Consider the following 90859-nt stretch of genomic DNA (forward strand, 5'->3'; position numbering starts at 1 on the left):
ACCATTTCGCGCGGCGTTCGTTCCAACCTCCTCGCGCTGCAGAACATCGCCGCCGGCCGAGAGACCATCCAGGGCCGCCTCGCCTCGGGCAAGAAGGTCAATTCGGCCCTCGACAACCCCACGAACTTCTTCACCGCCGCCTCGCTGAACTCACGTTCGAACGACCTCGGTGCGCTGCTGGACGGCATGTCCAACGGCATCAAGACCCTGGAAGCCGCCGACAACGGCCTGAAGTCGATCACCAAGACGGTCGAGTCGCTGCAGTCCACCATCCGCCAGGCGCGTCAGGACAAGTCCTGGCAGGGTGAGAGCTACGCCTTCACCGCGACCGCCGGCACCGGTAACATCGTCTTCACCGGCGGCGCCGTCGGCACCACCGCCGTCACGGTGGCGGTCACGGCCAATGCCTCGGTCGACGACGTCGTCGCCGCGATCAACGGCAACTCGTCGCTGACGTCCAAGGTTCGCGCCTCGAACGACAACGGCAAGCTGCGCGTCGAGAATCTGTCGACCGCCACCCTGACCGTCACCGACACGGCCGTCGCCACCACCGGCACCGGCGGCACGATCGGCGGCAACACGGTTCGCGCCGACCTGGTCAAGCAGTTCAACGATCTGCGCCAGCAGCTCGACCGGACCGCGGAAGACGCCTCCTTCAACGGCATCAACCTGCTGCGCGGCGACTCCCTCGCCATCACCTTCAACGAGACCGGTTCGTCGTCGCTGAACATCCAGTCCAAGGGCGGCCAGGCGATCAACTCGACCAACCTCGGCATCGACACGCAGGCGACCTCGGTGGCCGACACCGACGTCGGACTGGATGCGATCCTCGGTAAGCTGTCTACGGCTCTCGGTTCGCTGCGGTCGCAGTCCTCGTCCTTCGGTTCGAACCTCTCGGTGGTGCAGAACCGTCAGGACTTCTCCAAGTCGATGATCAACACGCTGCGCGGTGGTGCGGACAACCTCACCCTCGCCGACCAGAACGAGGAAGGCGCCAACCTGCTCGCGCTCAATACCCGCGCCCAGCTCGCCACCTCGGCCCTGTCCTTCGCCTCGCAGGGCGACCAGCAGGTCCTCCAGTTCCTCCGCTGATCGTCCAGCATCTCCACGCTCCAGAAGGGCGGCCTCAGGGCCGCCCTTTTTCGTTTGAGGCGCGGCACGCGTCCTGGCCACTTTTCCTGCTTCGCGTGTCACGGGCGGCCTCCTGGCCGCCTTTTTCGTCCGCTGTGCGCCTTTCGGCGCCGACACCCGTGGCGCGGGAACAGGGCAAGGTTTGGTCAAGGATAACGGGGGGTGTCGAGACATGGTAAAAAACTTCTGCCGCGTATGCATTTTGTTAACGATGTTGGTGCAACGTGATCCCGTCTTCGAGAACTGAAGGCCCTCCCAGGATGTGGAGGTTGCGTATCGACCACCCCTCAGAATAAGGGGTCCCTAGGAGAGGGCAGTATCCATGTCTGACATCACCATTTCGCGCGGCGTTCGCTCGAACCTTCTCGCGCTCCAGAACATTTCGTCCCTGCGCGAAACCATCCAGGGGCGCCTCGCTTCGGGCAAGAAGGTCAATTCTGCCCTCGACAATCCCACGAACTTCTTCACCGCTTCTGCGCTCAATGCCCGCGGCAACGACCTCGGCGCGCTGCTGGACTCCATGTCCAACGGCATCAAGACCCTGGAAGCCGCCGACAACGGCCTGAAGTCGATCACCAAGACGGTCGAGTCGCTGCAGTCCGCCATCCGCCAGGCGCGTCAGGACAAATCCTACAAGGGTGAGAGCTACGCCTTCACCGCGACCGCCGGCACCGGTAACATCGTCTTCACCGGCGGCGCCGTCGGCACCACTGCGGTCACGGTGGCGGTCACGGCCAATGCCTCGGTCGATGACGTCGTCGCCGCGATCAACGGCAACTCGTCGCTGACGTCCAAGGTTCGCGCCTCGAACGACAACGGCAAGCTGCGCGTCGAGAACCTTTCGACCGCCACCCTGACCGTCACCGACACGGCCGTCGCCACCACCGGCACCGGCGGCACGATCGGCGGCAACACGGTTCGCGCCGACCTGATCACGCAGTTCAACGACCTTCGCCAGCAGCTCGACCGCACGGCGGAAGACGCCTCCTTCAACGGCATCAACCTGCTGCGTGGCGACGCGCTCGCCATCACCTTCAACGAGACGGGATCGTCCTCGATCACCGTCCAGTCGAAGGGCGGCCAGTCGATCAACTCGACCAATCTCGGCATCGACGTGCAGGCCGCCTCGGTGGCCGACTCCGACGTCGGACTGGATGCGATCCTCGGTAAGCTGTCTTCGGCTCTCGGTTCGCTACGGTCGCAGTCCTCGGCCTTCGGTTCGAACCTCTCGGTGGTGCAGAACCGCCAGGACTTCACCAAGTCGATGATCAACACGCTGCGCGGCGGTGCGGACAACCTCACCCTCGCCGACCAGAACGAGGAAGGTGCCAACCTGCTCGCGCTCAACACCCGCGCCCAGCTCGCCACCTCGGCCCTGTCCTTCGCCTCGCAGGGCGACCAGCAGGTCCTCCAGTTCCTCCGCTGATCGTCCAGCATCTCCACGCTTCGAAAGGGCGGCCTCCGGGCCGCCCTTTCTCGTTTCAGGCGCGGCGTTAGAGCCGCATTAACCATCTTCGCGAAGAGTGCGGAATCGGTGGGTCCGCTGCGCGCGGCCCGCAGCGCCCGTCTGTGGAGATCGTGATGGCCAGAGCCCTCGAATGGAGCCGTCCCCTCGACGAGCGGACAACCGGTCATGCGGTCGACTATGCAACGCGGTCGGCCGAGGCGGCGCTGACCCGCGGCGAAGCCTCGATCGCGGTGCGCATCGCCCGGCAGCTCGGGCTCGCCCAGCCCGGGATCGCCGCCCACCGTGAACTCCTCGACAGGGCACTCGCGGTGCTGGACCAGGCGTCCGATTTCATCGCCCGCCACAGCGGCAGCAGCGATCCGGACACAGTGGAGGCGGTGGCAGCGGCGCATCTCGCCCGCGGCGACCTGATGACCGCCAGCCAGCTCTGGCTGTCCCTGGCGAAGGGTGATTCCAGCCGGGCCGACGCCTTTCTCAGCTTCGCCTGGTGCATGGCCCGTGCTGGCAACAACGAAAGCGCCGAAGCGATTGTCACCCATCTGTCGCGTCTGACCAGCCATCCGAAGATCGATGCGGTCAGCATGATGATCGCCATGGCACGGGGTGATTTCGACGGGGCCCTTCTGCAGGCGCAGAAGGCACTCGCCGGCGATCCGGGGGCCCATGTCTGGCTGCCGCTGGGCCCGGTCTTCCACAGCACGGGGGTGGCGAACGAGGCCTCATTCGCTCTCGGCATGCGGCTCGAGGATCTCAGCGCCGTCCTGCACCTCTACGAGGTCGGCCAGAATGTCCAGGCTGGCCGGAACCGCGAGGCCATCGCCGGGGCCGATGTCGCGCTGGCCCTCATCCCCGACGACCGCTGGGCCTCGATGTTCAAGATCATGGCGCTGATGGCCTGCGAGGACAAACTGGGCGCCGCGCAGGCCCAGGCCTCGCTTGCCGCCGCCACCGGCGCCAGGCTGGATGTGCTGACGCGGCTGATCGACCTCCTGTTCGACGCCAGTGCGCACCAGCAGGTCGTCGATCTCGGCCGCATCGTGCGCGAGCGCCTGCCCGAACACAGCGCCCTCCTGTCCACGATTGCCCATGCGGCGTCGCACGTGGTGGAGATGGATCTCGCCGACGAAATTCTCTGCTCACTGGAGCCGCTGGCGGAGACGATCGTCAAGGCCGGGCTCTCCCCCTTCATGGTTCTGGCCATGACCGACGAACCGGCAATCCAGCGGATCGCCTCCGAACGGCGCGGGCGAACCCTGCCTGGACCGACCGAGCCGCTGGACGTGCCGCTGCCGCTCCCGCCGGCGCCGGGAGAGCGGCTGCGGATCGGCTATTTTTCCAATGATTTCCATAATCACGCGACGCTGAAGCTGCTGACCGAAGCGCTGGAATGCACCGACCGCCATCGCTTCGAGGTCATTGCCTATTCCTACGACGCCCATGCGGAGGATGCCGAGCGCGTCCGCCTGAAGGCGGCCGTGGACCGCTTTGAGGACGTGACGATGCTCACGGAAACCGAGACGGCCAGACTGATCCGCCGGGACGGCATCCACGTCCTCGTCGATCTCAAGGGCTATACGGGAGGATCGCGGCTCAGCCTGCTGAAATACCGCGCGGCACCGATCCAGGTGAACTGGCTCGGCTATCCCGGCACCTATGGCCTGGCCGAGGCCGACTATATCATCGCCGATCCCTTCATCATCCCGACCGAAGCCGAAGCCGGCTATTCGGAAGCGGTGGCCCGGCTGCCGGACTGCTACCAGCCCAACCGGCGCAGCCGGGAGGTCGTCGCAGCCCCCACCCGCGAGATGGTGGGCCTGCCGGAGACGGGCTTCGTCTTCGCCTCGTTCAACCATGTCTACAAGGTGGGCGGCACGCTCTTCGCCGCCTGGATGGAGATCCTGAAAGGCGTGCCCGGGTCGGTACTCTGGCTCCTGTCGAAGGACCCGGCGATCGGCGAGCGCCTCCGCGCGCGCGCGGAGGCTCATGGCGTCGACCCGTCTCGGCTGGTCTTCGGGCCGGTAATGGACAACGAGTATCACCTGGCGCGGTATAATCTGGTCGATCTCGCCCTCGACACCTATCCGGTCGGCTCGCATACGACGGCGAGCGATGCCCTGTGGATGGGCGCGCCGCTTCTGGCCCTGTCCGGGAGAAGCTTCGTCTCGCGCGTCTCGGGGAGCATCCTCCGGGCGGCCGGCATGGAGCAGCTCATCGCCACCAGCTTCGACGAGTACAAGGCCAAGGCCATCGCCATCGGCAACGATCGCGGCACGGCGCAGGCCCTGCGCGAGACGCTGCTGCGGACCCGCCAGAGCGTGCCGCTCTTCGATCCCGACCGCTTCTCTGCCCATCTCGGCCTCGCCTATGAGGGCATGGTCGAGATCTGGCGCCGCGGCGAGGCACCGCACAGCTTCGACGTGCCGGCGATCGACGCCGTGGCGGCACGGTCAGTGGAAGTCGCGTGACTTCGGCAGGATCCTGACATCGCGCGGGTGGCGGCCGCCTCCACGCGGATATTGCGGCCGTGAGACCTCGTCGGCGCGGGCAAGGCTGTCGCGCATCGGGTCGTCCGACAGGTGCTGCAGATCGGCCGTGCGGTCGATGATGTCCTCCGCCATGAGGTGGACGACGCCCTCGGGGCTCCGCTGGATCAGGCCCGCGACCATGAGCAGCCGCGCGCCCATGATGGCGCGGCGGAAGCGCTCCATATGGCGGGCCCAGAGCACCACATTGGTGATGCCGGTCTCGTCCTCCAGGGTGATGAAGATGGCGGTGCCCTTGCCCGGCCGCTGGCGCACCAGGACGACGCCGGCCACGCGGGCCCGCGCGCCGTTGGCGGCGGCGGCGAGCTCCGCGCAGGTCGAGATGCCCTCGGCGGTGAGGCGCTCGCGTAGGAAGGACAGCGGGTGGGCCTTCAGCGACAGCCGCGCCGTCTGGTAGTCGGCAACGACATGTTCCGACAGGGGCATGGCGGGGAGGTTCGCATCGACCTCCGCGCCGAGTTCCTTCGCATCCGCCGCGGCGAAAAGCGGTAGCGGATCGTCGTCCGGCAGGCGCCGCACCGCCCACAGCGCCTCTCGCCGATCGAGGCCGATGGAGCGAAAGGCGTCGGCATCGGCGAGGATGTGGAGCGCCCGTGCCGGCAGGGCGCAGCGGCGGGCGAGGTCCTCGACATCGGCGAAGGGGCGCGTGCGCGCCGCGACCAGCCTTTCGGCCCAGGCCTCGTGAAAGCCGTCGAGCTGGCGGAAGCCGAGGCGCAGGGCGTGGCCGTCCCGGCCGCGTGCGAGGCTGTTGTCCCAGAGGCTCGCATTGACGTCGACGGCGCGGACCTCGACGCCGTGCTCGCGCGCGTCGCGGACGATCTGGGCCGGCGCATAGAAGCCCATGGGCTGGGCGTTGAGGAGGGCGCAGGCGAAGATCGCGGGGTGGTGGCATTTGATCCAGGAGGAGATGTAGACGAGCTTGGCGAAGGAGGCGGCGTGGCTTTCGGGGAAGCCATAGCTGCCGAAGCCCTTGATCTGGTCGAAGCAGCGCTGGGCGAAGGCTGGATCGTAGCCGCGCGCCACCATGCGGCCGGTCATCAGCGTCTCGAACCGGCCGATCGTGCCGACATTGCGGAAGGTCGCCATGGCGCGGCGCAGGCCGTTGGCCTCGTCTGCGGTGAATTTCGCCGCCACCATGGCGAGGCGCATGGCCTGTTCCTGGAACAGCGGCACGCCGCAGGTCTTGTTCAGCACCTGGTAGAGCTCGTCCGGCTCCCCGTGCCCGGGAGCCGGCGAGGGATAGACGACGGGTTCCAAGCCGGCCCGCCGCTTCAGATAGGGATGCACCATGTCGCCCTCGATGGGCCCCGGCCGGACGATGGCGACCTGGATGACGAGGTCGTAGAGATTGCGGGGTTTGAGGCGCGGCAGCATGTTGATCTGCGCCCGGCTCTCCACCTGGAAGACGCCGATGGAATCGCCGCGGCAGAGCATGTCGTAGACGGCGGGGTCGTCGGGCGGCACGTTGAAGAGGTCGAGGTCCGGCCCGCCGGTGGCGCGCAGCAGGCCAAAGGCCTTGCGGATGCAGGTCAGCATGCCCAGCGCGAGGACATCGACCTTCATCAGGCCGAGCGCGTCGATGTCGTCCTTGTCCCATTCGATGAAGGTGCGGTCGGCCATGGCGGCATTGCCGATGGGAACCGTCTCGTCGAGCCGCGCGCCGGTCAGCACGAAGCCGCCGACATGCTGGGAGAGGTGACGCGGAAAGCCGATGAGGCGTTCGGCGAGGCCGACGGCGCGGCGGATGAGGGGGTTGACCGGGTCGAGCCCGGCCTCGCGGACATAATGGTCGCCGATGGCGGTGCCCCATGAGCCCCAGACCATGCCGGCGAGGCGGCCGGTGACGTCCTCGGTGAGGCCGAGGGCCTTGCCGACCTCGCGGATGGCGCTGCGCGGCCGATAGCTGATGACGGTGGCGGCGATGCCGGCACGCTCGCGGCCGTAGCGGGCATAGATGTGCTGGATGACCTCCTCGCGGCGCTCGTGCTCGAAATCGACGTCGATGTCCGGCGGCTCGCGCCGTTCGGATGAGATGAAGCGGGCGAAGAGCAGGTCGTGGTCGTTGGGGTCCACCGCGGTGATGCCGAGCACGTAGCAGACGGCGGAATTGGCGGCCGAGCCGCGGCCCTGGCAGAGGATGCCCTTGTCCTCGGCGACGCGGACGATGTCGACGATGGTGAGGAAGTAGCGGGCATAGTCGAGGCTGGCGATGAGGGTGAGCTCTTCGGCGAGGAGCTTCTCGACCTTCGCCGGCACCGCGCCGCCATAGCGGTGTGCGGCGCGTTCCCAGGTGATCTTTTCCAGCCAGCCCTGCGGCGTCCAGCCGGGCGGCACCGGCTCCTCCGGATATTCGTATTTCAGCTCGGCCAGCGAGAAGTCCATGCGGGACAGCAGGTGCTGCGTCTCCACGATGGCCTCGGGGCAGTCGCGGAAGAGCCGCGCCATCTCGTGCCCCGGTTTCAGGTGGCGCTCGGCATTAGCCGCCAGCCGGAAACCCGCCTCCTCGATGCTGACGCCCTCGCAGATGCAGGTCAGTACGTCCTGCAGGTCGCGCTGGACGGGGTCGTGGTAGAGCACGTCGTTGACGGCGATCAGCGGCACGCCCGCCGCCTCGCCGAGGCTCCGCAGGCGGAACAGGCGGCGGCGGTCCTCGCCGTTGCGGCCCATGGTGGCGCCGAGCCAGAGCTGGCCGGGCGCAGCTCCTGCGAGCGCGCCCAGCGGCGCCCCGAGACCCGCTTCGTCCTCGCCCGGCATCAGGATGAGCAGGAGATCGCGGGTGTCGGCGAGGAGATCGTCGAGGGTGAGCCGGCACTCGCCCTTGCCGCCGCGCAGGTTGCCGGTGGTGAGGAGCCGGCAGAGCCGCCCCCAGCCCTGCCTGTTGGCCGGATAGGCGATGACCTCGGGCGCGCCGTCGCAGAAGACGAAGCGGGTGCCGACGGCGAGCCGGAAGCGCTCCGCCGCCGCCTTGAAGGCCTCCGGCGTGAAGCCGAGGGCGCCGGCTTGGGGCATGTCGACCCAGACGAACTCGCCGGGGGAGGAGCCCTCCTTGACCTTGTCCGGAGGGATGAGGCCGTCGGTCCGGATCTCCTTCAGGAAGGCATGGGCACGCACGACGCCGGCCACCGTGTTGCGGTCGGCGATGCCGATTCCGGAATGGCCAAGGGCAAGGGCCGTCAACACCAGGTCGCGGGCGTGGGAGGCGCCGCGCAGGAAGGAGAAATTCGAGTGGGTGGCGAGCTCGGCATAGGCCGGTTCATGAGAGGCCATGGGCTGCCTCACGCGAAGAGCCCGTGGACGAACCAGCGCGGCGCGGTGGTCTCGGCGCCGTAGAGGCCCTGGCGGAAGACCCAGAAGCGGCGGCCCTCGCGGTCCTCGAGGCAGTAATAGTCGCGCGTCAGGGCGCTCTCGCCGTCGCGCCACCATTCGGTGGCGATGCGCTCGGGGCCTTCGGCCCGGGCGATCTGGTGGGTGGTGCGGCGCCAGTGGAAGGTTGCTGGCGGCCCGTCCGGCACCTCGGCGAGGGTCTCGATGGGCTGGGGCGGGTCGAAGAGCTGGAGCGGCCGGGTGAGGGGGCGGGCGACGCGCATGGCCGGCCAGGCCAGCGTGGCGCCGACGGCGATGGCGGGGCGCATCGCCTCGGCCCGTTCGGGAATGTGGGAGTGGCGGTCGACGAGGCGCACGACGCTGTCGCGGCCGAACCGGGCGACCAGCCGGTCGATGAGGGCGAGGGTCTCGCGGTCGGCCTCACCACGGCCGTCGAGCCGCGCCTGGCGCTGGACCTGCGCTTCCGTGCGCAGGACGGCGAGGCGGATGAGATCGAAGCCGAAGCCGGGATCGGAGGGGTCGTCGATGAGGTGCATCTTCTCGGCGAAGAGGCGGATGAGGGCCGCCCCGTCCCGCGTCGCCTCGCCGGTCTCCACCGCGATGCGACGGACGATGCCGTCGGTGCGGAAGAAGCTCGCCTCGAAGAGCCGCCCGCCCTCGCCGCGCTCCTCCAGCGTCGTGGCCGCCGTGCCGAGGATAAGGCCAAGTGTGCCGAGGAGGTCCTCGCGCCGGCCCACCGGCTCGGCGAAACGGCGTTCGACCATGCAGGCCGCCACCGCCCGACGCGGCGTCAGGCGGGTATCCTCGCGGCCGGTGACCCGGCGCAGCCGCGTCGCCAGCAGCGCTCCGAAACGCGCGACGAGAATATCGAGGGGCCGCTCCGCGACGGCGCCGACGGTCTTCAGCCCGGCGCGGGTCAGCGCCAGGGCGATGGCGGGGTCGATGCCGAGCGCCGCGACGGGCAGGGGGGCGACCGCTGCAGCCTCGCCGCCCGGCGGCACGCGCTCGCAGGTGGCGTAGCGGGCGAGGGCGGAGGCCGCTTCCGGTGTGCCGGCGATGGTGGCGCGCGCCGTCAGACCGGCGCCGGCGAGGCGCCGCAGGAGATCGCTGCGCAGCGCCGCCTCGCCGCCGAAGAGATGGGCGCAGCCGGTGATATCGAGGACGAATCCCTCCGGCAGTTCCAGCGCCACGAGCGGCGTGTAGCGGTCGGCGGCGTCGGCGAGGCGTTCGAGGAAACGGCGGTCGGCGTCGCGGTCGTGCCCGATCGCCACCAGGGCGGGGATGCAGGCGCGGGCGTCGGCGAGCTTCTGCCCCGGGGCGAGGCCGAGGGCGCGCGCCTTCGCGTCGACGGCGGTGACGAGCAGGGCACCGCCGACCTTCTCGGTGAGAACGAGCGGGGCCTCATCCGGCGCGCCGGAGGGGCAGGGCGGGCGCTTGCGGCGCAGCCGCTCCGTCGCCAGGAAGGGCATCCAGACGGCGAGGTAGCGCCGCCCGCTCGCGGAAACGGCGGTGTTCACGGTCCCACTCCATGGGCCAGTCGCGTTGCGGAATGCCCGCCCGGTGGCGCAGCAGGGTGACGAGAAAGGCGGGCAGGCCGGGCAGGCCGCCCTCGCCCGCCTCCGAGACCAAGGCCCGCACCTGCCAGCGCGACTGGGCGGCGGAGGGGGCGGGCACGCCGGCGGTGCGGGTGGCGACGAGGGTGACGCCGCTCGCGGCGGCGGCCAGCGACAGGCGCCGGCTCGCGGTGAGGTCGAGGGCTCTCGGCATGCCCCAGATCTCGGCGAGGACGACGCCGACGGCACCACAACGGACCGCATCATGGGTCGCCTTCAGCACCGCCTCCGCATCCCGCGCCCGGACGAGGACGAGGCGGCCGGGATCGAGACCGAGGGCGGCAATGCCGTGGCCGTAGGGACGGCCGAATTCCTGGTCGAGCATGCGCTGGCGGATCCAGACCACGGGCGCGGAGGGGGCTGCCCGCAGCGCCAGGCCGAGGGCGAAGCCGGTGGCGGAAGGGCCATGGGCCGGGCTCGCGGCGAAGATCTCGTGCAGGGCCGCGCGGGCGAGCCCGCCGCCGAGCAGGGCGTCGAGCCCCGGCGGCCCGAGGGAGACATGCGGCGACGCAGAAGGCATGGCCCCCCGCTCCAGACGCGCAAGGGTACCCTTCAGCGCCGCAAGGGTATCGCGGTGCACGGTCATGAGTGTTCCTGTTTCGTTCTATAAAAGAGAGACTCTCCGGGAGAGAGTCAAGGGACCATCCTCAACCGTGAGGCGAGAGAGGCGGCGGCCGGGCGGTGCCATCCGGCCGGCCCTGAGAGGACGAGGGAAAAACGAGGCAGACCATCCGGGCCTTGCGTGCAAAGCCCGACGGTGCGGCGTCCTGGACGCCGTCGTCCTTAGTGCAGGCGGAATTCAGCGCCCACCGCACGCATCTCGGTGGGGCCGATGAGATCCTTGTGCGCCACCGTCACCCGGTAGAGCTTGCCGTCCAGCCTGGCCTGCCAGAAGGCGAGGAAGCGCTTGAGTTCAGGAAAACGGGGGGCGAGGTCATAGGCCTGCCAGACATATTCCTGGAGGATGGCCGGGTGGTCGGGCAGGCGGTAGAGAATGCCTGCCGTGGTCAATCCATAGCCCTCGATCTGGCGGGCGAAATCGGCCGATGCCATGCGTGAACCTCCTTTGCCGGACGCGAATCCCATCGCAGCGCAACATCAGCGCCCTGGCAAGATGTAAGTTCTATTTCTCTATTGAAATCATATTGTTAGCACTCGTCTGAAAAAAGTGCTGACAGGGGCTTGCGGGCGAAAATGACCTTTCCTACCTCATCGCCCGGACGGGATGCCGGAGGCGCTGCGCGACATGTACGCCGGTCCTCGCATCGGGTCCCGGCCCTTCATTACGATGATCAAGATCTGGAGGAACTCATGAAGTTTCGGCCACTGCATGACCGCGTCGTCGTCCGGCGCATCGACGCCGAGGAGAAGACCCGCGGCGGCATCATCATTCCCGACACCGCCAAGGAGAAGCCGCAGGAGGGCGAGGTGGTCGCCGTCGGCCCTGGCGGCCGCAACGAGCGCGGCGAACGCGTGCCGCTCGACGTGAAGGCGGGCGACACCGTCCTCTTCGGCAAGTGGTCAGGCACCGAAGTGAAGATCGACGGTGTCGACTACCTGATCATGAAGGAGAGCGACATCATGGGCATCGTCGAGGTGTCGGCGAGCCTGAAGAAGGCTGCCTGACGGGCCTGTCCACGTTTGAACAACCCTCAACGTCTCAATTGAAGGAGTGAGGAACCATGGCTGCGAAAGACGTGAAGTTTTCGCAGGACGCGCGCGAGAAGATGATCCGCGGCGTCGACATCCTGGCCAATGCCGTCAAGGTGACCCTCGGCCCGAAGGGTCGCAACGTGGTCATCGAGAAGAGCTTCGGCGCGCCGCGCATCACCAAGGACGGCGTCACCGTCGCCAAGGAGATCGAGCTTGCCGACAAGTTCGAGAACATGGGCGCCCAGATGGTGCGCGAAGTGGCCTCGAAGCAGAACGACGCGGCCGGTGACGGCACGACCACCGCCACGGTGCTCGCCCAGGCCATCGTGCGCGAGGGCGCCAAGTCGGTGGCCGCCGGCATGAACCCGATGGACCTGAAGCGCGGCATCGATCTCGCCGTCGAGACCGTCACGAAGGAACTGGAGAAGAACTCCCGCAAGGTGACCAAGTCCGACGAGGTCGCCCAGGTCGGCACCATCTCCGCCAACGGCGACGCGTCCATCGGCCGGATGATCGCCGAGGCCATGCAGAAGGTCGGGAACGAGGGCGTCATCACGGTGGAGGAGGCCAAGAGCCTCGAGACCGAGCTCGACGTGGTCGAAGGCATGCAGTTCGACCGCGGCTACCTGTCGCCCTATTTCGTCACCAATACCGACAAGATGGTGGCCGAGCTTGAGGATCCCTATGTCCTCATCCACGAGAAGAAGCTGACCGGTCTGCAGGCCATGCTGCCGGTGCTGGAAGCCGTGGTGCAGACGGGCAAGCCGCTGCTGATCGTTGCCGAGGACGTGGAGGGCGAGGCGCTCGCCACCCTCGTCGTCAACAAGCTGCGCGGCGGCCTGAAGATCGCCGCGGTGAAGGCGCCGGGCTTCGGCGACCGCCGCAAGGCCATGCTGGAGGACATCGCGATCCTCACCGGCGGCACGGCGATCTCGGACGATCTCGGCATCAAGCTGGAGAACGTCACGCTCAACATGCTGGGCCGGGCCAAGAAGGTCCGCATCGAGAAGGAGGCCACGACCATCGTCGACGGCGCCGGCTCGAAGACGGAAATCGACGCCCGTGTCGCGCAGATCAAGGCGCAGATCGAGGAGACGACCTCGGACTACGACCGCGAGAAGCTGCAGGAGCGTCTGGCCAAGCTCGCCGGCGGCGTAGCGGTGATCCGTGTCGGTGGGGCCACCGAGGTCGAGGTCAAGGAGAAGAAGGACCGCGTCGACGACGCGCTCAATGCCACTCGCGCGGCAGTCCTGGAGGGCATCCTGCCGGGCGGCGGCGTCGCCCTGCTGCGTGCCGCCAAGGCGCTTGAGGGCCTCAAGGGCGCCAATGACGACCAGCGTACCGGCGTGGACATCGTCCGCAAGGCGCTTGAGGCACCCATCCGCCAGATCGCCGAGAATGCCGGCGTCGAAGGTTCGATCGTCGTCGGCAAGGTCGCCGAGAAGGCAGACTATGCCCATGGCTACGATGCCCAGGGCGACGCCTATGGCGACATGTTCAAGCTCGGCATCATCGATCCGACCAAGGTCGTGCGCACGGCGATCCAGGACGCGGCCTCGGTGGCCGGCCTCCTGATCACCACCGAGGCCATGGTCGCCGAGAAGCCGAAGAAGGACGCGCCGGTTCCCGCCATGCCGGGCGGCGGCATGGACTTCTGAGACCGGTCATCGCCGCCCCGTTTCCCATGCCGGGGCGGTCCGGTGCGCGCCGGCCGCAGGGCCAAGTGAGCCAGTCCGAAGACCGGAGACGGGCGTCGCGGACTTCCGCGGCGCCCGTTCGACTATCCACATGAATCACGGCGACATGCGCAAAATGCCGCATCCTCACTTTTGTCTCAGTCTTGTAACTTCTCTATCTTAGGAAGTGGTATGGGGATATCGTCTCCCCGTCGCTTCCGGCCTCGCCGTGTCCGCGCCGCGACAGCCTCATCTCTGGCCGGTACGGAGCCGTCGACAGTGAATGACAGCCACGACGTTGCCACGCGCCCGCCGGCCCGCTCTCATGCCGAGCCGAAGGTGCCAGAAGTCGCTCCACCGGCACTGCGATGGGTTCGCATCTGCGCCATTCTTTCGGCCTATGCGCTCATCATCGTCTTGGGCCATTTCGCCGGCCGCTGGCTGCAGCAATATCTCGGTTTCGACGCGTCGAACTTCCAGGACACGACCGCCCAGACGGTGCTGGTCCTCGGTCTCATCCTGTTCATCGTGATGCTGGCGCTGCCTTTCGTCCCCGGCATCGAGGTCAGCCTGGCGCTCTTTGCCATCTTCGGGTCGGCGGTCGCGCTGCCGATCTATTTCGCGACGATCGCAGCCTTCGTCCTGTCCTATGCGGCGGGTCGTTTCGTGCCCCTCGCGAGCCTGTCGCGGTTTTTCGATTATATCGGACTGACTCCCGCCAGTGCCCTCGTCCACCGGCTGGGGGCCATGTCACCGACCGAACGCGTCACGGCGCTCGTGGAAACCGCGCCGAACAAGCTCGCGCGCCTGCTCGTCAACCATCGCGACCTCGCGCTCATCGCCGCGCTGAACATGCCGGGCAATGCGCTGATCGGCGGCGGCGGGGGCATTTCCCTGGTCGCCGGCATGAGCGGCATGTTCCGGCCCGACCGCTTTCTGGTCGCCGTCGCCATCGCCGCGCTTCCGATTCCCCTGATCATGGTCGTCGCCGGGCATCTTCTGAAGTGAACGATGCCTCCGGTCGGCACCCTGCGGTGCCTTAATATTCGATCTCGGCCCCGATGCCGGCGGCGGCGCGTCCGTCGGCTCCGATCTCGGTCTGGATGCGGATGCGGCGGGTCAGGTCGATATCGACGCCCACCGTGCTGTTCTCCGGCCTTGCACCGGTGCGCACGCCAATGCGGACCCGCTCGTTGATCGCCCGGGAGACACCGACGGCCGGACCTGAGGCGCCGGTGGTGACGTCAAGATTGTCGACGCCGAGGGCCCGGCGTGTCGCCTCAAAGGCGTCCGAGCCGCGGCTTCCCGACAGAATGGCGACCGCCTGGGCAAGCTGGATCGCCTGGAAGGGCGAGAGGCCGGCGGCGGCGCGCTGGAACAGGAGGCGGGAGAGCACCTCGTCCTGCGGCAGGCTCGGCGTTGAGCTCAGGGTGAATTCCGGTTCCGTCGCCCGACCGGTAATGCCGATCGAGGCAGTGATGTCGGTGGCGCGCGTCTCGGCGACGAAATCGAGATCGGGGATCAGGTCGCCGCCGCCGAATGTCAGGCGACCCCTGGTGAAGTCCAGCCGCTGGGTGAGCAGTGACAGGCGTCCGCGCCGCATCTCGAAGGCGCCGTTGGCGCTGACATCGCGGGTGGTGCCGGCAAGGCGCAACTGACCGCCGAGTTCGGCGTCAATGCCGCGGCCGCGGACGAAGACCCGGCCGGGCGCGTCGAGGACCACGTCGAGCGTGGCATTGAACGGGGCGGTGCCGCGGCGCGTTGCGGCCTTGCGCTGGCGGGCGATCTGGGCGAGGCGCGCCCGGGTCTGTGGCGGCGCTCCCACATGGCGGGCGTCGCGCAGCGGCTCCGACGTCGAGGGCAGGCGATCGGGAACCCGGACCTCGATGGTGGCGACATCGATGCAGCCGGCGAGGCGCGGGGCCGTTGCCAGCGGGCCGGTGACGGCGAGGGCGAGGCTCGCAGTCAATTGCACAACGTCGCTGGAAATGAGTTCCGCATTGCGGGCGGCGATGCGCAGGTCGGCGGGAAAGCCGCGCAACGGGTCGGCATCGATGCGGCCGGAGACCTGGACCGTGCCGCCGTTCTTGGCGCGGCCGGTCAGGCGCTCGACCACCATCTCCGTCCCGCGTCCGGTCAGGCGGCCCTCGACGACGGTGAAGGCAATGCCGTTGAGGGGATCGGAGAAGGACCCGCCGGACAGCGTCGCGCTGCCCTGAATGTCGGGACGACCGGCGGTGCCGCGCAGCGCCCCGTCGATGGCGAGCCGGCCGGTGACGCGCTGGCCGGACCCGGCGATCTGGGCATTGGCGAGGGCGGCGTCGAGCGTGCCGCGGACGGTAACGTCAAGGGCGCCTGCTGGCGTCAGCGGTAAGGAGCCGGCGAGAGAGATGGCGATGGTGCGTCCGCCGGTGATGCGGGCGTCCAGGCTGGCGCGCTCGCCCCGGGCTTCGCCGCGGGCGGTGAGGTCGAGACCCGGGAGCCCCGCGTCGCGGGTCGCGGGAGCGCTGAAGCCACGCACGGTGGCCTCGAAGGGGCCGCGGGGCGCCGCAGCGGGGCCGCGCAGGGTCGCACTGGCATCCAGAGTGCCGCGAAGACCGGTACCAGGCATCAGGATATCAACGGCAGCGAGGGGGACGCGCCGGGCCGCCACCGTGGCGTCAACATCCGTACCAAAGGCACCTGACATCTCGATCTCGCCACCCTGCAGGGCGACGACGAGGCGTTCGGTGCGCACCTGTGCTCCCTCGAAGGTGAGTGTTGCCGGCCGGACGAGAGCAATGCGCGCGCCCTGGCGCGTGGCGGTGAAGGAGGCGAGGTCGAGCCGGTTCGGCGTGCCCGGCACCAGCCGTCCGGCACTGGCGAGGGCGAAGCCGCGGGCGCGGGCGGCGAGGCTGAGGGCGGTCGCCTCGGGCGAGCCTTCGGCCTTCAGGGCGATGCGCTCGACGGTCTCGCCGCCGGCAACGAGGCGGTCCAACGTGGCCTCGCCGTCGAGGCGCGGGCGGCCGAACAGGTCTTCGGCGCGCAGATCAGCGCGCAGGATATTGAGGCTGGCGGCGCCGAAGGCGAGGCGCTGGCCGTCGCCCGTGACGCTGATCGACTGCCGGCCGCCGCTCGCATCGGCGGTGACCGTGACGCGCAGGCTGCCCGCCAGGCGGGTCAGGACCAGAGGCGAAATGTCGTCGAGATTACCCGCCGTGACCGCGAGGCGGCCGGCGACGAGCCGGTCCTCGCCCAGCCGGCCCTGGCCCAGCCGGCCCTGGCCATCGGCCGAAACCGACCCGAGCCGCGCGTTCAGCCGGTCGAGGACCCAGGCGCTGCCCACCTCGCGGGCCAGGAGGTCGACGGTCAGCGGCTTGCCATCGACATCGCCGCCGGCGGTGACAGCGAAGGAGGGAGCCGAGCCGAGCCTGCGGGCGTCGACCACCAGCGTGAGATCGTGGACCGGCCGATTCATGGCGCGCAGGCTGGGGGCGGTGAGGGTCAGCGCCACGGAGGGATCGACCATGTCACCGGTGACGCGGGCATCGGCCCGGGCGGCTCCGGCGAGCTGGCGGTCGACCTGCGACAGATCGGGAAGGGTGAGCGCCGCGTGCAGGGCGATGCGCCCGTCGCCCAGCGTGCCGTCAAGGCCGGCGGTGACATGGCGGCCGGCGAGCGACACGCCCTCCAGGGTCATCACCTCGCGGCGGCGGATGATAGTGCCCGCGAGCGTCGCCTCGCGGCCGACGAGACGGTCGGCGAGAGGATCGCCGAGGGCGAGGCCGGTGGCGCGGCCGTTGAGCAGGGCGCGGGTCAGGCCCGCGGAGGGATCGCCGGAGAGGGTTGCGGCGACATAGCCCTGGCCGGCGAGCGGCCGGCCGGCGAGGCGTGAGAAGGCGGCGAGCCTGAGGATGTCGGCCTGGATCTGGCCGTCAAGAACCTTCGCGCCGGTGCGTCCGGTGAAGGCCAGCCGGACATGGGGCGAGGTGACGGTGAAGGCGGAGACCTCGGTGACGGCCTCCTCGTCGACGATGGCGCGCAGGGTGAGGACGGCGCGGTTGCCGATCGCCTCTGAGATGCCGCGGTCGGGGAGGACGAGGCCGTCGGCCTCGCCGTCCATGATGATGCGGTAGCGGGGCGAGCCTGGGCTCTCCGGTTCGGCGGAGAGCATGGCGGCGAGGCTGGCGACGGAGGCCGTCGGGCTTTCGAGACCCTTGAGGTCGAGCTTGCCCTCGACGCGCGGGGCGTTGAGGGCGCCCATGGCGGTGGCGTCGAAGACGAGGCGGTCGATGCGGGCGCCGCCGCGGGCGGTGGCGCCCTCGGTGTTGGGCAGGGCGCGGGCGCGGGCGGTGACGTTGAGCTCGTTGCGGGCGGTGAGGTACCCCTGCGCCGTCAGTTCCGCCAGTTGCGAGGCGAGGCGGAAAGTCTCGATCGCGTAGCCGCCGTCGTCGCCAAAGACGATGCGGCCCTGCAGCTTGGTGTCGCCGGCGAAGACGGCCGAGACGGCCGGCGGCAACAGGCTCTCGATCCGGGCGTCGAGAGTGAGCCCGAGGCGGCGGATCTGGTCGTCGCGGGTCACGACGGCGTCGCCGCGGGCGTTGATGTCAGGGCCGGCGTCAAAGGCGACGCGGCCGCGCCAGTCGTCGAGGTGCCCGGCGCCGGTGACGTCGAGTTTGACCGGCGGCAGGCCCGGCAGATTGGCAAGGCGGGCGGCGATGCCTCCTGCCGGCTCGTCATGCTGCAGGGAAAGGTCAAGCTGCTGGCTGGCGGGGACGTAGGTGAGCTTCAGGGCGGCGACGCCCCGGGCGTCGAGGCGGCGGACCTCAAGGACAGCATTGAGCCCTTCGGCGGGCGGGCCGAGAGAGGCGTTGCCCGATGCAGTGAAGTGGGCGGCGACGCCAAGCACAGGCTCGCCGAGGCGGAACTCGCGGACCGTGAACCTGCTGATCTCGACCTTTAGCGGCAATTCCGGCAGCAGCGACCCGTCGGCTGCCGGCTGTGCGTTGGGGTCCGCGACCGGCCGCCGCAGAAGCTCCACCGTGCCGATCTCGAGGTTCTGGACCTCCAGGCGCCGCGACAGCAGCGCCACCCGCCGCCAGACGAGGCGGATCGTATCGATCTTCAGATAGACGCCCTGGCCGTCGGCGATGGTGACATCGCGGATCATGGCGTCCGAGGACAGCGGTCCCTCCACGGCGCCGATGGCGACGGTCGACCCCGGTGAGGACAGGGTGCGAGAGATGAAGCCGGCGAGCACCCCCTGGTCTTCCTGGGCGTGCGGACGGCCGGCGGTCAGCATGACAGCAGCCACGGCCAGGAGAAGGAGGATTGTGAGGCCGGCGAGTGTGCGGGCGCGTGTCAGCATCAGAAGGCCTGTCCGATGCTGACATAGAAGGCATAGGGCCTCTCGCCGCGGCGGCGGGCGAGCGGCACGGCAACGTCGAAGCGGATCGGGCCGACCGCGGTGTAGTAGCGCAGTCCGAGGCCGGCGGCGTAGCGCAGCGGGGCCGAGCCGTCGGGGAAGGCGCCGGCATAGGCCTGGCCCATATCAAAGAAAGGCACGATGCCGAGCGTGTCAGTCAGCTTCACCCGCGCCTCCACCGACGCCTCGAACAGGCTCATGCCGCCGATCACGGTGCCGGCCGGGTTGCGGGGACCGAGGCTCTTGTGTTCGAAACCGCGCACCGACCCGCCGCCGCCGGCATAGAAGCGCCGGGAGGCGGGAATGGCACCGAGCGTGCCGCCCATGATCGAGCCGAAGGCGACGCGGCCGGCCAGGATGGTGCGGGCGGCCTCGTCGATCGCGTAATAGACCGACGCCTGAACGCGGCTGATGACGAAGGCATCGGGCGCATCGCCGAAACCGAGATAGGGCGTCACCGAGGCCGTGACTCGCATGCCGCGGGTCGGGTCCAGCGGCCGGTCGGTGCTGTCGTAGGAGGCTGCGACCGGCAGGCCGAGCAGGCCATAGTCGAAGCGGCCGAGCACGTCGGTGGAGCGGCCGATCTCGCCCTCGACGCCGAAGCGTATATTGAAGCTGTCGGTGAAGCGCCGGCGGATCGCCGCCGTCCCGTTGATGAGGTTGGTCGTGTAGAGCTCGGTCAGCTCGCGCTGGATGAAACCGTCGACCAGAAGGTCGTTGCGCGTGCCCCAGAGCGCCGGTTTGAGGAAAGAGGCCGACAGGCGGCCGCCGATATCGTCGGTGTTGAAGCCCGGCCGGTTGGAGCCACCGGGCCAGTTCTGCGGGCCGGTAAAATAGAACAGGTCGCCGTCGATGCGCAGGCGCTCGGCGCCGCCGAACAGGTTGCGATGCGCCCAGTAGGCCTTGAGCGCCGGTCCGTCGACGGTGGAATAGCGCAAGGAGCCGCCGATGACGCGCAGCGGGCGCTCGGTCACCTCGACGTCGACGGGCAGGCCGCCCCGGGGATCCAGCGCCGTGCCCTCGCGCACGCGCACGCCCCCGAGGGCCTCGATCCGCGCCACCGAACGGCGGATATCGGCCATGGCCCGGCGCGAATAGGGATCGCCGCTTTCGGCATAGATGAAGGAGCGGATAACGGCGGGATCGACCTGTTTCGTCCCGGAAACGCCGATGCCGCCGATCCCGGCGCGGGCGCCGGGATCCACGACCAGGGTCAGATCGACCGTCCGGCTGGGGTGGTCGATGACCGGTACCCGGCGGCCGACCTTGACGAAGGGATGGCTACGGTCGCGGAAATGGTCCGACAGGGCGGCGGCGGCCTGCAGCACATCGGTGGTACGGGCGGGATCGCCGGGGCCGACGGTGACGACCCGCGGCGGCAGGACGGCCGGGTCGAAGGGCAGGTCGGAGCGCTGGTCGAGCACGGCGACGCGGCCGAAACGGTAGAGCGGCCCCGGCTCGACCATGATGGCGACGGGTACGAGGGCGCGGCCGCGCAGACTGTCGATGGTGGCGCGCACCGGGCCCGCTGCCGGCCGGTCGAGGGTGATGGCCTGGCCGCCGACGACGATGGAGACCTTCGCCGCGTAATGGCCCGCGCCCCATAGGGCATCGACGATGCGCGGCAGATCCGCCTCGGCCCGGCGCACCAGTTCGTCGCCGTTCTGAGGCGCCTCCTGGCGCAGGCGGTAGAGGATCGAGACGTCGCGGATCGCGGTCAGCAACGCGGCATCGCCGCCGAGCCCCTCGACCTTGAGCTCGTAGGCCACCGCCGTCGCGGAGATGGCGGGTTTGTCCTCGCCGAAAAGACCGAAGGGGTTGAAGGCATGGGCGGGGAAGGATCCCGCCGCAAGGAGGGAGCCGACGAGGAGACCGAAACCGATATGGGAGCTTCTGGCTCCGTCAGCCACCATTTCCGACCTTTCGGACGCGATACACAACGAAAATCCGGAATTGAAGAAAGCGCGGTCATTGCCGGCATCGCGAAGCGCCGATGTTTAGTGGAGGTCGCCCCATCAGTCGACCTTACGGACATGCCGTCGCGATGCCGGAAAACCGGTCCAGGCTGCTGCCACTCTCCCCCTCCCGCGGGGGGCTGCGAGCCTTTATGATCCCGGCCATGACTTACATCATTAAGGTTGCCAATCTCTCAAAGCGCTATGCTTCGGGCTTCCAGGCGCTCAGGCATGTCGATCTCGACATCAGGGAGGGAGAAATCTTCGCGCTGCTGGGGCCGAACGGCGCCGGCAAGACGACGCTGATCTCGACCATCTGCGGCATCGTGCGGCCATCGCAAGGAACGGTCACGGTCGGCGGTCACGATATCACCGCGGACTACCGGGCTGCCCGCGGCATGATCGGCCTCGTGCCGCAGGAACTGACCACCGATTCCTTCGAATCGGTCTGGGCCACGGTCACCTTCTCGCGCGGCCTGTTCGGCAAACCGCCCGATCCCGGGCTGATCACCCAGATCCTCAAGGACCTGTCGCTGTTCGACAAGAAGGACGCCAAGATCATGACGCTGTCCGGCGGCATGAAGCGGCGCGTGATGATCGCCAAGGCCCTCTCGCACGAGCCGCGCGTGCTGTTCCTCGACGAACCCACGGCCGGGGTCGACGTCGAACTGCGGCGCGACATGTGGCAACTCGTCGGGCGGCTGCGCGCCCGCGGCGCCACCATCATCCTGACCACCCACTATATCGAGGAGGCCGAGGAAATGGCCGACCGGGTGGGGGTCATCTCGAAGGGCGAGATCATCCTCGTGGAGGACAAGGCTGTGCTCATGGCCAAGCTCGGCAAGACGCAACTGACCATCGACCTGCAGAACCGGATCGACGCGGTGCCGGAAAGCCTGGCCCCCTTCCAGCTCCGTCTCGCCGAAGGCGGCGGTGCGCTGGTCTATACCTACGACACCCAGGCCCAGGGCACCGGCATCACCGTCCTGCTGCAGGCTCTGGCGGATGCCGGGCTGCGGCTGAAGGACCTCCATACGCGGCAAAGTTCGCTCGAGGAGATCTTCGTCAACCTGGTGAGTGACCGATGAACCTCCATGGGATGAAGGCCATCTACCGGTTCGAAATGGCGCGCACCTGGCGCACGCTCTGGCAGAGCATCGTCTCGCCCGTCATCTCGACCTCGCTCTATTTCGTCGTCTTCGGCGCGGCGATCGGCTCCCGCATGCAGGAGATCGACGGCATTGCCTACGGCGCCTTCATCGTGCCCGGACTGATCATGCTCTCGCTGCTGACCCAGAGCATTTCGAACGCCTCCTTCGGCATCTATTTCCCGCGCTTCACCGGGACGATCTACGAGGTGCTGTCGGCCCCGATCTCGACCTTCGAGATCGTCACCGGCTATGTCGGCGCGGCCGCGACGAAATCGGTCATCCTCGGCCTGATCATCCTGGCGACGGCGGCGCTGTTCGTGCCGCTGCGGATCGAGCACCCGCTGTGGATGCTCGCCTTCCTGGTGCTGACGGCGGTGACCTTCAGCCTGTTCGGCTTCATCATCGGCATCTGGGCGGAGGGCTTCGAGCAACTCCAGTTCGTGCCGATGCTGGTGGTCACGCCCCTGACATTCCTCGGCGGCAGCTTCTATTCGATCGACATGCTGCCGCCGCTTTGGCGGACGATCAGCCTGTTCAACCCGGTCGTCTATCTGGTGAGCGGCTTCCGCTGGAGCTTTTTCGGGACGGCCGACGTTCATATCGGCGTCAGCGTCGCGATGACGCTGGTCTTTCTCGCGCTCTGCCTCGCCGGGATCGCCTGGATATTCAGGACGGGTTATCGGCTGAAGGCCTGACCTGTGCGGGTCAGGCCCTCGCGATGGCGGCGAGCCGTCTTTCGTCGAGGACGCGGACGGCCTCAGGCACGATGAGGATGATGCCGTCGCGGGCGAGCTTGGTCAGAGTCCGGCTCACCGTCTCGATGGTCAGGCCGAGATAGTCGGCCATGTCGATCCTCTGCATGGGGAGCTGGATCGTCACCGACGGGCCCTTGATGCGGGCCCAGCGCTCGCGCATGGCGATCAGGAAGGCGGCGACGCGCTCCTCGGCCGAGCGGCGGCCGATCAGCGTCATCTGCTCCTGGGCGATCACCAGTTCATGGGTGGCGAATTCGTGCAGGCGGCGCAGGAAATGCGGTTTGGCGGTGACGAGATTGTCAAAGTCACGCCGTTCGAAGCGGCAGAGTGCCACATGGTCAACGGCATCGGCGGAAAAGCCGTAGCGGTTGTGCAGGGCGAGGCCGAGAAAATCGCCCGGCATGGCGAAGCCGATGATCTGGCGTCGTCCGTCGGAGAGCAGCTTGTAGAGCCGAACCACGCCTTCGGTGACCGAGAAGACCGATTCGGCCGTCTCACCCTGGTGGATGAAGGTGGTCTTGGCTTCGGCACGGGTGTGATGGACGATTCTGTCCAATTCCGGCAGTTCCTCAGACCCGAGCGCCGCGCAGACGGCGAGCGACCGGACCTTGCAGGTATCACAGTAACTTTCGCCGGGCTGGCGGCCGCAGGCATGCACCCGCGGGTGAGCAATTTCAATGAGTTCGGTCATGGCAGTGACCCTGGGTGGGGGAACAAGGCACTCGTGGGATATACATATTCAAAAATTGATACACACGATTTGATCCAGAGCAAGGACGGATCGCGGCCATCCTCTCATGGTACTGGCATCCATGCATTTTGGGAGCCCGCGCCTCGATGTTCAAAGGCCGCATCATCGAAGCGAGCGAAGCCATGACGGTTTTCGGTCTGGTACGCTTGTGCTACCCCGACATTCGGATCGACGCTTGGCGTCACCACCTTGCCGGACTGGGAACGGGCAAGCGCCGCCGGTCAGGCTGCGTCGTCGTCAACGACCGGCGCGGCTATGTCCATGCGGCCTGCCTCTATCGTATCGCGCCCGATCCCCGCGCAGGACGGCGGCTCGAACTGTCCTACCTGTCGAAAGCCGAGCTTCCGGCGAGCACCGCGCCAGACACACTTTTCGACTTTGTCCATGATCTCGCGCGCGGCGAGGGCTGTTCCACGATCCTGATTGAAGACACGAGCGGCCGGGTAGCGCCGGAGAGGCTGGCGACCTGGGTGGACATCGACCGGGCCCTGGCGGCTCACGACTTCCGGCCGGGCTCCGTCGGCTTCGTCAAGATGGTGGCCGCCGCATCCTGATCCTCCGGAAGGCGGGCCGATTCCGGTATTTTGTCTTCGTCCATGATGGCGCGCCAGGCGGCGCCGTCGAGGTCGTCGTACTGGCCGGTTCGCAGGGACCAGAGGAAGGCGGCCAGCCCAAGGCCACCGAGTCCCAGCGCCAGGGGAACGAGATAGACCAGAACGTCCATGGCTCAGATCCTCACAAACGGCCGCGCCGCGCCCGGAGGGCATTGGCGGTGACGATCACCGACGAGCCGGACATGGCAAGGGCGGCGATCAGGGGCGTGACCAGGCCGGCAATGGCGATGGGCACGGCGATGGCGTTGTAGACGACGGCGATCCAGAGGTTCTCCTTCATCAGCCTGAGGGCTGTCCGCGACACGGCGAGGGCATGGGCGACGGGGGCGAGCCGGTCGCCGAGGAAAACCGCATCGGCGGCCGCCTGGGTCAGGTGGACGGCGGTGATGGGCGACATGGAGACATGGGCCCGGGCGAGGGCGGGCGCATCGTTGAGGCCGTCACCGACCATCAGGACATGGCAGCCTGCGGCTTTCAGGGCATCGAGGCGGGCGATCTTGTCGGCGGGCTTCATGCCGCCGTTGGCAGCGGCGATGCCGAGTGTGCGAGCCACCGTCGCGACCGCCTCCGGCCGATCGCCGGAGAGGATTTCCAAGGCGAAGCCAGCGGATCGCAGGGCGCTGACCACGGCCGTTGCGTCCGGCCGCAGGACCTGGCGCACGGCGAAGACGTGGCGCAGGTCCCCGTGCCGGAAGGCAATGAGGGACGCGTCGGGATGCCGGTCGGCGACCGCGGCGCCTTCCGCGGCCGCATCGCAGAAGGCGAGGCTGCCGAGCCGGATCTCGATGCCGTCGACCAGGGTGCGGACGCCCTGGCCGACTTCCTCCGTCGCCGCATCGAGAGGTTTCGCGCCAGGCACGGCCGCCGCCACGGCGCGGGCAAGCGGATGGTGCGAGGAGAGGGCCAACCGGCCGGCGAGAGCGAAGGCTTCGTCTGACAGACCGGCGGGCCGGTCGAGGGCGGGTTCGGGCAGGGTGAGCGTGCCGGTCTTGTCGAAGACGACAGTATCGACCGCGGCGAGCCGTTCCAGCGCGTCGCCCGACTGGAGCAGAACATGAGCCTTGAACAGGGCGCCGGAGGCGACGACCTGAACGGCGGGAATGGCGAGGCCAAGGGCGCAGGGGCAGGTGATGATCAGCACGGTGATGGCGATGATCAGGGACGGCTGCCAGGCGAGGCCGGCGATGATCCAACCGGCCAGGGTCGCAATGGCAGTCAGGTGCACGACCGGCGAGTAGAGGGCGGCGGCGCGGTCGGCGAGGCGCCGGTAGGACGAGCGCGCCTCCAGCGCGGTTTCCAGCAGGCGGCCGACCTCGTCGAGCAGCGTGCCACGAGCCGCAGCCCTGACCTCGACTGTCAGCATCCCGCTGGTGTTCAGCGTCCCGGCGTAGATCGCGTCTCCCGGGCCGACCTCCTGAGGCAGGGTCTCGCCGGTCACGAGACTCTGGTCGAGGGCCGAGCGCCCGGCGACGATGAGGCCATCGACGGCGACGCGCTCGCCGGGGCGCACCATGACCCTCTCGCCGGTCTGGATGGCGGCGATGGGCACCTGGCGCAGGGCGCCGTCCGGCATGATCTTGACCGCCGTCTCGGCCTTCAGGGCGGCGATGTTGGCGGCAACGCTGCGCGTCTTGCGGCGCATCAGCTGCTCGAAATAGCGGCCGATGAGCAGGAAGAAGAGCAGCATCACGGCGCTGTCGAAATAGGCGTGGGTGGCGTGGTTGGCGGTCTCCACCAGCGACATCCCGACCGCCAGCAGGACTCCGAGCGAGATCGGCACGTCCATGTTGAGCTGGCGGGCGGCGAGCGCCATGCGCGCCGAGCGGAAGAACGGCCGGCCGGCATAGGCGACGGCGGGCACGGCGATCAGCGCCGACAGCCAGTGGAAGAAGTCACGCTGCTCCTGGGTGATGTCGGTGACGTTGCCCGACCAGACCGACACGGACAGCAACATGATGTTCATCATGGCGAAGCCGGCGACGCCGAGGCATTGCAGCAGGAAGCGGGCCTCGCGGGCCTCCTCGCCCTCGACCGCCTTTGGGTCGAAGGGGAAGGCGCGGAAGCCCATGGCCGTGAGGCGCTCGACGATGCGCTGCGGCGTGGTGGCGTCCTCGCGCCACTCCACGGTCAGACGGCGATGGGTGAGGTTGACGCGGGCGGCATCGACGCCCGGCTCGCGGGCGAGACCCTGCTCGATGACCGGCATGCAGGCGGCGCAGGTGATGCCATCGACGGCGAAGTCCATGCGCGCGCGGCCCTCGCCGAGCGGTTCGACATAGAGCGAGAGGTCGGTCCCTCCCGCGGTGAGTGGCGGCAGCGGCAGGGGCCGCTCCGCCGGCGCCGTGTCAGGCCGGCCGGCCGCGAGAGAGGTGCTCATGGTGTCGCTCACGGCAGCATTACGCGGTTGCGCGATCGGTAGAGAAGGGTGCCGTCGCGCTCGACCTCGATGACGAGGTCCTGTGCCCCGGCAATGGCGCCCTCGGTCGTGCCGATATAGAGGCCCGGTCCGCTGCGCGTGACATCAAAGCTGCGGTCGTTGGAACGGTGCGCCGGGTGCATCAGCCGGGCCTTGACGGTAATGCGCTCGACGGGGGCGCCATTCGGCTCGCGCACCGAAACCGTCATGGCCGCGACGCCTGCGGGGTCGCGGTCGACCCGCGCCTCGACCGCCCAGGCCCGGGCGGTCCGCTCGCGGGCGGCCGTCAGATCCTGATTGAACCGCTGGCTCGCACGGTAGGAGCTGTCGGTGGTGGTTCCCGGCATGGTGTCCAGAGCCAGGGTCATCATCAGCGCATTGACGCTGAAGATGACACCGAAGAAGGCGACGAAGCCGAAAAACACCATGCGGCCGGTGAGGCGGCGCTCGCGGGGCAGAGCTGGGGAGGGAGAACTGGACATCGGGGCCTCAGGTCAGCGGGAAATGAAATGGTCCACGGCGCTCGCCTTCTCGCCGGTCCCGAGTTCGGTGATGCGGAAGGTGACGCGAGTCGATTGCGGCAGGTCGGCGGGCTTGGCGGCGGTGACGTGGACGATGAGTTCGCGGGTCGAGTCGGGGCCGACATCGATGACCGGCCAGTCGCCGGACGTCGTCGTGATGCCGACGGCGCTGAGACGTGCGAGCGGGAGATTGTCGACGGCAAGGACGAAGATGCGGTGCAGCGGTCGCTTGTTGAGGATGCGTACCGTGTAGCTGTTGCGGACCGAGCCGTCCGAGAGCTGCACGAAGAGCGGGTTGCGATCGTGCAGCACCGACATTTCGGTGAAGGAGCGCGTCACCAGCCCGTAGAGCATGACGAGGCCGACGGCCGCGATCATCGCGGCATAGAGAACGGTACGGGTGCGGATGATCGGATAGACCTCCTCCAGCCCCTGCCGGCGACGGTCGATATTGACGTCATTGTCATAGGCGATGAGGCCGAGCGGCCGGTTCACCTTGGCCATGACGGTATTGCAGGCGTCGATGCACAGGCCGCACTGGATGCAGCCGAGCTGCGCGCCATCGCGGATATCGACACCGGTCGGGCAGACGACCACACATTGGTGGCAGTCGATGCAGTCGCCGGCGGGCTGTTCGGCCTCGCGCGCCCGGGCGGCGGTCTTCATCGACATGCGCGGCTCGCCGCGGTCGTAGCGATAGGTCACGTTGAGGGCGTACTGGTCGGTCAGCGCCGCCTGAATCCGTGGCCAGGGGCACATGTAGAGGCAGACCTGCTCCTTCATGAGCCCGGCCAGGGCATAGGTCGTGAAGGTCAGGATGCCGATCCAGATATAGGCCACCATGGGGGCCTGGAAGGTGGCGAGATCCTTCACGAGGGTGGGGGCATCGGCGAAATAGAGCACCCAGGCGCCGCCGGTCCACCAGGCGATCATCAGCCAGAGGAAATGCTTGAGCACCTTGCGGCCGGCCTTGGCCACCGACATGGGCTTGGAGTCGGCGATCATGCGCTCGCGACGGTCGCCCTCGACCCAGCGCTCGACGACGGTGAAAAGGTCTGTCCAGACAGTCTGCGGGCAGAGATAGCCGCACCAGACGCGGCCGGCGACGGCGTTCATGAGGAAAAGAACGAGCGAAGCCATCACCAGCAGGCCGGTGAAATAGTAGATTTCCTGCGGCCAGATCTCGATGAAGAAGAAGTAGAAGCGGTTGTTGGCGATATCGACCAGGACCGCCTGGTCCGGCTGGTTCGGACCGCGATACCAGCGCAGGAACGGCAGGAAGTAATAGACGCCGAGGCAGGCGAAGAGGACGACCCACTTGACGGTCCTCAGGCGCCCCTTGACGCTCTGCTGGTAAATCTCGCGCCGGCTCTCGTAGAGCGGTTCGTCATCCGCGCTCGGGATGATCGGGTCGCTCTCTGCGGCGGTGGATTTGCGGGCAGCTTGGGCAAGAAGGTCCGACATGGGGGCGTCCGGGGGCAAGGTCGTGCCACCCGAGGCAGCACATCATCACCATCGGCCAATTGCGGACCGCCAGCCTTGACCTGTCTCAACGGCGATCCCGAAAAGATGAAGGTGCGCGCCGCTGCCACGGCGCGCACCCCCATTCCGCGCTCGGTTGAGACGGGCTTACTGCCCGCCACCCAGCGCGTGGACATAGACGGCGAGAGCCTTCACCGTCGTTTCGTCAAGGCGACCGGCCCAGCCGGGCATGACCGCGCCGCGGCCCTGGGTGATCGTCTCGATGATGGTCTTCTCGTCGGAACCGTAGACCCAGTTGTGGCCCGTCAGGTTGGGGGCGCCGAGGTCGCGGTTGCCGCGGCCATCTTCGCCGTGGCAGGCGGCACAGTTGGCGATGAAGAGCTCCTTGCCCTTGGCGAGGTCGGCGCCTGGACGGGTGGACTGACCCGACAGAGAGCGCACGTAGTTGGCGACGGTGACGATCTCGTCGGTCTTCAGCACCCCGTTGGGACCGCCGAGGGCCGGCATCACACCCTGGCGGGAGCGATCATCGGCAGTACGGACGCCGTAGGCGATCGTCTGGTGGATATCCTGGATGCCGCCGCCCCAGAGCCAGCTGTCGTCGCGCAGGTTGGGGAAGCCGCGCGATCCGGTGGCCGACAGGCCGTGGCAGGGCGCGCAGTTGTCGCCGAAGGCGGCCTTGCCCTGGGCAAGGGCGAAGGTGAGCAGCGTCGGGTTCCTGGCGATCTCCTCCAGCGGCGTGCTGGCGAGCGCGGTGGAACGCTCCGCCCGCAGGGCCCGCAGGGCATCGAGGTCGCGCACCACTTCCTGGCGCGACGAATAGCCGAAAGCGCCCTTGGTGTAGTTCGTGACCAGCGGCCAGGCGGGATAGACCACCCAGTAGCCAATCGACCAGACAATGGTCGCGTAGAAGATGTAGAGCCACCATTTCGGCAGGGGCGAATTCAGCTCCTTGATGCCGTCCCATTCATGGCCCGTCGTGGTGCGGCCGGTTGCCGGGTCGATTTCGGGTTGAACGGCCATGATTCACTCCTCCCTCAGCGGGACTTGGGCGGCCTCATCGAAGCGCGTCTTGTTGCGGGGCCAGAAGGCGTAGACGGCGATCGCGAGGAACATGCCGACGAAGTAGAGAAGTCCCGCGGTCTGGGCGAAGCTGGCGAGGGTCGTATAGGTGCTCATGATCCTCTCCAGGCTCAGCGCATGTTCGCGCGGGCGTCATAGGTGCGGAAATCCACCATGGTGCCGAGGACCTGCAGATAGGCGACGAGGGCGTCCATCTCGGTGACGGTGCCGTTGATGGTCGCCGCGGGATTGCCGCCGAAGGCACGCACGGTGGCGCCGGGATAGCGAACCTGCAGGGCCTGGACGTGGGGACTGTCCGGATTGACCTGGGCACGCAGGTCGGTGAGCGCGTTCGCGATCTGCTCGTCGGTATAGGGCACGCCGCCGAGGCGGTTGCTCCTCAGGTGGCCTTCGACCTGTTCCGGCCGGATCTCAGCCCGGGCGAGGAAGGCGTAGCCCGGCATGATCGACTGCGGCACGATGGAGCGGGGATTGGCGAGGTGAGCGACATGCCACTCGTCCGAATATTTGCCGCCGACGCGGGCGAGGTCAGGCCCGGTGCGCTTCGAGCCCCACTGGAAGGGCTTGTCGTACATGCTCTCCGCGGCCAGCGAGTAGTGGCCGTAGCGCTCCACCTCGTCGCGCAGCGGACGCACCATCTGGCTGTGGCAATTGTAGCAGCCCTCGCGGACATAGATGGCCCGGCCCGCCAGTTCCAGCGGGGTGTAGGGCCGGACGCCCTCGACCTTCTCGATGGTGCTCCTCAGGTAGAAGAGCGGAGCGATCTCGACGAGGCCGCCGATGGAGACCACGACCAGGATGCCGACGGTCAGGACGATCGAGTTCTTCTCGAAGATGGCGTGCTTGTTCCAGAGCGACATGATCAGTCCTCCTCACTGGGCCGGAACGAGGGCGGGGGCGGATTCGGGCTCTGCAGCCTCGCCCTGTCGCACCGTCATGATCAGGTTGTAGGCCATGATCAGCGAGCCGATGACGAACAGGGCGCCACCGAGAGCACGGATCACGTAGTAGGGGTGCATCGCGTCGACGGTCTCGATGAAGGAATATTCAAGGAAGCCGAGCGAGGTGTAGGCGCGCCACATCAGGCCCTGCATGATGCCGGCGACCCACATGGCGGAGATGTAGAAGACGATGCCGAGCGTCGAGACCCAGAAGTGCCACTCGACGAGGCGGTTCGAATAGAGCTGCTTGCGGTTCCACAGCCAGGGGACGAGGCAGTAGACGGCGCCGAAGGAGATGTAGGCGACCCAGCCGAGCGCGCCGGAATGGACGTGGCCAATGGTCCAGTCGGTGTAGTGCGACAGGGAGTTCACCGCCTTGATGGACATGAGCGGACCCTCGAAGGTCGACATGCCGTAGAAGGCGAGCGAGACCACCATCATGCGCAGAACGGGGTCGGTGCGCAGCTTGTCCCAGGCGCCCGAGAGCGTCATCAGGCCGTTGATCATGCCGCCCCAGGAAGGCATCCAGAGCATGATCGAGAACGTCATGCCCAGCGTCTGCGCCCAGTCGGGCAGGGCCGTATAGTGCAGGTGGTGCGGTCCGGCCCAGATGTAGAGGAAGATCAGTGCCCAGAAATGGACGATGGACAGCCGGTAGGAATAGATCGGCCGCTCGGCCCGCTTCGGCACGAAATAATACATGATGGCGAGGAAGCCGGCGGTCAGGAAGAAGCCGACCGCGTTATGGCCGTACCACCACTGGAACATGGCGTCCTGGACGCCGGACCAGACGATGTAGCTCTTCGGCGAATAGATGGAGACCGGGATCGCCGCGTTATTGCCGAGATGGAGGACGGCGATGGTGACGATGAAGGCGAGATAGAACCAGTTCGCCACGAAGATGTGCGGTTCCTTGCGCTTCCACAGGGTGGCGAGGAAGACCAGGAGATAGGTGACCCAGACGACCGTCAGAAAGAGGTCGGCGTACCATTCCGGCTCGGCGTATTCCTTGCCCTGGGTGATGCCGAGCAGATAGCCGGTGCCGGCGATGACAATGAAGAAATTGTAACCGAGGATGACGAACCAGGGGGCGATCTCGCCGGCCAGACGGGCCCGACAGGTCTTCTGCACCACGTAGAACGATGTCGCCAGCAGCACGTTGCCGCCGAAGGCGAAGATGACCGCCGAAGTGTGGAGGGGGCGCAGGCGGCCGAAATTGGTCCAGGGCAGATCGAAGTTGAGAACCGGATAGGCGAGCTGCAGCGCGATGATCAGGCCGACCGTGAAGCCGGCAATACCCCAGAACACCGCCGCCACGGTCGCGAACTGGACCGGCGCCATGTTGTAGTTCGGCTTGCCGTTGATCTCCTGCGGGATCATCGCCGGACGGGCCATGTAGCGGTTGCCGAGGGCGAAGATCGCCGCCACCGAGGCAGCCGCGAAGAGGTAGACGTGGAAGGAGTAGGCCGGGTCGACCGAACCTGATGCGATAAAGAGGCACAGCATGGCGGTGGCCGCGAAGGCGACCATGCTGGCGACCTCCGGTACTGACAATGTCTTCTGGGCTTGACCCTGGCTCATCTCGTGCCCCTCGTCCTGCTGGCAGCGGACGGTCCGCCGGAACAGGCGACCCCGTATTGCAGAGCACCATTGGCAGGCGCAGCGGGGGCGACATTGATGTGCATCAAGACGGCACGGCGGGGCGCGGGGGCCGTCCGCGGTCGTTGATGTCGATCAACGCGCGCGCAGACGGAACGGTGAAAATTCGGACCGTCGGCGGATATGGTGCCGCCCTTGTCCGGAGGTCCGCCCCCATGACGTCCTTGACGCAGACGGCAGCCGCATCCGCCCCGCGCGACGCGGTCTTTCCGGCCTCGATGGGCAATATCGCGCTCGCCGAGAGGAGCGTGCCCCGCTACACCTCCTATCCGACCGCGCCGCATTTCACGCCGGCCGTGACGGCGGCGACCTATCGCCGGTGGCTTGGCGAACTGTCGCCCTGCACCAGCCTCTCGCTCTATCTCCACGTGCCCTTCTGCGCCGCGATGTGCGCCTATTGCGGCTGCCACACCAAGGTGACGCGCCGGGCGGAGCCCGTCGCCACCTATCGCGACCATCTCGTCGCCGAGATCGACCTCGTCGCCGGGCTGACGCCAGCCCGCCAGGTGCGCCACCTGCATTGGGGAGGCGGCACGCCCTCCATGCTGGGCGAAGCCGGCCTCACCGCCGTTGCCGAGCGGCTGGCGCGTCGCTTCAGGATCGGCGCCGATGCCGAACACGCCATCGAACTCGACCCCCGCCAACTCGACCGCACCCTCGCCGCGGCGCTGAAGCGCGTCGGCGTGACGCGCGCCAGCCTCGGCGTGCAGGACCTCAATGCCCATGTCCAGGAGGCGATCGGCCGGGTCCAGCCCCATGCCGTCGTGGCGGCGGCGGTCGAGACGCTGCACGCGGCGGGAATCGCCGCGCTGAGCTTCGACCTGATGTACGGCCTGCCGCACCAGAGCCTGCCGGACCTGATGCGGACCATCGAACTCGCGGCGGCGATGCAGCCGAGCCGCATCTCGCTGTTCGGCTATGCCCATGTGCCCTGGTTCAAGACGCACCAGCGCCTGATCGACGAGCAGGCGCTTCCCGACGCGGTGGAGCGTTTCCGCCAGCAGACGGCGGCGCGCGAAGCGCTCCAGGCGCTTGGCTATGAGGCGATCGGCCTCGACCATTTCGCCCGGCCCGACGACACCATGGCGGTGGCCGCGCGCGACCAGAAACTGAAGCGCAACTTCCAGGGCTACACGACCGACGACGCGCAGGCGCTGATCGGTTTCGGCGCCTCGGCCATCGGCCGGCTGCCCCAGGGTTTCGTGCAGAACGCCCCGGATATCGGCGCCTATCACCGCGCCGTCGACGCCGGCACGCCGGCCACGGTGCGCGGCCTCGCCCTGTCGCTGGAGGACCGCGTGCGGGCCGACGTGATCGAGCGGCTGATGTGCGACTTCTCCGCCGATCTCGAGGCGGTCGCCAGCCGTCACGGCGTCTCGCGCGACTTCTTCGACCGCGATCTCGAGGAGTTGCTGCCGCTGGAGAACGAAGGCCTCGTCTCGCGGTCGGCGCGCACCGTCGTCGTCAGCGATGCCGGCCGACCGCTGGTGCGGGTCGTCGCCTCGCTGTTCGACGCCCACCTCGCCAAGGCTGGCCGCCATTCCAGCGCGGTCTGATCCATCGGTCCCCCCATGACCCCCTCGTCCCTGACCCTCTTCGCCGGCATCCTGATGGGATTGGCCTCCAGCCTGCATTGCGCGGGCATGTGCGGCAGCATCGGCTCGGCCCTGATGCTGACCGTGCACCCGGACGGCGATGCGCGGCAGCGGGCGCGCATGCTGCTTGTCACGCAGCTCGGCCGCGTCCTCGCCTATGCGGTCGCCGGCGGCATTCTCGGCACCTTCGGGTCGGGGATCGCCGGTGCCTTCGACCAGACGGCGGCCTACCGCGTCCTGCAATGGGCAAGCGCGGTGACCCTGGGCTGGATCGGCCTGTCCACCGCCGGCCTCATTCCCTCGCTCGTCGCCTTCGACCGCCTGGCGGCCCCGGTGGGTACCGCGATGATGACCATGACCTCCCGCCATCCCGGTTTCGGCGTCGGCGGGCCAGTGGCGCTGGGAATCGTCTGGGGATTCATGCCCTGTGCCATGGTCTATGGCGCCCTTTTCACCGCCATGTTGGCCGGGACCGGGGCCGGCGGCGCGGCGCTGATGCTCGGCTTCGGCCTCGGCACCGTGCCGGCGGTGATGGCCAGCGCCATGGGGGTCGCGACATTGAAGAGCCTCGGCCGCCATCCGGCGGCTTCGATGGCGGTCGGCCTCGCGATCACCGCCTTCGCCGTTGCCTCGGTGCTGATCGGACCGGAGGGCGGAATCCTATGCCTGCCGGCCCTCCGTTAGTCTGGCAGCCCTGCTTCATTTCGCCTGTTTGCGCCGCAGCCGGGGATAGTCGACAGTGCCGGCCATGGAGCCGCTTGTCGATCCCCGCCGCGGTGATGCCGAAGACGACGCGTCGAGCCCGGCGACCCGTTCCTTCATCAAGCTTGCAGGCTCGCTCTTCGCCGAGATCAGCCTGCCCAAGCTCGTTTTCGCGTGGACGAGCCTCATCCTGGTGCCGGGCCTGCTCCTCGGTGCAGCGCCGCTGGTCGTTACCGGCTGGGTCGATACGCTGTCGGGCCGGATCACCGCCCTGGCCGGGTTCAGTTCCGTGCTCCTGCTGCTGCTGGTGGCCGTCGTCGGCTGGTTTGGCTGGCGTCCGCTGTTCCGCTCGGCGGAGCGCAGTTTCTGGTCGCTCAACGCGCTGGCCATCCAGCCGGGCTATGCCACGAGCCGTGAGGCGCTGCGCCATGTCGTCGAGCGCTTCTCGCCGCGGGCGACGCTGCCCGAAGGCCGCGCGCGGCTGAGGTCGCTGTCCGCCATCGGCGCGGCCGCCCTGCTCGCGGTTACCGCCATCGGCGTCATCCTGCTCGTCTGGCCCTCAACCCGCTGGACGGCAGATTTCATCGATTTCGCCCGGCCCAACCGGCTCGTCCGGCCGGCCCTCGCCAATGCGATCGTCCTGGTGGCGGTCTACATGGCGATCGCCTCGATCAGCTGGGGCTATGCCGATTCGACCATGGCGCCGCCCGCCGATCTTGAGGCCTTCGACCTGCCGGCGATGGGCGGGCGGTCATGGCGGGTCGTCCATCTTTCCGATCTGCACATCGTCGGAGAACGCTACGGTTTCCGCATCGAATGCGGGCGCAGGGGGCCGCGCGGCAATGGCCGTCTGGTGCGGATCCTGGACAGGCTGGCGGCGCTCCACGCCGCCGAACCGCTGGACCTGATCATGGTGACCGGCGACACGACGGATGCCGGCCGTTCGGCGGAATGGGCGGAGTTCCTCGACCATGTCTCGCGCCACCCGGAACTTGCGGCGCGGATGCTGCTGCTCCCGGGGAACCACGATCTCAATATCGTCGACCGGGCCAATCCCGCCCGGCTCGACGTCCCGTTCAGCCCGTCCAAGCAGTTGCGGCGGCTGCGCACCCTCTCCGCGATGGTGACGATCCAGGGCGACAGGGTGCGGCTCCTCAACCGGGATCGCGGCGTGCTCGGCCAGACGCTCGCGGCGGCGGCCGGGCGCAAGCAGGAGCTCATCCAGGCGCTTGCCGAGACGGCCTCGCTGGGATCAGCCGTGCATTTCGCCACCTTCTGGGACAATCTCTTTCCGCTGGTCCTGCCGCCGGCGACCGATGACGGTCTCGGCGTCATCCTGCTCAATTCCAATGCCGAGACGCATTTTTCCTTCACCAATGCTCTGGGGCTCGTGTCGCACGAGCAGGAGGCCGCCCTGGCGGCGGCGATCCGGCAATATCCGCGGGCGTCGTGGATCGTCGCCCTGCACCATCATCTGATCGAGTATCCCCGGCCCGCCCGCGCCTTCTTCGAACGGGTGGGGACGGCGCTGGTCAACGGCAGCTGGTTCGTCCGCCAGCTCGATCCGCTCGGGGAGCGGCTGGTCGTCATGCACGGCCATCGCCATGTCGACTGGATCGGCCAGTGCGGTCAGGTGCGCATCATTTCGGCACCGTCGCCGGTCATGATTGCCGACGAGTCGGCGCCGAGCGTCCTCTACCTCCACCGGCTCTCCTCCGGCGCGGGCGCAGGTCCCCGCCTGCGGCTCGCCGAGCCCGAACGGATCATCGTCCCACCGGAGGCGCCGTCCCTGGCCTCGGACTGGCGTGACGCGGCCGGAACCAGACGGGCGGGACGGCGCTAGAGCGCCAAGGCCCACGCCGGTCGCAATGGCTGTGGAGCACCTTCGCCGGCTGAGGCCTAACCCTTTCGTGATGGCGCCGATGGGTCTAGTGATTGACCCGGGCATCGCGGTCCTGTTCAGTAAAATGCAGTTTTTCCAAGCGTTTCCGAGATCATGACACGGCCAGGCACCGCTATCTCACGCAGCTGGCGCCGCCGGGTAGGCTTGGCCGTCGCGTTCGGGTCGCGGTCCCTGTCCCTGGTGCCGGTCGCCCTCGCTCTTGGTCTTGCAGGCTGCGCCGTCGGGCCCGACTACCAATCCCCGACACCCGCTCTGTCGGCCAACCATGCCAATGCCCGTCATGCGCGCCCGATCCGGCCGGGGGAGCTCACGGACTGGTGGAAGCGTTTCGGCGATCCGACACTGAACCATCTGATCGACGAGGCTGTGGCGGCCAATCTCGACGTGGCCGCTGCCAAGGCGCGCATCCGCGAGGCGCGGGCGACGCGGGTGCAGATCGGTGCGGGCCTTTTCCCGCAGGTCAATGGCGGGGCCTCGTCCTCGCATGCGCGGTCGAGCGCCTCCGCCTCTGGCGTCAATATCACCTCCAACCTCTATCAGGCCGGCTTTGACGCCAGCTGGGAGCTCGATCTCTTCGGTGAGACGCGGCGCGGCCTTGAAGCGGCGGACCGGGGCGTGGAGGCGGCGGAGGAGAGCCTGCGCACGACGCTTCTGACCCTCGTCGGCGACGTCGCCCAGAACTATGTCGAGGCGAAGGGATTCCTCGCCCGCGCCAGCTTCGCGCAGCGGACGGTGGCGATCCAGCGGCAAACCGCGGCGCTGACGCGTGCGAGGTTCGAGGCCGGTGCCGCCTCGGCCGTCGACGTCGCCAAGGCGACGGCTTTCGCCAGCAGCACCAGCGCCAATATCCCGACCCTGGAGACCGCCTTCTCGGCCGCTGCCCACCGGATCGGCGTGCTGATCGGTCGGGAGCCGGCCGCGGTCGTCGCCCTGCTGCGGCGCAGCGCGGTCATTCCCGCACCGCGCCACAATCTGCCGCCCGGCGTCCCCGCCGACGTGCTGCTGCAGCGGCCCGACGTACGTCTGGCCGAGCGGCTCCTCGCCCAGTCCACGGCGCGGATCGGGCAGGCGGAGGCGGCGCTCTATCCCAGTGTCTCGCTCACCGGCTCGCTGCGCACCAGCGGCATCCGGATCGGCGATCTCGGCAATGGCTCGTCGCTCGCCTGGTCCTATGGGCCGTCAGTGACGATCCCGGTCTTCAATGCCGGGCGGCTCCGGGCCGCGGTCGAGGTGGCGGAAGCCCAGCGTGACCAGTCCTATGCGGCCTTCCACCAGGCGGTCCTGTTCGCGCTCGAGGACGTGGAGAACGCCCTCGTCGGTCTCGCCCAGCAGCGCATCCGCTACCAGAGCCTGGCGACCGCCGTGCGCAATTACCGCGAGGCCGGCCGCCTCGCCCGTATCGTCTATGGCCAGGGGGCGTCGAGCTTCCTCGAGGTGCTCGATGCCGAGCGCTCCCTCTACGATTCGGAGGATTCGCTGCTGCAGAGCCAGGTCCTGATCGCCACCCGTTTCATTGCGCTGGGCAAGGCGCTCGGCGGCGGGCCGGGCGGCGTTATCGATGTGGCGCGGCCGCTCGTCGTCGACGGCGAGAGGGGTCCCAGGCTTGCCCGCTGAGGCCGCCGCGGCTCAGACGAACGGCACCGAGACGCTGCCGAGCGGGCCGAAACCGGCCTGCAACGTGTCGCCCTTCGCCGCCCGGACCAGCCAGGTGAAGGAGGCGGAGGCCTCCGACGTCTGAGGCCGCAGGGTTGCGAAGGCTGCGCGACCGACCGTCCGGCGATCCAGTGCCTCCGGCGTCAGGCAGCCGAAGGCTTCAGCCCGAAGGCGTGTTGAAGCAACTGCCAGGCCGGCGGCGCCTCAGACCCGTCGGGATAGGCACCGCCGGCCTTTTCCGTCAGCGTGGCGACCAGGCTCTCCTTGACGCCGAAGACGGCATCGCTCGCGAGCCAGGGATCGCCCGGCATGAACAGATGCGTCACCAGCGTCTCGTGGCCGGGCGCCGCGATGCGGAAATGGATATGGGCGGGGCGCATCGGATGGCGTTTCGTCGCTTCGAGCAACTGGCCGACCGGACCGTCATGGGGGATCGGATAGCTCGACGGCACGATGGTGCGGAAGCCGAACCGGCCGTCGGCATCGGTGATGAAGCGGGCGCGAAGCGAGGGCTCTTCGGTGCCCTTCTGGGCATCGTAGAAACCCTCGTCGTCGGAATGCCAGATGTCGACCGCCGCCCCGGCGATGGGGGCGCCCCCAGACGAGGCGACCGTGCCCGCGACGAAGAGGCGTTCGCCCGGCTCATCCGCCGCGATGTCGGCGCCATAGGGTGTGACGCGGTGCTCGCCGAGATAGAAGGGGCCGAGCACCGTCGTCTCGGTGGCGCCATCCGGCATGCGGTGATTGATCGCGTCGACCAGCATGGAGATGCCGAGCACGTCGGAGAGCAGGATGAATTCCTGCCGCTTGTCGTCGCACATGTGGCCGGTGCGGGTGAGAAAGCCGATGGCGGCGATCCATTCCGCTTCGGTGAGCTCCACCTCCTTGACGAAGGCATGGGCATGGCGGACCAGCGCCTGGACCACCTGTTTCAGCCGCGGCTCCGGACAGTCGGCGAAGCGGTTGACCACCGCGTCGGTGAGATTGTGCTCGTCGAAGCTCAGCATGGCGTCACTTCACCAGGGCGGTGGCAAGGAAGGGGAAGAAGGCGATGAGCACCAGTCCGACACCCATGACCGCGAGATAGGGAATGGTCCCGGCGAAAATGGTCTCGATGCCCACTTTCGGGTCTCCCAGCGTTGCCTTGACGGTAAAGACCGAGATGCCGAAGGGCGGCGTCAGCAGTCCCATTTCGACGGCGATGATGGTGACGATGCCGAAATGGATGAGATCGAAGCCCATGGCCGCGGCGATGGGCGCCCCGATCGGCACCATGATCAGGAGGATCGAGGTGGAATCGAGGATCATGCCCATCAAGAGGACGACGATGACGAAGGCGAAGAGGAAGCCGTAGGGCCCGAGGCCGAGATGCTCGACGAAATCGCCGATGGCATTGGGTACGCCCGCCATGGAAAGCATGCGGGAGTAGAGGCCGGCGGCGATGAGGAGGAAGAGGATCGAGGCCGAGACGATGCCGGCCTCTTTCAGCACCCGCCAGAATTTCGGCCAGTCGAGCCGGCGGCGGACGAGGGCGATGACGAGGGCGCCGGCGGCTCCCACCGCCCCTGCCTCGGTCGGTGTGAAGAAGCCCGTATAGAGGCCCCCGAGGATGAGCACGACGAGGCAGGCGATCGGCACGGACTTGGCCAGCATCTCGGCGGTGCCCATGGCAGGCGCGTCGTCCACGTCGGACTTGCCGGCATCGACGAAAATCTTGTGGGGCCAAAGCGTCGCATAGAGCCAGATCATCACCGTGAAGCCGAAGGCGATGATGAGGCCGGGGATGACACCGGCGACGAACATCCGGCCGATCGAAACCTCGGCCAGGACCCCGTAGACGATCATCAGGAGGCTCGGCGGGATGAGCATGCCGAGAATGGCGGAGCCGGCGACCGTGCCTGTCGCGAAGCGCATGTTGTAGCCGTGGCGCACCATTTCCGGCACCGCCACCTTGGTGAAGACGGCGGCCGAGGCGATGGAGACGCCCGTCACCGCGGCGAAGACCGCATTGGCCGCCACCGTCGCCATGCCGAGCCCGCCGCGGATGCGCCGGAGCAGTGCCTGCGCCACCTCGAACGTGTCCTTGCCGACGTCGGATATGCTGACCAGCAACCCCATCAGCACGAAGAGCGGAATGGTGGCGAAGAGATAGTCCTGGATGCCGGAATAGGTGGCGAGCGCGGTGAAGCGGAAGGCGAGATCGACATTGTCGCGGATCAGCCAGACGCCGATCGCGCCGGTGCCGATGAGGGACAGGCCGATCGGCAGGCCGAGCAGGATCAGCGCCACCATGGCGCCGATGAGGACAAAACCGAGCGTGATGTCTTCCATGGCGGCTCAGCCCCCGGCCGGTTTGCGCCGGCCACCGATCTCGGCGACGAACAGCATGAGATAGGCGAGGGCCCCGGCGCTCCCGCCGAGAATGATGAGGGCGCGGAACGGCCAGGTCGGCACGGTGAACAGGCCCTGGACGCCGAAGAATTCGCGGGAGGCCAGTGAGCCCCACATGCCCGGCCAGGCTGCCCAGGCGACGAAGGCCATGACGGCTGCGCCGATCAGGAGGAACAGTGCCTCGATGGCCCGTCCGACGGCAGGATGGCGGTGCAGCACGCCTTCGATCAGGAAATCCGCCCGCGTCATGCGCTTGCCATAGATGGTGGCGCCGATCTGCAGGAAGACGATGCCGACAATGGAATGGGCGGCGATCTCCGAGACACCGGTGATCGGCATGGACAGGAAGGACCGCCCGATGACGTCGGCGCAGATGAGCAGCATCAGTCCGAAGGTCCAGACGGTGCCGATGGCGGCGAGGGCGTCGAGGATGAGGCGAACCGGATCAAAGGGCTGAGGGGCGCTCGCGCGCGCCAGCGCCGAGACGTCGATGTCGTCGGCCATTCAGGTCTCTCCAGGCGGCCTCGGAAGGAATGCGGGTGCGGTCCGGGCGCCGGCGGGGTGCCGGCGCCCGGGATCGTGGTCGGCTCAGGCCGAGGCTTCGCGGTCCCAGTCGCGGCCCGGCGTCTGGCCGGCGGCACGGATGGCGGCGAAATAGGCCCTCAGCACGTCGCGCGCGGCCGGGCCGGAACTGTCGGCCCAGGTCTTGGCGATGTTCGGCAGGCCGGTGATCCAACGCTTGCGCTCGGCATCGGCGAGTGTGGTGATGATCGAGCCCTTGGCGACCATCTCCTTCTCTGCCGCATCGATGCGCGAGGACACGTCCGCAATGTGCCTCTGCGTGGTGATCTTGCCGGCATCGGCGATGGCCTTCTGGAAGGCGGCCGGCCAGCGGTCATGACGCTGCTTGTTGGCGGCGATGCCACCCACATACATGGCGCCGGTGTCGCATTTGGTCACGTATTTCGCGACCTCGTAGACGCGGGTCGGCAGGATGCCGACGAAGAAGGAGAGCGCGCCTTCCGACACGCCGGTCTGGATGTCGGTGTAGTAGGTGGTCAGCGCGCCGTCGACCGGGGTGGCGCCGGTGCCGGTCAGCCAGTTGGCCGAGGTGCCCGGGGCCGAGATCTTGCGATTCCGCAGGTCGTCGAGGGTGCGGATCGGGAAGGTCGACCAGATGTGGTAGGTGTCGGTGATGAACGAGGAGAGCGGCACCATGTTGAGGCCGTTCCAGTTCTGCTTGATGGCCGGAACCGTCTCGTTCAGCGTGTCGAAGGTGCGGGCGATGAGGCCATGGTCGCCGGTGGTGAAGGGCGTGAAATAGCTGACATTCTGGAGCGGCATGGTGGAGCCTTCCCAGAGCGTGCCGACATAGCCGATGTCGGTGATGTTGTCGCGCACCGCCTCCATCGTGTCCTGGAACTTGTAGAGCGTGCCGCCATAGGCCTCGCGCCAGTTGACGCGCAGCTGGTTGCCGTTGTCGCGCAGGTGCTTCTCGACCTCCGGCTGGAAGACATTCTTCATCATCGAGACCCAGAAATTCTGGACCGGATGGCTCGCCGCGATGGTGACGTTGAGGGTCTGCTGGGCCGAGGCCCGGATGGAGAAGACGGGCAGCGTGGCCGCGCCGGCCGCGCCGGCCATGAATGTGCGCCTGGTGGTCGTCATCGTCGTTCCTTCCTTTGGGGTCGAGGATCGCTGCGATCCTCTGTTTCCTGCTGTTTTCGGCGGCCGGTTGCTCCGGCCTTTCGGTATCGGGGGACAGGCTATCACCGGCCCCCCAGGCTCATGCAATGGTCCCGAGCGCCCTCAGGATCCGGTCGGGTGTGAAGGGCTGGGCGAGGACCCGCGCGCCGAGGGGCGAGAGGGCGTCGTTGATGGCGTTCATGATGGCGGCGGGGGCGCCGGCGGTGCCGGCCTCGCCCGCGCCCTTGGCGCCGAGGAGGGATTCCTTCGTCGGCGTCTCGACGTGACCGACATGCATGTCAGGCATCTCGGCCGCCATCGGCACGAGATAGTCGGCGAGGGTTGTGGTGAGGAGCTGGCCGTCCTCGTTGTAGATGCAGTGCTCGTAGAGCGCGCCGCCGATGCCCTGGACGATGCCGCCGCGCACCTGCTCGTCGACGAGCATGGGGTTGATGACGCGGCCGCAATCCTCGACGCACCAGTGCTCGAGGAGCTTCACCATGCCGGTCTCGACATCGACCTCAAGCCAGCTCGCCTGGATGCCGTTGGTGAAGGCGAAGGGGTATTCCTTGGTGATGAAGTGGCGCGTCTGGACGAGTTCGCGCGCCAGGTCCTTCGGCAGCGTGTCGCCGCGGTAGTAGACGATGCGGCCGAGCTCGGCGAGCGGCATGCGCACCTGGCCGGTGGCCTTGTCCACCACCTCGCCCATGATGATGTCGAGGCTCGACCCTTGCGCCTGCAGCATGGCGCCGGCGACCTCGAGGATCTGCTCCTTCAGGGCGATGGCCGATTGCAGGGCCGCCTCGCCGCCGATGCCGGCGCCGCGGCAGGCCCAGGTGCCGCCGCCATAGGGCGTCGTCTGGGTGTCGCCGGTGACGACCTTGACCTTGGAGACCGGAACGCCGACGCCGTGGGCGACGATCTGGGCGAGGATGGCCTCGGTGCCCTGACCCTGTTCGGTGACGCCGGACAGCGCGACCAGCGAGCCGTCGGGATCCATGCGCACCGTACAGCCATCCTGCGCCGAGATCTTGGCGCCACCGATCCCGTACATGAAGGGCGAGGGATTGGTCAGCTCGATGAAGCTGGCGAGCCCGAGGCCGCGATAGATGCCGCGCTGGCGCTGCTCGAGCTGATCGGCGCGAATTTTTTCGACCGGCACCATGGCGAGGAGCTTGTCGAGGGAAGCGTGGTGCGACAGGCCCTCGAACCGCATGCCGGCCGGCGAGGTGCAGGGATAGGCGTCGTCGCGGATGAGGTTCTTCCGGCGGATCGCGACCTTGTCCATGCCGAGCGCCTCGGCGGCGAGGTCGACGAGGCCTTCGGTCACGGTCGTGGCGATCGGGTGGCCGACGGCGCGGTACTGGCAGGTCGGCGACTTGTTCTGCAGCACGACGGTGGTGGTGCAGCGATAGTTGGCGAAGGCATAGGGACCGCCGCAGAGATTGACGACCTGGTTGCCCTCCACGGCGCTGGTGCGGGGATAGACCGAATAGGGGCCGATGCCGGTGAGATCGTCGATGTCGAAGGCGAGGAAGCGCCCCTCCGCATCGACCGCGAGGCGGCCCTTGATGCGATGGTCGCGGGCGTGGATGTCGCTGCCGAAGGCCTCGAAGCGGTCGGCGATGAATTTCACCGGCCGCCCCATGATCTTCGACATGCAGGCGACGGCCATCTCGTCGGGATAGACGTGGACCTTGATGCCGTAGGAGCCGCCGACATCCTTGCAGATGACACGGACATCGCCTTCCGCCATGCGCAATTGCGTGGCGAAGACGTTCTGCATCATGTGCGGTGCCTGGGTCGAATGGTGGACCGTCAGCGTGCCGTCGGCGCGGTTGTAGTCGGCGATGATGGAGCGCGGCTCCAGCGTCACGCCGGTGTGGCGGCCGGTGTGGAAGGTGGCCTCGACGATCCGGTGGGCGGCGGCGAAGGCGGCGGCGACATCGCCGGTCTCGGCGGTGCGGGTGAAGACCAGGTTGTCGCCGAGCTCGGGATGGATGACGACCGCTCCGGGGGCCAGTGCCGTCTCCATGTCGACCTGGGCCGGCAGCGGCTCGAAAGCCACGGCCAGTGCGGCGACGCCGTCCTCTGCGGCGGCGCGGCTCTCGGCGACGACGGCGACCACCGCCTCGCCCTGCCAGGTGGCGCGCTCCAGCGGCAATGGATATTGCGGCGCCGATTTCATGCCCTTGAGGTGGGCGAGGACGGCGACCCAGGGATCGCAGACCTTCGCGAGGTCGGCGCCGGTGAAGACCCTGACGACGCCGGGAACCGCCAGCGCCGCCGCGGGATCGACCGAGACGATGCGGGCATGGGCATGGGGCGAGCGCAGGAAGGCGGCATGGACCAGCCGCGGCAGGGTGACATCGTCGGTATAGGTGGCGCGGCCCTCGACCAGCTTGCGGGCATTGGGGCGCGGCACGGAGCGGCCGATATAGGAGTTCGGCAGGTCCTCGCGGGAGAGCCCGAGGGACTTGGGTGTGACGATCTCGTTCATCAGGCGGCCTCGCTCGTGCGGCGTGCCTTCAGCACGTCCTCGACCGCGTCAACGATGGCCTGGTAGCCGGTGCAGCGGCAGTAATTGCCGGAAATGTGCTCGCGGATCTCCTCGCGAGTGGCTTCAGGCGACTCGACGAGGATGTCGGCAGCGGTGACCAGCATGCCCGGGGTGCAATAGCCGCACTGGGCGGCGTTGCGGGCGACGAAGGCCTCCTGCAGGTCACGGATCTCGCCGGTGTCCGACAGGCCCTCGATGGTCTCGACCACGGAGCCGTCGAGGCTCGCGACCATGACGAGGCAGCCGCGCACCGGATCGCCGTCGAGGCGGACGGTGCAGGCGCCGCAGACCCCGTGTTCACAGCCGGTATGGGCCCCGGTGAGACCGAGCTCCATGCGCAGGAAATCGATGAGGTGGAGACGCGTGTCGACGCTGCGGGACACCCGCTCGCCGTTGACGGTCAGGGTGATGTCGATGCGGCGGTTCATGCGGCCTGCTCCGCCGGTGCGAGAAAGGGCCCGAGGGCGCGGGCGGTGAGCACCCGGGCGAGGTGCCGCTTCAGCTCCGGCCCGCCGTGCAGATCGCCCGGCGGATCGAGATCCCCGGCGAGGGCGCCTTGCGCGGCGGCGATGGTGGCCTGGGTGAGCTTTGTCCCGGTGAGGGCGACGGAGGCGCCCCGGGCGATCTCGGCGCCGGATCCGACGCCGAAGAAGACGAGCCGCGCGGCGTCGACCGTGCGGTCCGCCGTCACCGCCAGCACGGCGGCGAGGCCGGCCATGGCGTAGTCGCCGGAGCGGCGCGTCACCTCGACGATGGTCTGGCGGCTCGCCGGCGTCGCCACCGGCACGTCCACCGCCGTGATGATCTCGCCGGGCTGGAGGTCGGTCGTGAACAGGCCCTGGAAGAAATCGGCGGCGGGTACGCGGCGCTCGCCGCTCCGCGAGGCGACAACGATGGTGGCATCGAGGGCCACCATGCAGGCGGGCAGTTCGGCGGCCGGGTCGGCGAGCGCCAGGCTGCCGCCGATCGTGCCGCGGTTGCGGATGGCGGGATGGGCTATGAGCGGGGCGGCCTGCGCCAGGATCGGCGCATGGGCGGCGACCAGCGGATCGCGGCCGAGATCGGCATGGCGCGTCAAAGCGCCGAGACGCAGCGTCCCACCCGTCACCGACACGCCGCGAAGCGCCGGGATACGGGTGATGTCGATGAGGCCCGAGGGCTCCGACAGGCGGAACGACAGCGTTGCCAGCAGGCTCTGCCCGCCCGCCAGGATCTGGGCCTCGGGTCCGGCGGCGTCGAGCACCTGCCAGAGTTCGTCGAGGCTTTCGACGCGGGCATAGCCCATCGCCGGCCACTTCATGGTACGTCTCCTCGTCGAGGCCGGCTGTGTTGCCTTGCGGCGCAGCGGTCCGTATTCTTTAATTGGTCAAATGATCAACGACGGGCCGGCCGTGAGTCAAGGGCCTTGCGCCGGTCGTTCGACCCGGGGGAGACGCATGGCGGACGGCATGGCCCTGACCGCGCGACGCAAGCGGCTGCCGCCGGAGGCACGGCGCGAGCAGATCGTCGACGCGGCCGTGTGCTATTTCGCGGAGGTCGGGCTTGCCGGCACGACGCGCGACCTCGCCAAGCGGGCGGGTATCACCCAGGCGCTGCTCTACCAGTATTTCGGCAGCAAGGCGGAGCTGCTGGAGGCGGTCTTCGCGCGGGTCTATCTCGACCGGATGTCGCCGCGCTGGCCCGGCTTGATCACCGACCGAAGCCGGTCGCTGCGCGAGCGCATGCTGACCTTCTACGCGGAATATACCGGCGCCATCTTCTCCTATGAATGGCTGCGCATCTTCATGGCGGCGGGCCTGGCCGGCGAGGCGCTGAACCGCCGCTACCTCGATCATGTGCGCGACGTGCTGCTGGCGCCGCTGCTGGAGGAGATCCGCTTCGCCGCGCGGCCCGATGCCCAGCCGGAGATGGAGGACCTGTGGAACCTCCATGGCGGGATCATCTATCTCGGCATCCGCCGCCACATCTACCATCTGCCGACGCCGGACGACGTCATGCCGGTGATCGAACGTGCCGTCGACCGGTTCCTTGCCGGTTTCGCCATCGGCCACTGACCCGCCGGATCGGCCAGCCTGCAGGACCGCCCATGACCGTTCTCTTCGCCATCCATGCCGTCGACCGGACCGGAGCCCTGCCGGTCCGGCTCGCCCATTACGACGCCCACAAGGCCTTCCTGTCCGACACCACGACGCATGGCGTGCGCATCGTCATGTCGGGGCCGTTGATGAGTGACGATGGCGAGGCGATGATCGGCAGCCTGTTCCTCGTCGAGGCGCCCGACCGCGCCCGTGTCGAGGCCTTCAACCGGGCCGACCCCTTCCACTCCGCCGGAATCTGGCAGAGCGTCACCATCACGCGCTTCCTCCGCCGCCAGGGCTGAGGCGGCGCGCCGACGGCCGGTGGTCAGCTGATCACGGAGGGGCCCGCGCGGCCGGTGAAGCGCGTGACGTCGGCGACCTGCATGGCGATGGCCTGGACTTCCGCGAGTGCCTCGGCGGGCTGGCGGTGGTGGTCCGCGCCGCGCGGGGCGAAGCGTTCGAGATAGACCCGCAGCGTGGCGCCGCGCGTTCCCGTTCCCGACAGGCGATAGACGATGCGGGCCTCGTCGGCGATGATCTGGACGCCCTGTTTCGTCGCCGTGGAACCGTCGACGGGGTCGTCATAGGCGAAGTCGTTGACATCGGTGACGGTGAGGCGTCCGGCCAGTTCGCCGGGAAGGCGCGGCATCCGCCGCCGCAGTGTCTCCATCAGTTCCTCGGCGGCGGCGGCATCCACCTCCTCGAAGTCGAGGCGCTGGTAGTAGTCGCGTCCATGGGCCTGCCAGTGATCGCGGAGGATCTCGGAGACGGGCTGCCGCCGTTCGGCGAGAATGTTCAGCCACATCATCACCGCCCAGAGGCCGTCCTTTTCGCGGACATGGTTCGATCCGGTGCCGGCGCTCTCCTCGCCGCAGATGGTGATGAGGCCGGCCTCGAGGAGGCTGGCGAAGAATTTCCATCCCGTCGGGGTGACGTGACAGGAGACACCGAGGGAGGCTGCGACGCGGTCGAGCGCTCGGCTCGTCGGCATCGAGCGGGCGACGCCGGCGAGGCCGCCGCGATAGCCGGGCACGAGGTGAGCGTTGGCGGCGATGACCGCGAGGCTGTCGCTCGGCGAGACGACGAGGCCGCGGCCGACAATCAGGTTGCGGTCGCCATCGCCGTCGGAGGCGGCGCCGAAATCGGCCTGGGCGCGGGCGGCGACGAAGTCCACGAGGCCCGCGGCATGGTGCGGATTGGGGTCGGGATGCAGGCCGCCGAAGTCGGGCAGCGGGACCTGGTTCATCAGGCTGGCCGCGGGCAGGCCGAGTCGGTGCTGGAACAGCGCGGTGGCATAGGGACCGGTCACGGCATGCATCGCGTCGAAGCGCATGGTGAAGCCAGAACGGAACAGATCGGCGATGCGCTCGAAGTCGAACAGGGTTTCGAGCAGCGCGACATAGTCGGCAACGCCGTCGATCACCTCGATGAGGCAGCCGCCGGCCTGGTGGCGGCCGTCACGGTCCAGCGCGATGTCCGGCATGTCGGCGATGGCGTAGTGCGCGGTCGTGCGGGTGCGCCGGTGGATGGCGTCGGAGACGGCAATGGGGATGGGACCGCCATGGGCGGCGTTGATCTTGATGCCGAAATCGCCGTCCGGGCCACCGGGATTGTGACTCGCCGACAGGATGATGCCGGCCTTGGCCCGGCGTGCGCGGATGAGGGCCGAGGCGGCCGGCGTCGACAGCAGCCCGCCACGGCCGACGACGACATGGCCGACCTTGTGGGCGACGGCCATCTTCAGGATGGTCTGGATGGCCTCGTCGTTAAAGAAGCGCCCGTCGCCGCCCACCACCAGCGTCGCGCCGGCGACGTCGATTTCGGCGAAGACCGCCTGCATGAACAGGGCGACATAATGGGGCTGCATCGCATGGCCTGTCGGCTTCCTCAGGCCCGACGTGCCGAGGGTCTGGTCGAGATAGGGGCGGGCATCCACGGACAGGATCACATGCATCTCCAAGGTGGCGGCAGGACTTCGGTCGCCGGCTGCCGCGCCGACACAGCGCCATAGCACCGCAAGGGCGATGAACCCTAGCTGAAGTCGTCCCCTCGGCGACAGGACCTCAGGGACTGCGAGCGGGACCGAAGGCGGTTCTTGTCGGCCTCAGGCGGCGGAGCTGCCGTCCGCGGCCGCCACGCGGGCGAGATAGACCGTCTGGGTATAGGGCCGGTCTAGAAGCGGGTTGTGGAAGGTCACCGGCTCGGCCCAGGCGGCGGCAAAGACGTCGGCAAGCCTCGCGACGAAGGTCGGATCGGGCATGGCATCGGACCAGAGGCCGAATATGCCGCCGGGTCGGATGTGGCGCGCGACCGCGGCCAGGCCTTCGGGCGTGTAGAAGCCCGTGCTGCGGCCATCAGGAGCTCGTCGGGGGAATGGTCGATATCGACCAGCACGGCATCGAAGCGCCGGTCGGGGCTCTGCGGGTCGAGGCCGGTGCGGCTCGCCGCCAGCGCGAAGAAGTCGCCGGCGACGAAGCGGCAGCGCGGATCGCCGGGGAGCGCCGTCCCCATGGGCAGGAGCCCCGCCCGGTGCCAGCCGATCACCGGTTCCAGCATCTCGACGACGACGAGCGAGGCGACGTCGGCATGGTCGAGGACGGCCTTGGCGGTATAGCCGAGGCCAAGGCCGGCGACGGCGACATCGGCCGGGCCGCCGGCCAGACCGGCGAGGCCGAGATCGGCCAGCGCGATCTCCGAGGCGGTGAAGAGGCTGGACATCAGGAACTCGTCGCCGAGCTTGATCTCGTAGACGTCGACGTCGAGCCGGTGCTCGCGCCGCCGTCTGAGACTGAGGGCGCCGATCGGCGTCTCCTGATAGTCAAGTTCCTGGAAAAAGTGGCTCAAGCCATGCATCCTGCGGCGGCGTCGCCCGTGCGCCGGCCGGGCGGACCCTAGGCCCAAAGGGCGGCCAAGGATACCGCGCCGGCCGGCGTCATGGCTGCTCCGACATGTCCTCGGCCTTGCGGGCGAGAATGAAGATGCGCGGATCCCAGCGCTTCGACCCATGGCGCTCGGCGGCAAGGACCGCGAAGCCCGCGACGGCCAGTTCCGCTTCGAGGTCGCTGGCGGAAAATGTCGCGACGAAAGGGGCCTTGCCGACGGCGCGCATCAGCGGAATGGCGAGACGGATCAGCAGGTTCATCTCGGCGAGAGCCGGCGTCTTGGTGATCAGGAGGCCGCCCGGCTTCAGTCTTTGGCGGATGGCGCGCAGGGTCGCGGCGCGATCGCGGACCAGATGCAGCATGTTGAAGGCGAGCACCGCGTCATAGCCGCCGTCGACCTCAGGGCTCGTGTCCACTGACGCCACCGCGAACCGGGCGTCGATGCCGGTCATCGCCTCCGCCTTCTCCCGGGCGATGGCGATCATCGCCTCGGATACGTCGGTCGCAACGATGCGCCGGATGCCGGGAGCGATGGCCAGGGCCGTGGTCCCGGTGCCGCACCCGATCTCCAGCACCGTGTCGGATGGGGTGAGCAGGCCGCGGGTCCGCGCGAGACTCCGCTCATAGCCGGCCATGTCGGGAATGCGCCCGGCCGCGTATTTGCGGGCGGCCTTGTTCCAGAACGCCGCGTCTCGATCGATCATGGTCATGCTGTCCTCTTCTGGAGAGGGAATAGCATATGCGTTCGCGCATCAAATGGCGCAAAACCGGACAAGTGATATACGGATTTCCATGGAAACGATGGACTGGAACCAACTGCGTGCCTTTGCAGCCACGGCCGCTTGCGGCTCGTTGTCGGCGGCAGCACGGCGGCTCGGACTGACGCAGCCGACCCTGTCCCGCCAGATCGCGGCGCTCGAGGCGAGCCTCGGTGTCGCCCTGTTCGCGCGGGTCGGCAAGCGGCTGGTCCCGACGGAAGCGGGCCTCGGCCTGATGACCCATGCGCGGGCGATGGCGTCGGCCGCCGAAGCGATGGCGTTGACGGCGGCGGGTCAGGCGCAGGACGTGGCCGGCCGGGTGACCATCTCGGCCACCGATGCCCTCGCGGCCTATCTCCTGCCCGACATGGTCCGCGCGCTGCGTCAGGTGGCACCGCAGATCACCCTGACCATCGTTGCCTCCAACACGCTCAGCGATCTCCGGCGCCGGGAGGCCGACATCGCCATCCGTCACGTGCGGCCGCAGGAGCCCGACCTGATCGCGCGGTTGATCGGCGAGATGCCCGCCCATTTCTATGCGGCCGAATCCTGGCTCGCCGGCCGCGATCGTCCCCCAACGCTTGCCGCGCTCGGCCAGGCCGGCCTGCTGGCTTTCGAGCCTGCCGAGAGCTTCGCTGCCCACCTTGCGACCGTCGGCATCACGGTACAGGCCGACGATTTTCCCGTCGTGTCCGAGAATGCCATCGTGCTGTGGGAAATGGTGCGGCAGGGGCTCGGCATCGGGATCATGCTCGAGGCGGTCGCCAGGCTGACGCCGGGGGTGGTGCGGCTTGTGCCGGACCATGCCGGCATCCCCGTTCCGGTCTGGCTGGTCAGCCACCGCGACCTTCACACGAGCCGTCGCGTGCGCATCGTTTTCGACGTCATCGCGGAGGTGCTTGTGCGCCATCTTCGGGCGGGCCGGTCGGCGCCGCCAGCCGACGATGGGGGACCGCAGGGAGAGGCCGCTGCGGTCGGCATGTGACCGCCGGAGCCGTGCAGGCCCGGACGCCGCCCGGGCTCGCCTTGTCGATCCCGCCCGGCCGCCGGAGGCGCCGGGCGGAACTCATGACGGCCTCAGCTGTGACCCGCCGAACCCGGTGCCGCGTGCCCGCGGGTCTTCCAGAGCGAGAAGACCACGCCGCCGCCGATCAGCGCCAGGGTGACGCCGAGCGAGATGGCCGGATCGAGCTTGCCGACGATCTGGTTCCAGAAGATCTTGCCGCCGATGAACACCAGAACGATGGCGAGTGCATATTTCAGATATTCGAAGCGGTGGACCATGGCGGCGAGGGCGAAATAGAGCGCGCGCAGGCCGAGGATCGCCATGATGTTGGCGGTGAAGACGATGTAGGTGTCGGTGGTGATCGCGAAGATGGCGGGCACCGAGTCCACGGCGAAGACGAGGTCGGCGATATTGATGACGACCAGCGCCAGGAACAGCGGCGTGGCGAAGCGCACCATCTTGCCGGTCACCGGGTCAGGCTGGGTGACGAAGAATCTGGAACCGTGCAACTCCTGGGTGATGCGCATGCGCTTCGACAAGAAGCGCACGACCGGGTTGGCAGAGACGTCCTGCTCGCTCTCGCCCATCATCAGCATCTTGATGCCGGTGGCGATGAGGAAAGCACCGAAGATGTAGAGCACCCACTCATACTGCTGCACCAGCGCCGCGCCGAGGGCGATCATGATGCCGCGCAGCACCAGCACGGCCAGGATGCCCCAGAGAAGGGCGCGGTACTGATACTTTGCGGGGATGGCGAAATAGCCGAAGATGATCGATATGACGAAGACATTGTCGATCGACAGCGCCTTTTCCAGCGCATAGCCGGTGAAATATTCAATGCCCGACTTGGAGCCCATCGACCACCAGATCCACGCGCCGAAGACGACGGCGATGGCGATGTAGAAGGCCGACAGGACGAGGCTTTCACTGACGCCCAGTTCCTTGTCTGTCTTGTGCAGAACGCCGAGGTCGAAGACCAGCAGGGCACCAACAAGCACGAGGAAGATCAGCCAGAGCCACGTGGGCTTGCCGAGAAAGTCGCTGGTCAGGAATGAGGCGAGCAGTTCCATGGTCAACCTTTGTTTGAGGCGCCGCGCGGCCACCCCCTTGATGGCCGGGACGTCGTCGATCTCTGCTGTCTTTCCTGGCTCCCCGCGCATCCCATCATATGGGGGCCGCGGCGAGCCAAACACCCTGACGACTGAGGCTCTCGTCCTCGCCGGCAGGCCTCGCTACTGGGCATCCGTCAGTTCATCTTCCGTGCCGCGTCCCGGTGGATGAGACGCTATGTGGCAACGGCAGTAGCGGAACGGAGGTCCTCGTTCCGCCGCACCGGCCGGGTCGGCCTCGGGGCGCCACCAAACGCCCTGCAAGCCTTCTGATTGTCCTTGTCATGATCCGACAACCCTGCCGGGTCGCCGGGCTGCAACCCGGGGCCGGGAGCGGCGGGAATATGGGCTTGAACCATCATCGAAAAAAGCAGATTGTTTGCGCTGATTTCATCGAAAAAAACTGCGAATGAAGGGGGCCATCGGTGCTCAATTACAAGCAGCTGAACTATTTCTGGCAGGTCGCCAGGGCCGGTAGCATCGCCAGGGCCGCCACCCAGCTGCGGCTCGCGCCGCAGACGATCAGCGCGCAGATCGCCACGCTGGAGGAGGCGCTGGGCGCCAAGCTGTTCCGGCGTGTCGGGCGCGGCCTCGAACTCACCGCGGCCGGCGACCTGACCCTGTCCTATGCCGACGAGATCTTCCAGATCGGGCGGGAGCTGGAGGCCAACCTGCGCAACCAGACCAACAGCAAGGATATCCTTTTCCGCGTCGGGGTGGCCGACGTCGTGCCGAAGTCGATCGCCTATCGGCTGCTGGCGCCGGCGCTCGCCGGCGGGGCGCGCGTGCGCCTGATCTGCCGGGAAGACAAGCTGGACCGCCTGTTCACCGAAATCGCCACCCACAAGGTCGATCTGGTGATCGCCGACCGGCCGCTGCCCCATGCCCTCGGCGTCAAGGGGCAGAGCTACTCGCTCGGACGCACGGCCCTGGCCTTCTTCGCGACGGCGGAGCTCGCGGCGCGCTACCAGCCGGGCTTCCCGCGCTCGCTGCACGGCGCGCCCATGCTGCTCCCGGGGGATGGCTCGACCATGCTGATGGGGCTGACGCGCTGGTTCAGCGACCACCAGATCGAGCCGCATATCGTCGGTGAATTTGACGACAGCGCGCTGATGAAGGCTTTCGGCAAGGCCGGCACCGGGATCTTCCCGGCGCCGGCCATCCTGGCGGAGGAGATCCGGGAACAGTTCTCGGCGTCGATGATCGGCCTCGCCGAGGGCATCTCGACCCAGTACTACGCCATCTCGGTCGAGCGGAAGCTGAGCCATCCCGGGGTTCTCGCCATCGGCGAGGCGGCGCGGGCCGAAGCGAACCGGTGAGCCCTGTCACGCTCCCGCGCGGTTCTGCCTGGCGCGGAACCTATGCGCCCGGGGGCAACAGGTGGCGTCAATGCTCCCGCATGGACCGCGCCAGGGTGTCCCGCAGCGGGCCGATGAGATAGGTCAGCATCGTCCGCTCCCCGGTGATGATGATCACATCGGCCGGCATGCCGGGCACGATTTTGGCGGCCAACTCGGCGGGGATGTCGCTGCGCTCGATCGTCACCTTGGTCTGGTAGAAGGTTTCCCGGGTGCGCGCGTCCTCGACGGCGTCCGCCGAGACGGTCACCACCCTGCCGAAGATCGGGTCGGCCTTGCGGCTCGAGAAGGCGGGAAAGCGGATCTCGGCGCGTTGGCCCGTGGCAATGCTCTGGATGTTCAGGGGCGAGACCCGGGCTGTGAGCGTCAGGCGCTGCATCGGCGGGATGATCTCGGCAAGCGTCGCACCGGGCGCGATGACGGCGCCCGGAGTCGTCACCTGGACGTTGAGGACGATGCCGGCGCGCGGAGCACGCACGTCGATGCGCGTCAGGACCGCCTCGGCGACCTCGAGCTTTTCGCGCGTGTCGGCGATCCTGGCACGGATGTCGGTCAGGGCCTGGGTCTGCTCCTCCTGGGCCCGCTGGCGGATCTGCTGGATCTGCAGACGCGATTCCGAGATGACCTGATCAAGCCTTGCCAGATCCCCTTCGAGGCCGCCTGCCTCGCCATCGAGACGGGAGGCATCGCGTTCCAGCGCGCTGAACCGGTTGCGGGGGAAGAAGCCCCGCTCCATGACGGGACGGATCCGGTCGATCTCGGCCGTCAGGCTCTGTCGCTGGGTCGCCAGCGCTTCGAGCCGACGCCTGCGGCCATCGATATCGCGGGTCGTCTGCTCGATCCGCGTCTCCAGGATGCCAATCTGGTTCTGCAAAGAGTTGCGCCGTTCGGAGAGCAGGCGCTGTTGCTCGGACATGGCCTGGGCGAGGTAGGGCTGGCCGGCCTTGGCGAGGAGCTGCGGCGGGAATGCGATGGGGCCGGAGCCTTCCCGCTCGGCCAGAATGCGCGCCTCCTGGACGAAGACCGCATCGAGCTGGCGGCTGAGGAGGTCAACATTGGCCTTGGCGTTGGTGGTGTCGAGCCGGAACAGAACCTGGCCTTCCTCGACCTGATCTGCCGCCTTGACGAGGATCTCCCGGACGATGCCGCCTTCCAGATGCTGCACGGGTTTGCGGTCGCCCTCGACCGCGATGCGCCCCGGAGCTACCGCCGCGCTGTCGAGGGGGGCGATCGCCGCCCAGGCTCCAAAGCCTCCGAACACGAGGAGGATGGCGCCAAAGGCGAGCCTGGAATAGCGGCGGTGATCGCAGGAGGCTTCGCATTCAAGGGTCTTGCCGCTCATCAGTCTGTCCTTCCCCGCGCTCAGTCGGATGTTGCCCTGCAGGCTTAGCGTCGAAGCAGAGAGACCGGCTGTTCCAGAGGGAACAGCCGGTCTCATTCAGGCGCCAGGAGGACGAGGCGCCGTCTTGCGCGTGTGGTCAGGCCGCGCCCAAATCAGAAGAGGTTGAACGAGATCTTCGGGGCATCGTCGCCGAAGTCCTTGTCGAACCCACCGAAGGTGGCGGGCGGGGGGCTGTCCTGCACCGGTGCACCCTTGGTGAAGGAGGTGGCGGCCGGCTTGGCGGCGACTGCGAAATCGTCGAAGTCGTCGAAGGAGGGGCCCTTCGGCTGCTTGTCGAAGATCTCCTTCGGCAGCTCTTCCTTCAGCTCGAAGAGCGGCTTTTCGACCTCGGATCCCCTGGCCTTGCCGATATCGGCGATCTTGCTGCCGGCCTGATCGTTGCCGACCAGGATGAAGCGCGAGTCGCTGCTGTCCTGCGAGCCCTTGCCTGCGGCTTTGGTGGCCTCATCGACCGCTTCCTTGGCGTCGTCGAAGAACGAGCCGATGAAGGAATTGCCCTTCTCGCCCTTCTCGGCGACGAGCGCCTGCCCGCCCGAAGAGCGGCCGGTGCTGACGACCGACAGGCTGTCGTCGATCTTGGCGTTTTCGGCAAAGCCTTCGCGGAAGGCGTCGATGATCTCGGCGCCGGCCTTGACCGCCGTCTCGCCAGCCTTGCCGAGGCCACCGGCCAGGCCCGCTCCGATGTCCGCGGCAATGCCGAGGCCGTCCTCGAGGCCCTGCCGGGCGTCATCGACCACCTTCGCCGCATCATTCGCGGCGCTCCGGGCGCCATCGACAATGGCCTCGCCCGTCTTCTCAAGCACCGCCTTGCCTGTCTTCACCGCCGCCTCGCCGGTCTCGCCGACCTGATCGATGACCGTCTGGCCCAGCCGTGCGGCATCGCCCGCCTTGTCGGCGACGAAGTCGACGACATCCTTCGTGGCCGCTTCAGCGGATTCCGCCGCCTCGGTGACGAGCTCGCCGGTCTTGGCAAAACCCGCGCCGAGCTTGTCGCCGGCCGATTGCAGGGTGTCGCCGATGATGGCTCCGACGTCGCGTGCGGTGTCGACGACCTCGGCGGTGTTGTCCACCACGACCTCGACGGCGTTTCCGGCGGCGTTTCCGATGCCGGTTCCCACGGCTTCGATGATCTCGGCGCCGGTCTCGATGGCGGTGGCGGCCTGCCGGCCGATGCCCTCGAGCGTGTTGCGGGCCACGTCGCCTGCCGTTTCGGCCGAGTTCCTGCCGGCGGTGACGATGCCGTCGATCACGCTGGTCGCGACCTCGACTGCCGTGTCCGCCGCATTCCCGACCGCGGTCTCGACGCCGTCCTTGACGTCGTTGAGATTCTTGCCGGCCACATCGAGCAGGTTCTGGCCGGTCTCGATCACACCCTCGACATAGGCGCCACCCACCTTGCCGGCCGTCTCGACGGCATTGACCAGGTTGTCGGCCACGCCCTCCGCGGTGTTCTTGGCAACCTCGCCGATCCCTTCGAGGATCCGGCCGCCGACCTTGGCGGCACCGTCGGCGACCTCGCCGGCCGCCTCACCCAAGCCTTCGGCCGCATCCTTGCCGGCCTCGACGACCCGTCCGGCGAAACGGCCGGCATCGGATAGGGCAGTTTCACCAGCCTCACGAACACCTTCGACGACCTTGCCGGTCTCCTCGGCGGCGTCACGCAGGACCTGGCCCGCGCCCTTGCCGAAATCGACCGCGGCGTCCCTGGCGCCGTCGATGACCTTGCCGGTCTCCTCGGCGACGTCACGCAGGACCTGGCCCGCGCCCTTGCCGAAATCGATCGCGGCGTCCCTGGCGCCGTCGACGGCCTTGCCGGTCTCCTCGGCGGCGTCACGCAGGACCTGGCCCGCGCCCTTGCCGAAATCGACTGCGGCGTCCTTGGCACCGTCGACGACCTTCCCGGCCTCGGTGGCGACATCCTGGGCTCCGTCCTGGATGGCCTTGCCGACCGTCTCGACGACCTTGCCCGCAGCCTGGCCGGCTTCGTTGAGGCCGTTCTGGATAGCCTCGGCGCCCTCTTTCACGCCATCGGCACCCCTGCCGACCAGTCGGCCGGTGCCGACGATGCCGTTGCCGATCGCTTCGACCGCGCTCTTGCCAGCGGCCTCGAAGCCCTGGGCGGCGCCCTCGGCGGTCCGGGTGATCGTGCCGCCGGGATCGCGGACGAAGGCGTTGACGCCCTCGGTGACCGCCTGGCCGCCCTGCTGAACGGCGGAAGTGACGTTTCCGATGACTTCGCCGACGGCGCGCGAGGCGTCACGGGCGGTGTTGGTGACGGCTTCGCCCGCATCCTCGGCAGCACCGGTGACGCCGTCATACACGGCTCCCGCCGTCTCGGCGACAGCCTCGCCGAAATCCTCGACCGCTTCCTTGCCGCTTTCGACAATACCACCGACTGCCTCGGCTGCGTCCTCGAAGAAACCAAACAATCCGTTGCTCATGACCCGCTCCATCTGGGTGTTGAAGGCCGCTCCGGGCCTTCGGGGTTTCGATCCATCGCAGGGGCCGTTCGTCTCGGCGCCTCGATGTCCCAACCTTGGCCCCGGGCGGTGGCGGGCGCTGTTCCCGGCGGAACAGCCTCAAATTTTTCGGCAGGACAGATTGATGGGGCGCGACAGGCAAGGTTGCGACGGCCAGATTGGCTCCGCTAGAAAGGGACTTGAGACCGATGGCACAGGCGATGGACGAGGCTCGGAGCCAGAAACCGATCGATCCCCTCAAGGTCGCCATCCGCGCCTGTCTGCCGGGGACGTTCGCCGCGGTCATCATCAGCATGTTCATCAACGCGACCATGCTGGCGATGCCGATCTACTCGATGCAGATCTATGACCGCGTCCTTGCGAGCCGCAACGAGACGACGCTCCTCCTGCTGACGCTCATCGTCCTCATCTTCCTGGTGCTCTACGGCATCCTGGAATATGCCCGCTCGGGCGTGCTGGTGCGCTCGTCTGTCGCCTTCGAACGCGTCCTCCGCCGTCCTCTCTTCGATGCCATGATGCGCGCCGAACTCGATCCCGAGCGGCGCCAGGGGCAGCAGCTCATTCGCGATGCCGAGGCCATCCGCGATTCCCTGGCCAGCGGCACGGTGGCGATCATCTGCGATCTGCCGTGGACGCCGCTCTTCGTCCTGCTCTGCTACTTCATGCATCCGGTGCTCGGCATGATCGCGCTGGTCGGCGCTGTCGTCCTCTTCGCGCTGGCCGTCCTCACCGAGATCCTGACGAAGCGCGGCGTCGACCAGTCCTCCCGTCTGTCGAACGATGCCTCGACCTTCGCGGCCTCGGCGCTGCGCAACGGCGAGGTCGTCCGCGGGCTCGGCATGGGCGATACGGTGCTGGAGCGCTGGAGCGGCCAGCAAAGCGCGGCGGTGGCCGCCAATGTCGCCTCGGCCGAGCTGACCGCCGCGCTCGTCGCCATGTCGAAATTCGCCCGCATCGCGGTCCAGACCGGCGTCCTCGCCGCCGGGGCCTGGCTTGCCATCGAGAAGCAGATTTCGCCCGGGGCGATGATGGCCGCTTCGATCATCATCGGCCGCGCCCTGGCGCCGGTGGAGCAGATCGTCGGCCAGTGGAAGCGGATCGTCGGGTGCCGCAGCGCCTATCGCCGGCTTCGCCACCTGATGAACGAGTTTCCGCAGAAGGCGGCGCCGGTCAGCCTTCCCGTGCCGCAGGGCCAGATCGAGGTCGAGAATGTCGCCATCGTTCCTCCCGCTGCCGCGAAGCCTTCCGTGCGCGGGGTCTCCTTCAGTGTTCAGCCCGGCGAGAGCGTGGCGATCGTCGGCTCCTCGGGCAGCGGCAAGTCGAGCCTGGCGCGGGCCCTGGCCGGTGTCTGGGAACTGCGCGCCGGGGAAATCCGCATCGATGGCGCGGCCTTGAACCAGTGGGACCGCAACAAGCTCGGCAAGAGTGTCGGCTATCTGCCGCAGGACGTGGAGCTCTTCGCCGGGACGGTCGCCGACAACATCGCCCGTCTTGCCGATGTCGACAGCCGTGCGGTCGTCGCCGCCGCCAAGGCCGCCGGCGCCCATGACGTCATCCTGCGCCTGCCGCAGGGCTATGACACGCCGATCGGGGAGGGCGGCCTGGCGCTGTCCGGCGGCATGCGCCAGCGGGTCGGCCTTGCCCGCGCCCTCTACGGCGATCCGCGCCTCATCGTTCTCGACGAGCCCAATTCCAATCTCGACGAGGAGGGCGAGCGTGCCCTCGGTCAGGCCATTGCCGCGATGAAGGAAGCCGGCCGCACGGTGGTCGTCGTCACCCACCGCCCGCAGCTGCTCGCCTATGTCGACAAGGTGCTGGTGATGTCCTTCGGGACCGCACTCGCCTTCGGCGACCGGGACGATGTCATCGCCCGGATGCGCGGCAACAAGGTTGCAGCTGTCCAGTCCCCACGTACGAGCTCTGCGGCCTGAGAGCTTATGCGCCACCCATTCCCATGCGAGGATACGCCATGTTGACCGTTATCACCTCCTTCCCTTCCACCTGGCGCAGATGGCGCCAGGCAATCCCGGCCCTGGCCCGGTTCGCGGCCCTTGCCGCTCTCCTGTGTGCGAGCCTGATGGCCTTCAGCGGTGCAGGCGTCGCCCAGGGGCTCGGCCAGCCGCCGGCCCTGCCACGGCCTCCGCAGCTCGTTCCCCTGGATCGGGCCTTCCTGAATGCGGCAACCGCCCTCTTCAACACCGTCCCCGTCACCGCCGAGAAGACGATCATCGTCATCGATCCCCTGGTCGACGGGATCACGGGGATTCAGTCGGCGGCGACACGGGGCTTCGACCGGCGGATCGCGGCGCTGGTCGCCGAGCGCTACCAGCACATCGAGGTGCTGCCTTTCACGGTCGAGAACCTGGCCAAGGCCAAGTTCATCTTCATCGGCACGTTCAACACCATCAACAATGCGGGACAGCCGACCGGGCCCCGGGATGCGTTCTGGATCTGCTTCGCCCTCATCGACCAGGCGTCGAAAACCGTCGCCGCCCGATCGGTCGCCAGAGCCACCATCTCCGACGTCGACATTGCGCCGGCGCGCTTCTATGCGGATACCCCCGTCTGGGGGCTCGACGCGGCCACCATCGCCTATATCGAGACCTGCCAGCGCTCCCGGCCCGGCGATCCCGTCAGCCCGGCCTATATGGCCCAGCTTCCCGCGGCCGCCCGGATCCGCGAGGCCACCGTCGCCTACGAGGCGGGCGATGCGCGCCGCGCGCTCGACCTCTACCGCGAGGCGAGGGCCATGCCGGAAGGCGACCAGTTGCGGGCCCTCAACGGTCTCTACCTGGCGCTGATGGCCATCGGTGAGAGGGACGAGGCGGCGAAGGCCTTCTCGCAGCTCGTCAGCAATGGGCTCAGCCTCGGCCGGCTGGGGGTGCTGTTTCTCTTCGAAGTGGGCACGACGAACTTCAACTCGCAGACGGCAGCCGCTGCGCATTACGCGAACTGGCTCAACGAGATCGCGACCCGCGCGGGCAGTGCGGAAGGCTGCCTCCAGGTCGTCGGCCATGCCAGCCGGACGGGCCTCGAGGCGTTCAACGAGCGGCTGTCGCGTGAGCGCGCGGAACGGATCATCGCCTTGCTGGCGGAGCGTGCTCCCGGTCTGGCCGGCCGCCTCAGGCCAGCGGGTGTCGGCTCACGCGAGGTCTTGGTCGGACTGCCGCGGGATGATAGCAGCACGGATATCGATCGCCGTGTCGAGTTCAGGGCCGCCACCTGCGCATGAGTTCAGTCAACCCTCCCACCCCGGCGGCAGACGATCGCCGTCCACTACCGCCGGGAACACGGGTCGGTGACGATTTTCTCATCCTCAAACACCGCGCCTCCGGATCCGCGGCGCTGAGCTACGAGGGATTGCGGCTTGCCGACCAGGCGAGCGTGATCTTGACCGAGTTCTTCCCTGCCGGTCTTGCGGTCAGGCTCGACGACGGCTCGGTTCAGCCGATCCGGGGCTGGGAGGGGGATGTCGATGCCGGGCTTCAGGCCTTCCTGGCGCGTGCCGCCCGCCTGCGGAGCCTGGCTGATCCTGCCATTGATGCGCCGCGACAGGAGCTGCAGGCCTTCGGGACGGTCTACCTCGCCTCGTCCGGAACGTCCGGTCCGCCCCTGGATGTCTGGGCCAACGACCTCCTGAGGCGGCCGAGCGCCGCCGACCTCGCCATGATCGGCCACCGTCTCGTCCATGGCCTCGCCGGGCTGCATCGCCTCGGGCTCGCCCATGGCGCCGTGTCGGCGCGCGAGGTTCATCTGAACGCGCCCTCCGACGTCGTGCTTGCAGGGGCGCTGCTCCAGGCTGCGGGCCCGGAGGCGCGGGCGGGCGATCTCGCCGCGGCGGCGGGTGTCCTCTACCGTCTGGTGACGGGGCTTGCCGTGCCGCCGCCGGAGCGGGACCGTCAGCTCGATGCCCGCTTCGCCGCGGTTTCCGTTGCCGCGGGCGACTATCCCGACGCGCTCCTCGAAGCCCTGGATGCCGTGCTGGAAATCGGAACCGGGGCCATTCCTGTCGATCCCGACCTCTGGACGCGGGACTTTCTGGCGGTGACGGCGGGACTTGCGGGCGTTGCCCTCGTTCCGCCGCCGCGCGAGACCGCGGCTGCGGCCCAAGCCGCGCCGGCCGCCCCGGTTCCATCGGGTGAGCAGCAGCCGGCTGAGCCTGTTTTGCCCCCGGTCCAGAAGCCCCGGTCGGACCCGCCGAAGGCCGCGCCCGCCGGCGATCGGCCGCGACGCGCCGTCATGCCCATGGTCGTCCTGACCGGACTGGTGCTTGCCGGCCTTGCCGGCTGGCTCTCGCTGCAGCTCCTGCGCCAGTCTCCGTCGGCGCCATCTCCCGTCGCGAGCGCTTCCGCCCCCCGCGCCGCCGGTGAGGCACCTGCTTCGCCCGCCGAGCGCCTCGTGCCTGTTTCGCCGCCCAGGAATGAGTCGCAGTCTCAGCCTGCGGCCGTTCCGGCCCCGCCGCCGGTCGCCGGGACGCCTGCACCCCCGGCGATTGCGCCCGCTCCGCACTCCGAGCCGGCCCGTGAGACGCTGGGGCCCGCGGCATCGCCGGGAGCGCCGGATCTCGCCGTGACGCCCGTTCCAACCCCTGTCCTCCCGCCGGACCGGGATCAGGTTGGTGCGCCGCCGCCGGCCGGTGCGGAGGATCGCGCGCCGGCGATCGCCTTCGCGCCACCGGCGACGAGTTCGGCCCTGCCGACACCCGCCGAGATCCTGAGCCGCGAGGTCGAGACTGCGACGAGCGCTCAGGCGCTTGTCGACCTCATGGCCCGTGGCGCCGATCGCGACGCCGCCGAATCCCGGATCGCGGCCCTCGGCTATGTGCCGATCCAGGCCGGCGCGACCCGGATCTTCCGCAAGCCCGGCGATGGCGAGGGCTTCCGCGACTGCGACACCTGCATGGACCTGGTGGTGGTGCCGGCCGGCCGGGTCACCATGCAGATCTCGATCGCCAATGCGAGCCGCGAGATCGGCATCGATCTGCCGCGCCCCTTCGCGGTCGCCCGCCATGAGACGACCCGTGGCGATTTCGCCGCCTTCGTCAGGGAGAGCGGCAGGGCGATCGCACCGGGATGCCATGCGCGATCCCCGTCCTGGCGGCTCGATCCGGTCCTGTCCTGGCAATCGCCCGGCTTCGACCAGGGGGATGACCATCCGGTCGTCTGCGTCAGCTTCGAGGATGCGACGGCCTATGCCGCCTGGCTGTCGCAGAAGACGGGACAGCGCTATCGGCTGCCGACCGATCCCGAGTGGCACTATCTTGCCGCCGCCGAGCGGTGGCTGAGGCGCGACAGTCCGCAAATGTGCATGATCGGTAACGGAGCGGACCAGTCTGCCCGCGCCGCCTTCCCCGACTGGGAGGCGACCGGCTGCACCGACGGCGCTGTCTACACCGCGCCCGTCGGCCAGTTTGCCGCAGGGCTCTGGGGTCTGCACGATCTCAACGGCAATGTCTGGGAATGGGTCGCGACCTGCGCACCGCAGCCGCGGGCCGATGCCGAGTTTCCGCCGCGCGATTGCGAAGCCCAGGCCCCGCGCCTGCTGCGCGGCGGGTCCTGGGCCGATCCGCCGAGCCTGCGCATGCTCGATGCCCGCATCATCAGCGCGCCCGCCATTCGCGATCAGGTGGCCGGCTTCCGGCTGATCCGGGAAATCGACTGATCGTCCGGCCCGCATGATCTGCCTCCTGGCCGGCGGCAAGAATTTGCTTGAAGCTGGAACCGTCATGCTGATCATGCCGGGATCGACGGTGGCCGCCGACGTCGCGCAGGCGCGGAGCCATCGTCGGAGCGGAAGAATCAGTCGCCCGGTGGTGCAGGTCGCGTGAGCTTGCGAGCAAGGCCTGGCGGCGCAAAGACGGGCCCCCAACGGGATCGATGATGAGCGAGAGCAGCCCAGCCCTTGAGATCCTGTCGCGCCATCCCTGGTTCGGAAAGGCAGGCGATCAGCTCGCATCGCTCGCCGGACGTGCCCGGGCAAAGGCCTGGACGGGCGGCCAGACCATTTTCCAGCGGCGGGAGAACGCGGATTCGCTGGTCATCCTCGTCTCCGGCCTCGTCCGCCTGTCGCTGATCACCGAGGAAGGACGCGAGGTCACCGTCCGCATGGCGGCGGCCGGCGAAGTCTTCGGCGAGCTCGGTATCCTCGATGGCGAGCCCCGCTCGACCGATGCCACGGCGCTCACCAAGGTGGCCGGCTTCACGCTGGCGCGCGAGGATGTCTGGGGACTGATCGAGGCATCCGGCCCGTTCCGGAAGGCCGTCATCGGCGGGCTCTGCTCGCGGCTCCGGGAGACCACCGCCCAGCTCGAATCGATCGCCCTGATGAGCATCGAGACGCGGGTGGCCCGGCTTTTCCACCACCTCGCCGTCGATCGCCGCAAGGAGGGTGGCAGGATCGAGGTCAGCCTGCCCTATTCCCAGGGGGAACTGGCGTCCCTGGTCGGTGCGACGCGGCCGAAGGTCAACCAGGCGATCTCCCAGCTGCTCGATCGCGGCGCCCTGGTGCGCACCAAGGCCGGCTATTCCTGCCACCTCGAGAAGCTGGCGGAACTTGCCCAGTTGGACGAGATTTGACGGGCTTCCTCTCAGGCGCCCGCCGCCGGCGGCTGGCCGCTCTCACGGCGGGCATGCTCGCCGCCATCCTCGGCGTGTTCGTCGCATTCGTCATCGAGACCAGCCCGGCCGGCCGCCTGCGGGAGAGCGGCTTCGCGTTGATGGGGTGGTTCGCACCGCGCAGCGCACCGGCCGGCATGCCTGTCATGGTCGTCGATATCGACCGGGCCTCGCTCGGCCTGATGGGGCCCTGGCCCTGGTCACGCGACAGGCTCGCCACGCTGGTCGACAGGATCGCCGCCGCCGCGCCGCAGGCCCTCGGGGTCGACATCGTCCTCGCCGACCGCCGGGATGATGCGGGCGCGCCTCTCCTCGCCGCGGCCATCGGCAAGGTGCCGACGGTCCTTGGCGCCGTGCTCGATCCGGAACAGGTGACGACGGCGACGGTTCCGCCGCTCGCCATCGTGCTCGTGGGCGATGGCGGTGACGTCCAGGTGCCTGAATCCCCCGGCGTGATCGTTCCCCCCGAGCCCTTCCTCTCGGCCGCCCGGGGCATCGGCATCGTCTCGTTCCTCGCCGGCGACGAGATGGCCGACCAGCTGGTCGTCACCAGTCCGCTCGTGGTCAGCGCCCAGGGTCTGCCTCTGGCCGGCATCGGACTGGCGCTGGTCCAGGCCCGGTTCGATGCATCGAGCGTGATCATCGATGTCCCCGGCGGACGCCTCAGGGTGGGAGACGCCTCCGTCCCGCTGACGCGCGACCTGTCGCTGCGCCTCCATCATGGCCGGGCCGGCGACCGCGTCGCCCGCACGCTCTCCGCGGCGCGTCTGCTGCGCGGCGAGGACGCTGCCGCCCTGAAGGACCGCATCGTGCTGCTCGGCGCCAGCGCCCCGGAGATCGGCGGGCTGCGCGCCACCCATGCCGATCCCTTCATGCCGTCGGTCCAGATTCTCGCCGACAGCGTGGAACAGATCCTTGCCGGACAGGCGCCGGTCAGGCCGCCGCATGGCCGGTCCGCCGAGATCGCCGCGGCCCTGGTCATTGCCCTCGGCGGCATGGTGGCTGTGCTGGTCGTGTCCCCCTTCATCGCCGCCGGCGTGTCGCTGGTCCTCGCGGCGGGCTGGGTCGCGCTCTGTCTCGGCCTGTTCGGCCTCGGCGGATGGCTGCTCGACCCCCTCGGCCCGCCGCTCATCGGCCTCGTCCCCGTCCAGGTGACGGCTCTCATCCTGTTCTCGGCCACGCTGCGCGAGCGGCGGGCGATCGAGCGGCGCTTCGCCCAGCATCTGCCGGCCGAGGTCGTGGCGAAGATCGCCGACGACCCCTCGCGCCTCAAGATCGACGGCGAGGGGCGCGAGATCACCGCGCTCTTCACCGATATCGAGGGCTTCACCGCCATGACCGAGCGCGCATCGCCCAAGGAGCTCATCGCCCTGCTCGACGCCTATGTGGAATTGACCGCCGGGATCATCGTTGCCCATGGCGGCATGGTCGACAAGGTCGTCGGCGATGCTGTCCATGCCTTCTTCAACGCGCCGATGGACTGCGACGATCACCCGCGGAAGGCGCTCGCCTGCGCGCGGCAGATGCTGGCCGCCACCGAACGGTTGAGGGCCTCCCCGCTGGGCGTCAAGCTGGCGCTCGGGCGCACGCGCATCGGCATCGAGACGGGCCCCGCCATCCTCGGCGATATCGGCGGTGGCCGGAAGCTCGACTATACGGCCCACGGCCCCGCCATCAATGCGGCCGCCAAGCTGGAGGCGGCCAACAAGACCTTCGGTACGTCGATCCTGATCGGGCCGGAGGCCGCGGCCCGGCTTCAGGCGGAGGATCTGCGGCCGGTGGGTGCCTGGCAGGCGAGCCCTGCCTCCGCGCCGCGGACGATCTTCACGGTCTGACGCGCCGTCAGCGCAGCAAGGCCCGGAAACTGGCGGCGCGTTCGCGCGACCAGGGCGTCGGCGGCGCCGGCCTCTGGCCGCGCCGCGCCACGGTCGTGCCTTCGCCGGGCCCGAGCGTGACGGTCACGCCCGCCGCCCGCACATCCACCCGCCCCTGGTCGACCAGAACGGAAAAGCCGCGGGCCGGCTCTCTTCCGACGACGAAACGGGTGCCTCGGACCGCCACCAGCGCATAGGGGCTGCGTACCGTCAGCCCCCGCGGCAGGCGGCCCTGCACATCCACCCCGACGGCCCCGGAACCGATGGTGATCGTGCCGCCCTGGTTGGCGATGAAACGGTCGATGCGGACGCGCGCCTGGCCGCCCATGCGCAGGGTCGTGCGCTCGCCCAGGGTCATGGCGACGCGGCCCTCCGGCTCGGTCCGGACGAGATCATTGAGCATGACGCCGGTCTCGCGCACCAGCGAGCGGGTCGTGCCGGCATTGTCCGCGAAGGCCGGGCCCTGGCCCTCGGTGACGCGGCCGACCTCGGCCGCCATGGCGGCAGGAAGGCCGAGGCTGCCGACAGCCCAAAGCCCCAGTCCGAGAAACCCCAGCAAACGACCCGACGCCATCGTGAATGCCTCGCCTCATTGGTTCGCGACTGCAGCGACCATGATGCTAGCACAGCGTGCTGCCAGTTCCGTGCGGAACAGGCATGCTCCCGTCGATGCCGGTCGGACCGGGCGGATCCGCGCGCCCTGACCTTGGCCGACCAGCGGATGATCGCCGTGGGTCATCCGACCTGTCGGGGCCAGCGGGCCGCGTTCTGCGCCAGCCCGGTCTCGAACAGGAAGTACTGGCCGGGGAACCGCAGGGTCTGGGTCGCCGTGCCGGTGATGGCGTGGACCTCGCCGAAGGGCCGGTCAACCGCCTCCCAGACATTCGCCTTGGAACCGTTGGTCAGCATGATCGGCCGGTCGAGGTGATCAGCGTGGACATGCAGCAGCTGCGGCGAGGCTGTGTCGACATTCGCGACGATCGCCAGCGGCATGTCGTCGAACCAGACGTATTCCCTGACCGTCGCGCCGTTCGCGCCATTGGCCTCGATCAGCACCTTGCCGGAGAGGTCATCGGCGAAGTGGGTGGTGCCGGCGGGAGATCAGCGAAAATGGCGCGCCCGAAAGGATTCGAACCTCTGACCCCCAGATTCGTAGTCTTGCTACACTAGATGCATCGCATTGGGTCACGTTGACATATTAATTATTTAGGTCCATTTGTCTTTCACTGTAATGCGAGTAATTGCTGCGCTAGTGGTAGCTAATTGGTAGCTGCCCCGGACCGAAGGGCGAAGGCAATGCCGACCGTGAAGTTGACGAAATCCGCTGTCGACGATCTGCCGACCGGTGGCGTTCTTTGGGATCAAGCCGTGCGAGGCTTCGGCGTCAGGCGGCAATCGCGCGATCCGGTCTTCGTGTTGAAGGCCCGCGTGAACGGCCGTCAGCGCTTCCTCACTATCGGTCGGCACGGTTCGCCTTGGACCGTGGACACAGCCCGGAACGAGGCCAAGCGTCTGCTTGGCGAAATTGCTGGCGGCCGTGATCCGGCTGAACGACGCGCTGACGAAAAGAGCGCCCCGAGCGTTGGTCAGCTTGCCGACGATTTTTTGAAGGAGCACGCCACCGTCAAGCGGAAGGCCTCGACGGCGGACTACTACAGGATGATTATCGAGACGCACATCAAGCCAGCGTTCGGCCACCTGAAGGCCAACGCACTGACTTCGGCTGAAGTCGAGAAATGGCACGCGGGCGCGAAGCGGAAGCCGACCGGCAACCGTGTGGTAGCGGTCCTGTCGAGCATCTATTCATGGGCTGCGAAGACGAAGCGTCTCCCCGATGGGCCAAACCCGGCGCGCCCGGTCGAGCGGTATCGAGAGGAAGCCCGCGAGCGCTACCTGACCTCTGACGAACTCGCGCGCTTGGGCGACGCCATCCGTGAAGCCGAGACGGTCGGCATCCCATGGAATGTGCGCGAGACGACGAAGGCGAAGGCCACAGCCAAGCATCTGCCCAGGGAGGGCAATCAGCGGACGAAGATCGCGCCTGCCGCCGCCGCCGCGCTGCGGCTCTTGATCCTGACCGGCGCACGGCTTCGCGAAATCCTGCATCTCGAATGGCGACATGTCGATCTGGAGCGCGGCATTCTGTTCCTGCCGGACTCTAAGACCGGCCGAAAGGCGCTGGTGTTGAACGGGGCGGCCGTCCAGCTTCTGACCGACCTTCCGCGCTTTGGCCGCTATGTGATCGCGGGCGCGAGCGTCGGGACCGAAGACGAGCAACCGCGATCCGACCTGAAGCGGCCATGGGCGCTTGTGGCGACGCGGGCGAAGCTGGAGAACGTCCGCCTTCACGATCTGCGGCACACCTTCGCGTCGGTCGCGGCGGCTTCGAACATCGGGCTTCCTGTCATTGGCAAGCTGCTTGGCCATTCGCAGACGAGCACGACCGAACGCTATGCACATCTCGCGGTCGACCCGGTGCGGGCCGCAACCGATCTTGTCGGGCAGAAGCTCGCGGCTGCGATTGGCGGACGCTGATGACCGACGATGTGAAGCGCAAAAGAGGCAGGCCACGGAAGACCCTTGATGAGGCGAGGGCGAAGCTCGCGCCCGGCAAATCGCGCCTTACACGGGCGGAACAGAAGCTGCTTCAGGAAACGGGTGAAATCGAACGGCGGTCGGCAGGGCGTTACCCGACTGAAATCGGCGTCGACTATGCGGTGCGCGTCGCCGCCGAGTGGGAGGCGCAACTCGTTCGCGCCGGCCACTCGCCAGAGGATGCGAGGCGGGAAGCGGCAAGGCTGGCAAGCGACGACTTGACGCTAAGGCAAGAGCGCGAAGCCGAAGCAGAAAACACGGCGGCTAAGCCGAATGGCGGCCGCTCCTTCATCCCCGTCCAGACGATTTGGGAAACCGATCTAGCGACAGGGCAGATGCGCCCGGTTTCACTTGCAGAGAACGCCCGAGACTGTGGGCATGAAGCGCCCGAACCGTTGTCGGATCGCGCCAAGGATGGCGGCCACCAGCGCGGGCGCTCGCGTATGGAAAAGATCGCGCGCAGGCTGGCTAGCAATAACGGGGCGCAAGCAAGGGAAGCTTCCGTCCGCACCGCCGAATTGGGAACTTTAGGCGATGAGATGCAAACGGCTGGCCAAGCGCAAAAAGTCACGCTTGCGCGTATTCAAGTCGGACGAAAGCCGAAAAGCGGAGCACGAATTAAAGACTGATTTGGCGGATATTCTGACCCCTTTAGCGCGCTGCATTGTCTGGCCACGCCGCTAACCCAGCGGCAAACCGGAGCACCGCCCCAATGTCCAATCCGAAGTATCTGCGGCCTAGCGCCATTGCCGAGCGCTACGGCATTTCCGAATCTGCCCTTGCCCAATGGCGTTGCCGTGGTGACGGTCCGCCCTTCGCGAAGCCGTCCAGCACCATCGTTCTCTACGAGGTCGACGCTTTCGAGCGCTGGCTTGCGGCCCGCACATCCTCGAACACGGCCGAAGCCGCCCGGAAGGCGGCCGATGCGAACGCCGCCTAAGCCGACCATCATGCAAGCGGTCGCGTTGCAAAGGCTCGCAGCCGTTCGTGACACCCGACCGGACTGGCCTTCTGTGTTGCTCGCGCCAATTTCGCCGCCGGCCGAACCTACGGACGCGCGGCCTAAAGGCGATCTAGAACCCGAACAGACCAACGATGGCCCGGAAGCTTGAACACCTGACCGGGCGGCTTTGGGCTGTCGTATGGCGTGCGGGCGGGAAGCGATACCGGCGCATATGGGTCGCGCCAGTCTCTGGCGGCGGCCGTCCTGTCTCTCCGGGCGAAGCGCTCTATGCGGCGTCGGATGAAGCGTTGCTCCGGTTCGGAGCGCGGCCGGCTCATGGCGTGGCCGACGAAGATGACGACGGCCCCGCCGGGTAAGGCGAGGCCGCGAAGATCAAAGACATTTTCAATCACACCGGCGCGACTGGCAGGTCACGCCCTAGGAGCCCTCAACATGCCGAACCATGCACGCAAGTCTGTTGCCACAGTCATCCACGATCCCCTGCTAGGCGACCTTCAGGTCGTCGTCAGTGAGCCCGGCACCACCCGGCCGCCAGCCCCGTCGACCACTCCCGAAGATGCGCCAGCCGGATCGGTTGTCGCCCCTGCCCATCGACCGACCGGCCCGCCGTCCGCCTCAAAAGTCGCCGCTCGCCGCAAGGGCGGTCGTCATGGCTGATGAGAACTTCCTTGATCGGGTCTTTCCCGAAAGCGCGCCGGGCGTCGCTGCCGGCCATCAGGACGCGAGCCTATGGGATGAAGCCCCGTACGAGCATGTCCTTAGCAACGGCCGCGCTGACGATACGTCTAGACGGCTCGCGCTGGCGCTCGCCATGGCGGTTCGCGGCTTGCGGGTCTTCCCGCTCTTGCCCGGATCAAAGGAGCCGCCCAGGGGGGTCGCTGGCGTTACGCGCGCCACGACCGACGCTGCGACGATCCGAACTTGGTTCGCGGACGATCCGGCCATGAACTACGGCATAGCGGCAGGCGCTGGCCTGATCATCGTAGATGTGGACGCGACGAAGGGCGGCCACGAGGCGCTGAAGACGCTTGGCTTACCCGAGACGTTTGCCGTCAAGACGCCCGGTGGCGGGTTGCACCTTTACCTTACCGGACCGGACGTAGCGCAATCGGTCGACCGGATCGCGCCGGGCGTCGATATCCGTTCGGCCGGCGGCTACGTCGTCGGGCCGGGCAGCTATTTTGCGGACCCCAGCGGCAAGAAGGGCTATGCCGGCCCCTACGAGATCGTGTCCGATCTCCCGGCCGCAGCCGCGCCGGAAAGCCTGATCTTGCGATGTGGCCAGCCGCGCGAGCGTAGCGACGCGCCGCCGGCCGCCGAACAGGACGCGCCCGCCGATCTGGCCCGCGCCCGCTATTGGCTCGCGAACGCACCACCTGCCGTCGAGGGGCAAGGTGGCGACGCGGCAACCTACAAGGTGGCGTGTGAGCTTCGCGACATGGGGCTGACGGAACCGACCGCGCTGGACCTCATGCGCGAGCACTGGAACGCGCGATGTTCGCCGCCATGGGACGACGCCGGGCTTTCTGCCAAGGTCGCCAATGCCTTCACGTATGGCCAGAACCAGCCCGCCGTGAAGTCGACGGAGGCGCTCGCGGCCGGGTTCGGCGACGCGGTGACGCTGGACGGCCCCGCCACGGCGGAAGCCGCATGGCAGGGAAGCGACGCGCCATCGCCGTTGATCCGGCGGAAGATCAGGGCTGGCGAGATGCGCCCGCCTGTAGCATGGCGGATTAAGGGCGTGTTGCCTGCAACCGGCGTCGGCATGATCTTCGGCCCGCCTAGCGCTGGCAAATCGACCTTGGTGCTGGATTTGGCGGCGCACCTGTCCGGTGGGCGCGACTGGTTCGGCCGGCGGACAAAGGGTCGGGCCGGGACGCTTATCCTAGCGTGCGAGGGGGCCGGTTCGCTTGGCACCCGGCTAGACGCATTGGCTGGCAACGGCACCGCGCCGGCTATTGAGGCTTGGGACATTGGGGCGTTGAGCGTGAGCGGCCTTGCGTCCCTGCGGTCGGAACTCGCCAAGGCGGACGCCGAGTGCCGCGAGCGCCACGGTTTTGGCATCGGGCTTGTGGTGCTCGACACCATCTCAGCTTCCGGCCTGGTAGACGACGAAAACGCCAATGCCAAGGTCGCGGCTGCGTTGAAGGCGCTGGCGGATTTTGCGGGGAGCGTCGGGGCGTTCGGGCTGGCGGTCCATCACCCGCGCAAGGACGGCGAGACGTTCCGGGGCGCGGGCGCATTCGAGGGCAATACCGATTTGATCTTCGAAGTGAAGCGCGACGGCGGCGCATCGACCGGCGTGCTGTCCATCCACAAGGCGCGCGATGGCGAGACGGGGAAGCTCGGTGGCTTCCGGCTCGCGCCGGTCACGTTGGGCCAGGACGAAGACGGCGACGCTGTGACGGCTTGCGTCGTGGAGCCGCGATCCATGGTGATCGGCGGACAGGAGAAGCCGGAAGACCCGGACGCGCGCCTTGCCGAGATCATCCGGGGCGGGCCGGATGGCGACGGGCCAAACTCCGCCGACACGCCGGGCGGCTGCTTCCGCATGGACGAGGGCCGGTCGCGTGACAGCATCTATCGAGCCATCGCGGAGGCGTTCGGCATTCCGTTCGGCACGGGTAGCGGCTTTCTGAAGCTCGCGGCACCGGACCGCGCCAAGGTCCGGGCGCAGTTGCATCGCGTCAACGCCCGGCTCGCATGCTCAGATGACGGCCGCGACCGCGAGCGTCGACAAGTCCGCGTGGTGCTGGCGCTACATCCGCAAGGAGCGAAGCCGTCCGACTTCAGCGAGGCCGTCACGCTCTAGGCACAGGAACCGCACCCTCGTATTGTGCAGTCCACGCCCGCTCGGCTTTCTCGAAAAAGCGACGCTTGCCATGATCCGATTCGTTGGAGCCGTCGCTGTCTGTGCGTCTCTGGCTACAACTGCGCAGGCTGAGACGATATCCATGGTCTGCGAGAATCCGAGACGGCAGTATCTCATAGTCTTTGACAGCTTCGCGCGATCGCTGATCGCGAAGGCTGAAGACGGCGATAAGCCCTACCGCGTGGATCGTGTTCGGCGGGTCGGCGATGGCTATGTGATCGAAGGAATGGCTGCGTCCGGCGGGCCGGCCTTCCGAGCGCTCATTGGTGGCCAGAGACTGATCCAACTATTCGTGTCTGGGAAAGTTATCCAGACCGACTATTGCCGTTAGCAGGGAAGCGGCTCCGTTCGAATTAGGTGCTTCGGTCAAGGAAGCTTCACTGCGACCCGCCCGGTTAACCGTCGCGGGTTTCGTGTTCAGGTGAGGCGGCCATAGGATATGAAAGCGCGAAAGCGGCGGATTGAGCGTGCGCAGTTGGTGCGCAGTTCAGGCGGTACTGCGCACCAACTGCGCATGAGCTGCGCACTGCGCACAACTGCGCACTGCTAGTATGAAGACCGCAAAAGATTACAATAAATCAATGACTTATTTGGAAGCAAAACTGCGCATTTAACTGCGCAAAGCTGCGCAAAACCCACTTTGCGCAGTTTGCTCCCCCTTAAGGGGGAGCAGCGCGAGGGCGGCCGAATTGGGGCAGGCGATCCGGTCCAAGCCCATGACCGTGAAGGAAGCTTGACCGATGGCAGATCAGTGCAACGGCGCTCGGACGGGACGGCTGATCGCAGGTCGCGGGTTGATAGCCCTCGCGCGCGAGCGCGATGACGGTTCGGTCGGATCAGTCGAATTGCGCGGGGCCTATGGCCACCATGAGCCTTGCCGACAGGCATTGGCCCGGCTGTTGCGCGATCCCGCCCGCCGCGAGTTTCAGCGCCCTATCCGGCCAACTAACGGAACGCTCGCCTGCTCTCTTGCGAGAATTTGCTAATGGCATCCGTAACGGGTTTCGCCGTCGCCTTGCTGCCGCCCAGCAGCTTTGCTTTGAAAAAGGGATCTTCGTCGGTCAATTCCGCGATGCGCTTTAACTCGGCTTGCAGCGGATTGGTTTCGTGCTTCCAAACGAACCTCCCAGGGGGCATCCAGAACCAAGCATAATTGTCCGAATGAAGGACGCGGTTGTAAGCAAATCCGATAGAGATTTGGACCTCTACTCTATCGAATAGCTCTTCCGTACTCGATCTGCTGACCTGTATATCGGTTGCTTCAGCGCTAAAAATTTTAAACAGGAAGTCGCTGGCCGGGGTCTTGTGCATATCTAACCCAGTTATCCACTTCCAATTGTTGTCTTCAAACGCAGCTAGAGGCATTTTATCAACAAGAGTTGCCTCGCCGTTTCTGGTTTTGATTTTAGTTTGAAATAATGCGTGAATTTGATTCCATTTTTCGCGGTCTAGCAATCCAGCTATATTCCAATAGAAGCAACAACTAGCAGCAAAATCTCGCAAGTTTATTAGAGTGACCAAGCCGCCGCCAATCTCAGGGGAAATGACGAGTGATTTAATTGACTTTGCGACGGCGTAGTTTGCTTCTTCCGTCCCCCAGCGACCGCAAACAAGACACGCGCGGCGAAGAACTTCTGTTCTGGCGATGAATGCGGCAACAAGACCGTTGAGCGCATCGGCGTCCGTTGTCGTGGGAAACTCCGGGCCGGTCACGAATCGCCTGATCTTCTCGGCTTCGACGTGCAGGAACTCGGCCCACTCCATCGCGTAGCGGTCGTCTCGGCAGTAGCGCTTGGCAAGCGCGATGGCCATTTCGATGCTTTGCGGATGCGGGCGCGATGCTTGCTTCAGCGCGACTAGCTGCTGCTCCAGCTTCACGAAGAATGTGTCCGCATCAGTGATGGCCACGCTTCGCCCGCCGCGTCGATCGATCAGGTCTTGCGAGAGCGGACCGATTTTGCCGCGCGCCGCCCAGTAGACCGGGAAGCGTCGGTTCGGCTGACGCGCAATGGCGTCGCGCAAGGCAGTGTCCCACTCACCGGACCATCCGACCACGGTCAGACCGAAATTGTCGAAGACCTGATCTAGCAGGGCGTTCATGGCCGCCCCGTAGCTGGCAAGCTCGCCATCCGTGTTTTTGATTCTCGTATCGAGATAGTCGCCGTGTACCTTGATGACGGTGCACCGGGCGTGAACCAGCGGTTCCGCGCCCGCGATGGCGTCTTCGCTGGCGATGACGGTCGGTTCAATTCCTTCGTCCCGCAGAGCGTTCTCAATCAGCCGGTCGAAGTTCGTCGTCACGATGACCTTGACCGCACCGGCCTTCACCAACCGTGCAATGGCCTGATGCGCTTTGGTCGGTCGACGGCTTTCCTCGTCGCTTTCCGGCGGTTCAATATAGCCGTGGAGGATCGTGCGACGTTCGGCGGCCGTGGACGCGAGCGCGTCCAGCAACTCGGAATAGCTCGGCTCTTTGTCGCCGTGCTCGTCACGAAACCACTGTTCCCAATCGTGGTGATCCGTGACGCCCTTCAGGGCCGCCAAGCGCCTTACCAAGTCCAGCGTGATTTCCCAGCCGGTCGGAATACCGGCCGCTCGTGAAAGGCCAGAGCCGACTAGCAGCGCTTGCGTACCGGGCGCGTGATGCAGAGACAGAGCGAGAGCGTCGAATGGCGGCAGTTCGATCATGGAGGCTCGCGGAAGTTGAAGGACTTCCAATCACTACCTGATTCCCGACCCCTCTTGAACGAACCAGGAACGGCAATCCCCAGCGATCACGCTGTGGCAGGCTGGCGAGCGCCAAGCATCCGCTTCACGCTTTCCGCGCCGTAGGGCTTGCCGGACGGGGAGACATGGCCAGCCGCCGCGAGCCGCGCCGCTGTCTCGCGGAGACTTGGCCGTCCGCCGTTGCGGTCTTTCCGGTTCAGTCGCCGCGCCATCTTCACGACTTCCGCCGGCACCGCCTTGCGGCCTTCCACGCGCCGCCCGGCCTCGCGGCTCTTGCGGTCGCGCGCGCCCCGGAGCTTGGCGACAAGCATGGCCTTCTCGAATTGCGCGACCGCGCCGAGCACCTGCCGTATGAGCGTCGCCGTTGGCGTGTCGTCCATGAAGGCGTCCGGGCTGTCGGTCGCGACAAGCTCAATGCCGCGTTCCTGAAGCAGCCGGAAGCCGGTTTCTTGAACAATCAGATCACGGGCGAACCGGTTGGCTGTTTCGACCAAGATCGTGCGGACACCGTTGCCGGCGATCCGCTCCAGCGCAGCGGCGAAACCCGGCCGCGCGTCAATCGGGTCAGCGCCGGACACGGCCGCATCGTAGAACTCGCCGACGATCTTTAGGCCGGCCAGACGGGCGTAGGTATCGACCGCTTCCCGCTGGCGCGCGAGCGTGTCCTTGTCCGCCCCGACGTTCGCCGCAGACGACGTGCGGAAGTATGCAATCGCATCGGTTTGGCCCATCGCTGTTCTCCCTAAACCGCTGGCGAAATTGGCTGATCGACCCCAATCTGTCAACATTCCTGAGATAGTTGACAGAGCGGACCGCACTCGCACGCCAACCTTGGCTATCCGCCCGTTTGCCCCATCGCTCGCCAGCTTCGCAGGAACGGCGCGTGGCGGGCGCATGGCATTCGATCGATATGGACAGCCTGCCACGCTTGCGCCCGCCACGGCGCGTCCAAGCCCCGTCAACCGCCATGCCGCCGGGCTGGCGCTGGCCTGCTTCAGCCATCGCCGCGCTCGCGGATGGGCTTCGGCAGGCCCGCCGTCGCGTCACCGTCGCCAGCCTCCGCCGAAGCCCGCCCGATAGTGGTGCGAGAACCGCCCGCCGCCAATGCGCGCGAAAGGCACCCGGCCCTCCCCACGGCGTCGCCATCCGCATGGCGCGGGTTTTCGTTCACATGCCGGGGCCGATTTTCGCTCCCGGTGAAGCTTTCCGCCTTGCTTTTCGCGCGGCCCAGCCGAACCAGCGCCCCAGCCTTCGCCATCCGGCCCACCCCGAACCGGCGACCTGTCCGCCCCAGTCAAACCAGGCGCATCAGCCGCTCGCCTCAAGCCCATGGCCATCCGCCAAAACGCCATCAACCGAAGCGCTGATCTTATGTCGCAGCCTCACATCGTCTAGCAAAATCTAATAACGTCTACGCAGACGCATAGAATTATATGCAGTAAATAAACGTTTTACCGTTTGGATAGACTGAAATGTTTGAGTAAATTGATGACCAGCCAGAGGGTCATCAACATGAGCGCCGCCGCCAAAACCAGTCCCGAAGACAGCCGGCACACGCTGGCCATGCAGCAAGCCGCCCTGCAAGGGCAGATCGACAAGCTCTGTCGCGAGATGGCGGACGCCACCGCGAACCGTAACCGGGCCATCGCCGCTGCGACCCTTGAAGCGTCCAAGGCGAACCTTGCGACGAAGGATCAGGCCACAGGGATCGTGGTCCGGCTCGAAGCTGAGTTGGCCGCCGTGCGGTCCGCACTGGCGACCGTGGAAGCCGATGCCGCGAAGCTGGATGAGGCCAAGCGGATCGCGGCCGAAGTGCAGCGCCTGAAGGCAGCGGCGAAGGCATTGGCAGACGCTACAGTCGCCGCGCGCAAGGCGGACGAAGCCGCAGCCGCCTTTGCTGAGAATCTCGCCGCGCTGAAGCAGGCCATCGTCAACGCATCGGTCGCGACGCCCGCCGATCTGCGCAATCAGGTCTTCGGTCACGACCTGCTCGGGGAACAGTCCCTGAAGGCGACCGCGACCTGGCTGCTCGCCAAGACGGGCGTCGTCGCCCGGCCGCTGTTCGAGCCGTCCGACTACCGGCAGACTTTGGCCGCCCTCGTTGAGCGCTTCGGCCTGCCCGTGACGGACGCCGCCAAGGCCGCCGTGACGCCCCCCAAGCCGACCGAATGGGAGGATTGAACCCCATGAGCCAAGTTCGCTTGCTGCAATCGACTGGACCCGCCAGTGCGGCCGGGACCGTGCTCGCGTCGCTGACCCCGACCGAAACCGCCGCATGGGTTGAGGTTCCGGCCGTGACGGCGGCCATCCCATCAGGCGGCGCGCAAATCGAGATCACCGCCAACGCTGGCGCGATGCGCGTGGCCATTCTGCGGCCCGGCCACAACATCACCAACCCGCTCAACAATGGCCACCTGATCGCGTCCGGCGCGGTCTACCGCGATGCCCTCGCGGCCGGGTCGCGCGTCTTCACCAAGCTACCCTGAAGGATGAGCCGTTATGGGCTTCCACCGCTTCGACCATGCGCGTTCAGGTTCGCTCGCCAGCGGCGCGCCGGACAACGCCTTCGCCGTGCTGGACGCCTTGGCGTCTGATGCCACGGCCGCAACGCTGGCCATCAGCCAGGGCGACCAGATGACAGTCACGGCCGGCGGCGCGCTGAAGGTCGAAGAAGCCCCGCACGGTTGGACGGTGACCCCGCCGCCCCGGCGCAACCTCGTGGTGACGCTGCTTCGCCCCGGCGCGGCCGTCGATCCCGACACGGGCGAAGCGGTCGACCGGATCGCGCGCAAGCAGCTTCCCATGGACGCCGTGCTCGTGATCCCACGCCCCCTCAATGCCGAACGACTGACCGTCGACACTGTCGACCGGCGAAAGCTCACGCTGGGGTGGCCGAACACGTCGCCCCTCGACAAGCACGATTGGGGCGCGAGCCGATGACGCCCGCCGAAGCCGCACTCTATGCCGCAGAACACGCCCGCCCCGGCGCGGCTTTCGAACTGGCGCTTGCGGCCGGCGAAGCGTTGGCCTTGTCCGGCCATGGCCATCTCCACCTGAACGACGACGAAGAAGCCGTATCGGTCGCGCCAGCGCCGGAAGGCCGACTCTACGCCAACCTTCGCCAGATCAAGCACGGGGCGGACATGGCCCCGCTTCAGGTGAAGCTTCCGCCGGATGTGGCCTTGATCGTGCTCCGTCCCGACATGCCCGCCACGCGCTTCGCCATCCTTCAGGACGGGACCAAGCGCATCGCCTTCCGCTGCGAAGGCGTCGCGCCCGCCCGGCTGAAGCCGTCGCCGCAAATCAACGCCCTGTCCTTCCTCGCCAGCAATCACAGGACCGTCACGCCATGAGCGAAGCCCCGATCCCGACCAATGGCGGCGCGCCGGCCGGCCCCCCCGCCGATAGCCTCGGCGCGATGCAGGAGCTTGCTCGGCGCGGCAACGCGCCAGGCATCACCCACGACCAGCGCATCAGGCTCGCGCAAGCAGTCAACCGGGAGATCGAGACCGGCGGCTCGGGCTGGGACGCACTTGGCGGGCGCGGCGCGGACGATGCGCGCCAGCGCCAGGCCCAATCCGCGTTGGACGGGGAGGCCACGGCGAAGCGCATGGACCCGAACGCGAATGACGCGCCGCCGGCTGGCCAAACCCCACCGGCTGAATACACGGCCCTCCGGTCGGACGTATTCGCGGACCAAGCCGAGCGCGACGCATTCGGCCAAGTCGCCAGCGCCGCCGGCCTAGATGCCCGGCTCGTCCAATCTGCGGTGCAAGGCATCACCCAGGACAAGCGGATCACCGACGCTCTGAAGGCTGGCGACGCGGCCGTTGACCGGCACTTGGTCGAAGTCCGCGAACTGTTCCACCGGATGCCCGGCGGCCGCGACAACCTGAAGCTCGGGGTGGCCTATCTCGAACATCTGGCGGACAAGTCCCCGGCGCTGGACGCTGCGTTCAACGTCGCGATCATGAGCGCCGACACCATCCTCATGGCCGCAGCGGAAGCCAAGCGCCTGAACTTCCGGCCGGGCCGGTAGCGCCGTTCACAGACCGCGGGGCCGTCCTCTAGCCGCGCTCTCGTGACGGGCGGGGCGGACCTTCACACGCTCCCGCTGCGCCCGCGCCGGGCCTGTTCTCCGCAACAACGGCATACGTCGAACGGGTGACTGATCAGCCGCTGACGATGCACGGCGCTGCCGGGCGCTGACAATCCGGCGGTTGCTAAATGGTAGCTAGCCGCCAGCTACCAAACCAAGCCGCCGTTATAAGTCATTGTTTTTGAAGGGTTAAATGGCGCGCCCGAAAGGATTCGAACCTCTGACCCCCAGATTCGTAGTCTGGTGCTCTATCCAGCTGAGCTACGGGCGCGCGCCGCATCCGAAAAGCAAGGTGCCTCTCGCATGGAGGCGGTCGGATACGCTGTTTCGAAATCGATTGCAAGAGGGTCGGGCGGGGATCGGGACTTCTCCACCGCCCCGGGGCGCAGGTGCATTCAGGCGCGTTTGCGATGGGCGCGGCGGGCCGAGGCGAGGTCGATGGGCCGGTCGGGAATGGTGATGCGGAAGGTGGCGCCGAGCGTGCCCTCCGCCAGGGTGATCGTGCCGCCATGGGCGCGCACCAGTTCGGCGGCGATGGCCAGGCCGAGGCCGGTGCCGCCGGGACGCGTCGAGCCCTGGAAGGCCTCGAACAGGTGCTGGCGGGCGCGCTCGGGCACGCCGGGACCGGTATCGGAGACCTCGATGACGGCGACGGCGCCCTCGCGCCGCCCGGCAATGCGGATGTGGTCGCGGGCGGGATCGTTGGGCGCGCGCGATTCGAGCGCCTGATGGGCGTTGCGGGCCAGGTTCAGGAGCACGCGGAAGAGATGGTCGGGATCGGCATCAAGGACGATCCCCTCCTCCACCGCCGTGACGAAGCCGATACGCGCCTCCTCGCCGAGCCCCATGGTCTCGCGCACCTCCTCGGCGAGCGCCGCCAGTTCCACCGGGCGGCGCTGGGGCGGGGCCTCGTGGGCGCGGCCATAGGAGAGCGTCGACTGGCAGAAGGCGATGGCGCGGTCGAGCGCCTGGATCATCTTCGGCGCGAAGCGCTGCACGGTGGGGTCGGGCACATTGGCGAGCCGGTCCGAAAAGAGCTGCGCCGAGGCCAGCAGGTTGCGCAGGTCATGGTTGATCTTGGAGACGGCGAGGCCGAGGGCGGCGAGGCGCGAGCGCTGCGCCAGCATGTCGTGCAGGGAATGCTGCATGGACTGGAGCTCGTACTCGGCGACGCCGACCTCGTCCTTGCGGCCGGTGGGCACGATGGCCCGGCTGATGTCCTCCGGATTCTCGCGGAAGGCGATCATCGTGTTGGTGAGCCGCCGCATCGGGCGCACGAACATCAGGTGCAGCGTGACATAGACCAGTGCCGCCGACAGCACCGAGATGAACAGCGAATAGATCAGCAGGGTCTTGGAGAAGGCCAGCAGGGCGCGGCGCAGCGGCGTCTCGTCCATGACGATCTCGACGAAGTCGCCGGCGCGGCGGGCCTCGCCCATCACCCGCATGGTGCGCCCGTCCTCGGCGAAGAGCGTCGCGAAAGCCTCCGGAATCGAGCGGAAGATCGGCTGGTTGCGCATGTCGAAAGTCACACCGACCTCCGGCAGTTCGTCGGATGCGGCGAGGAGGCGACGGGCCGGGCCGGTTTTCAGGGCCACCGCCTTGGCACCGGTGCTGTCGAGGAGTTCGCGCACCAGGGCTTCCGGCACCATGCCGCTCGGCGCCGCCTCGAGGACGAGGGCGGCGGTGCGCCCGGCGGCCAGGCGGTCGTCGAGCCAGGAATTGCGGAAATTGGCCACCGCCGGCACATAGATGAGGACTTCGGCGATGAGAATGAACAGGGTCGTCAGGATCAGCAGCTTGCCGGAGAGGCCGACGCCGCGCGAGGGCACCGGCGCCGCCGCGTCCAGCACCGCCGGGTCGATGCCGGCCGGGCGCGGCAACGGTGCCGCGGTCCGGGCCTGGCGATCATCCGTCCTGTCGTCCATCCGGCGTTCCGTCAGTCCTGTCTCAGCCGAACCAGCGTAGCAGACGGATGGTCCGCCTGATCGAGGGATTCGACAACCGGTCCCCGAAATAGGCGATCGCGGCCCGTCTGCCCATGTCCGATACGCTCGGATAGGGCAACTGGATGGCAGCAAGATGGTGGACCTTCAGGCCGGCGCCGATGGCGAGGGCGATGGGCGCGGCGATCGCCGCCGCATCCCGCCCGAGAATCGCCGCCCCGACCATGCGCCCCTTGGCCGTGACGATCAGCTTCACATGGCCCTCCAAAGCCCCGGCGTCGCCGGCCGGCAAGCTCGCCGCGGCGGGCAGGCGCAGGACGCGGCAGCGCGGGTCACGGCGCCGCGCCTCGGTCTCGCCGAGGCCCAGTTCGACGACGGCCGGCGTGGTGTGGGCGAGGCGCATGGGCAGGAGGTCGCCGCCGCGCACCGCCTTGCGGAAGAGGATGTTCTGCGCCACCAGCGCGCCCTGGCGTGCGGACAGGCCGGCATCGGCCGCCGGGTCGCCCGTCTCGCCGAGGGCGAAGATGCGCCGGTTCGCCGTCAGCAGCGCAGCATCGACCGGAATGCCCGCCGGCCCGTGGACGATGCCGGCTGCCTCGAGGCCGAGCGCCGCGAGGGCTGGCAACCGTCCGGCCGAGACCAGGACATGCGAGACGACCAGGGCCCCGTCCTCGTTTCCCCGGCTGGCCTGGAGGGCGATGCCGTCGGCCTGGGGCGCCACGCCGGTGACGCGCGCCTGTTCGAAGAGCGCGACCCCGTCGGCAACGAGCCGGTCGCGCAGGGCGGCGGCCATGTCGGCGTCGAAGCCCGGCAGCAGGCCTTCGGCGGCGAAGAGGCTGACGCGGGCGCCTAGCCGGCGGAAGCCCTGGGCAAGGGCGGCGGCGGCGGCATCGCCGCCGATGACCGCGAGATGGGACGGCAGCACGGCGAGATCCCAGACCGTGTCCGTCGTCAGCACGGGGATGTCGGCCAGGCCGGGGATCGTCGGCATCTGCGGCTGCGAGCCGGTGGCGATGACGAAGCGGCGGGCCTGGACGACGCGCCCTCCCGCCGCGATGCTGCGCGGGCCGGTGAAGGTCGCCGCGCCCTCGATGACGCGGATGCCGGCCGCGGCGAGGCGGTGCGAGGCCTCTTCCACGGCGTGACGGCGCACGGCCGCCGCGACCCGGTCTTGCACCGCCGGCCAGGAGCAGACGGCCGCCTCGGCGGTCGCGTCGCGCAGCACGGTGAGGCGCAGCGCCAGTCCCTGGAGGGTCAGGCCCGCCGCAGGAGGCCGGATCAGCGCCACCGGTGCGCCCCAGGCGGCGAGCGTCAGGGCGACGGAGAGACCGCCGGGATCATCGCCGACGATGCAGGCATCCACGGTGTCGACGGGCAGAAGGGAGGCGGCGGTGCTCATGGCGCAGTTGTGGGATGAGCGGCGAGCGATGTCGAGAGCCGCGCCGTCCGACCAGCCGTCGCGGGCTGTGTGCCGTCATCGACCTGTCGTCTGCCCGTAGGCGTCGCGTCATCCGCGATGTGCAAAACGACGTCGTGACCTCTCATCCCGGAGTTTCCATGCGCGCTCTCGTTCTGCTGGCCGGCCTCATGGCTGCCAGCCCCGCCTTCGCCGATGCGGAATTTCCCGCGTCCCTCGCCGGCCATGCCATCCTGCCGGCCGAGACCTTCATCGCCCCGCCGGCCGATGCCCCGGCCGACCTGCAGGTCTCCGGCAAGTTCACCGGCGCTGCCCGCGCCGATGCGCCCGGCACGATCATGGGCCGCTCCGCCGGCCGGCCGACCGGGGTGTCGCTGCCCTTCCGCGGCCAGCCGGTCCAGGGCCATTCCGGCATCCGCCGCATGGCGGATGGCAGCTACTGGGTGCTGACCGATAACGGCTTCGGCAACAAGCGCAATTCGCCCGACGCCATGCTCTTCCTCAGCCATTACCGCATCGACTTCGAGAAGGGCACGTTCGAGCGCCTCGCCACGGTGTTCCTGTCCGACCCCGACAAGAAGGTGCCGTTCCGCATCGCCAACGAGGCGACCGACCGGCGTTACCTGACCGGCGCCGATTTCGACCCCGAGAGCTTCCAGATCATCAACGGCAAGATCTGGATCGGCGAGGAATTCGGGCCCTTCCTCATCCGCGCCGACATGACCGGCAAGATCGAGGCGGTGTTCGAGACCATGATCGACGGCCAGGTCGTCCGTTCGCCCGACCATCCGGCGATGGTCTCGCCGGCCATCCCGAGCGCGTCGATGGATTTCCGCGTCCGCCGCACGAAAGGCTTCGAGGGCATGGCGGCCTCGCCGGACGGGCGTTTCCTCTACCCGCTGCTGGAAGGCGCGCTGTGGGATCCGGCCACCCGGGCCCTGGAGCAGGTCGACGGGCGCGAATATCTGCGCATCCTCGAATTCGACGTCGCCGCCGGCCGCTACACCGGTCGCCACTGGAAATATGTCCTCGACGCCAACGGCCTGTCGATCGGCGACTTCAACATGATCGACGCCACGACGGCGCTGATCATCGAGCGTGACGACAACGAGGGCGTGCCGGAGCGGGCCTGCCCCGCCGGCCAGCGGGCCGAGAACTGCTTCCATGCCCTGCCGCGCATCAAGCGCGTCTGGAAGATCGAGATGACGGAGGCCAATGCCGGTAACGCCGTGCGCAAGATCGGCTTCATCGACCTGCTGAAGATCCGCGATCCGAACAACCGCGCGCGCGTGCCGCTGTCGGGCGGTTACTTCCAGTTCCCGTTCTTCACCATCGAGAATGTCGACGTGGTCGATGCCGACCACATCATCGTCGGCAACGATAACAACCTGCCCTTCTCGTCCAGCCGCGACCCCAACAAGGCCGACGGCAACGAGATGGTGCTGCTGCGCGTGCCGGAATTCCTGCGCGCCCGCTGATCGCGGCAACCTGTTCCGTCCAGAAGGGGCCCGGCTTTGGCCGGGCCCTTGCGTTTCAGGCCGAGAGCGGCGCCGTCTTTGTCATCCGGGTCAGGTTGCGGCGGACGGCGAAGATGCGGCCCCAGGCATCGCCCTTCAGGTCCTGGCGATAGCCGGTGTAGCCGAGGAGCTCGTCCCAGGCGAATTCCTCGTCGTGGAGCAGATCGAATTCGGCGGCCAGGGTTGCCCGGATCTGCGCGCGGTTCTTCCGGTTCTGGAACTCGAGCAGAACCAGCGATGTGCGTGACAGGTCGAGATGGGCCAGCACCTCGCCCTCGCCACCCTCGATGTCGATCTTGACCACGTCGGCGGAGGGCAGCGAGGTGGGGTCGACCACGTCGACCTCGTAGGTCTCCACCAGCGTTCCCGCGGCGAAAGTGTCGCCGGAATAGGCGGCGAGGCCCGACTCGCCGTCGCCGGCGAAGCGGCTGTGGAATGTCGCCTTCGTCTGACCGCCGGGAAACAGCGCGGCATTGACGATGGTGATGTCGCGGCGTCCCGCCGTGTTCTGCTTCAGGAACTCGAAAGTGCCCGGGTGGGGCTCGAAGGAGCGCACGTGGCTGCCAGGCCAGCGGGCCGAGGACCAGAGCGCGAAGGAACCGACATTGGCGCCGATGTCGAGAATGTCCAGCCCGACACCGTCGTAGTCGGCTTCGTACTCACCCTCGAGGACGTGGCGGATCGCCGCCGCCATCGGCTCGGGGCAGGCGACGGACATGGGAATGCGGGCGACATAGCGGCTCACGGGTGCGGCTCCCTGACGAAGAGGTCGTGGGCGGTCTATCACGTTTTCCTCACGGCGTAGCGGGATCGCGCGTCAGAGGCCGTCGATCGGCGACAGCGCACGCGTCACCACCGCCAGCAGGCGCTCGGTAGCGGCCTGTAGCGGGCCATCGTTGACGATCACCACGTCAGGCTCGACCGCTGCCGCGACCTTGCGCTCGACGCGGGCGGCGGCGTCGCCGTCGCTGGCGCGCCCGCGCGCGGCGACACGGGCGCGCAACACCTCGGGGGGCGCCGTGATCTCCACCACGGTGACGTTGCGATAGCGCCGGCGGGCCACGGCCACCACCTCGCGCGAGACGTTGCAGACGGCGGTGCGGCCGCCATAGAGCGCATGGTCGATCACGGCGGGGATGCCGTAATGATGGCCATGGGCCGTCCAGGCCAGCGCAAAGCCGCCCGCCTCGGCGATGCGGAGGAACGTCGGCTCGTCGGCTTCCACATTGTCCTCGGTCGCGGAGGGCGGACGGGTGACGATGCGGCGGGGAAAGAGAACGCTGTCGCTGGCGGCGAGACGCTGGCGGACGGCGGCGAGCAGCGAGTCCTTGCCTGCCCCGCTCGGGCCGACCACGAGAACGAGCCGTCCCGGACCGATGGGGCGCTGCTCGGCGATCGGCCCGTCGTCCCCGCGCAGCCCCGGTGCCATGTCAGGCGATCCTGCGGCCGGTGCGCCAGACCTCGCGCACGACGGGCCTGTCGCCGACCAGGGCGACGCGGACCAGGTCGCCACGCTTGCCCACGGCGATTTCGCCCCGGTCGGTCATGCCGGTGGCTAGCGCCGGCTTCAGCGTCACCGTCTGGATGGCGCCCGCGAGCCCTCCGAGGGCGGCAATGTCGCGCAGGCCAAAGGCGCCATGGATCAGGCTGATCGGCACGTAGTCGGAGGACAGGATGTCGAGGACGCCGGCCGCGGCCAGGTCGACCGCCGAGACATTGCCGGAATGCGACCCGCCGCGCACCACGTTGGGCGCGCCCATCAGCACCGAAATGCCCGCCGCGTGGGAAGCCCGCGCCGCTTCCACGGTGGTCGGAAACTCGGCGATGGAGACGCGGTCGGCGACGGATTCCGCCACATGGTCGATGATCGTGTCGTCGTGGCTGGCGAGCGCGATGCCGGCCCGGTGGGCGAGGGCCACCAGACCGCGCTTGTTGGGGTCGCCAATCTCGGCGGCGCGGGCGCGGCGGTTGGCGAAGAGCTTGTCGAGATCGGCCTCCGACAGGCCGGTCTTGCCGCGGTAATAGGTGCGCAGCTTCTCCTCGTCGCGGAACTGGCGCTGGCCGGGGGTGTGGTCCATCAGCGACATGAGGCGGACGTCGAAGCGGGCGATGTAGCTTTCCGCCTCCTCGACCACGCCGCGCGAGGGGATCTCGCAGCGCAGGTGGGTGTGATGGTCGGACCGCAGCAGGCCCGTACCCTTGGCCGTCTCGATGGCCTCCGACAGGTCGAGCAGGCCGTCGGCCGTGGTCGGCCGGTCGTCATCGGAGCCAATGCGCAGGCTGTCGAAGACGGTGGTGATGCCGGAGGAGGCGATCTGCGCATCATAGGCGAAGACGGCCGAGAGCGGATCCCAGTGCACCTTGGGGCGCGGCTGGTAATGCGGTTCGAGATGGTCGGTGTGCAGTTCGACCAGGCCGGGGATGAGCAGGTCCTCGCCGAGGTCGACGGCCCCGGCGCGCTGATGGTCGGCCTCGACGGCGACGATGATCCCGTCCTCCACCACCACGGTCGCCGCCGTCTCGCGGTCGGCGAGCACGACGTGGCGGGAGAAGAGTGTCAGCGAGCCGATATCGTCCGGGGTGGCCATGGTCGTCCTCATGCGGCACTCGCGGCGAAGCGCGTGACGTCGACGATGCGGGTGGCGACCCGCTCGCGGACGTCGTCGTCGTGAAAAATGCCGACGATGGCGGTGCCGGCCGCCTTCTTGGCTTCGATCAGTTCGACCACGGCTGCGCGATTCTTGGCGTCGAGGGAAGCGGTCGGCTCATCGAGCAACAGGATGGGATGGTCGGCGATAAAGCCGCGGGCAATGTTGACCCGCTGCTGCTCGCCGCCCGAAAAGGTCGCCGGCGGCAGGGACCACAGGCGTTCGGGCACGTTCAGGAGGGCCAGGAGCCGACGGGCGCGGGCCTGCGCCTCCTCGCGCCCGAGGCCGAAGGCGGTGGCTGCCTCTTCGACGACGGCGAGGGCCGGAACGCGCGGGATGACGCGCAGGAACTGCGAGACATAGCCGATGGTGGTGCAGCGCAGGGCCATGACGCGGCGTGGCGCGGCGGTGGCGACATCGACGGTCTCGTTCCGGTCGATCACCCGGATGGCGCCGCCATCGGCGCGGTAATTGCCGTAGATCATCTTGAGGACGGACGACTTGCCGGCGCCCGAGGGACCACCGAGCACGACGCATTCGCCGGCCGCCACGTCGAGCGAGATGCCGGCGACGACCGGGATCACCAGTCCGCCCTGCAGGTGCATGGTGAAGCTCTTGGCGAGACTGTCGAGGGCGAGGAGGGGCGCTGTCATGTCCGTCTCACGGCTGCAGGATGGAGGAGACGAGGAGCTGGGTATAGGGCTCGCGCGGATCGTCCAGCACCTGGTCGGTCAGGCCGGTCTCGATGGCGCGGCCGTCCTTCATGACGAGGATGCGATGTGACAGCAGGCGGGCGACCGCGAGGTCGTGGGTGACGACGATGGCGGCGAGGCCGAGATCGGCGACGAGGCCGCGCACGAGGTCGAGAAGGCGCGCCTGCACGGACACGTCGAGACCGCCGGTCGGCTCGTCCATGAAGACGAGGCGCGGGGCGGTGACGAGGTTGCGGGCGATCTGCAGGCGCTGGCGCATGCCCCCCGAATAGGCGGTGGGGCGCTCGTCGATGCGGCCCGCATCGATCTCGACACGCTCCAGCCAGGTCTCGGCCTCGGTGCGGATCTTCCCGTAGTGCCGCCAGCCGACCGCCATGAGCCTTTCGCCGACATTGGCGCCGGCCGAGACGCCCATGCGCAGGCCCTGTTCGGCATGCTGGTGGACGAAGCCCCAGTCGGTGCGGAAGAGGAAGCGCCGCTCGGCCTCGGAAAGCGTGAGGATGTCGCGGGTGACGCCGTCGCGCATCCGGTAGAGGACGCGCCCGTCGGAGGGTGCGAGCTGGCCGGAGAGCAGCTTCAGCAGCGTCGACTTGCCCGACCCGGATTCGCCGACCACGGCGAGGACCTCGCCGGGATAGAGCTCGAAGCCGACGTCGCGGCAACCGATGCGGGCACCGTAGAACTTGGTGACGGCCTCGGCGGTGAGGAGGGGGGCGTCGGTCATGGCGTTGGTCATTCCGCCGCTCCCGCGATCGCCGCCGGCGCCTCGCCCAGCAGGGCGCCGCGATGGCCCTCGGCCCGGCGCTCCTCGCAATGGTCGGTGTCGGAGCAGACGAACATCCGCCCGCCGGCATCGTCGGTGATGACCTCGTCGAGATAGGTATGGGTTGCGCCGCAGAGGGCGCAGGCATGGTCGAACTTGGTCGGCTCGAAGGGGTGGTCGTCGAAATCGAGGGAGACGACCTTGGTGTGCGGCGGCAGGGCGTAGATGCGCTTCTCGCGGCCGGCGCCGAAGAGCTGCAGCGCGGCGCAGTCGTTCATCTTCGGGTTGTCGAATTTCGGTGTCGGCGAGGGGTCCATCACATAGCGGTCCTCGACCTTGACCGGATAGGCATAGGTCGTGGCGATATGGCCGTGGGTGGCGATGTCCTCGTAGAGTTTCACATGCATGAGGCCGTAATCCTCGAGGGCGTGCATGACGCGCGTCTCGGTCTCGCGCGGCTCGAGGAAGCGCAGCGGCTCGGGGATCGGCACCTGGTAGACCAGCACCTGATCGGCCGTGAGCGTCTTCTCGGGGATGCGATGGCGGGTCTGGATGATGGTCGCCTCGGCCGTATGGGTGGTCGTTTCCACGCCTGAGGTCTTCTCGAAGAACTTGCGGATGGACACGGCATTGGTGGTGTCGTCGGCACCCTGGTCGATGACCTTGAGCCGGTCGGAGGCCCCCAGGATCGCCGCCGTGACCTGGACGCCGCCCGTGCCCCAGCCATAGGGCATGGGCATTTCGCGCGAGGCGAAAGGCACCTGATAGCCGGGAATGGCAATGGCCTTGAGGATGGCGCGGCGGATCATGCGCTTCGTCTGCTCGTCGAGATAGGCGAAGTTGTAGCCGCCGGCCGCAACCGTGCCGGATGTCGCCAGGGCGCTCATTCCGCAGCCTCCTGCAGGGTGGTGCCGTCCGGGCTCCGGGCTGCGGCGCGCGCCGCGATCTCGGCCCGCATCTGGCGGATGAGGCCAAGTTCGGCCTGGAAGTCGACATAGTGCGGCAGCTTCAGGTGCTCGACGAAGCCGGTCGCCTGGACATTGTCCGAATGCATCAGCACGAATTCCTCGTCCTGGGCCGGGGCCTTGACCTCCTCGCCGAGTTCGGCGGCGCGCAGCGCCCGGTCGACCAGGGCCATGCCCATGGTCTTGCGCTCGCAATGGCCGAAGGCGAGGCCATAGCCGCGGGTGAAGCGCGGCGGCTCGGTGGCGGAGCCCTTGAACTGGTTGACCATCTGGCATTCGGTGACGGTGATCTCGCCGAGCGGCACGGCGAAGCCGACATCCTCGGCGACGAATTCCAGCTCGACCTCGCCGAGACGGATCTCGCCGGCGAAGGGATGGGTGCGGCCGAAGCCGCGCTGGGTGGAATAGCCGAGGGCGAGCAGGAAGCCCTCGTCGCCGCGGGCAAGGTTCTGCAGGCGCAGGTCGCGGCCGGCTGGCAGATCGAGCGGCTCGCGGGTGAGGTCGGGCACCGGCGCGTCGGGGTCCCCGGGCGGGTTGCGCTCGATGAGGTCGTCGGCGCCGAGAAGATCGGTGACGCGTGGCATGGCGACAGGATCGGCGGCGACGCGCGCCGGCTCGGCGATGTCGGCGCCCGCCTCCAGCAGGAAGTCGATGAGCCGGTGGGTGTAGTCGAAGGTCGGTCCGAGAACCTGGCCGCCGGGAATGTCCTTGAAGGTGGCCGAGACCCGCCGCGCCACCTGCATGGCGGCGGTATCGATCGGATCGGTCGCGCCGAAGCGCGGCAGGGTGGTGCGGAAGGCGCGGACGAGGAAGGCGGCCTCAACGAGGTCGCCGCGGGCCTGTTTGATGGCAATGGCGGCGAGGTCGCGGTCGTAGAGCGAGCCTTCGGTCATGACGCGGTCGACGGCGAGGGCGAGCTGTTCGCGGATCTGGGCGGGCGCCACCTCCGGCACGGAGGGGTCGCCGCGCCGGGCATGGGCGAGCAGCCGGTGGGCGTTGTCGATGGCGCGTTCGCCACCCTTGACGGCCACATACATGGGTCAGGCCTCCATGAGGGTGACGCGCGTCGTGCGCGGCAGGGCGGCGACGGCGGCCGGCCCGGCGAGGATGAGGTCGACCCCGCGCGGGAACAGCGCCTGGTTGGCGGCAAGGCGCGCGACGATGTCGGCGGGCAGGCCGGCAACCGCGAGGGTGGCATGGCCCTTGATGCCAGGACCGGCGAGGCGGAGGCGGGTGGCGGCTCCGTCGGCCGTGAAATCGTCCACCTGCAGGATCAGCGTCGTCGAGCGGTCCGGGTAGATGTCGATGCCGAGGGCGAAACCGGCGAGGTCGGGCAGTCCGGCGGGCGCCGCGGCCAGGGCAAAGGCGGCCTCGGCCGGTGCCGCGCCGCTGCGGGCGCCGGTGTGGAAGGCGAGCCAGGCCGCGACCTCCGGCGCTGCGGC

77 protein-coding genes and 2 tRNA genes (1 of these 79 running past the window's edge) are annotated in these 90859 nt (G+C 68.0%); 34 read left to right on the top strand and 45 right to left on the bottom strand.

Annotated features, from left to right (window positions below; translation table 11 throughout):
- From Q0C57_RS08300 to Q0C57_RS08310, 3 genes are all read left to right on the top strand, one after another.
- Positions 1-1092 carry the 3' portion of a flagellin gene (locus Q0C57_RS08300; protein ID WP_296574825.1) on the top strand. 12 nt of this gene lie to the left of the window's left edge, so only the last 1092 of its 1104 coding nucleotides appear in the window; its start codon lies off the left edge, out of view; its stop codon occupies positions 1090-1092.
- A gap of 361 nt (positions 1093-1453) precedes the next feature.
- Complete coding sequence (locus Q0C57_RS08305) at positions 1454-2557, top strand: flagellin (RefSeq protein WP_296574827.1); 1104 nt, start codon at positions 1454-1456, stop codon at positions 2555-2557.
- Positions 2558-2712: 155 nt separating this feature from the next.
- Complete coding sequence (locus Q0C57_RS08310; RefSeq protein ID WP_296574830.1) at positions 2713-5064, top strand: hypothetical protein; 2352 nt, start codon at positions 2713-2715, stop codon at positions 5062-5064.
- Here Q0C57_RS08310 and Q0C57_RS08315 read toward each other — a convergent pair.
- The 4 genes from Q0C57_RS08315 to Q0C57_RS08330 all read right to left on the bottom strand — a co-directional run bounded on the left by Q0C57_RS08315 (position 5047) and on the right by Q0C57_RS08330 (position 11132).
- The gene (locus tag Q0C57_RS08315; RefSeq protein ID WP_296574833.1) at positions 5047-8409 is read right to left on the bottom strand and encodes an error-prone DNA polymerase; all 3363 of its coding nucleotides are present in this window, start codon (positions 8407-8409) and stop codon (positions 5047-5049) included. The genes Q0C57_RS08310 and Q0C57_RS08315 overlap by 18 nt on opposite strands.
- A gap of 8 nt (positions 8410-8417) precedes the next feature.
- Positions 8418-9983 carry a DNA polymerase Y family protein gene (locus Q0C57_RS08320; RefSeq protein WP_366937816.1) on the bottom strand — a complete coding sequence of 522 codons (1566 nt, stop codon included), beginning with the start codon at positions 9981-9983 and terminating at the stop codon, positions 8418-8420.
- Positions 9868-10665, bottom strand: coding sequence for a hypothetical protein (locus tag Q0C57_RS08325; protein WP_296574836.1), 798 nt, complete (start codon positions 10663-10665; stop codon positions 9868-9870). The genes Q0C57_RS08320 and Q0C57_RS08325 overlap by 116 nt, the downstream gene beginning before the upstream one ends.
- Before the next feature lie 197 nt (positions 10666-10862).
- Complete coding sequence (locus tag Q0C57_RS08330) at positions 10863-11132, bottom strand: usg protein (protein ID WP_296574839.1); 270 nt, start codon at positions 11130-11132, stop codon at positions 10863-10865.
- 258 nt (positions 11133-11390) lie between these two features.
- Between Q0C57_RS08330 and groES the strand changes: the two genes are divergently transcribed.
- From groES to Q0C57_RS08345, 3 genes are all read left to right on the top strand, one after another.
- Positions 11391-11705 carry a co-chaperone GroES gene (gene groES / locus Q0C57_RS08335; RefSeq protein ID WP_296574842.1) on the top strand — a complete coding sequence of 105 codons (315 nt, stop codon included), beginning with the start codon at positions 11391-11393 and terminating at the stop codon, positions 11703-11705.
- A 56-nt stretch (positions 11706-11761) separates the two neighbouring features.
- Complete coding sequence (gene groL, locus Q0C57_RS08340) at positions 11762-13390, top strand: chaperonin GroEL (RefSeq protein WP_296574845.1); 1629 nt, start codon at positions 11762-11764, stop codon at positions 13388-13390.
- A gap of 357 nt (positions 13391-13747) precedes the next feature.
- Positions 13748-14416 carry a hypothetical protein gene (locus Q0C57_RS08345; RefSeq protein ID WP_296574848.1) on the top strand — a complete coding sequence of 223 codons (669 nt, stop codon included), beginning with the start codon at positions 13748-13750 and terminating at the stop codon, positions 14414-14416.
- 31 nt (positions 14417-14447) lie between these two features.
- Here the strand turns inward: Q0C57_RS08345 and Q0C57_RS08350 are convergent, their stop codons facing one another.
- Together Q0C57_RS08350 and Q0C57_RS08355 are read right to left on the bottom strand one after the other, a co-directional pair.
- The gene (locus tag Q0C57_RS08350) at positions 14448-18755 is read right to left on the bottom strand and encodes a translocation/assembly module TamB domain-containing protein (RefSeq protein WP_296574851.1); all 4308 of its coding nucleotides are present in this window, start codon (positions 18753-18755) and stop codon (positions 14448-14450) included.
- On the bottom strand, positions 18755-20722 hold the full coding sequence (locus tag Q0C57_RS08355; protein ID WP_296574853.1) for a BamA/TamA family outer membrane protein: 1968 nt from the start codon (positions 20720-20722) through the stop codon (positions 18755-18757). The genes Q0C57_RS08350 and Q0C57_RS08355 overlap by 1 nt, the downstream gene beginning before the upstream one ends.
- 209 nt (positions 20723-20931) lie before the next feature.
- On the opposite strand from Q0C57_RS08355, the gene Q0C57_RS08360 reads away from it, so the two are divergent.
- Positions 20932-21855 carry an ABC transporter ATP-binding protein gene (locus Q0C57_RS08360; RefSeq protein WP_296574854.1) on the top strand — a complete coding sequence of 308 codons (924 nt, stop codon included), beginning with the start codon at positions 20932-20934 and terminating at the stop codon, positions 21853-21855.
- Positions 21852-22613 carry an ABC transporter permease gene (locus Q0C57_RS08365; protein WP_296574855.1) on the top strand — a complete coding sequence of 254 codons (762 nt, stop codon included), beginning with the start codon at positions 21852-21854 and terminating at the stop codon, positions 22611-22613. Before Q0C57_RS08360 ends, Q0C57_RS08365 begins: the two co-directional genes overlap by 4 nt.
- Before the next feature lie 10 nt (positions 22614-22623).
- Here Q0C57_RS08365 and Q0C57_RS08370 read toward each other — a convergent pair whose 3' ends face one another.
- On the bottom strand, positions 22624-23364 hold the full coding sequence (locus Q0C57_RS08370) for a helix-turn-helix domain-containing protein (protein ID WP_296574856.1): 741 nt from the start codon (positions 23362-23364) through the stop codon (positions 22624-22626).
- Between the two features lie 146 nt (positions 23365-23510).
- Between Q0C57_RS08370 and Q0C57_RS08375 the strand changes: the two genes are divergently transcribed.
- Positions 23511-23978, top strand: coding sequence for a hypothetical protein (locus tag Q0C57_RS08375; protein ID WP_296574857.1), 468 nt, complete (start codon positions 23511-23513; stop codon positions 23976-23978).
- On the opposite strand, the gene ccoS is transcribed toward Q0C57_RS08375, so the two are convergent.
- The 8 genes from ccoS to ccoN all read right to left on the bottom strand — a co-directional run bounded on the left by ccoS (position 23921) and on the right by ccoN (position 32062).
- A complete protein-coding gene (ccoS, locus tag Q0C57_RS08380) occupies positions 23921-24148 on the bottom strand; it encodes a cbb3-type cytochrome oxidase assembly protein CcoS (RefSeq protein WP_296574858.1) in 228 nt (75 codons plus the stop codon). The two genes, Q0C57_RS08375 and ccoS, sit on opposite strands and share 58 nt — an antisense overlap.
- Positions 24149-24159: 11 nt before the next feature.
- Positions 24160-26283: a heavy metal translocating P-type ATPase gene (locus tag Q0C57_RS08385; protein WP_296575012.1), complete on the bottom strand. Its 2124-nt coding sequence runs from the start codon at positions 26281-26283 to the stop codon at positions 24160-24162.
- Positions 26284-26423: 140 nt separating this feature from the next.
- Entirely contained in the window at positions 26424-26936 is a 513-nt protein-coding gene (locus Q0C57_RS08390) for a FixH family protein (RefSeq protein ID WP_296574859.1), read from the bottom strand.
- 12 nt (positions 26937-26948) lie between these two features.
- The gene (ccoG, locus tag Q0C57_RS08395; protein ID WP_296574860.1) at positions 26949-28439 is read right to left on the bottom strand and encodes a cytochrome c oxidase accessory protein CcoG; all 1491 of its coding nucleotides are present in this window, start codon (positions 28437-28439) and stop codon (positions 26949-26951) included.
- Positions 28440-28604: 165 nt separating this feature from the next.
- A complete protein-coding gene (gene ccoP, locus Q0C57_RS08400) occupies positions 28605-29480 on the bottom strand; it encodes a cytochrome-c oxidase, cbb3-type subunit III (protein ID WP_296574861.1) in 876 nt (291 codons plus the stop codon).
- Between the two features lie 3 nt (positions 29481-29483).
- The gene (locus Q0C57_RS08405; protein WP_296574862.1) at positions 29484-29636 is read right to left on the bottom strand and encodes a cbb3-type cytochrome c oxidase subunit 3; all 153 of its coding nucleotides are present in this window, start codon (positions 29634-29636) and stop codon (positions 29484-29486) included.
- A gap of 14 nt (positions 29637-29650) precedes the next feature.
- Positions 29651-30400, bottom strand: coding sequence for a cytochrome-c oxidase, cbb3-type subunit II (gene ccoO / locus Q0C57_RS08410; protein ID WP_296574863.1), 750 nt, complete (start codon positions 30398-30400; stop codon positions 29651-29653).
- A 12-nt stretch (positions 30401-30412) separates the two neighbouring features.
- On the bottom strand, positions 30413-32062 hold the full coding sequence (ccoN, locus tag Q0C57_RS08415; protein WP_296574864.1) for a cytochrome-c oxidase, cbb3-type subunit I: 1650 nt from the start codon (positions 32060-32062) through the stop codon (positions 30413-30415).
- A gap of 233 nt (positions 32063-32295) precedes the next feature.
- Here ccoN and hemN point away from each other — a divergent pair, with 233 nt between their 5' ends.
- The 5 genes from hemN to Q0C57_RS08440 all read left to right on the top strand — a co-directional run bounded on the left by hemN (position 32296) and on the right by Q0C57_RS08440 (position 38078).
- Positions 32296-33696, top strand: a complete 1401-nt coding sequence (hemN, locus tag Q0C57_RS08420; RefSeq protein ID WP_366937817.1) for an oxygen-independent coproporphyrinogen III oxidase — start codon at positions 32296-32298, stop codon at positions 33694-33696.
- A 15-nt stretch (positions 33697-33711) separates the two neighbouring features.
- Positions 33712-34419, top strand: coding sequence for a sulfite exporter TauE/SafE family protein (locus Q0C57_RS08425; protein WP_296574865.1), 708 nt, complete (start codon positions 33712-33714; stop codon positions 34417-34419).
- A 64-nt stretch (positions 34420-34483) separates the two neighbouring features.
- On the top strand, positions 34484-36280 hold the full coding sequence (locus Q0C57_RS08430; RefSeq protein ID WP_296575018.1) for a metallophosphoesterase: 1797 nt from the start codon (positions 34484-34486) through the stop codon (positions 36278-36280).
- A gap of 204 nt (positions 36281-36484) precedes the next feature.
- Positions 36485-37954 (top strand): efflux transporter outer membrane subunit, encoded by a 1470-nt coding sequence (locus Q0C57_RS08435; protein ID WP_296574866.1) that lies wholly within the window; start codon positions 36485-36487, stop codon positions 37952-37954.
- Entirely contained in the window at positions 37944-38078 is a 135-nt protein-coding gene (locus Q0C57_RS08440; protein ID WP_296574867.1) for a hypothetical protein, read from the top strand. The genes Q0C57_RS08435 and Q0C57_RS08440 overlap by 11 nt, the downstream gene beginning before the upstream one ends.
- Positions 38079-38136: 58 nt before the next feature.
- On the opposite strand, the gene Q0C57_RS08445 is transcribed toward Q0C57_RS08440, so the two are convergent.
- The 7 genes from Q0C57_RS08445 to Q0C57_RS08475 form a co-directional block, all read right to left on the bottom strand.
- On the bottom strand, positions 38137-39000 hold the full coding sequence (locus tag Q0C57_RS08445) for an intradiol ring-cleavage dioxygenase (protein WP_296574869.1): 864 nt from the start codon (positions 38998-39000) through the stop codon (positions 38137-38139).
- 4 nt (positions 39001-39004) lie between these two features.
- Positions 39005-40324 carry a TRAP transporter large permease gene (locus Q0C57_RS08450; protein ID WP_296574871.1) on the bottom strand — a complete coding sequence of 440 codons (1320 nt, stop codon included), beginning with the start codon at positions 40322-40324 and terminating at the stop codon, positions 39005-39007.
- Positions 40325-40330: 6 nt separating this feature from the next.
- Entirely contained in the window at positions 40331-40888 is a 558-nt protein-coding gene (locus Q0C57_RS08455) for a TRAP transporter small permease subunit (RefSeq protein WP_296574874.1), read from the bottom strand.
- An 84-nt stretch (positions 40889-40972) separates the two neighbouring features.
- On the bottom strand, positions 40973-42052 hold the full coding sequence (locus Q0C57_RS08460) for a C4-dicarboxylate TRAP transporter substrate-binding protein (RefSeq protein WP_296574876.1): 1080 nt from the start codon (positions 42050-42052) through the stop codon (positions 40973-40975).
- Positions 42053-42170: 118 nt separating this feature from the next.
- Positions 42171-44570 (bottom strand): xanthine dehydrogenase family protein molybdopterin-binding subunit, encoded by a 2400-nt coding sequence (locus tag Q0C57_RS08465; RefSeq protein ID WP_296574877.1) that lies wholly within the window; start codon positions 44568-44570, stop codon positions 42171-42173.
- The gene (locus Q0C57_RS08470) at positions 44570-45058 is read right to left on the bottom strand and encodes a (2Fe-2S)-binding protein (protein WP_296574879.1); all 489 of its coding nucleotides are present in this window, start codon (positions 45056-45058) and stop codon (positions 44570-44572) included. Before Q0C57_RS08470 ends, Q0C57_RS08465 begins: the two co-directional genes overlap by 1 nt.
- Positions 45055-45930 (bottom strand): xanthine dehydrogenase family protein subunit M, encoded by an 876-nt coding sequence (locus Q0C57_RS08475; protein WP_296574883.1) that lies wholly within the window; start codon positions 45928-45930, stop codon positions 45055-45057. Before Q0C57_RS08475 ends, Q0C57_RS08470 begins: the two co-directional genes overlap by 4 nt.
- Positions 45931-46066: 136 nt before the next feature.
- On the opposite strand from Q0C57_RS08475, the gene Q0C57_RS08480 reads away from it, so the two are divergent.
- Both Q0C57_RS08480 and Q0C57_RS08485 read left to right on the top strand, forming a co-directional pair.
- Entirely contained in the window at positions 46067-46684 is a 618-nt protein-coding gene (locus Q0C57_RS08480) for a TetR/AcrR family transcriptional regulator (protein ID WP_296574886.1), read from the top strand.
- Between the two features lie 32 nt (positions 46685-46716).
- Positions 46717-47010 (top strand): YciI family protein, encoded by a 294-nt coding sequence (locus tag Q0C57_RS08485; RefSeq protein WP_296574889.1) that lies wholly within the window; start codon positions 46717-46719, stop codon positions 47008-47010.
- A gap of 23 nt (positions 47011-47033) precedes the next feature.
- On the opposite strand, the gene Q0C57_RS08490 is transcribed toward Q0C57_RS08485, so the two are convergent.
- The 3 genes from Q0C57_RS08490 to Q0C57_RS08500 form a co-directional block, all read right to left on the bottom strand.
- Positions 47034-48656, bottom strand: coding sequence for an alpha-D-glucose phosphate-specific phosphoglucomutase (locus Q0C57_RS08490; RefSeq protein ID WP_296574892.1), 1623 nt, complete (start codon positions 48654-48656; stop codon positions 47034-47036).
- 245 nt (positions 48657-48901) lie between these two features.
- Positions 48902-49552 carry a spermidine synthase gene (locus Q0C57_RS08495; protein ID WP_296574895.1) on the bottom strand — a complete coding sequence of 217 codons (651 nt, stop codon included), beginning with the start codon at positions 49550-49552 and terminating at the stop codon, positions 48902-48904.
- 88 nt (positions 49553-49640) lie between these two features.
- Positions 49641-50300 carry a class I SAM-dependent methyltransferase gene (locus Q0C57_RS08500; protein WP_296574898.1) on the bottom strand — a complete coding sequence of 220 codons (660 nt, stop codon included), beginning with the start codon at positions 50298-50300 and terminating at the stop codon, positions 49641-49643.
- 82 nt (positions 50301-50382) lie between these two features.
- On the opposite strand from Q0C57_RS08500, the gene Q0C57_RS08505 reads away from it, so the two are divergent.
- A complete protein-coding gene (locus tag Q0C57_RS08505) occupies positions 50383-51333 on the top strand; it encodes a LysR family transcriptional regulator (RefSeq protein WP_296574900.1) in 951 nt (316 codons plus the stop codon).
- Between the two features lie 92 nt (positions 51334-51425).
- Here Q0C57_RS08505 and Q0C57_RS08510 read toward each other — a convergent pair whose 3' ends face one another.
- The gene (locus tag Q0C57_RS08510; RefSeq protein WP_296574903.1) at positions 51426-52424 is read right to left on the bottom strand and encodes a TerC family protein; all 999 of its coding nucleotides are present in this window, start codon (positions 52422-52424) and stop codon (positions 51426-51428) included.
- 464 nt (positions 52425-52888) lie between these two features.
- Here Q0C57_RS08510 and nhaR point away from each other — a divergent pair, with 464 nt between their 5' ends.
- Positions 52889-53782: a transcriptional activator NhaR gene (nhaR, locus tag Q0C57_RS08515; RefSeq protein WP_296574905.1), complete on the top strand. Its 894-nt coding sequence runs from the start codon at positions 52889-52891 to the stop codon at positions 53780-53782.
- A gap of 67 nt (positions 53783-53849) precedes the next feature.
- Here nhaR and Q0C57_RS08520 read toward each other — a convergent pair whose 3' ends face one another.
- Positions 53850-55163, bottom strand: coding sequence for an HlyD family type I secretion periplasmic adaptor subunit (locus Q0C57_RS08520; protein ID WP_296574907.1), 1314 nt, complete (start codon positions 55161-55163; stop codon positions 53850-53852).
- Between the two features lie 152 nt (positions 55164-55315).
- Positions 55316-57664: a hypothetical protein gene (locus tag Q0C57_RS08525; protein WP_296574910.1), complete on the bottom strand. Its 2349-nt coding sequence runs from the start codon at positions 57662-57664 to the stop codon at positions 55316-55318.
- Between the two features lie 227 nt (positions 57665-57891).
- On the opposite strand from Q0C57_RS08525, the gene Q0C57_RS08530 reads away from it, so the two are divergent.
- From Q0C57_RS08530 to Q0C57_RS08555, 6 genes are all read left to right on the top strand, one after another.
- Complete coding sequence (locus Q0C57_RS08530) at positions 57892-59634, top strand: type I secretion system permease/ATPase (protein ID WP_296574913.1); 1743 nt, start codon at positions 57892-57894, stop codon at positions 59632-59634.
- 38 nt (positions 59635-59672) lie between these two features.
- Positions 59673-60935: an OmpA family protein gene (locus Q0C57_RS08535; RefSeq protein WP_296574917.1), complete on the top strand. Its 1263-nt coding sequence runs from the start codon at positions 59673-59675 to the stop codon at positions 60933-60935.
- A gap of 158 nt (positions 60936-61093) precedes the next feature.
- Complete coding sequence (locus tag Q0C57_RS08540; RefSeq protein ID WP_296574921.1) at positions 61094-63364, top strand: SUMF1/EgtB/PvdO family nonheme iron enzyme; 2271 nt, start codon at positions 61094-61096, stop codon at positions 63362-63364.
- A 13-nt stretch (positions 63365-63377) separates the two neighbouring features.
- Positions 63378-63530: a hypothetical protein gene (locus Q0C57_RS08545; RefSeq protein ID WP_296574924.1), complete on the top strand. Its 153-nt coding sequence runs from the start codon at positions 63378-63380 to the stop codon at positions 63528-63530.
- A 52-nt stretch (positions 63531-63582) separates the two neighbouring features.
- Entirely contained in the window at positions 63583-64278 is a 696-nt protein-coding gene (locus Q0C57_RS08550) for a Crp/Fnr family transcriptional regulator (RefSeq protein WP_296574927.1), read from the top strand.
- Positions 64275-66152 carry a CHASE2 domain-containing protein gene (locus tag Q0C57_RS08555; protein WP_296574930.1) on the top strand — a complete coding sequence of 626 codons (1878 nt, stop codon included), beginning with the start codon at positions 64275-64277 and terminating at the stop codon, positions 66150-66152. Before Q0C57_RS08550 ends, Q0C57_RS08555 begins: the two co-directional genes overlap by 4 nt.
- A gap of 7 nt (positions 66153-66159) precedes the next feature.
- Here the strand turns inward: Q0C57_RS08555 and Q0C57_RS08560 are convergent, their stop codons facing one another.
- From Q0C57_RS08560 to Q0C57_RS08570, 3 genes are all read right to left on the bottom strand, one after another.
- A complete protein-coding gene (locus tag Q0C57_RS08560) occupies positions 66160-66765 on the bottom strand; it encodes a FecR family protein (protein ID WP_296574934.1) in 606 nt (201 codons plus the stop codon).
- A gap of 161 nt (positions 66766-66926) precedes the next feature.
- A complete protein-coding gene (locus Q0C57_RS08565) occupies positions 66927-67247 on the bottom strand; it encodes a hypothetical protein (RefSeq protein WP_296574936.1) in 321 nt (106 codons plus the stop codon).
- A 55-nt stretch (positions 67248-67302) separates the two neighbouring features.
- A tRNA-Ser gene (locus tag Q0C57_RS08570) sits at positions 67303-67370 on the bottom strand.
- Positions 67371-67487: 117 nt separating this feature from the next.
- On the opposite strand from Q0C57_RS08570, the gene Q0C57_RS08575 reads away from it, so the two are divergent.
- From Q0C57_RS08575 to Q0C57_RS08590, 4 genes are all read left to right on the top strand, one after another.
- Positions 67488-68726, top strand: a complete 1239-nt coding sequence (locus Q0C57_RS08575) for a site-specific integrase (RefSeq protein WP_296574939.1) — start codon at positions 67488-67490, stop codon at positions 68724-68726.
- Entirely contained in the window at positions 68726-69415 is a 690-nt protein-coding gene (locus Q0C57_RS08580; RefSeq protein WP_296574942.1) for a hypothetical protein, read from the top strand. The genes Q0C57_RS08575 and Q0C57_RS08580 overlap by 1 nt, the downstream gene beginning before the upstream one ends.
- Positions 69416-69498: 83 nt before the next feature.
- Positions 69499-69726 (top strand): hypothetical protein, encoded by a 228-nt coding sequence (locus Q0C57_RS08585; protein WP_296574945.1) that lies wholly within the window; start codon positions 69499-69501, stop codon positions 69724-69726.
- A gap of 673 nt (positions 69727-70399) precedes the next feature.
- Complete coding sequence (locus Q0C57_RS08590) at positions 70400-72562, top strand: AAA family ATPase (RefSeq protein ID WP_296574947.1); 2163 nt, start codon at positions 70400-70402, stop codon at positions 72560-72562.
- Positions 72563-73567: 1005 nt separating this feature from the next.
- On the opposite strand, the gene Q0C57_RS08595 is transcribed toward Q0C57_RS08590, so the two are convergent.
- The 3 genes from Q0C57_RS08595 to Q0C57_RS08605 form a co-directional block, all read right to left on the bottom strand.
- Positions 73568-75310 carry an SIR2 family protein gene (locus Q0C57_RS08595; protein WP_296574950.1) on the bottom strand — a complete coding sequence of 581 codons (1743 nt, stop codon included), beginning with the start codon at positions 75308-75310 and terminating at the stop codon, positions 73568-73570.
- An 86-nt stretch (positions 75311-75396) separates the two neighbouring features.
- Positions 75397-76080 (bottom strand): recombinase family protein, encoded by a 684-nt coding sequence (locus Q0C57_RS08600; RefSeq protein WP_296574953.1) that lies wholly within the window; start codon positions 76078-76080, stop codon positions 75397-75399.
- A 263-nt stretch (positions 76081-76343) separates the two neighbouring features.
- Complete coding sequence (locus Q0C57_RS08605) at positions 76344-76607, bottom strand: hypothetical protein (RefSeq protein WP_296574956.1); 264 nt, start codon at positions 76605-76607, stop codon at positions 76344-76346.
- Positions 76608-76837: 230 nt separating this feature from the next.
- On the opposite strand from Q0C57_RS08605, the gene Q0C57_RS08610 reads away from it, so the two are divergent.
- The 5 genes from Q0C57_RS08610 to Q0C57_RS08630 are packed head-to-tail and all read left to right on the top strand — an operon-like array spanning position 76838 to position 79388.
- Positions 76838-77530 (top strand): hypothetical protein, encoded by a 693-nt coding sequence (locus Q0C57_RS08610; RefSeq protein WP_296574959.1) that lies wholly within the window; start codon positions 76838-76840, stop codon positions 77528-77530.
- Between the two features lie 5 nt (positions 77531-77535).
- Positions 77536-77835, top strand: coding sequence for a hypothetical protein (locus Q0C57_RS08615; protein WP_296574962.1), 300 nt, complete (start codon positions 77536-77538; stop codon positions 77833-77835).
- Between the two features lie 13 nt (positions 77836-77848).
- Positions 77849-78289, top strand: coding sequence for a hypothetical protein (locus Q0C57_RS08620; RefSeq protein ID WP_296574964.1), 441 nt, complete (start codon positions 77849-77851; stop codon positions 78287-78289).
- On the top strand, positions 78271-78702 hold the full coding sequence (locus tag Q0C57_RS08625; RefSeq protein ID WP_296574968.1) for a hypothetical protein: 432 nt from the start codon (positions 78271-78273) through the stop codon (positions 78700-78702). Before Q0C57_RS08620 ends, Q0C57_RS08625 begins: the two co-directional genes overlap by 19 nt.
- Positions 78699-79388, top strand: coding sequence for a hypothetical protein (locus tag Q0C57_RS08630; RefSeq protein WP_296574972.1), 690 nt, complete (start codon positions 78699-78701; stop codon positions 79386-79388). The genes Q0C57_RS08625 and Q0C57_RS08630 overlap by 4 nt, the downstream gene beginning before the upstream one ends.
- A gap of 254 nt (positions 79389-79642) precedes the next feature.
- On the opposite strand, the gene Q0C57_RS08635 is transcribed toward Q0C57_RS08630, so the two are convergent.
- The 3 genes from Q0C57_RS08635 to Q0C57_RS08645 form a co-directional block, all read right to left on the bottom strand.
- Positions 79643-79719: transfer RNA gene (locus Q0C57_RS08635), tRNA-Arg, on the bottom strand.
- Between the two features lie 124 nt (positions 79720-79843).
- Complete coding sequence (locus tag Q0C57_RS08640; protein ID WP_296574975.1) at positions 79844-81376, bottom strand: HAMP domain-containing sensor histidine kinase; 1533 nt, start codon at positions 81374-81376, stop codon at positions 79844-79846.
- A 22-nt stretch (positions 81377-81398) separates the two neighbouring features.
- Positions 81399-82793, bottom strand: a complete 1395-nt coding sequence (locus Q0C57_RS08645) for an FAD-dependent oxidoreductase (protein ID WP_296574978.1) — start codon at positions 82791-82793, stop codon at positions 81399-81401.
- Between the two features lie 158 nt (positions 82794-82951).
- Between Q0C57_RS08645 and Q0C57_RS08650 the strand changes: the two genes are divergently transcribed.
- Entirely contained in the window at positions 82952-84289 is a 1338-nt protein-coding gene (locus Q0C57_RS08650) for an esterase-like activity of phytase family protein (protein WP_296574980.1), read from the top strand.
- Positions 84290-84344: 55 nt separating this feature from the next.
- Here Q0C57_RS08650 and Q0C57_RS08655 read toward each other — a convergent pair whose 3' ends face one another.
- The 8 genes from Q0C57_RS08655 to phnH form a co-directional block, all read right to left on the bottom strand.
- Positions 84345-85073 carry an FkbM family methyltransferase gene (locus tag Q0C57_RS08655; RefSeq protein WP_296574984.1) on the bottom strand — a complete coding sequence of 243 codons (729 nt, stop codon included), beginning with the start codon at positions 85071-85073 and terminating at the stop codon, positions 84345-84347.
- Between the two features lie 72 nt (positions 85074-85145).
- Complete coding sequence (gene phnN, locus Q0C57_RS08660) at positions 85146-85757, bottom strand: phosphonate metabolism protein/1,5-bisphosphokinase (PRPP-forming) PhnN (protein WP_296574988.1); 612 nt, start codon at positions 85755-85757, stop codon at positions 85146-85148.
- Between the two features lies 1 nt (position 85758).
- Positions 85759-86916: an alpha-D-ribose 1-methylphosphonate 5-triphosphate diphosphatase gene (locus tag Q0C57_RS08665; RefSeq protein WP_296574991.1), complete on the bottom strand. Its 1158-nt coding sequence runs from the start codon at positions 86914-86916 to the stop codon at positions 85759-85761.
- Between the two features lie 8 nt (positions 86917-86924).
- Positions 86925-87629, bottom strand: a complete 705-nt coding sequence (gene phnL, locus Q0C57_RS08670; RefSeq protein ID WP_296574993.1) for a phosphonate C-P lyase system protein PhnL — start codon at positions 87627-87629, stop codon at positions 86925-86927.
- A 7-nt stretch (positions 87630-87636) separates the two neighbouring features.
- Complete coding sequence (gene phnK / locus Q0C57_RS08675) at positions 87637-88425, bottom strand: phosphonate C-P lyase system protein PhnK (protein WP_296574995.1); 789 nt, start codon at positions 88423-88425, stop codon at positions 87637-87639.
- Positions 88422-89339, bottom strand: coding sequence for an alpha-D-ribose 1-methylphosphonate 5-phosphate C-P-lyase PhnJ (locus tag Q0C57_RS08680; protein WP_296574997.1), 918 nt, complete (start codon positions 89337-89339; stop codon positions 88422-88424). Before Q0C57_RS08680 ends, phnK begins: the two co-directional genes overlap by 4 nt.
- On the bottom strand, positions 89336-90454 hold the full coding sequence (locus tag Q0C57_RS08685; RefSeq protein WP_296575000.1) for a carbon-phosphorus lyase complex subunit PhnI: 1119 nt from the start codon (positions 90452-90454) through the stop codon (positions 89336-89338). Before Q0C57_RS08685 ends, Q0C57_RS08680 begins: the two co-directional genes overlap by 4 nt.
- 3 nt (positions 90455-90457) lie before the next feature.
- Positions 90458-90859, bottom strand: a 402-nt coding sequence (gene phnH / locus Q0C57_RS08690; protein ID WP_296575002.1) for a phosphonate C-P lyase system protein PhnH, incomplete at its 5' end; no start/stop codon positions are given.

The sequence above is a fragment of the Phreatobacter sp. genome (genome assembly GCF_022843985.1).
Taxonomy (GTDB): domain Bacteria; phylum Pseudomonadota; class Alphaproteobacteria; order Rhizobiales; family Phreatobacteraceae; genus Phreatobacter.

What these genes read in the sequence shown, in the direction of transcription:
- Q0C57_RS08580 (WP_296574942.1), top strand. Translation starts at nt 68,726, where the DNA reads ATGACCGACGATGTGAAGCGCAAAAGAGGCAGGCCACGGAAGACCCTT.
- Q0C57_RS08405 (WP_296574862.1), bottom strand. Translation starts at nt 29,636, where the DNA reads ATGAGCACCTATACGACCCTCGCCAGCTTCGCCCAGACCGCGGGACTT.
- Q0C57_RS08315 (WP_296574833.1), bottom strand. Translation starts at nt 8,409, where the DNA reads ATGGCCTCTCATGAACCGGCCTATGCCGAGCTCGCCACCCACTCGAAT.
- Q0C57_RS08450 (WP_296574871.1), bottom strand. Translation starts at nt 40,324, where the DNA reads ATGGAAGACATCACGCTCGGTTTTGTCCTCATCGGCGCCATGGTGGCG.
- Q0C57_RS08640 (WP_296574975.1), bottom strand. Translation starts at nt 81,376, where the DNA reads ATGGACGACAGGACGGATGATCGCCAGGCCCGGACCGCGGCACCGTTG.
- Q0C57_RS08425 (WP_296574865.1), top strand. Translation starts at nt 33,712, where the DNA reads ATGACCCCCTCGTCCCTGACCCTCTTCGCCGGCATCCTGATGGGATTG.
- ccoS (WP_296574858.1), bottom strand. Translation starts at nt 24,148, where the DNA reads ATGGACGTTCTGGTCTATCTCGTTCCCCTGGCGCTGGGACTCGGTGGC.
- Q0C57_RS08360 (WP_296574854.1), top strand. Translation starts at nt 20,932, where the DNA reads ATGACTTACATCATTAAGGTTGCCAATCTCTCAAAGCGCTATGCTTCG.
- Q0C57_RS08620 (WP_296574964.1), top strand. Translation starts at nt 77,849, where the DNA reads ATGGGCTTCCACCGCTTCGACCATGCGCGTTCAGGTTCGCTCGCCAGC.
- Q0C57_RS08505 (WP_296574900.1), top strand. Translation starts at nt 50,383, where the DNA reads ATGGAAACGATGGACTGGAACCAACTGCGTGCCTTTGCAGCCACGGCC.
- Q0C57_RS08310 (WP_296574830.1), top strand. Translation starts at nt 2,713, where the DNA reads ATGGCCAGAGCCCTCGAATGGAGCCGTCCCCTCGACGAGCGGACAACC.
- hemN (WP_366937817.1), top strand. Translation starts at nt 32,296, where the DNA reads ATGACGTCCTTGACGCAGACGGCAGCCGCATCCGCCCCGCGCGACGCG.
- Q0C57_RS08615 (WP_296574962.1), top strand. Translation starts at nt 77,536, where the DNA reads ATGAGCCAAGTTCGCTTGCTGCAATCGACTGGACCCGCCAGTGCGGCC.
- Q0C57_RS08575 (WP_296574939.1), top strand. Translation starts at nt 67,488, where the DNA reads ATGCCGACCGTGAAGTTGACGAAATCCGCTGTCGACGATCTGCCGACC.
- phnN (WP_296574988.1), bottom strand. Translation starts at nt 85,757, where the DNA reads ATGGCACCGGGGCTGCGCGGGGACGACGGGCCGATCGCCGAGCAGCGC.
- ccoP (WP_296574861.1), bottom strand. Translation starts at nt 29,480, where the DNA reads ATGGCCGTTCAACCCGAAATCGACCCGGCAACCGGCCGCACCACGACG.
- Q0C57_RS08525 (WP_296574910.1), bottom strand. Translation starts at nt 57,664, where the DNA reads ATGAGCAACGGATTGTTTGGTTTCTTCGAGGACGCAGCCGAGGCAGTC.
- Q0C57_RS08680 (WP_296574997.1), bottom strand. Translation starts at nt 89,339, where the DNA reads ATGAGCGCCCTGGCGACATCCGGCACGGTTGCGGCCGGCGGCTACAAC.
- Q0C57_RS08480 (WP_296574886.1), top strand. Translation starts at nt 46,067, where the DNA reads ATGGCGGACGGCATGGCCCTGACCGCGCGACGCAAGCGGCTGCCGCCG.
- Q0C57_RS08330 (WP_296574839.1), bottom strand. Translation starts at nt 11,132, where the DNA reads ATGGCATCGGCCGATTTCGCCCGCCAGATCGAGGGCTATGGATTGACC.
- Q0C57_RS08545 (WP_296574924.1), top strand. Translation starts at nt 63,378, where the DNA reads ATGATCTGCCTCCTGGCCGGCGGCAAGAATTTGCTTGAAGCTGGAACC.
- Q0C57_RS08375 (WP_296574857.1), top strand. Translation starts at nt 23,511, where the DNA reads ATGTTCAAAGGCCGCATCATCGAAGCGAGCGAAGCCATGACGGTTTTC.
- Q0C57_RS08595 (WP_296574950.1), bottom strand. Translation starts at nt 75,310, where the DNA reads ATGATCGAACTGCCGCCATTCGACGCTCTCGCTCTGTCTCTGCATCAC.
- Q0C57_RS08390 (WP_296574859.1), bottom strand. Translation starts at nt 26,936, where the DNA reads ATGTCCAGTTCTCCCTCCCCAGCTCTGCCCCGCGAGCGCCGCCTCACC.
- Q0C57_RS08535 (WP_296574917.1), top strand. Translation starts at nt 59,673, where the DNA reads ATGTTGACCGTTATCACCTCCTTCCCTTCCACCTGGCGCAGATGGCGC.
- Q0C57_RS08485 (WP_296574889.1), top strand. Translation starts at nt 46,717, where the DNA reads ATGACCGTTCTCTTCGCCATCCATGCCGTCGACCGGACCGGAGCCCTG.
- Q0C57_RS08325 (WP_296574836.1), bottom strand. Translation starts at nt 10,665, where the DNA reads ATGACCGTGCACCGCGATACCCTTGCGGCGCTGAAGGGTACCCTTGCG.
- Q0C57_RS08585 (WP_296574945.1), top strand. Translation starts at nt 69,499, where the DNA reads ATGTCCAATCCGAAGTATCTGCGGCCTAGCGCCATTGCCGAGCGCTAC.
- Q0C57_RS08445 (WP_296574869.1), bottom strand. Translation starts at nt 39,000, where the DNA reads ATGCTGAGCTTCGACGAGCACAATCTCACCGACGCGGTGGTCAACCGC.
- Q0C57_RS08475 (WP_296574883.1), bottom strand. Translation starts at nt 45,930, where the DNA reads ATGAAGTGGCCGGCGATGGGCTATGCCCGCGTCGAAAGCCTCGACGAA.
- Q0C57_RS08500 (WP_296574898.1), bottom strand. Translation starts at nt 50,300, where the DNA reads ATGACCATGATCGATCGAGACGCGGCGTTCTGGAACAAGGCCGCCCGC.
- ccoN (WP_296574864.1), bottom strand. Translation starts at nt 32,062, where the DNA reads ATGAGCCAGGGTCAAGCCCAGAAGACATTGTCAGTACCGGAGGTCGCC.
- groL (WP_296574845.1), top strand. Translation starts at nt 11,762, where the DNA reads ATGGCTGCGAAAGACGTGAAGTTTTCGCAGGACGCGCGCGAGAAGATG.
- Q0C57_RS08550 (WP_296574927.1), top strand. Translation starts at nt 63,583, where the DNA reads ATGAGCGAGAGCAGCCCAGCCCTTGAGATCCTGTCGCGCCATCCCTGG.
- Q0C57_RS08630 (WP_296574972.1), top strand. Translation starts at nt 78,699, where the DNA reads ATGAGCGAAGCCCCGATCCCGACCAATGGCGGCGCGCCGGCCGGCCCC.
- Q0C57_RS08385 (WP_296575012.1), bottom strand. Translation starts at nt 26,283, where the DNA reads ATGGACTTCGCCGTCGATGGCATCACCTGCGCCGCCTGCATGCCGGTC.
- Q0C57_RS08370 (WP_296574856.1), bottom strand. Translation starts at nt 23,364, where the DNA reads ATGACCGAACTCATTGAAATTGCTCACCCGCGGGTGCATGCCTGCGGC.
- Q0C57_RS08600 (WP_296574953.1), bottom strand. Translation starts at nt 76,080, where the DNA reads ATGGGCCAAACCGATGCGATTGCATACTTCCGCACGTCGTCTGCGGCG.
- Q0C57_RS08560 (WP_296574934.1), bottom strand. Translation starts at nt 66,765, where the DNA reads ATGGCGTCGGGTCGTTTGCTGGGGTTTCTCGGACTGGGGCTTTGGGCT.
- Q0C57_RS08645 (WP_296574978.1), bottom strand. Translation starts at nt 82,793, where the DNA reads ATGAGCACCGCCGCCTCCCTTCTGCCCGTCGACACCGTGGATGCCTGC.
- phnL (WP_296574993.1), bottom strand. Translation starts at nt 87,629, where the DNA reads ATGACAGCGCCCCTCCTCGCCCTCGACAGTCTCGCCAAGAGCTTCACC.
- Q0C57_RS08430 (WP_296575018.1), top strand. Translation starts at nt 34,484, where the DNA reads ATGGAGCCGCTTGTCGATCCCCGCCGCGGTGATGCCGAAGACGACGCG.
- Q0C57_RS08455 (WP_296574874.1), bottom strand. Translation starts at nt 40,888, where the DNA reads ATGGCCGACGACATCGACGTCTCGGCGCTGGCGCGCGCGAGCGCCCCT.
- phnK (WP_296574995.1), bottom strand. Translation starts at nt 88,425, where the DNA reads ATGACCAACGCCATGACCGACGCCCCCCTCCTCACCGCCGAGGCCGTC.
- Q0C57_RS08350 (WP_296574851.1), bottom strand. Translation starts at nt 18,755, where the DNA reads ATGCTGACACGCGCCCGCACACTCGCCGGCCTCACAATCCTCCTTCTC.
- Q0C57_RS08685 (WP_296575000.1), bottom strand. Translation starts at nt 90,454, where the DNA reads ATGTATGTGGCCGTCAAGGGTGGCGAACGCGCCATCGACAACGCCCAC.
- groES (WP_296574842.1), top strand. Translation starts at nt 11,391, where the DNA reads ATGAAGTTTCGGCCACTGCATGACCGCGTCGTCGTCCGGCGCATCGAC.
- Q0C57_RS08365 (WP_296574855.1), top strand. Translation starts at nt 21,852, where the DNA reads ATGAACCTCCATGGGATGAAGGCCATCTACCGGTTCGAAATGGCGCGC.
- Q0C57_RS08665 (WP_296574991.1), bottom strand. Translation starts at nt 86,916, where the DNA reads ATGGCCACCCCGGACGATATCGGCTCGCTGACACTCTTCTCCCGCCAC.
- Q0C57_RS08520 (WP_296574907.1), bottom strand. Translation starts at nt 55,163, where the DNA reads ATGAGCGGCAAGACCCTTGAATGCGAAGCCTCCTGCGATCACCGCCGC.
- Q0C57_RS08460 (WP_296574876.1), bottom strand. Translation starts at nt 42,052, where the DNA reads ATGACGACCACCAGGCGCACATTCATGGCCGGCGCGGCCGGCGCGGCC.
- Q0C57_RS08510 (WP_296574903.1), bottom strand. Translation starts at nt 52,424, where the DNA reads ATGGAACTGCTCGCCTCATTCCTGACCAGCGACTTTCTCGGCAAGCCC.
- Q0C57_RS08465 (WP_296574877.1), bottom strand. Translation starts at nt 44,570, where the DNA reads ATGAACGAGATCGTCACACCCAAGTCCCTCGGGCTCTCCCGCGAGGAC.
- ccoG (WP_296574860.1), bottom strand. Translation starts at nt 28,439, where the DNA reads ATGTCGGACCTTCTTGCCCAAGCTGCCCGCAAATCCACCGCCGCAGAG.
- Q0C57_RS08470 (WP_296574879.1), bottom strand. Translation starts at nt 45,058, where the DNA reads ATGAACCGCCGCATCGACATCACCCTGACCGTCAACGGCGAGCGGGTG.
- Q0C57_RS08605 (WP_296574956.1), bottom strand. Translation starts at nt 76,607, where the DNA reads ATGGCGAAGGCTGGGGCGCTGGTTCGGCTGGGCCGCGCGAAAAGCAAG.
- ccoO (WP_296574863.1), bottom strand. Translation starts at nt 30,400, where the DNA reads ATGTCGCTCTGGAACAAGCACGCCATCTTCGAGAAGAACTCGATCGTC.
- Q0C57_RS08590 (WP_296574947.1), top strand. Translation starts at nt 70,400, where the DNA reads ATGGCTGATGAGAACTTCCTTGATCGGGTCTTTCCCGAAAGCGCGCCG.
- Q0C57_RS08530 (WP_296574913.1), top strand. Translation starts at nt 57,892, where the DNA reads ATGGCACAGGCGATGGACGAGGCTCGGAGCCAGAAACCGATCGATCCC.
- Q0C57_RS08610 (WP_296574959.1), top strand. Translation starts at nt 76,838, where the DNA reads ATGACCAGCCAGAGGGTCATCAACATGAGCGCCGCCGCCAAAACCAGT.
- Q0C57_RS08650 (WP_296574980.1), top strand. Translation starts at nt 82,952, where the DNA reads ATGCGCGCTCTCGTTCTGCTGGCCGGCCTCATGGCTGCCAGCCCCGCC.
- Q0C57_RS08305 (WP_296574827.1), top strand. Translation starts at nt 1,454, where the DNA reads ATGTCTGACATCACCATTTCGCGCGGCGTTCGCTCGAACCTTCTCGCG.